This is a genomic window from Xenorhabdus ehlersii (assembly GCF_003610465.1).
Taxonomy (GTDB): Bacteria; Pseudomonadota; Gammaproteobacteria; order Enterobacterales; family Enterobacteriaceae; genus Xenorhabdus; species Xenorhabdus ehlersii.
The window spans coordinates 57,672-173,014 of the sequence record NZ_RAQI01000005.1; the positions used below are offsets into that span (position 1 = coordinate 57,672).

Below are 115,343 nucleotides of genomic sequence, written 5' to 3' on the forward strand. Positions count from 1 at the left end.
AGGAATTTTACAAATCATCTGATAAGCCACCCTGAAAATCTCAGATTGGATCTTGTGCCTGAACTATTGGTGCAGGGTTTCCCAGACCGGATAGCCAAAAACCGCGATAATCTTGGGCGTTTTCAATTAGCTAATGGCTTAGGGGTAGCACTGGAACGTGAAGAGCCGCTTTCGGGAGAGGCCTGGTTGGTGATCCCTACGTTACAGCAGGGAAGCAGCCATCCTGATGCACGGATTTTGCTTGCCTGCCCGTTGGAGATTGAACAGACCATAAAGCGACACCCTCTTCTGTTTACTGAGTATACAACCGTAGAGTGGGATGATAGTAAAGGTTCGTTACGGGCGTGGAAGCGTTTGCAATGTGGGCGATTAATTGTCAAAGCCCAGCCATTGGCAAAACCTTCGGCATCAGAATTACAGGAAGCCTTGCTGAATTGGGTCAGGCAGGAAGGATTGTCGGCATTGAATTGGTCACAGGAAGCGTTACAGTTGCGTATTCGCCTGCAAAGGGCGACAGAATGGTTACCGGAGGTGGAGTGGCCTGCGGTTGATGACGAAGCGTTGTTGGACTCTCTTGAACAGTGGTTGCTTCCTGCCTTGGATGGTGTTGAGGACTTGAAAGGCTTGCGCCAGATTGAGCTGTCCTCCTGTTTGATGGGATTGCTTGATTGGCAACAACGGCAAATACTGGATAATGAATTGCCTACTAATTACACTGTGCCAACTGGGAGCAGGATCACTATCCAGTATTTCCATGATAAACCTCCTGCACTGGCAGTGAGAATGCAGGAAATGTACGGAGAGCAGCAAAATCCAGTATTGGCGAAAGGACGGGTTCCGGTTGTTATTGAGTTGTTATCTCCTGCCCATCGTCCATTACAGATCACGCAAGACCTCGCCGCGTTTTGGCAGGGAACTTATCGTGAGGTGCAAAAAGAGATGAAAGGGCGTTACCCCAAACATTTATGGCCTGATGATCCTGCCAACACGGCACCGACCAGGCGTGTGAAAAAACAGATGTAATTGTTTCAGTTAATTAATAAACATTTGGAGAATTCGGTATGTCTGATGATGATCGTCAGCCAATCGGACGCAAGGGTAAAAAATCTGAACTTCGTCGTGGACAAACATCTAACAAACGCGATCGGCGGGATGACTATGATAAAAATGATGATTTTAATGACGATGATGAGGATGAAGTCATGACTAAAAAAGGGAAGAACGCCCGTAGTCCTAAGTCCCGCCCACCTAAAAGAGGAGGGCATTGGTTTTTATGGTTGCTGCTAAAGATCTTTATTGTGCTAGCGGTACTCATTGTCATTTATGGCTTCTATCTGGATAACAAAATTCGCGAGCGTATTGACGGAAAAGTCTGGGATTTACCGGCCGCCGTGTACGGACGGATGGTCAATCTTGAACCCGGCATGAATTACAGCAAAGACGAAATGATCCATCTGCTGGAAGGTATGCAATATCGAAGAGTGACAAAAATGACCCGAGCAGGTGAATTTGTAGTCAGGGGGAATAGCATAGAGATGCTACGCCGCCCATTTGATTTCCCTGATGGTAAAGAAGAGCAAATTCAGGCACGATTAATTTTTGATAATAACCACCTTGCCAGCATTGAAAACATGGAAAACCATCGCCAGTTTGGTTTTTTCCGCCTTGATCCAAAATTGATCACAATGATGCAATCGCCGAATGGTGAACAACGTCTGTTTGTCCCGCGTTCTGGCTTTCCTGATTTACTGGTTCAGACTTTACTGGAAACAGAAGATCGGCACTTTTATGAACATGATGGCGTCAGGCCGCTTTCCATCGCCCGTGCGTTTTTAGCTAACTTGACGGCAGGACGTACGGTTCAGGGGGGCAGTACCCTGACGCAGCAATTAGTGAGAAACTTGTTCCTTTCCAACGAACGTACCTTGAGTCGTAAAGCGAATGAAGCTTATATGGCGTTGCTGATGGACGCACGTTATAGCAAGGATCGCATTCTGGAATTGTATTTGAACGAAGTTTTTTTAGGACAAAGTGGTGATGAGCAGATCCATGGTTTCCCATTGGCGAGTTTGTACTATTTTGGGCGTCCGGTTGATGAACTGAGTTTGGATCAGCAGGCGTTGCTGGTGGGAATGGTCAAGGGAGCTTCGTGGTATAACCCATGGCGTAATCCTAAGTCCGCGTTGGAGCGGCGCAATATCGTTTTGAAAATCCTCCAAAACCGAAAAATCATCGATCAAGAGCTGTATGATCTACTCAGTGCCCGTCCGTTAGGTGTAAAACCGAAAAGTGGGGTAATTACGCCACAGCCAGCCTTTATGCAATTGGTTCGTCAGGAATTGCAGGAAAAGATGGGCGATAAAGTCAATGATTTATCAGGAGTGAAGATATTTACGACCCTCGATCCTGTTTCGCAGGATGCGGCGGAAAAATCTATTGAAGAGGGCGTTTCTGCCCTGCGAAAAGCCCGCAAGATTGATGATTTAGAAGGGGCGATGGTCGTTGTTGATCGTTTCAGCGGTGAGGTTCGTGCCATGGTTGGCGGCTCCCAGCCACAATATGCCGGATTTAACCGAGCATTGAATGCCCGTCGTTTGATTGGTTCGCTTGCCAAACCAGCCACTTATCTGACCGCATTGAGTCAACCGGATCAATATCGCCTGAATACCTGGCTGGCAGATGAACCTATCTCTATCCCTCAGGCGGGCGGAAAGCCTTGGAAACCGAAGAACTTTAGCCGTACTTTCAGTGGGCGTGTCATGTTGATCGACGCGTTAGCACGTTCGATGAATGTGCCGACAGTGAATTTGGGGCTGGATGTTGGGTTAGATCGCATTTCCAGTACCCTGATTGCACTGGGTATTCCTGCGAAAGAGATCCAACAGAACCCTTCTATGTTGTTGGGAGCGATTAACCTAACGCCAATGGAAATGGCACAAGAATTCCAGACTATTGCCAGTGGTGGTAATCGGGCGAAACTTTCTGCGTTACGCTCTATCATTGCTGAAGATGGTACGGTGATTTACCAGAGCTATCCACAGGCAGAGCGTGTTGTGCCGCCACAGGCCGCTTATCTGACGCTATACGGTATGCAGCAGGTGGTAGAGAGAGGTACAGGGCGCTCACTGACAGGAAAATATGGCAAATATCACCTGGCAGGCAAGACTGGAACAACCAATGATCTTCGTGACAGTTGGTTTACAGGCATTGATGGTAAAGAAGTCGCGATTGTTTGGACTGGACGTGATAACAATGGCCCGACGAATTTAACCGGAGCAACGGGGGCACTGACGATTTACCGTCGTTATCTGGAAAATGAAACGCCACTGGAACTGAATAACCGTCCACCGGAAGGGATTGTGGATATGTCAGTCAATGAAGATGGTAGTTTCAACTGTGAAGGAAGCGGTATCAGAGTATTACCGGTTTGGACTGATGATTCGCAGAAGCTGTGCCAGCAATCAGTACAGCAGCCTATAGAGAAGAATGAAGAAGAAGCGCCTGGCTGGCTACGTGAGATGTTTGGTCAGTGATAATTTTTTGACAAATAATAAAATATAGCTCCCGACTCGAAAATGAGTAGGGAGCTTAATTAAATGTATTATCGTTGGAAAACGAAACATCTTGAATCAGTGGGCATAACACTTTGAATATCCTTATCTTATCCTTACTCTTTATTACTGCGGCATTATTGCATGGTATCAGCGGGATCGGTTTTCCGATAGCCAGTACAACAGCGTTAAGTCTATTTATGCCATTAAAAGAGGCTGTGGTATTAGCCTTATGGCCGACTTTATTGGTGAATATCTTAAGCGTTATTTCAGGTGGAAAGATTGGTAAGGTATTCCATAAATATGGCTTATTGGCACTTTTTTCATTAATTGGCAGTTTTATCGGAGCGAAACTTTTATTCTTAATTAATCCGGCCTACTTGCAATTATTATTGAGTGGTGTCATTGCATTTTATATTGTCAGCAGTACTCGTAGCCGTCATTTCCATTTGCCGGACAATCCAATTATTTTGTCGCTGTTTGGTTTAGCCGCTGGGATTATTGGTGGGGCAACCAATGCGATGTCACCTATCCTGATTATGTGTTTATTGGCAATGAGCAGTGATCGCCATGAAATTGCACGGGCAGCCAATTTATGCTTTTTACTTGGCAAGATCAGTCAATTAGTGGTGTTACGCCAGGAAGCGTTCGAATTGTTTTCTTCAACCTATTTATGGCCGATACTCATATTAACGGTTTTATCTCTGCTTTCTCTCTTTATTGGTACACGCCTAAGATCGCGTATCAGTCAACATCATTTTCGCTGGTTAATGCTAATATTACTTGGCGTGTTGGCGGTGATGTCAGCTATTCAGGCGATACGGGCTTTGGTGTGAAGACGTCACTGATAAGGCGAATAGTGACGTCTGGGATTTGGGAAAGCAAAATATTTTATTGCAGTTTTGCAAAACAACGTGCTGCCGCATCAACAGTACGTTGGATATCTTCCTCTGAATGGGCGATGGACATAAAACCCGCTTCAAATGCAGAAGGAGCCAGATAGATGCCTTCATCCAGCATCAAGTGGAAGAACTGCTTGAAACGTTCTACATCGCACCTCATGACATCCTGATAACAGGTAACGCTTTCCGCATTGGTAAAGAAGATACCGAACATGCCGCCAACGTGGTTCACAACCAAGGGGATACCGGTTGCTGATGCCGCATTTTTTAAACCATCCGCCAGTTTGTCAGTCAGTTCGCTCAAGCGCTGATGAACACCAACCTGGGCAACTTCTTTCAGGCAAGCAAGGCCAGCCGCCATCGCAATTGGGTTGCCCGAAAGAGTTCCGGCCTGATAAACAGGGCCAGTTGGTGCCAGTTTTTCCATAATTTCCAGACGGCCACCAAAAGCACCTACAGGCATACCGCCACCGATGATTTTGCCAAGAGATGTCAAATCTGGTTTAACATCGTAATATTCTTGTGCACCACCTAGTGCGACACGAAAACCTGTCATCACTTCGTCAATAATGAGCAGTGCACCAAATTCATCACACAATTTACGCAGACCCGGCAGGAATTCTGGTAACGGTGGAATGCAGTTCATATTACCTGCGACGGGTTCGACGATAATACAGGCGATTTCTTCTGGATATTTTTCGAAGGCTTCACGGACAGAATTCAGGTCATTGTAAACACAAGTCAGGGTGTGTTTAGCGAAATCAGTGGGTACGCCTGGAGAGTTTGGCTGACCGATAGTCAGGGCACCCGATCCGGCTTTTACCAGCAAGCAATCGGCATGGCCGTGGTAGCAACCTTCGAATTTAATGATTTTGTCACGGTGGGTATAACCACGAGCCAGACGAATGGCGCTCATGGTGGCTTCTGTACCTGAATTCACCATACGAACCATATCCATGGAAGGCACCAGTTCAGTGACCAGTTTTGCCATTTCCACTTCGGCGGCGGTTGGTGCGCCAAAACTCAAACCACGTTCCGCGGCCTCAATGACGGCGTTGCGGATAGCCGGGTGGTTATGTCCAAGAACCATTGGCCCCCATGAACCGACATAATCGATATAGGCATTGCCATCAACATCATAAAGATAAGCACCATTAGCACGTTGAATAAAAACAGGTGTCCCACCAACACCGTTAAAAGCACGTACGGGTGAATTGACTCCACCAGGGATCACATGTTTTGCCTGAGAGTAAAGCGTTTCGGACTGGCTCATTAATAAAAGCTCCTGAAAAATAGCGGGATATGGGAATTCCATTCTAAATTACCCCGATAGGGAAGCCAAATCATCATATCCTCTCATCATTTGGATTATTGCATTCACGTGACAAAACTTGAACGAATCAGTCAGGTATTGGATAATCTCGGCTAACTGATCAGAAAGCATAAAATAACTTTCCGAGAATTTTTACCGGAGAACCGGACTGGAGTAAAAGTATGAGCGATGATGCTGCATTGCCTTTGCAGTTTACTGATGCCGCAGCCAATAAAGTCAAAATACTGGTTGCTGATGAAGATAACCCGAATTTGCGCCTGCGGGTTTACATTACCGGTGGTGGTTGTAGCGGCTTCCAGTATGGTTTCACTTTCGATGACCAAATTAACGAAGGTGATATGACGATTCAGAAACAAGGGGTTGAATTGGTTGTTGACCCCATGAGCCTGCAATACCTGATAGGCGCTTGTGTGGATTATACAGAAGGGTTGGAAGGCTCCCGTTTTATTGTTGCCAATCCGAATGCAAAAACCACTTGTGGTTGTGGCTCTTCTTTCAGTGTCTAATTGGAAAATTCACTATTGCAATAAATGGCCTCTTATTTAGGAGGCTATTTTAATTGGGACGATTTAACTGCTTACAAAGTTGTTCTGCCGCTAAAATAACCCTCGGTCCCGCACGGCTAAACCAGTCATCGTTCAGAGCGATAATAGTGACATTCATTTGTGGTCGCCAAAAATCAGCCACCTGCTGTTTTTGCCCTTCCGTTCCGCCTATGATAATGACTTCCGGTTTGCGGGTAAGTACTTGCTCACGGTTAACCTGTGGCCACGGAACAGGGCTATCGGAGAAAATATTTTTACCGCCACATACGGAGACAATTTCGCTTTGGATAGTATGGCTGGAGGAAGTAAAAATGGGATGCATACCAAACTGCAAGAACACGGGCTTAGGGTTCAGGTTGGCGTATTTTTGTTTTAATTGATTGAACTTGTCGCGAATATCTGTGGCTGATTTCTTAGCCATATCGGGATGTGGGCTATAAGCAGCCAGTCGTTCCAGCTCTGACGCAACATCTTCTACATTTTTCACATCCGAATAAAAAATGGGGATGCCGAAAGCAGCGAGTTGTTCCAGAGGACGTTGGGGATTACCGCCACGCCATGCCAAAATCAGATTAGGTTTCAGGGCGATGATCCGTTCAACATTGATGCCTTGCCAATCAGCAACTTGCTCTAACTTTTTAGCGGCTTCGGGATAATCGGAATAAGCGCTAACAGCGATAAGTCGGTCGCCCAGTCCCGCAGCATATGCCAGCTCTGTCGTTGATGGGGCAAGGCTAATAACACGGGACGCTGCTGCATAAAGTGGAGCACTGAAACCAGACCAAAAGCTGTACAAAAGGAATAAGAATGCCAGCCAAATGGATCGATGGGGAATTATTTTCAACAATGATTTCATTATCGATGCTCCACTGTAAATGACGACTTACTGTTTGCTGAGTTCGGTCAGCATGGCATTGACCATCCGCGTCGATTCACGCGCTGCGACAACTAAAAATTCATCAAAACTGATATGGGACTCTTGATCGGCAACATCAGAAATAGCACGAACGACAACAAAGGGGAGGTTATATTGATGGCAAACATGACCAATGGCCGCAGCTTCCATTTCAACCGCAGCAACTTTCGGGAAGGTAGCCCGAATGCGTGTCAATGGCTCAGAACCATTGATAAAGGCATCGCCGCTGCAAACCAGGCCACGAACGGCGTTCAGGTTGAGGGATTGGATACATTTTTCTGCCAGGGCGATCAATTTAGCGTCAGCAATAAATGCGGCTGGACATTGCGCCATTTGTCCCGGCTCATAGCCGAAAGCGGTAAGATCGGCGTCATGGTAGCGAACTTCTTCGGAAACCACGATATCCCCCACTTTCAGGTTAGGATCAAGGCCACCGGCTGAACCCGTGTTAATCACGATATCTGGCTGGCAATGCTCAATCAACAAGGTGGTTCCAAGTGCGGAGGAAACTTTACCAATACCAGATTTCAACAAGGCGATATCAACGCCATTCAGTTTGCCGGTATAAATTTCGCATCCACCTCGTGACAATGTTTGCAGACCTTCAATCTGGTCACGCAATAAAGTCACCTCTTGTTCCATTGCACCTATTACGCCTATTTTCATTGTGTCATACTCGTTTGTTATTAATGGATTGATGCCTATATTAACAGGCTGATTTAACCGGCAAGTGTATCATTGAATAGTTATTTACCGCAGATTCCAATTCTAAATAATCGTTTCATTTAGCATGGGGGAATTAATGTCTAAGATTGATTTCAAGCAGAAGTTGAATTACCAACGTAAGTTCAGTAAATCTTCCATTCATCCCGATGATGAAGAGCAAATAATTCGCCAATTTGAAAGCGATCGTGGGAGGATCATCAACTCTGCCGCTATTCGGCGGTTGCAACAAAAAACACAGGTATTTCCACTGGAACGTAATGCGGCAGTACGCAGTCGGCTGACGCATTCGCTCGAAGTGCAGCAAATAGGGCGCTATATATCAAAAACAATTATTGCGGAGCTGGCAAAGCAGAACTTATTGGAAAAATATGGGCTGAATGATCGCCTACTTGCCTTTGAAAGCCTGATTGAGATGGCTTGCCTGATGCACGATATTGGTAATCCTCCATTTGGCCATTTTGGCGAGGCAGCGATTAAAGATTGGTTCTCTCGCCGATTAGATCCTGACTATTCGCTCCATATGCTGAAAACGGAGAATAGGCAGGATGCCTGTAAGGTCGCGGCATTGCGCCTGACAGGAGAAGAAAAGAAAGATCTATTCCGTCGACAATTGCGCCGAGATTTATGTCAGTTTGAAGGTAATGCCCAGGCTATCCGTCTGGCACATAATCTGCTGCGCTTGAATCTCACTTATGCCCAGATTGGCTGCATATTGAAATATACCTGTCCGGCCTATCGTCTGGAAGAGACGCCTGTTGAATTCAGTTACCTGATGAAGAAAATAGGTTACTACTGGTCAGAAGAGAGCTTTATCTGTGAATTGAGAAAAGAACTGCAAATGGGGGAATTCTGTCGCTTCCCACTGACATATATTATGGAAGCCGCAGATGATATTTCATATTGCATCGCAGATTTGGATGATGCGGTTGAAAAAGACATTTTTAACGTCGAACAACTGGTGGAATATCTGAAAAAAGAGTGGGAAGAAAACGGAGGATACGGGAAAGGTGATTTGTTCGAATCTACGGTGATACAAGCTTACAAGAAAACCACCAATAACGAAGCACGTCGTAATATCCACGAACAATTTTTCATGTATTTACGGGTGTTTATCACCGGGAAATTGGTACCTTATACTGCCAAATTATTTATTGAACATCTGCCTGAAATCTATGCAGGTACATTTAATCACGCCCTGTTGGAAGGACATGGGGAAGAACACCGTTTATTGAAAACCTTGAAAAATGTCACCCGTAAACGGGTTTTCAATCATCCTGAAGTGGAAGAATTGGAGTTACAGGGATACCGAATTATTACCGGATTGCTGGATGTATATAGCCCTTTGCTGGCATTACCTCGTCAGGATTTTATGGAACTGAACCAGAATAATTTTCACAAACAATACTTTATTGAAACGCGCTTGCTGCACAAGCTTTCGACCAAACATCGTTTAGCTTATGGTGAGGCCGTGGAAGGAATTGTTGCCACTGATGAGACTGAAAAAGATGTGATCGAGTTTTATTATCGGGCACGTCTTATTCAGGACTATATCAGTGGCATGACGGATAATTATGCTTATGAAGAATATCGTAAGTTTATGGTCACGAAGTAACGGGTTCGAGTGGCATGGTAGCCTCAAGTATGTCAGGAGTGGCTGCCATTACATGATTGATCTCGTCCATGAATTCCAGCAATTCAGGTTCCAGATCAGCCAAGGCAACCCCTTGGTGCAGTTGTTTTTCAACCAATTCGCAAATTGCCTTCAGTTTAGGAACGCCGTTATAGCAGCAACTGCCGTGTAATTGGTGGACATGATGCTGAAAGTGTTTGCGGATCGCTTCACCATCGGCGGTTAAAACCTGTTTAATCATTCCCTTCATGTCGGGCAATGATTTCACCAGCATTTCTAGCATCTCCCGCGCCAATGCTTCTTTGCCGGCGGTCTTCTGCAACGCCATCTCCCAGTCAATGGCTTGTGGTTTTTTCTGCCGGCAGTATTGGTTCAGCAATGTTTTCAGGCAGTTTTCATCCAAAGGCTTGGAAAGACAGTCAATGAACGGTGCATTCTTCGCTTCGTGGCAGGCAAAGGCCGTAACAGCCACAATCGGTGTCTCCTTATGTTGGGGGAATTGTTGGATTTGCTCAGACGTTTGGATACCATCCATATCCGCCATCTGAATATCCATCAAAATCAGATCCAGCGCATGTTGTTTCGCTATTTCCAGCGCCTCTATACCATTACTGCACAGAAAGGTATTTTCAACGAGTTCATGCAGCAGTGTACCGATCAATTTCAGGTTAGCGGGATTATCGTCCACTGCCATAACGGTCATGGGTAAACGCGATGATGCCGAACAGACTGGCAGATGTTCTGGCAATGATCCGAATGAATATTCTTCTTTTTCCAGCCAGATATCAAAGTAAAATATCGTTCCTTTAGCGACTTCACTGGTAAAGTCAATGTCTCCTTTCATCTCACTGACCAACCGCTTAGTGATACTCAATCCCAGCCCGGTTCCCCCGTAATGGCGGGTAATGCTGGCATCTGCTTGATTGAAGGCCTGGAACAGAATCGGACGGTATTCGGGTTTGATACCGATACCCGTATCAGTCACGGTAAAATCGATCTGTACAAGATGGTGTTGCTGCTGGCGTAATTTGATATCCAGCGTCACACTGCCTTTATCTGTGAATTTAATGGCATTGCCAATCAGGTTAGTCAGTATTTGCTGCAAGCGAATGGGATCGCCAATCATCAGATTGGGTAACTTATCATCAATATGGTGGTGCAGGGGAAGATTTTTCGCATTGGCAGCAGGCGTTAGCAGTTCAATAACTTCATTAACGGTATCCCTTAGCAGAAAAGGCACTTGATCCAATACCAGTTTATTGGATTCCAGTCGTGAGAAGTCCAGAATATCATTGATGATTTTCAGTAGGTTATTGGCTGATCTGTCAATGACATACAGATACTCCATCTGTTGTGGCGTAATGGGGGTTTTTAACATTTGACGGGTAAAGCCAATGACCCCATTAAGCGGTGTGCGTAATTCGTGGGACATATTCGCCAGAAATTCCGTTTTGATCCTGACCGCCTCTTGGGCACGTTTTTTGGCGATAGTCAGTTCAACATTCTGAATTTCTAGCTGCTCCATCGTAATTTGCAGGTCGGAAGTGGCTTGATCAATATGAAGCTGCATCTCATCTTTGTATTTCGAGAGTGATTCTGCCACGGTGTTGATACCATTCTGGAGCGCGGATAATTCCCCTGGCATGGCACCTGTCACGCGGCTGTTTAGTTGTCCCTGACGGATACGATCAACGGCTTTAACCATGCAGTTCAGGGGTTGGGTGACTTTGCGCACCAGCACATGAGCAAACAGTGCTGTTCCTCCAAGGCACAAAATCAGCAGAATGATGGAGGTGGCAATCTCCTTGTATTGCTGGAGCTGGGCAGCGCGTAAGTCCAAATCAATGGCGATATAGCCAATCGGCGGCGTATCCCTGGTGGACGTGTTCCAGGGATTAGAAGAAGCGTTTTCTGAGATAATTGGCATCTTCAGGATGATACTGTTGCCGTATTCCATTTTGGACAAGGTTGTAGGCATGGCTTCGTTGGAAGTGAGCCTCAAGCGATTGACATCATACTTGTCATTCGAAATATCGAATAACTTGTTATGCTTATCAAAGATCGCAATTGCCCTGATAATTTCAGAGTTTCGGCGATGCAGGCTGTTTATCAATGAGTCAACTTGCTGGCAATTGTCCAGATTAATGCCAACCTCGCTGGCGATGGATAAGGGTTCAATAATGCTGATCCCACTGCGGACTATCAGGCTCTTCAACTCGTAATAGCGGTATGAGATAAATGATATACTCACAAGCGTTCCGACCAGTAAAACAGGAACCAATATCAGGCTCATCATACGGGTGCGTAGGCTATATTTGGTCATAGGCGTCCATTGTGGGAAAATCAGAACTCAATTTTTCAAAGTCAGTCAGAATCATGGTGCAATTTTACTCCCCAAATCGTCGCTCCGTAAACCGAGGCATTATTTCCGTTACCGCAGATAACCTTGATGCACAAGGGCAAGGCATTGCTCGTCATCAGGGAAAAACTATCTTTATTGCAGGATTATTGCCGGGTGAACAGGCACAAATCCAACTGACAGAAGAAAAACGCCAATTTGCTAAAGCTAAGGTCGTGAAAAGGCTATCAGATAGCCCGCATCGCGTAGCACCTCACTGTCCACATTTTAAAGTGTGTGGCGGGTGCCAACAGCAGCACGTTGCCACTGAGCTGCAAGTTAAAACTAAGGCCAGTGTACTGGAACACCTGATCCAGCGGGAAACAGGAATTAACATCAGTGCACATCCCGTCATTCGCAGCCCAGAATATGGCTATCGGCGCAGGGCCAGGCTTGGTCTGCAATATCACGGCAAACAACGCACATTATTGATGGGGTTTCGCCAGAGTCAGACCAACGATTTGGTGAGTATTAAACATTGTCCTGTTATGCGCCCTGAATTGGAACAATTATTGCAGCCGTTGTACCAGTGCCTGAATAGCCTGTATGCAGTAAAACGATTAGGGCACGTGGAATTGGTATTGGCTGATAGTGGACCATTAGTCGTGTTGCGCCATCTTGATCCACTTAAGCAGGAAGATAAGGAAATACTGCGCATTTTTTCGGTGCGGTACAATGTCTCAATTTATCTGCTTGGTGAAGAAAAATCCCTTGAACCGTTGATGGAAGGGCAAATAGCACCGTGGTATCAGGTGAATGGGTTGAAATTGGTGTTCAGCCCCCAAGATTTTATTCAGGTGAATGATGTCGTTAACCAACAAATGGTCGCACAGGCGTTGGCGTGGTTGGATTTGCAACCAACAGACAGAGTTTTGGATCTGTTTTGTGGCATGGGAAACTTTACCTTGCCGATCGCCACGAAAGTACAGGCAACCGTGGGTGTGGAAGGGGTTGCTGAGCTGGTGGCGAGCGGGCAATATAACGCCCGGCTCAATAAACTTAATAACGTCGATTTTTTTCATGAAAATCTGGAATCGGATATTCACCAGCAGCCTTGGGCAGCACAAGGGTTCAATAAGGTGCTGCTGGACCCGGCCCGCGCTGGTGCAGCGGGTGTTATGGCACATATTGTAAAATTGGCCCCCGAAAAAGTAGTTTACGTTTCCTGTAACCCCACAACACTTGCGCGGGACAGCAAGGTCTTGTTGGCGGCGGGTTATCATCTTGTCAGTGTGCGGATGCTGGATATGTTTCCACACACAGGCCATCTAGAATCTATGGCGCTGTTTAGCAGTGAGCCAATGGATATCGAGTAGGGAGAAATTATGGTTGCGGTAAGAAGTGCGCATCTCACGCCGGCAGGTGAATTTGCGGTCGATAAGTGGATCGCGAGTTTAAACATTACTAACCCACAATCCAGTGAAAAGTTGATTGAAACCTGGCGATATTGTCACGAAAAAGTCCAGGGTCACCCCAATGCGGAACTGTTGCTATGGCGCGGTGTGGAAATGGTGGAGATCCTGTCCACATTGAGCATGGATAATGACAGTATGCGTGCTGCGCTACTTTTTCCCATCCTTAATGCCAAGCTACTCGATAGCGAAACAGTGACCGAAACATTTGGTAAAGCCATCACAAATCTGGTGCATGGTGTATTGGAAATGGATGCCATTCGCCAACTGAAAGCCACGCATACCGATGCGATTTGTTCGGTACAGGTCGACAATGTTCGCCGGATGCTACTGGCGATGGTGGAAGATTTTCGTTGTGTAATTATTAAGCTGGCAGAACGCATTGCCCATTTGCGGGAAGTGAGAGATGCCAGTGAAGATGAGCGGGTGCTGGCTGCCAAAGAGTGTTCCAATATCTATGCTCCTCTTGCCAATCGGTTGGGAATTGGGCAGCTAAAATGGGAGCTGGAAGATTTCTGTTTCCGTTACTTACATCCCGATGAATATAAGAAAATTGCCAAGTTATTGCATGAGCGCCGAATTGATCGTGAGCAGTATATCGAGAAATTTGTGACAACTTTGCGTAAATATATGCTGAAAGAAGGGGTTCGTGCTGAAATATACGGGCGTCCGAAGCATATTTACAGCATTTGGCGCAAAATGCAGAAAAAATCTCTCTCCTTTGATGAATTGTTTGACGTGCGCGCCGTGCGGATTGTTGTCGAGCGTTTGCAGGATTGCTACGCAGCGCTGGGGATAGTGCATACTCACTATCGTCATTTGCCGGATGAATTTGACGATTACGTTGCCAATCCGAAACCGAATGGTTATCAGTCTATTCATACAGTCGTTTTGGGGCCAAATGGCAAAACGCTTGAGATTCAAATCCGCACTCGCCAGATGCATGATGATGCGGAACTTGGCGTAGCGGCGCATTGGAAGTACAAAGAAGGCGCTGCGCTTGGTGGTGGTAAATCCGGCAGTTATGAAAGCCGTATAGCATGGCTGCGGAAATTGATCGCATGGCAGGAGGAAATGGCGGATACCGGCGAAATGCTGGATGAAGTGCGCAGTCAGGTATTTGATGATCGCGTTTATGTCTTTACGCCAAAAGGGGATGTCATTGATTTGCCAATTGGCTCTACGCCGTTGGATTTTGCCTATCATATTCACAGTGATGTCGGTCATCGCTGTATTGGGGCAAAAATTGGCGGACGCATCGTACCATTCAGCTATCAGTTTCAGATGGGCGATCAGATTGAAATCATTACCCAGAAACAACCTAATCCAAGCCGTGACTGGTTGAACCCGAACCTTGGCTATGTGACAACCAGCCGTGGACGCGCAAAAATCCACAATTGGTTCCGTAAGCAAGATCGTGACAAAAACATCATTGCCGGCCGCCAGATGCTGGACAATGAGTTGGCACATTTGGGGCTCACGGTCAAGGAAGCAGAAAAAGAGCTGATTGCCCGTTATAACGTCCACACATTGGAAGAAGTGTTGGCGGGCATTGGCGTCGGTGATATCCGTATCCACCAGTTAGTGAATTTCCTGCAAAACAAATTCAATAAAATTACGGCAGAAGAAGAAGATCGCGAGGCACTTCGCAACCTGGAGAACAAAACCTATACACCACGTAATACCAGCAAAGATAATGGACGTATTGTCGTGGAAGGGGTAGGTAACTTAATGCACCACATTGCCCGTTGCTGCCAGCCTATCCCTGGTGATGAGATTATTGGATTTATCACACGCGGGCGAGGGATCTCCATCCACCGTGCTGATTGTGATCAGTTGGCGGAACTCGAAGCCAGTTCACCGGAACGGATAGTCGATGCAGTGTGGGGAGAGAGTTATTCGAGCGGCTATTCACTTGTGGTACGCGTTCTTGCCAACGACCGTAGTGGATTATTGCGTGATATCACAACCATTCTCGCCAATGAGAAGATCAATGTGTTGGGTGTCAGTAGCCGTAGTGATGTTAAGCAACAACTTGCCACCATTGATATGAACATTGAGATTTATAACTTGCAAGTGCTTGGGCGGGTATTGGCAAAGCTCAATCAATTGTCTGATGTGATTGAAGCCAGACGTTTGCACGGTAATTGATTAAGACATGGATTAAGATGAAACCGAACTCTATTGAACGATTGAAGGGGATTATGGCGCAGTTGCGCCATCCCCAGGATGGCTGTCCTTGGGACAAGGTACAAACCTCCGCTACGATTGCCCCTTATACATTGGAAGAGACCTATGAAGTGCTTGATGCGATTGAGCGCAATGATGTCAACGCGTTAAAAGAAGAGCTAGGGGATTTGTTATTTCATATCGTATTTTATGCCCAGATGGCTCAGGAGCAGCAACAGTTTGATTTTGGTGATATCTGTGAGGCGGTATGTGACAAATTGGAGCGCCGTCATCCTCATATCTTCAATCAACAAGCGGGTATCAGCGGCGAAGAGGCAATGGGCAGTTGGGAACAACGTAAGGCCGCAGAAAGGGCGGAGAAAGATCAGCATTCGGTACTGGATGATATTCCCGCCAGTTTACCAGCCCTGATGAAGGCTTATAAAATCCAGAAACGTTGCGCTTCGGTCGGTTTTGATTGGGATACCATTGGCCCTGTGCTGGGCAAAGTCTATGAAGAAATTGATGAAGTCATGGACGAAGCAAAACAGGCGGTGGTTGATAAAGATCGATTAGAAGAAGAGTTGGGGGATTTACTGTTTTCAGTGGTTAATTTATCCCGTCATTTGGGGCATAAGCCAGAAATAGCACTACAAAAAGCTTGCCAGAAATTCGAGAACCGTTTCCGTAATGTCGAAAAACTGATCCTCGACAGAGGCTTGTCATTGGAAAGGGCTACGTTAGATGAAATGGAAGCTATGTGGCAGCGAGTGAAAAGCCAGAAGATATAGCAATCACAAACCAGGTGGCATGATGACAACATTTTTCGGGGTAGAAAATTTTATAGATTCGCGTGCAACTCCTGTGTTGCTTCATCTTGCCAAAAAATCATGGAAATAGCGAAAAAGATGTCGCTGAAACGGCTGAATAATCTGAGCCGGATGAAAAAATTTCACACCAATAACTTAATGAATTTAAAGAGAAAGAAGGGTGTTTGTTTCGCAGTGTTACTGTTTATGTGACACTTTACCTCATTTAGATGGTTTGTAGCGAAATTAAGGTTAGGGTATACTGCTTTCCCGTCCTGTTATATTCATCATCCTTTTAAACCTAAACTTTCAGGTTCAGCATGAAAACTAATTATATTTTTGTGACCGGCGGGGTCGTATCCTCTCTGGGTAAAGGCATTGCCGCAGCCTCTTTGGCGGCTATACTCGAAGCCCGTGGACTCAATGTCACCATTATGAAACTGGACCCGTATATCAACGTTGATCCAGGCACAATGAGCCCAACCCAACACGGGGAAGTTTTCGTTACCGAAGATGGCGCTGAAACTGATCTTGATTTAGGTCATTACGAACGTTTCATCCGAACCAAAATGACACGCCGCAATAATTTCACGACGGGTCGTGTCTATTCAGAAGTGTTGCGCAAAGAACGCCGTGGCGATTATTTGGGTGCAACCATTCAGGTTATCCCCCACATCACCAATGAAATCAAAGACCGCATCATCCGTGGTGCAGAAGGTCATGATGTTGTGTTGGTGGAAATCGGTGGCACTGTCGGTGATATCGAATCCCTGCCATTCCTTGAAGCCATTCGTCAGATGGCGGTGGAAGTAGGCCGTGAAAACACGCTGTTCATGCACCTGACTCTGGTGCCTTATATGGCCGCAGCGGGCGAAGTGAAAACTAAGCCGACCCAGCATTCCGTGAAAGAATTACTGTCTATTGGTATTCAGCCAGACGTATTGATTTGCCGTTCGGATCGCATCGTTCCTGCCAATGAGCGTGCAAAAATTGCGCTTTTCTGTAACGTACCAGAGAAAGCGGTTATCTCTTTAAAAGATGTTGATTCCATTTATAAAATTCCAGCCCTCTTGAAATCTCAGGGCTTAGATGATTATATTTGTAAACGATTCAGCATCGAATGCCCAGAAGCGGATCTGTCTGAATGGGAACAGGTCATTTATGAAGAAGCCAACCCATCGGGTGAAGTGACCATTGGGATGGTGGGTAAATACGTTGAACTGCCAGATGCGTACAAATCAGTGATTGAAGCACTGAAACATGGCGGGCTGAAAAATCGCCTGACAGTCAACATTAAGCTGATCGATTCGCAGGATGTTGAAACGCGTGGTGTTGACGTATTAAACGGTCTGGATGCGATTCTGGTACCAGGTGGCTTCGGTGGCCGTGGTATCGAAGGTAAGATCATGACCGCACGTTATGCCCGTGAAAACAAGATCCCATATTTGGGCATTTGTTTGGGTATGCAGGTGGCCCTGATTGAATTCGCTCGCAATGTTGCGGGAATGGCTGGGGCTAACTCCACTGAATTCGATCCTGAATGTAAGTTACCGGTTGTTGCTCTGATCACCGAATGGCGTGATGAGAATGGCAACGTAGAAGTACGTAGCGAAGAGAGCGATCTCGGCGGAACGATGCGCGTTGGTGGTCAATTGTGCCATCTGACTGAAAACAGTCTGGTACATAAACTTTATGGCCAGAGTGACATCATTGAGCGTCATCGCCATCGTTATGAAGTGAATAATTTACTGTTGAAACGCATTGAAGATGCAGGCTTGCGCATTGCTGGCCGTTCAATCGACAAAAAACTGGTGGAAATCATTGAGAACCCAGCGCATCCATGGTTCGTGGCGTGTCAGTTCCATCCAGAATTCACTTCAACGCCTCGCGATGGTCATCCGCTATTTGCTGGCTTTGTCGAAGCTGCTGGCAAATATCAGAAAGGCCAGTTGAAATAAGATATGGGGCAATGGATTGATATTAAGCTAATTTGCTTTTAAGGTAATCATTTTTTAAGAAAATAGTTTAGTTTCAATCGGTTGTCCGTAATTTAACTTGTACTGAGGAAAACCTAATGTCCAAAATCGTTAAAGTGCTTGGCCGTGAAATCATCGACTCCCGTGGTAACCCAACGGTAGAAGCAGAAGTACACCTGGAAGGCGGCTTTGTTGGTCTGGCTGCTGCGCCATCAGGTGCATCAACCGGTTCTCGCGAAGCGCTGGAACTGCGTGATGGCGATAAGTCTCGTTTCATGGGTAAAGGTGTACTGAAAGCTGTTTCTGCGGTTAACGGCCCAATTGCACAGGCTCTGGTTGGTCAGGATGCGAAAGATCAGACTAACATCGACAAGATCATGATCGAGCTGGATGGTACTGAAAACAAATCTAACTTCGGTGCTAACGCGATTTTGGCTGTTTCTCTCGCGAACGCCAAAGCAGCCGCTGCAGCGAAAGGTATGCCTCTATACGAGCACATCGCTGAGTTGAACGGTACTCCGGGCAAATTCTCCATGCCTCTGCCAATGATGAACATCATCAACGGTGGTGAACATGCAGATAACAACGTAGATATTCAAGAATTCATGATCCAGCCAGTTGGCGCAAGCACACTGAAAGAAGCTGTACGCATGGGTTCCGAAGTATTCCACAATCTGGCGAAAGTGCTGAAAGCCAAAGGTATGAACACTGCGGTGGGTGATGAAGGTGGCTATGCACCAAACCTGGAATCTAACGCAGCAGCGCTGGCAGCAATCAAAGAAGCAGTTGAGAAAGCGGGTTACGTACTGGGTAAAGACATTACTCTGGCGATGGACTGTGCAGCTTCTGAATTCTATAACGAAGAAACTGGCAACTATGAACTGAAAGGCGAAGGCAAGACTTTCACCTCTCAGGAATTCACCCACTACCTGGAAGGATTGACCAAAGAGTACCCAATTGTTTCTATTGAAGATGGCCTGAACGAATCTGATTGGGACGGTTTTGCTTACCAGACTAAAGTGCTGGGTGACAAAATTCAGTTGGTTGGTGACGATCTGTTTGTAACTAACACCAAGATCCTGAAAGAAGGTATCGAAAAAGGTATCGCAAACTCCATCCTGATCAAGTTCAACCAGATCGGTTCTTTGACTGAAACGCTGGCTGCAATCAAGATGGCAAAAGATGCAGGTTACACCGCGGTCATCTCTCATCGTTCTGGTGAAACTGAAGATGCAACTATTGCTGATCTGGCTGTTGGTACTGCTGCGGGTCAAATCAAAACGGGTTCTATGAGCCGTTCTGACCGTGTTGCTAAATACAACCAGTTGATCCGTATTGAAGAAGCACTGGGTAATCGTGCTCCTTTCAACGGCCTGAAAGAAGTGAAAGGCCAGGCATAATTGCCGGTTTTTTCTGCTGAAAAGTAAATATTTTTTATGTTTTGGCGAAGGAGAGTATCCTCTTTCGCCTTTTTATTGAAAGAAAATTTTATTTTTCATACCGGTTACTTATCTTATTGCAGGATGGAAGTGTGATATGACAACAGAAATTCAGTTCTTTTTTTGAACAATAATTCAGTAGCCAGACAAATCCCGCGTAGCAGATCCCAAAATTATACAACTCGTATTTTATTCCTTGTTAATACTCCTTATTATTTCACATGTAATGTAATTCTTTAACATTTGTGGCAATGATTCATCAATTATTCTTTTTACATTACAGAGTTATGTTTCATTGTTTTATGGAGTCTTCATGGACGCTTCTGAATCTTTAACCCCAGCGATTGGGCCTGCACCCTCAAATAAAAGAGGCTTAATTATTCTCGCGCTGGACATCATTTTGTTTGTGACATTGCTTAAGTTTTTACCTTACGGGGAAAAAGCAAATGCAGGCTTGGCATTAATGGTATTTGTTGGCGTGTTATGGTTAACAGAAGCCATTCATGTCACCATTACTGCACTGTGTATTCCTATTCTGGCGGTCGGCATGGGATTGATGAATACCGGTGATGCACTGAAATCTTTTGCAAACCCCATAATCTTTTTGTTCTTCGGTGGCTTTGCACTGGCAACGGCGCTACATATCCAAGGCTTGGACAGATTGATAGCTAACCGTTTGCTGATGATTGCCCGTGGACGTTTATCTGTAGCGGTATTGCTGATATTTGGTATTACTGCCTTGCTTTCTATGTGGATAAGTAACACGGCAACTGCTGCCATGATGTTACCACTAGTCCTTGGAATTCTGGCTAATCTGGATGTACGTACTGAGCGTAATACCTTTATTTTTGTGCTGCTTGGTGTTGCATATAGCGCTAGTATTGGTGGCCTGGGAACGTTGGTCGGTAGTCCACCCAATGCCATCGCTGCTGCACAATTGGGTATGGATTTCTTTACATGGATGAAATACGGCGTGCCAATGGTCATTATTCTTATGCCAGTCATGGTGGGACTGATGTACCTCATGCTGCGTCCAAATCTGAATCATAAATTTGATCTGGAATTGGAGTACCTGGAGTGGAATGGTAAACGTGTTATTGCCATGGGCATCTTCCTGTTAACCGTAGTGTGCTGGATTTTCAGTTCATTTATTAGTGATGCACTGGGTGGTGTCAAAGATCTGGATACGATTATTGCAGTGAGCGCAGCCATCCTGATTGGTATCACTGGCGTATCAACATGGTCACAGATTCAAAATAACACCGAATGGGGCGTATTGATGCTGTTCGGTGGTGGCCTGACATTGAGTGCCGTCTTAAAAGATTCCGGTGCCAGTGAAGTTATGGCAAATGGCATGGCAGCGACTTTCGGTACCAGCTCTTGGTTTGTGATCATCGTTGCGATTGCTACGTTTATTATTTTCCTGACAGAATTTACAAGTAATACTGCGAGCGCAGCGCTTCTTGTACCTATTTTTGCTACGGTTGCAGAAGCGCTGGGAATGCCGGTTGTGGTTTTGACTCTGATAATCGGTATAGGGGCATCCTGTGCATTTATGCTACCTGTAGCAACGCCACCTAACGCGATTGTTTATGGCACTGGTTATATCAAACAAATTGAAATGGTCAGGGTAGGCATAGTGCTGAATTTGGCATGTATTGCCATTATTTCTGTGATTGCCTGGTTCTTCTGGCTGTAATTCCTTCTGGCTTTTAATGCTTGAATAAGCCATGCTCAAAATCGCCACCCTTGCAGGTGGCGATTGTGTTAGTCTTCTTTAGTACTGATATAGATGTTTTTCACCTCAGTATAAGCATCCAACATCATCTTGTGGGTTTCACGTCCAAGTCCCGATTTCTTATAGCCACCGAAAGGAGCATGAGCCGGCAATTCGTGATAGGTATTAATCCATATACGGCCTGTTTTTATTGCCTTAGCGATGCGCAGGGCACGGTTAATATCCTGTGTCCATACGGCACCTGCCAGGCCATATTCGGAATCATTGGCCATTTCGACGACTTCTTCTTCGTTGCTGAATGGAATAACGCATAGTACAGGCCCGAAAATTTCTTCCTGTGCCACCCGCATCTTGTTGGTGACATTGGTAAGAATTGTCGGCTGGATAAAGAATCCATCATCATATTCTGTTCCGGTTATGCGTTTTCCGCCAGTCAAGATGGTTGCACCTTCCTGTTTTGCCAGGTTGATATAACCTAATATAGTGTTCATCTGTTCTTCACTGACTTGGCAGCCCATTTCTGTTTCTGCCAGCATAGGGTCGCCGACTTTAATGGATTCAAACACGGTTTTCAGTGATTTCAGGAATTCATCATGAATATCTTTATGCAGGAACAGGCGGGCACCGGATTCACAGGCTTGCCCTTGGTTCAGCAAAATTGCATTGGCTGCATATGTGATCGCCTTTTTCATATTGGCATCAGGGAAAACGATGTTAGCCGATTTACCACCTAATTCCAACGTTGCCGGAATGAGCCTTTTTGCTGCCGCTGCGGCAACGTTGTAACCGACTTCTGTTGAGCCGGTAAAGGCGACCTTGTCAATGCCGTCATGGTCGAGGATGGCTTGGCCTACAACTGAGCCACGCCCTGTAACAATATTGACAACGCCCGCTGGCAGAACTTGATTCATGATGTGCCCCAGCTCAAGCAGAGTGATTGGGGTCAGACTTGCAGGATTGATAACAATAGTATTACCGGCAGCAAGGGCGGGAGCGAGTTTCCAGGCAGCCATCAATAGCGGGAAATTCCACGGAATAATCTGTCCGACTACACCAATTGGTTCTCTGATGACTAAGCTCAGTGTGTGACTATCAATGACATCAGTAGTATCAGAATGAGCGCGGATAACACCGGCAAAGTAGCGGAAATGATCAACAGAAAAAGGAATATCGAAATGACGACATAGAGCCTGAGTTTTACCACCATCCAATGTTTCAAGGGCAATAAAGCGTTCAGCTTCGGCTTCCAGTAAGTCGGCAATTTTCAGTAATAAAGATTGCCTTTCAGCTGCGGATGTTTTGCTCCATGCAGGCAGGGCTTTTTGGGCAGCCTTGACGGCAAGTTCAACATCTTCGGCATTTCCTGCTGCATATTCTGTCAATAATTCACCTGTTGCAGGGTTGTAGCTTTGTATCGTATTTTTTGAAACGCTATCAACCCACTCACCATTAATCAGCATCTTGTAAGATTCACAAGGCAACAATTCTTTTTCGATATCATGTAGTTTTTTCATTATATTCTCCGGGTACTTTGGTTTTTTGGTATGTTAGGACATATATTCCTAAGTTATTATTAGACTAATTCTTAATTTTTATCAAAATTGAATTTAACTATAAGAGATCTCTATCAATTAATATAAAATATTAATAGTTAGGATAATGATGTGGGAAATTGCTTTTTTTATATGGTTTCTTTTTCTAGTGGGATATCTGTCCTGAAATCAATAACGATGTGTTATATATTTTTATGAGAAATTTTTCTATTATTTTTTATTTTAGTGGAATATTTATTGTGGGTTGTTTTTTATTTATTGCGTTTTTGAAGGGATATATCCCCCATTTATAGCAGGGGGATGTGAGTTTTATTATTTACCGCAGGTAATATACCTTATTTATTTGGTGTTTTTTCTACTGAATTTTGCATGTTACCATTTAATATTTGATGCATCTTTTCTTTATCTAAAGCATTTTCCCAGCGAGCTACAACAATGCTGGCACAAGCATTGCCAACTAAATTTGTCAATGCGCGGCACTCAGACATAAATCTGTCAATGCCCAAAATAAGAGCCATGCCAGCTACGGGCACGCTGGGTACAACAGATAAGGTCGCAGCTAGTGTAATAAAACCGGCTCCTGTTACACCTGCTGCACCTTTTGAACTGATCATAGCAACTAATAATAAAGAAATTTGCTCATATAGACTTAATTCAATGTTGGTTGCCTGAGCAATAAATAATGCAGCCATCGTCATATAAATATTAGTACCATCAAGGTTGAATGAATAACCTGTTGGAATAACTAAACCAACAACCGATTTCTCACAACCCAGATTTTCCATTTTCTTCATTAGGCCGGGTAACGCAGCCTCTGAGGATGAGGTTCCTAAAACTAACAATAGCTCATCTTTAATATATTTTATTAATTGAATGATAGAGAACCCGTTATATTTAGCAACCGCTCCCAATATAATAAGAACAAAAAGCAATGATGTAATGTAAAAAGTCACAATTAACATCATCAAATTCCCAATTGATGCAATACCATATTTACCTATGGTAAAGGCCATTGCTCCAAATGCACCAATTGGTGCTAATTTCATTAAAATTCCTGCCATTTTAAAGATAGGTTCTGAGAGGTGTTGTAAAAACTCTAAAACAGGTTCCCCTTTTTTCCCTATAGCGGCTAAAGCGATACCAAAAATAACTGAAATAAACAGAACCTGGAGAATATTGCCATTCACAAGTGGGCTGACAACAGTGTCAGGTATGATATTCATGAGAAAGTCAACAATGGATGATTCATGGGCTTTCTCCACATAACCAATAACCTTGCTGTTGTCTAACGAATCAGGAGAGATATTTAAGCCATCGCCGGGGCGGACAATATTGGCGATAATTAATCCAATAACTAATGCGAGCGTTGAAAATGTTAAAAAATATAACATTGATTTTGCTGCAACATTCCCAACCTTTTTTATATTATTCATTCCTGCTATCCCTGTGACTACTGTCAAAAAGATAACAGGTGCAATGATCATTTTCACAATTTTAATGAATGCATCACCTAATGGTTTTAACGATGTTCCAATATCAGGATAAAAATGACCAAGGGTGATACCCAGTAAAATGGCAAATATGACTTGAACATAGAGTATCTGGTATAAAGGTTTCTTCTTTAGAATTGTAGACATAGGATTCCTGTTTTTATCCATAGTGTTAATATTGATATTGGCGATTTATTTTTTTATTAATTAATTTAATGTTTCTCTTTGATTGGAAAGTCGTAATGTCTTCCATAATAATGAGAATTCATCTCATTATTATGGAAGGTATTATTGGGACAATAAGACTGATGTTAAAATTACTCTGAATTTTTGTTGTGAACAAGTATCAAGATCGTAAAACCAAGAATTGTTTATTAAATAAATAAAAAAGCATTATATAAGAAATAAGTATAAAACTGTATTTTTTTATAAACTTATAATAGTAAGAAGTTCCCACTCGAAGACGAGTGGGTTTGATTCAGAAGAGGTGTTATTTTGCGGTTATCCAGAAAAGACCGCTGCCATCTAATGCTGTAAGGGTTTGGTGAACATAAATATTGTCTGCGTGGGGATCAAGATCTTTGAAAAGATCGGGATGTAACCATTTTGCAATGGCTTCTACAGCAATAATATTGAATGGAGTATCATAGTATTGATGATAAATCGCCATAACACGTTTTTCACGATACGATTCTAAAATCTTTAGCTTGGGACGAGAGAGCAATTTTTGAAAACGTTTCTCCGATGCTGCCAACTCTCCGGTATAACCTAATGGGACAGATTGGCTGTTTGAATGAACAGTGTCCCAATTTGCTACGGTCATCAGATAATAATCAGGATTGGTAGCCAATAGTTGTTCTTCATTAATTTTGCCTCCCATACCAGAAAACCATTTACTCCCCATATTATTGCCACCCGCGGCAGTAACAAACTCTCCGAAGCTATTAGTGGCAAAGGTATTGCAACAATCTTCAGTACCTAACATACCTGCATGACGCTCAATAAAGACGTCAGGAATTTGCTTAGGAGATAATGGCATAATACGTTTATTAATTATGGACAGGCGATTTTCATAAAATTGAATGAATTTATTGGCATTTTCTTCCTGTTTAAAAACCTTCCCTAATAATCTCATGCTGGGAACCGTATTGGATAGAGGATGTTGGCGAAAGTCGATGAAAATGACAGGAACACCTATTTTTTCCAATAAGTTAATCGTATTACTGCTATCCAGTTTGGATTTTAACCCAATATCGAAAATAACCAGATCGGGTTTATACATCATGGCCTTTTCAACATTGAAATCACTGGTATAGGGATTGGGGAAGACTGGAATTTTCCTTAGCTGAGAGAATTTCTTTTCATAGGCTGTCGCAAGATCAGGCGCTTTTTTCTCCAATGCATTATCCCACGCGGCAATGCCTTTCAATGGTTCAGAGGGATGCAGAATATTTAGGGCAATAACCATTCGGCTATCTGCCAGCATGGCGCGTTTAACAGGGGCGTTGACTGTTACTTCACGTCCCATAATATCTTTGACGGTAATTTTTTCTGCTTGAGCATATATGGGGAGTAATATGAATAACGCGGACAGAAAACTTTTTATGGGGTAATGAATGTTAAACATTGTTTCTCCTTTTATTGGAAATTATATAAGGAATATCAATATATAGGTGTGGTTAAGTTACTTATCATCAATTCCTGTTCTCTTATGTTTTTTAAATCTTATGTGTTTCAAATATACTTCTTCCCAACGTGGGAACGTTGATGTTTCTGTCATTATTTCAGTTCAAAACAGATGATAATGGTTATTATTCAAATCAATCAACAGTTTTTACACTTTTACTGACATGAAAACATTTAATTGTGAATTTTTACTTTAATAACAAATCATTATAACAAAACTATCTTTTGACAATATGGGAGAAATGCATTTAAAAATGACAAAGAAGAATGAATAATAGCCTTATTGAAGTATTTCAGTAACGCAGAAAATGAATTCGATAATACGTTGATTATTAGAAACCACACCCATTAATAGCCTGGAGTAAACAATAATCAAGTTATAAATATCCCTAATTTCATAATAAAATTTTCTTTAAACCGATTTATATGTTCTCATTCTTGCTATTATTACTTTATCGGTAATAAGCGGGGCTGATCATGAAAAAATTGTTAACTATTTGTTTGTTGGGATTTGCATTGACTGGATGTGATAATCAACTCAAAATTGATGGAACAAATGAAATCGCTGTAAAAACATCCATTGAGAAAATCAGAGATACTTTACCAGAAGATAAAAGATTACAATTTGATGATTCATTAAATGTTGTCATGAGCAATAGTATCGACTTTGATGATCTGTTTAAGGATAACAAGAATGGAAATATCAAACATGCAGATATACAAAAGTTGGAACAGAAATTTTTTCAATCCCTTCATGGAAAAACAGCTAATCAAGTTATTGAAGAAGCAGAGAAAATTAAAGCGGCCAGCATGAACAAAAAATGAGTATATATCTTATTAAGTTGACTCCAACAGAGTTAGTTTTTCGCCACATTGGCGGCAAACATAGCAATTTTTTCCTCTGAGGACTTTATTGTGTTGCCTTATCGTTAGTTCATGTTGCTGACAACGACAATAATAAGTGAATGTCTTACTGCGTACAGAATGTACGGGGAACGGATGCGTCCGGTTGGCAGGTACTGCAAATATCGTTTCCATGATAAAGCGCCATTCTTTTCCGTGTGGGTCAACTTGCCCAAATTGATGATAAACCAACAGATGAGCCAGTTCATGCGGGATAACTTCATCTATGAATACCTGCTGATTTTCGATTAACAAAACAGGATTCAGGCGGATTTCCCAATCTTGCAGTCTGGCACTGCCTGCAATTGTTCCCCGTTGCTGATAGGTTATGTGGGGTTCGGGAAACCTTTGCTGTAGAAAATGACTCGCATGAGTTAATTTCTGTCGCAGGGTACGCATAACCGCTTGTTGTAGGAAAAGGGGAACTCTAACGGATTTCATTACGGCTTAATATTGTACTTATATTGTACTTTTGATCATAAAAAAACCCGCAGTATTTGCGGGCTTCATAGGCTAGCAAAGAATTTATTTCAATCCTGCCGCAGAGCGCAGAATTTCAGCTTTATCTGTTGCTTCCCACGGGAATTGCTCACGACCGAAATGACCGTAAGCCGCAGTATCGCGATAAATGGGTTGTAACAGATTCAGCATCTTAATCAGGCCGTAAGGACGCAGATCAAAAAATTCACGGACTAGTTGAATCAGTGTGGAAGTTGGGACTTTCTCTGTACCGAACGTTTCCACCATGATAGAGGTTGGCTCTGCAACACCGATGGCATAAGAAACCTGGATTTCACAGCGATCAGCCAGGCCTGCCGCAACGATGTTTTTGGCAACGTAACGCGCTGCATAGGCTGCCGAACGGTCAACTTTGGAGGGATCTTTACCTGAAAATGCGCCACCACCGTGACGAGCCATACCACCATAGGTATCAACAATGATCTTACGGCCAGTCAGACCACAGTCACCCATTGGCCCACCGATCACAAAGCGACCTGTTGGGTTGATGAAATATTTGGTCATCGGAGTAAGCCATTCGGTAGGCAATACCGGTTTGATGATCTCATCCATCACGGCTTCATGCAGTGCTTTTTGATCGATATCTTCGCTGTGCTGGGTTGAAAGGACAACGGCATCAATACCAACAATCTTACCGTTCTCATACTGGAAAGTGACCTGACTTTTTGCATCAGGGCGCAACCACGGCAGGGTGCCGTTTTTACGAACTTCGGCCTGACGCTCAACCAAACGGTGTGCATAAGTGATTGGGGCTGGCATGAGAACATCAGTTTCGTTGGTCGCATAACCAAACATCAGGCCCTGATCTCCTGCACCTTGCTCCAGAGGATCTGTACGATCAACACCTTGGTTGATATCAGGGGATTGTTTACCAATGGCACTGATAACTGCACATGAGTTGGCATCAAACCCCATATCTGAGCTGGTATAGCCGATTTCACGTACTGTACTGCGAGTAATTTCTTCTATATCAACCCAAGCGCTGGTAGTGATTTCACCACCAACCATGACCATGCCTGTTTTAACATAAGTTTCGCAGGCTACGCGAGCTTTAGGATCCTGTTTTAAAATTGCATCAAGGACGGCATCGGAAATCTGATCGGCAATTTTGTCTGGATGTCCTTCTGAAACAGATTCAGAAGTAAAAAGATGTGTAGTCATTATATTTTATTACCTTAAATATAATATTGGTTTAAAGGCGGATGGGATGTATTACCGTCTAGACGGCTATTCTAAGTTACTCTTGCTAAGGTTACCAGTTTTTTTTAATTTTAATTACCTTTCAGTGTGTGACATTTTAGTTTCCATATCTAAAAAGTATGAGGGTTGTTCAGCCCCTGTTAGATAAATTTCGTTTTGCAATTTTGCTGGATTACAGGTATAAACTTGCGCGCGTAACACAAGTCATTTTTTGCACTTGGAGTTACAGGTGTTTGCAGGAGATGTATGCGTATCCTGCTTCTCAATTGAGAAATGGCTTGCGGTAGGTAAGCCACGTGGGGGTGAATGGGGTTATGAACCATTATCTGCTGAGTGTTAACGGCCAACAGCCACATTATGCCATTGATGTATCCATATCTTGTTCCTTCCTTTTAAATATGCAGTCATTTCGATGTTACCCGCAGCTAAGCCACAGATAAATTGGGTTGACATCATTATATAGTCACGCAGTAACTAGTTGTTTAGTACTCTCTAAACGTCCCTATAATCTAAGAGCATGCTGTTCCCTGACATTTTTTAATGCGCAAGATACGCACGATAAAATAGTGTCTTGGGTTATTGACTTTACAGGTGAAGGCAAACCTCGACTCCATGAAGGAGACTGCCATGAATGATAATATCGCTCGCAAAATGCGACAGACCTATAACATCGCATACTGGGGCGGCGGCTATTACTATGTCAATGATCTGGGTAATGTCAGTGTTTGCCCAAACCCTGACTTACCGGGAGCTCAAATTGAACTCGCCGCTCTGGTGAAGAAAGTTCAGGAAGAAAAAGAACAATTGCGTTTGCCGGCATTGTTTTGTTTTCCCCAGATTTTGCAACATCGCTTGCGCTCGATAAATGCAGCGTTTAAACGTGCACGTGAATCTTATGGGTATAAAGGAGATTACTTCCTTGTTTATCCAATTAAGGTCAATCAGCATCGCCGCGTCATTGAGACATTAGCAAATGCTGATGAACCGATTGGATTGGAGGCAGGTTCCAAAGCGGAATTAATGGCAGTGTTGGCTCATGCGGGCATGACAGGTACTGTGATTGTTTGTAATGGTTATAAGGATCGCGAATACGTTCGTCTGGCATTGATCGGTGAAAAGCTGGGACACAAGGTGTATCTGGTTATCGAGAAGATGTCTGAAATTGAGATGGTACTGGAAGAAGCTAAGCGCCTGAATGTTATCCCACGTTTGGGGGTTCGGGCCCGTTTGGCATCCCAGGGTTCTGGTAAATGGCAGGCCAGTGGCGGTGAAAAATCTAAGTTTGGATTGGCTGCCGCGCAGGTATTGCAATTGGTTGAAAGGTTGCGTTCAGCAGGGCGTTTGGATAGCTTGCAATTGCTGCATTTCCACTTGGGTTCCCAATTGGCGAATATCCGTGATGTGGCGACGGGGGTGCGTGAATCTGCCCGTTTTTATGTCGAGTTGTCCAAACTAGGTGTCAAGATCCAGTGCTTTGATGTTGGTGGGGGTTTAGGTGTCGATTATGAAGGGACACGTTCTCAGTCAGAATGCTCGGTTAACTACGGTTTAAATGAATACGCGAATAACGTTATTTGGGGGATTGGTGATGCGTGTGAAGAACATGGATTGCCTCACCCAACAGTGATCACGGAATCTGGCCGTGCATTGACCGCCCATCATACCGTTTTGGTTTCCAATGTGATTGGCGTAGAGCGCAATGAATTTACTCAAACAACGCCACCAACAGAAGGTGCAACGCGTCCTCTGACTAGTTTGTGGGAAACCTGGCAGGAGATGCAATCTGACAGTAGCCGCCGTTCCCTGCGTGAATGGTTGCATGACAGCCAGTTTGATCTGCACGATGTCCATACCCAGTATGCTCACGGCATGTTGGATCTGTCAGAACGTGCATGGGCGGAAGAATTGTATTTAAATATCTGTCGCCACATTCAGCAAGATCTTGACCCAAGTAACCGTGCCCATCGTCCGATTATTGATGAATTACAGGAACGCATGGCGGATAAATTCTACGTGAATTTCTCGCTGTTCCAGTCAATGCCAGATGCGTGGGGGATTGATCAACTTTTCCCTGTTTTGCCGATTGAAGGTCTGGATAAGCCGCTGGATCGTCGTGCCGTTTTGTTGGATATCACCTGCGATTCTGACGGTACGATTGATCATTATATTGATGGTGATGGTGTGGCAACAACGATGCCAATGCCAGCGTATGATCCAGAAACTCCGCCATTGATTGGTTTCTTTATGGTCGGAGCCTATCAGGAAATTTTGGGTAACATGCATAACTTATTTGGTGATACGGCTGCCATTGATGTTTATGTTTCAGAAAATGGGGCAGTGACTTATAAGCAAAGCGAGGAAGGTGATTCGGTCGCTAATATGCTTCAATATGTCAAACTGGAACCGCAGGTATTATTGACTCGTTTCCGTGATCAAGTGAAATCGACTGATCTGGATAGCAATTTGCAGGAACAATTCTTGCAAGAGTTTGAAAGTGGCCTGTATGGCTACACCTATTTGGAAGATGAGTAATCCTGATTAGCCATTGATCTGCATTAATAGTCATTCTTGGTCATGTGTTTTATATAATAACTTGATTTTGGATGACTATTTTTTATGTCGTTTATAGAGAGGGAAGGTAAAATGACGCAATCTTTATTAATTTACATATTGGCTATCAAATTATTACCTTCGTCGGTTAAGATCATAGCAAAAAGTGAAAAAGTTAATTTTTTGCCGGATAAAGATTCTCTCATTGAGGAGAAAGAGATTATTTACACGTTTGATAACGGAGTAAGTGTTCTTTATCTGGAAGAGTCCGAAAAATTGGAAAATGAATATGCTGGACAATTATGCCAAGAGAAATGGATAGGCTATAATGTATTAGATAATAACAGATTTACCATCACTCCCCGCGAAAAAAATTTTTATAATATATGCCAAGAAAAATATTGGGTTAAGAATCAGAACCCCCAAAATGTGATGTTATAAATTGGCATAAAAATAATTTATTTTGCCGTAATGTCAGATACCTTATCAGAAAACAGGGTGATTTTATTTCAGAGCATTTACCAAGTTCAATAAAAATAATTAATGATTTTGGATGAAAGCAGAGCATTAACAATATGTTTTATTTTCTGCATAGTGCAGATTTGGACATGTTATTTTACATATTGTAAGACGTATTTTTGCCCTTATAGAGACAGTATTTTGATATTTTGTGGTATGAACTTCTCAAAGTTGTGGTAAGCAGAAAACATGTCTAATACTATATACTCATTATGCTTATTCTATGATTGGTCGTTAGGTGCTTTTCTTGTTTGTATACGAGTGTGTACGCATTCGTTTCGATAGTGTATTTGGAAGATTAATCTTCTAGTGTAAATAAGCCTCTGTGTTACTTGTTACTGCCAATTATTAGCTATTGCCAATATTGGAAACGGGTAATAAGCCAGCATGGGACTTTTGAGGATATATCATGAGTATTAGCTCCTTAGGAAACCAGATTGATAACTCTTTGGTTTCAAATGCTTTCGGCTTCCTGCGTTTTCCATTGAATTTTCAACCCTACTCCAGTGATGCGGAATGGGTAATTACCGGTGTTCCTTTTGATATGGCTACATCGGGACGTGCGGGCAGTCGCCACGGGCCAGCCGCTATTCGTCAGGTATCGACTAATCTGGCGTGGGAAAGCTGCCGTTGGCCGTGGAACTTTAGCTTACGCAAGCACCTGAATGTGGTGGATTGTGGGGATCTGGTATTTAATTTCGGTGATGCCCAGGATATGAGTGATAAGTTGCAGGCACATGCCGAAAAGGTGCTGGCATCGGGTAAGCGTATGCTGTCTTTTGGTGGTGATCACTTTGTTACTTTGCCACTGCTACGTGCCCATGCAAAACACTTTGGCAAAATGGCGCTGATCCATTTTGATGCCCACACAGATACTTATGCAAATGGCAGTCAATTTGATCATGGTACGATGTTTTACCATGCGCCAAATGAAGGGCTGATAGATCCTCATCATTCAGTACAAATAGGTATTCGCACTGAACACGATACAAATAATGGTTTTACTGTATTAGATGCTGGTCAGGTTAATGATCGCGGTGTTGATGATATTGTTGAGCAGATTAAAACTGTGGTTGGTGACTTGCCGATTTATCTGACGTTCGATATTGATTGTCTTGATCCGGCATTTGCACCAGGTACAGGAACGCCAGTGATTGGTGGATTGACGTCAGATCGCGCCTTGAAAATAGTGCGCGCCTTACAACCATTGAATATCGTTGGAATGGATGTGGTGGAAGTGGCGCCGGCTTATGACCAATCTGAAATTACGGCATTGGCTGCTGCAACAATTGGACTGGAGTTGTTGTATTTGCAGGCATCGAAGAAAGATCTTTAATACATTAATCTTGTCAGTTGTTTTTAAAGGCTCATCAAGGTGAGCCTTGACTCTTAAAGTTAATTTGAGTGTGTCTATAGAAAAACCACCGCTTTATTCACGATGGTTTCAGTGTGGTTTTTTATTAGTCTGAACCCATAAAGGTTTCAAGGAACGTTAAAGAATTTGGTAAAGCCTTTTACTTGCCCAATGCTCATAGAACGTTTTCCATGCAGTATTTCTGATATAACACTTTGGTTTGCAATGCCACGCAGATCAAGCTGCTTTATCAAAAACATTTAACCAGAGTTTTAGGCCAACCTTCCATTGAGCATGTTTTTGCATTGTTTCGATGATGACTTTTGCTGTGATAACTCGCATATCACTGCACAATATACGTCAATACTTGCTGCTGCGGCATTAAGGCAAAATTTCCGTGGAATTGCGAACCAGCTCGATACTCATCAGATAATGTTTGCAGTAGTTTTATGCTTATAGCATGCTCTCTACAATCAATTAACGTAATTTCAGCTGCATGGAAATCAAAGAAGCGTTTTACGTGGGGATAAAGTGCCTTAAACAAACTCTCCTTGATGGAAAACGCAAGAGTGAACACCTGTGCAAAAGGTAATGGACATTCTGTCAGTAATTTCACTTCATTGTCATTGATAATGCTAGATGAAACACTTTTGATGGTATCTGGTTTAATCTCTTGCTCGATATCTACGCCTATCATTCGGTAGTTATTGCCAGAAGCCGCAAAGGCAATGGCACAGTTGGCTGAATGAGAAATCGAGCCACAAATATTGTCAGGCCAGATTGGAGAGCGATCTTGCGCATTGGTTACCTGAAAATCAGGGTAACCCAAACGATTTAAAACTTGTTGAGTGCAATAACGGGCAGCCAGATATTCCGCACGTCGTTTATTAACTGCATTTTTTAATTGGTTTGGGTAGGTAATGCCACATTCGTCAAATAGTGCATTCCGATAGCAAGACTGATCAAAATAAATTTTTATGACATGAAGATCGGGATGTTCTGACAGCGCACCTGCTTGTATTTCTGTAAAAAAAGGATCATTTATGGCAGTTGCTTGAGCAGAGGTAAGGATAGAAGTAAAAGTCATTTTTTTCATCATGGTTTTTTATTATCAGCTGCGATTATTAGATAACGGATCAATTAAAAATGTTTATGGCCTGATTTTGCCATATCCTAATTTTAGTTCACTAACGTACTAACTCTTTTTATACTCCTCGTTGTTACCATTTTTGAAAAGAGGTTGTTGTGGAAATATTAGTAACAGGCGGGATGGGGTATATCGGTAGCCATACTTGTGTTCAAATGATTGAAGCTGGAATGGTGCCGATCATCATCGATAACCTGTGCAATGCCAATCGTGAAGTTCTGGCTCGCATTGAGGCATTGACTGGCGTACAGCCACTGTTTTATGAAGGGGATATTCGTGATGCATCATTCCTTGATGCTATTTTTTCCCGTCATCAAATTCAGGCAGTTATTCATTTTGCAGGTTTGAAAGCGGTTGGGGAGTCAGTCGCCAAACCTATTGAATATTATGACAATAATGTCAATGGAACGCTGGTGCTGGTGCGTAGCATGCGTAAAGCGGGGGTAAAAAGCATTATCTTTAGCTCATCTGCGACGGTATATGGTGATCCGGATGTTGTGCCTATTACTGAGCAGTCTGCGGTGGGTAATACAACTAACCCTTATGGCACCAGTAAGTATATGGTTGAACGCTGCCTGTCTGATTTCCATCATGCGGAAAATGATTGGTCTGTGGTGTTATTACGCTACTTCAATCCAGTTGGTGCTCATCCTTCGGGCACGATGGGGGAAGATCCTCAGGGAATACCCAACAATTTGATGCCTTATATTGCCCAGGTTGCAGTAGGCCGTCGGGAAAAACTGTCTGTGTATGGTAATGATTATCCAACAGCCGACGGTACTGGAGTGCGCGATTATATCCATGTTATGGATTTGGCTGACGGGCATATTGCCGCCCTAAGTGCCGTTGGCAAGAAAGCAGGACTGCATATTTACAATTTGGGTACTGGAAAAGGCACCAGCGTACTGGAAATGGTAGAAGCTTTCAGTCATGCTTGCGGCAAACCAGTGCCTTATGAAATTTGTCCACGTCGTCCGGGAGATATTGCAGAATGTTGGTCAAGCCCGGAGAAAGCTGAGCGAGAGCTGGGCTGGAAAGCAAATCGAACTATCGTGGAAATGACCGCGGATGCCTGGCGTTGGCAGTCTCAAAATCCCAATGGCTATAAAGCGAAGTAAGAAACAGCAAAAAAAGTTTAGTTTTCTGTAAGGTTTGTGTGGTGAAAGCAAGAGGGTATCTAATATGTCAAAGATGCGATTCAATCCTGTTGATTGTCCACATAGGCGATACAATCCTTTGACGGGAAAATGGATTATTGTTTCACCACACCGAACAGAACGACCGTGGAGCGGAATTGATGAAAAACCACTCCACGTTGCCTTGCCAAGTTACGATGAACACTGTTTTTTATGCCCGAACAATACCCGCGCTTCAGGTAATATCAATCCAGATTATCAGGACGTTTATATATTCCAGAATGATTATTCTGCCTTGCTACCGGAACGCTTTGATATTCATCCTACCGATAACCCATTATTTAAAATTGAGCCGGTGAGTGGCGTTTGTCGAGTACTCTGTTTTTCTCCTGATCACAGTAAAACATTGCCGGAACTGTCGTTGAGTCAAATCCGTCGTGTCATTGATACATGGAATGCGCAGATTGAGGAGTTGAGCCAACGTTATATTTGGATTCAGGTTTTTGAGAATAAAGGAGAAATGATGGGGTGTTCTCAGCCCCATCCTCATGGGCAGATTTGGGCCAGTGATTTCCTGCCTGATGAGCTCGCACGTAAAGATGAACAGTTGCGGCAATATTATTGCCAGCAAGGAACTAACTTATTGATGGATTATCTTGATGCTGAATGCAAAGATGGCGCACGTACGGTAGTGGAAACCGAATATTGGCTTGCGGTTGTACCTTATTGGGCGGTATGGCCGTTTGAAACGATGCTATTGCCGAAAAATCATATCCGTCGCATGAATGAACTGACGGAAGCACAACGTGATGATCTGGCGGTGGCGATTAAAAAATTGACCAGTCGTTATGATAATCTGTTTCAATGTGCTTTTCCCTATTCAATGGGCTGGCATTTTGCTCCTTTCTTCGAGCATCAATGCGATGCCAGCCCCACATCACACAAACACAATATTGATCACTGGCAATTACATGCACTGTTTTACCCGCCGTTATTACGGTCATCCAGTGTCCGTAAGTTTATGGTGGGTTATGAAATGTTGACGGAAGCTCAGCGTGATTTGACGCCAGAACAGGCCGCCCAGCGGTTACGGGATGTCAGCGACATTCATTTTAAGGTACGCTGATTTCCGCTAAGAAACGTTTATGGGGGAAAAGAGATGAAAACTTTAATCCAAAACGTCACTGAATCTTTTAATGCGTGCTTTAATTATTCTCCAACGCACTTTTTTCAGGCTCCGGGACGGGTGAATCTTATCGGTGAGCATACGGATTACAACGGTGGTTTTGTCTTGCCTTGCGCAATTAATTTCCAGACAGTAGTTGCCGCCGCTAAGCGTGGGGATATGCGTGTCAGGGTGATAGCGGTTGATTATCATAATCAGTGTGATGAATTTGATCTCTGCCAACCAATTCTCTTTCAGCCAGAAAAAATGTGGGCGAATTACATCCGTGGTGTGATGAGTGCTCTGGTGGCGAGTGGTTATGCATTTGGTGGTATGGATCTTGCTATTAGTGGCAATATTCCACAAGGTGCAGGTTTAAGTTCATCTGCATCGTTGGAAGTCGTGGTTGGGCAAGCCATTAAGTCGCTTTATCAGCTTGATATTAGTCCCAAAATGATTGCATTGAGTGGGCAACAGTCAGAAAACCAATTTGTTGGTTGCAATTCTGGCATCATGGATCAGTTAATCTCTGCTTGTGGGGAAGAAAGTCACGCCTTGTTGATCGACTGCCTCACGTTGGCTACGCAATCTGTCCGTATACCTGATAAAGTGGTTGTGATGATCATCAATTCCAATAAACCGCGTGGCTTGGTGGATAGCGAATACAATATGCGCAGGCAGCAATGTGAAGAAGCTGCCCGTTTGTTGGGAGTGAAAACATTGCGTGATATCACTCTTGAGGATTTCAATGCTAAACAAGCGTTGCTCGATACATTGCTTGTCAAACGGGTTCGCCATGTGATCAGTGAAAATTTGCGGACTAAATTGGCGGCTGATGCGTTAAATGCTGGTGATTTGTTTCGCCTTGGTCAGCTTATGGCTGCATCGTATATTTCCATGCGTGATGATTTTGAAATTACTGTCCGTGAAATAGATGTACTGGTGGAAATAGTCAAAGACGTGATTGGCGATCACGGCGGTGTCCGTATGACGGGAGGCGGTTTTGGCGGTTGTGTGGTGGCGTTGGTTCCCCCTGATTTGGTGAAAAGTGTGGAAAAGGCGATTGAGCAACAATACAAGACTAAAACAGGTTTAACAGCGGATATCTATCTTTGTCAGGCCACAAAAGGCGCTAGCCAATTGAAATAAGCAAAAGATGGTGCGTCGAAAACATTTTTTCTAAATGATATGCTCTCTCAATATCTAACCTTCACAATGAAAGGAGTATGATCATGAGTTCCAATGCACAGCTAGCAGCACTCCAGCAACAATGGACAGAAGTTGACGACTACCTTAAACAAGCCCTATTGCCTAAATCCCCACACCTTGAAAAAACACTTGAATATATGGCTGCTCAAGGCTTACCAGCCATTAATGTTTCTGCGCTGCAAGGGCAGTTTTTGATGATGATGGTACAAATTAGTGGCGCAAGACGTATTCTCGAAATTGGTACATTGGGAGGATATAGCGCCCAATATATGGCAAAAGGATTGCCTGATGATGGGATCCTGTTCACATTGGAAAAAGATCCCCGTGTAGCCGAAGTGGCTCAGCACAATATCGAAAGAGCGCAGCTTGCCCACAAAATCAAAATTATTGTGGGAGAAGCCAGCGAAACCTTGCAGACGCTAAGTCCTGAAGCTCCCTTTGATTTGATTTTTATTGATGCCGATAAACAAAATAGTCCGTTGTATCTGGATTGGGCTGTCAAGTTGGGGCGTCCGGGAAGCATTATCATCATGGACAATGTGATCCGCGAAGGCGAAATTGTACATGAGCAGCGGAGTGAACTTGTCGAAGGGGTGCGTCAGGCACTGGATAAAATGTCCAACTACCCTGAACTGACTGTAACGGCTTTACAGACTGTAGGGGAAAAAGGTTGGGATGGGTTTGCATTATTACGGATCAATACAGATAGAAAAATTACATAATAAATTTTTATGATAAGAAATAATGGGTTATAAAAGGATGGTTTATTTTTGATAAACCATCCTCATATTACAACCTTTGGGTTGCAGGCTGATTGGCAGATATTGGTGTTCGGGCTAATTGACAGGTTTTACGCTCATTGGGTTCGCGTTCTTGAATGATTTTTGCTGTTTCATCTATGGTGGGAAGAGGAAATCCCATATCGTCATAGGCACCAAAACCAATTAAACGATAACTGCTTAGCGGGGCATTTATTGGGATGCGAAATTCTTTCTTTTCCCCCGATGCCAATGCTTCAAATGAGTATACTGTCAGTGTACCTGGCTCACATTGAGCGTTAAGGGATAAAACAGCCAGATAGCCCCCCGCCACAGGTTGGTCGCCTTTATTTTGCAGTGTACCGCCTACAAAGAATTTACCATTGGCTCCCAACCCCATGTGGAATAACAAGTGTGCTTCCCCTTTTGCCCATAATGCAGAAGTAAACAGGCTGCTTGCTATTAATATTGCGCTGTATGTGTAACCACGCCACTTCATCTTTATGCTCCTGTTTGTTGATTATGGGCTCCTAACATGAAATAGGTATTACAGGGAGTAGGGGGGAAAATCAAGTTACCTTACTTAACTTGAGAAATGGCTGTAAATTGAACAATTACTATAGGTTGATACAAGAATCGATATCACCGTATTTTGTGACTCTTTTGAACACATCTAAATCTAATCTGGCAATGTAGTCGATTAAATAGTGGCTACATAACGGCCCATCTGAAATATCTAAATGGGTTTGAGGCTTAAATTCGTTGATATAGTCCAATGAGGCATATCCCAGAATTTTAGGTGGCAAATGAGGTATGACATCATCGATATAGTTGAACACCGCAAAATTGATAAAGTTTTGGGTAACGTGTTTGGAGAATTCTTTGTTTCCTGGTCTTGGGCAGGCAAATAAACAGGCTGAGTGATTGGGAGCTATAGGGCCAATTTCATACATCAGATAGGATGCAATTGCTGCTCCAAGGCTGTGACCGACTATAGTGAATTGACTATTTACCCCTATAAATTGGGCAATCGCTTCAATTAATTTGAGATTACTGTAATCACGGTGAGATTCAGGCTCAATGGTAGTGAGCTTCATTGAGTCATAGATACTAAAAAACCCCTGGCTGACTTCTATCTTGGGGAAACGGGTCCACGGTGATGTAAAATTAATTAGTCCATCATGAGCATCTTCTAGCAAAATTGTAGGATCGGTTCCACGTATAGCAATAATATGTTCCCTTGGAGAATGGTTTTTTTCTGTCACTTTTTCTGCCACATAGCCATAACAGACATGATCGGGCAATTCGCTTTTTCGGGGCGTTACTGAGAAAGACAGATCATTTGCTGAGATATACGCTATAACTTTCCAGCCGTCTTCTTCAATGCGCGGATCGGCTGGGGGAGTTGGATTATTGTAGTACTGTTTATTCATTTTCTCTGCGTATAACACGAATGCCGCAAAATTGGCGGCCTCTTTGTATGTATACATAGGTGCCTCTTTTGTTTGTTTTTTTGTTGAGGAAACAGGTTATTGAATATTTATTTTTATGTCATTTAATTGTATATCATTTTGCCAGATTTTCTGGATTAAGAAACATATAAGTTGAGTGATGTTCTGTTTAGGTTGCAATGAAATTATTATTGTGAGGGGATTGTTTTTATAAAGTCCCTGTTATGAGGATTTATTTATTATTAAATGATAAAAAATAATGATTTGTAGACATGTTTTAATTTATCAATATCGAATTAACTAATTCCCTTTTGTTATATGTAGTTTTCATTTGTTCTTTCAAATTGATTACCATGCAGCGTTATTCTTTCCCAATCTGAAAGTTTTGTTTGCAAATTTTACCGATTATCAAGAGGCAAATATGGCAGCACCACGTTCGGTTCTTGAACTTATAGGGAATACACCGCTATTGGAATTGACTCATCTGGATACAGGACCATGCCAGCTATTCATTAAGTTAGAGAATCAGAATCCTGGCGGTTCGATTAAAGATCGTGTTGCACTTTCAATGATTGAGCAGGCGGAAAAACAGGGGTTGTTGAAGCCAGGGGGCACCATCATTGAAGCCACGGCAGGTAATACGGGTATTGGGTTGGCGTTGGTTGCCGCTATGAAGGGCTATAAACTGATTTTAGTTGTACCTGATAAGATGAGCCGCGAAAAAATTTATCACCTACGGGCGCTGGGAACCGATGTTCGCCTGACACGCTCTGATGTCGGAAAAGGGCATCCAGAATATTATCAGGACTATGCTCTGCGCCTGTCGAAAGAAATCAGCGGAGCTTATTATATTGATCAATTCAATAATCCTGCGAACTCAGCCGCACATCTTGCTACCACGGGACCGGAGATTTGGCAGCAGATGGAGCAGAATGTCGATGCTGTGGTGGTGGGGGTCGGTTCTGGTGGGACTCTGGGGGGCTTGAGCCAGTATTTTAAGGAAGTTTCCCCTCATACGGAATTTATCCTCGCAGATCCTAAGGGTTCTATTCTTGCCGATTATGTTGAGCATGGTCACTATGACGAAGCTGGCAGCTGGTTTGTGGAAGGTATCGGAGAAGATTTTGTCCCGCCTCTTGGGGATTTTTCTCAGGTTCATCATGCTTATCGCATTACTGACGCAGAAGCGTTTGCCTGTGCCCGCGATTTACTACTGACAGAAGGGCTCCTGGCTGGCTCTTCTTCAGGAACATTGTTAGCGGCGGCGCTACGTTATTGTCGTGCCCAGACAACGCCGAAACGCGTAGTGACGTTAGCTTGTGACAGTGGTAACAAATATCTGTCAAAGATGTTTAATGATTACTGGTTATTGGAACAAGGGCTGCGTTCGCAACCACAAGAAAATAATTTGAGCGATTATATTACCTATCGTTATCAGGATGGTGCGACGGTTTCAGTTTCTCCGCAAGATACCTTGCAGATCGCTTATAACCGCATGCGTCTTTATGACATTTCACAGTTACCTGTGATCGAAAACGATCAAATTGTCGGGCTTATTGATGAGTGGGATCTCATGCATGCCATTCAGGCCAATTCACATCATTTCTCGTTGCCTGTTATTGAAGCGATGACCAATCAGGTTCATACGCTCAATAAAAAAGCGTCATTGGCGCAGTTAATTGCTACCTTTGATGCTGGTCATGTGGCCCTGATTGTTGATGATAACAATCATTTTCTGGGTCTTGTTACTCGTACCGATGTACTGAACGCATGGCGTCAACAACTCAATTGATCTCTTTCAGGAATAAATTAATGGCTAAGTTTGATAAGACTAAGTTTAATAGGATTAAATTTGATACACAAAGCGTTCATGCAGGCTATGTACCTGATCACACTGGTGCAGTGATGCCCGCAATTTATGCCACATCAACTTATGCTCAAGTTGCACCTGGCCAGCATACTGGATATGAGTATTCCCGTAGTGGGAATCCGACTCGTGATGCCTTAGAACGTGCGATTGCTGAATTGGAGAATGGGACACGTGGTTATGCTTTTGGCTCTGGTCTGGCAGCCAGTTCCACCATTCTGGAGCTACTTGATAAAGACAGCCACATCATTGCGGTAGACGATCTTTATGGCGGGACTTACCGGTTGCTGGAAAAAGTGCGTCGCCGGACGGCGGGTCTGAGAGTTACTTATATTGAGGCTGGGGATACTGCGGCATTGGAAGCGGCAATTCAGACCGACACTAAAATGATTTGGGTGGAAACTCCGACTAACCCACTATTGAAATTGGCTGATTTAGCGGCGATTGCACAGATTGCCAGGCGGCATAATATTATCAGCGTGGCAGATAACACGTTTGCTTCTCCTTATATTCAGCGTCCGCTTGATTTGGGTTTTGATATTGTTGTGCATTCTGCAACTAAGTACCTGAATGGTCATTCTGATGTCGTCGCTGGCCTTGCGGTGGTGGGAAATAACGCAGAGTTGGCCGAGCAAGTTGCTTTCTTGCAAAATTCTATTGGCGGCATTCTTGATCCGTTCAGTAGTTTCCTTGTCCTGCGTGGTATTCGGACATTGGCATTGCGTATGGAACGCCATATTGACAGCGCAGGGAAGATTGCACATTGGCTTGAACAGCAGCCACAAGTTGAGAAAGTGTATTATCCTGGCCTTGCTTCTCATCCTCAGCACGAATTGGCAAAACGTCAGATGCGAGGTTTTGGTGGCATGATCTCCATCGTACTGAAAGGGGATGAAGATTATGCACGTCGAGTCATTAAAGCGCTGCAACTGTTTACATTGGCGGAAAGTTTAGGTGGTGTGGAGAGCTTGATTGGTCAGCCATTTTCCATGACCCATGCTTCCATTCCGTTGGAGAAGCGTCTGGCTGCCGGAATTACCCCACAATTGATCCGGATTTCTGTCGGTATTGAAAATGCAGATGATTTGATAACGGATTTGTCTCAGGCATTTGAAAATGCGAGTTTGTAACAAGAAAATAAAATAAGAAAGCTAGTTTAATCAAAAAATTAAGATAACCAAAGAATGATGCCAGGCGATATTTTTCGTTTGGCATTTTTATTAAAGTTATTTTTTGGTTTGTTTTATCATTCCACAATGGGAATATACTTAATATATTTCAAGGTGCAGTACAGTTAATAAGGTAGCAATTTGGGAAATAAGAAGGTATATAGTTAAAAATAGCAACAATGGCAAAAGTCACAACAAAGGAAATACGTTATGGCAATTCTAGATATCCTCACAATTCCAGATGAAAGATTGAGACAAAAATGTGTTGATGTCACTGATTTTGATAAAATTCAAACGCTAATTGATGACATGCTGGAGACAATGTACAGCGCAGGCATTGGCTTGGCAGCTGCACAGGTTGGTCGGAGAGAAGCGATTGCGGTCATTGATATTTCTCCAAATCGTGATCAGCCCATGGTTTTGGTTAACCCGAAAATCGTTGAAAAAGAGCGTCGTGTGGTGAATCAAGAGGGCTGCCTGTCGATACCGGGATATTATGCAGATGTTGAACGCTTTGAAAAAGTAAAGGTAGAAGCATTTGATCGGTTTGGTAAGCCGATTACGATAGAAAGCAAAAATTTTCTGTCAATTGTTATGCAGCATGAAATTGACCATTTACATGGCATTGTTTTTATCGATTATCTGTCCCCATTGAAAAGGCAAATGGCACTGAAAAAAGTGAAAAATAATTTAAGAAATAAAGGAGATTAACTGCTGGAGAAATAAAGACACTGTAAATTATTTCTTAATATATTTGGTAATATTGTGGTTTTATATATAGCTATTGTTTTATTTATTAATGATAAGTACACATAAAAAAGCTTAAAATTATGCTACGTCATAGGATAGCGAGCATGCTATTTGAGAGTATAAGTTTTCTTTTTACGGTTTGAAAATTAAAAGATATATCTGATGGTAATAATATAAGCAGGGGAATTATTGTGATTGGAAGAAGTGATATTGCTTATTATCAACACACTAATTTTTCCATTGATCTGAATCTGATAGATACAACTGATGCCAGGGTAGGTACATATTTAAGAATTACAAAAAGAAATGGCGAGCTAATAGCGGCGCTGTAAAGTTTTTTTTCAAATAAAAACCTCTCGGCAACGTCATAATTGGCTGGCCATATTCACCTATCGCTTCGGTCAATGCTCGGCTATTGGCGGCCTTGGGGCGCAATTGCAGCACTTCACCATGACGAGCAGTAATGCTTTCGACTTTTCCTAATACAATAAGATCCATGAGTTCTTCCCAATCACGTCGTAGCCGCTCTTCTTCAATCGCATTCGGGCTCCAAAGCAATGGAGAGCCTACACGGCGTTCAGATAGTGGAATACTTCTTTCTCCCTCAACGGGTATCCACAGGACGCGGGATAATTTACGCCTGACGTGGCAGTTTTCCCAGGTAATGCCGCTATTACCTGTTAAAGGAGCAACACAGACAAAGGTTGTTTCTAATGGATAACCTTTGCTATCTACAGGGATAGTTTTCAACTCGACACCGATATGTTCAAAATCTTGTTCAGGTTTACTGCCCGCATTTGCCCCTAAATAGTATTCAAGCAGCATACCAACCCAACCTTTATCACGTTTTAAATTGGGAGGAATGGAGAGCCTGGCCAACGCAGCAAGTTCACCCATAGATAAGCCAGCCAGAGAATGAGCGCGATTGAAGAGTTGTTGTTCGTTTTCAGGCGGTGTTGGAGGTGTAAAGTACATGTTATAGAGTATATTTTTTACTGGTTAAAAAATGTCCATGTGGATTTTGGGAAATCATTATTAATTTATCGTTAACAAGATCATTTTGATAATAGCATGATATACAAGATTTTTTCATTATTGTTTGCTGCATTAAAAATAGACTCGTTATGATTGTTCACTTATTCCCAGTGATAATAAACAGGATCTTACACCATGTTATCCACAGTTTTATGGGATAAGTGATAAAAAGTGAGATCACTGGTTTGATTTACAGCTCTAATGAATGATGTTTTCTACAAAAATAGGCGATTTTTGTTTAACTAAAAGGCATATCCTGTGGATAAATTCACCGGCGGTTAATATTTGCCCAGTGCGAGGGGGGTCAAAAATTTTCACTAGTGATATGTAACGTCAAAAGGAGTATAAAATATATTAACATAATGAAAAACAAAGAGTATTTATTTTCTCTTATAGAGAGTGTAAAAATATGTAATAAAAGTATACCCGTTTTACCCCGCTCTTTTTCACATACATATCCACAGAAAAAGTGAATAAAATGGTTCTGGCCAGACAATAAATGTTTATAACTTTAGCTTTTTCTGTGAATTAACCCTCTGGAGGCGTAATCCACGCAGATTTAAAATCAAACCATCCTGAATTGTTCATTTTTACTCCTTTTATGCCGTGTTTCCCTCTGATATTTTTGAGTAATGGTATTTTTACCAGCCAGTAAGTTATCTTACTGGCCTTTTTCAATGCCTATGTTTCTCTTTGGTTAGGTTTTCCTAAACTTCTTCGGTGATATAGCGTGCAATGATATCGCCCATTGCATCGGTGCTGACCACTTTGTCATTGCCCGCGAGATCTGCGGTACGATAACCTTGTTCCAAAGCGTGATTGATCGCCCGTTCAATAGCATCAGCGGCATCAAGGTGTCCAAGGCTGTAACGCAGCAACAGTGCTGTGGATAATATTTGGGCAATTGGGTTGGCGATATTTTTACCTGCAATGTCAGGAGCTGAACCGCCAGCAGGTTCATATAAGCCAAAACCTTTTTCATTCAGGCTGGCAGAAGGCAACATTCCCATTGAACCTGTGATCATAGCGCACTCATCGGATAAAATATCGCCAAAAATATTGGAGCATAATAGAACGTCAAATTGGGCGGGATTTTTGATCAGCTGCATAGTGGCGTTATCGATATACATATGCTCGATTGCAATATCAGGATAATCTTTGGCGATTTTGCCAACGACTTCACGCCATAACACGGAGCTTTGCAAAACATTCGCTTTATCAATCGAAGTGACTTTATGGCGGCGCTTGCGCGCAGATTCAAATGCAATACGCGCTATCCGTTCTATCTCGAAACGATGATAAATCTCAGTGTCAAAAGCACGCTCATATTTTCCTTCACCTTCGCGCCCCTTGGGTTGTCCAAAATAAATTCCGCCTGTCAGCTCACGGACGCATAAAATATCAAAGCCTTTGGCGGCAATATCATGGCGAAGGGGACAGAATGATTCTAAGCCTGTATATAAGCGTGCTGGGCGTAAGTTACTGAATAGTTTAAAATACTTGCGCAATGGCAATAATGCCCCTCGTTCTGGCTGTTCGGCGGGCGGCAGATGCTCCCATTTTGGGCCACCTACGGAGCCAAATAGGATCGCGTCAGCTTTTTCACAGCCAGTAATCGTTTCTTGAGGCAAAGGTGTGCCATGACGATCAATGGCAATCCCCCCCACATCATATTCGCTGGTTGTGATACGGATATTAAAACGATGACGGATGGCATCCAACACTTTGTAGGCTTGCTTCATAACTTCAGGGCCAATGCCATCACCAGGTAAAACAGCAATGTGACAATGCTTAGTTTCTTGCTTGCCTGGAGTCGCGTCATTTGAAATAGATTGGCTTGAGGTCATGATTATGCAGTTTCCTTTTTGTTGTTCTGGCGATTGTTTTGGATATTGCTGTCTTGGTTACTGCTTTGGGAGATGCGTTGCTTCTCTTTTTCTACTTGCTCTGCCTGCCAGATGTTGTTCAGAACATGGATCATAGCTTTGGCAGAGGATTCAATAATGTCAGTTTCCAAACCCATTCCGTGGAAACGGCGGCCAAAACATTCCACGATAATATCAACCTGACCGAGCGCATCTTTACCATGCCCCTTACCGGATAATTGATAGGAAATTAATTCCAGAGGGTAACCCGTAATGCGGTTGATGGCCTGATAAATGGCATCAACAGTACCATTGCCCGTCGAGGCTTCAGATTTGATTTCATCTCCACAGGCCAGGCTAACGGTTGCAGTAGGTATTACATTGGAGCCTGACTGGATACTGAAATAATCCAGACGGAAATGTTCATGTTCTTGCTGTTGTTGACTGATAAACACTAAGGCTTCTAAATCGTAATCAAATACCTGTCCTTTTTTATCTGCCAATTTCAAGAATGCTTGATACAGCGCATCCAAATTGTAGTCATTTTCTTGATAGCCCATTTCTGTCATACGATGTTTCACTGCGGCACGTCCAGAACGTGAGGTCAGGTTCAACTGGGTATCTTTCAGGCCGATGGATTCTGGCGTCATGATTTCGTAAGTTTCACGATTTTTCAGCACACCATCCTGATGAATGCCAGATGAATGGGAAAACGCATTACTGCCAACAACGGCTTTATGAGCGGGGATCGGTGTATTGCTAATTTGGCTAACTAACTGACTGGTACGGTAAATTTCTTGATGGTTGATATTGGTATGCACTCCCAATATTTGCTGGCGCGTTTTGATAGTCATAATCACTTCTTCCAGCGAGCAGTTACCTGCACGTTCTCCCAATCCATTGATAGTGCCCTCTATTTGACGAGCACCTTCCTGGATTGCTGTAATGGAGTTAGCGACGGACATACCTAAGTCGTCGTGGCAGTGGACTGAAATAATCGCTTTATCAATATTGGGTACGCGGTTAAATAATGTGCGTATAATACCGCCAAATTGGTAAGGTGTTGTGTAACCTACCGTGTCTGGAATGTTGACGGTGGTTGCGCCTGCTTTGATGGCTTGCTCGACAATTTTGCACAAATTATCGATATCTGTACGGCCTGCATCTTCACAGGAAAACTCAACATCATCGGTGTAGTTACGTGCCCGTTTGATAGAGCGAACCGCCATCTCCACAACATCATCAAAGGTTCTTTTTAATTTATGTTCGACGTGCAAATTTGAGGTAGCCAGTACCATATGCAGGCGGAAGGCTTCAGCGACTTTCAGGGCTTCAGCGGCGACATCGATATCTTTGTCAACACAGCGGGATAAGGCACAGATACGGCTATTTTTGATTTCACGGGCGATGGTTTGGACGGATTCAAAATCTCCCGGAGAAGAAACTGGAAAACCGGCTTCAATAACATCAACTCCCAGCCTTTCCAGTGCATAAGCGATTTGCAGTTTCTCTTTCACACTCAGACTGGCTTGTAATGCCTGTTCTCCATCACGTAACGTAGTATCGAAAATAATAACTTGCTGGCTCATGTTGTACTCCTGTTAAATAGACTAACTAGTTAATTTAGTTAGATAACTTATTTGTTAGATAACTTATTGCTGTAACTGGGTTTTATTTCTGAGCGCCGGCAGGTAAAAAAAACCCGCGCATGGCGCGGGTTTTTTGTGTCTGATGTAGGTTAACTTATCCCTGTTTTTCACCCACCAACATACCACGCGCATTATTAAAGGCGATCATTAGTAGGCTTAGTAGAAGAATAGGGTGGATCATGTGAGCTAACCTTTGTAAATTTGTTAACTTAGTTTTAATTGTCAATGTATTTTATAGATACTTTATCTAAAAAGTAATGTCAAGCAGTATTAAGTATGAATTTAGCATGGATTGTGCGCATTTCTGGTTGTTTATTGATTCATTGTTGAGCTTAGTGACTATTTTTTACATTTTTAGCGATGTTTTTATCTATTTTTCATATCTATATATGGAGTAAAATCCTGCTCTGATGGATAAGGAACAAGGATAGATGGATGTTAACCACAGTGTTTTAGGTTAAGAAGTCATAACCATATAGAATATTAATAAATTATATTTTGATAGATTGGAATTTCATTGTTGGCTAATTGTTTTTGATACAAGTCATTAGTGTAAGTTGAGTTATTGCCATTCATATATAACACATTAATATTCATACCTATAAAAATATTACGGTTACGTAGATAAGAATGTATTGGTTATGCATATTTTATTTTTTGTACAAGAATGAATCTCAATATATTTTCTAATAAATTGGGGAGATTGATCTTATTAATTTCCATATTTAATGAGAACACTGCTATAAGTTTAGTGGAGTGAAATAATGACAGAATACAAATCAATAACGACAGAAAAAAAAGAATCATGCGATATTCAATTGCGTGGTGTGGATCTTAATTTGCTGACTGTTTTTGATACTGTAATGCAAATGCAGAATATTACACGTGCAGCTCAGGCTTTGGGAATGTCACAACCTGCTGTCAGTAATGCAGTAGCTCGTTTGAAGACGATGTTTGGTGATGAATTATTTGTTCGTTATGGCCGGGGTATTCAGCCAACCACGAGAGCAAAACAGCTTTTTGGGCCACTCAGACAGGCATTGCAAATTGTCCATAATGAACTGCCTGGAGTGGGATTTGATCCCAACAAGAGTACAAGAGTATTTCATCTCTCTATTTGTAGCCCTCTTGATATTCGTTTAGCTGCTCAAATTGTTGGGCAGCTAAAAAAACATGATTCTAATATCGAAGTTGTCATTAAAACACAAATTAATGATGATATTGAAAAACAATTAAAATATCAGGAAATGGAATTTGTTATCAGCTACAACCAATTGGAATGTCTTGGTTTCCATAATTATTCTCTGTTCAATGATGAATTAGTTTTGGCTGTTTCTAAACATCACCCCAGAATTAGCAAGCGAATTACTCAGCAACAATTGCAGGAAGAAAGACATGCCATCGTTGCGTTGGATAACATAGATTCATTTAGTAAGCCTTACTATGAAAATAATGAATTATTGCGTTCTGTTTCTTATCAGGGAACGGATTTAAATAGCGTTCTTAATATCGTCTCCCAGACTTATTTAGTTGCTATAGTGCCAAAATGGATGGTTGAACACTATTCCGAACAGTTAAATGTCTGTTCAGTATCTTTACCCAATGGTCAAATTTTTCGTCCTTGTTATTTGATATGGCATGGTGCAACAGAGCGGGATAAAGGCCATCAGTGGATGAAATCATTGTTAAGCCATCTTGGTGAGCAAGAATAGATCACGTTAAAGCAGAATAGATGAAATAAGAGTCTATCCCTATGTTGTATACAAGATAGTTGCATACTGGGATAGCGCTCTATCAAAAATGGACTTCCCCCTTTTACTAGGAATAGGTAGACTGCGCGCAAATAGCTAACATCTGTAAGCTGAAAAGTAGGTAATACACTTACTAAAGACGCTGAATGAAATATTTATACAGGAATATATTGTGATAACAGATCCTCTGCACTCCTATCACTTGGTTAATCGCTTGCAGCAGCAATTCAATGAATATCCGGAAAAAATTGCCTTTCGGCAATGGTCACCATCAGAACAGTTGGAAATGAATTGGCGGCAGGTTGAACGTACAACGAGATCCGTGGCAAAAGCATTATTGTCATTGGAAATAGAAGTGCAGGGGAAAGTGGGTATTTTTGCGCAGAATTGTATGGCATGGTCATTGGCTGACTTAGCTATTCTTCAGCTTCGGGCTGTGACAGTGCCATTATACGCGACCAATACTGGTGATCAGGCTGCATTTATTCTTAATGATGCAGGAGTACAGGTGTTATTTGTTGGCGGGCAGGAGCAATATGACATTGCAATATCACTGATTGAACTGTGTCCTAAACTTGCTCATCTTATTGTTATGGATGAATCTGTCGACTTGAAAGGATGCCAGCAAGCATTGTATTTATCCGCTTTTATTGACAATGATTATTCGCAATATCAGGCAGAACTTAATAGCCGTATTGCGGATCAGGATTTGAACGATCTCTTCACGCTAATCTATACCTCTGGCACAACGGGAGAGCCAAAGGGAGTGATACTGGATTACCGGAATATGGCGGCACAGCTCTATCTGCATGATCAGAGATTAACATTGACCAACCAGGATGTATCACTCTGCTTTCTGCCGCTATCCCATATTTTTGAGCGGGCGTGGAGTTATTATGTCATGCACACTGGGGCCCTGAACGTCTATTTAACAGATACGAATCTTGTGCGTGAAGCCATGTCAGGTGTGCATCCGACGGTGATGTGTTCTGTCCCCCGTTTTTATGAAAAAGTTCATAGCGCGATCTTAGAAAAAGTTTCCCGTGCGCCTTTTTGGCGTAGGATGATTTTTAATTGGGCATTGAAGCGGGGAGAAGAGCACTGGTTGCGTCAGCAGAAGAATAAAAAAGGTTGCCCATTCACACGCTGTAGTTATCAATTGGCTGACAAATTGGTGTTGAATAAGCTCCGTGGTCTTTTAGGAGGGCGAGTACGTTTCTTGCCTGTGGCGGGAGCACGCCTCGACGATGCCATTACTCGTTTTTTTCTGTCCATCGGCCTGGATATCAAATATGGGTACGGCATGACAGAAACTTGTGCCACGGTGTCTTGCTGGGAAGAAAAAAATTATCTGTTAGGCTCAATTGGTACGCCATTACCTGATGTTGATGTTCGCATTAGCGCGGAAGGAGAGATTCAGGTGCGTGGCCCTATTGTAATGAAAGGTTATTTCAACCGTCCAGAGGAAACTGTCCATGCCTTTACGGAAGATGGCTGGTTGCGGACAGGCGATGCCGGAAAGCTGGATGATAGCGGTAACCTGTTTATTACCGAGCGCCTGAAAGATTTAATGAAAACGTCAACAGGCAAGTATATTGCGCCGCAAATGATTGAAGGGACGCTAGGGCAGGATCGTTTTATTGAACATATTGCCGTCATTGCTGATGCCCGCCAATTCGTTTCTGCGTTGATTGTTCCCAGTTATGAAGCGCTGGAAGAGTACGCGAAATCTATCAATCTCCATTATCGTGATCGCCTTGAGTTGTTGCGCAATCACCAGGTTGTAGAGCTGTTTGAACGCCGGTTAAAGGAAATGCAAAAAAATATTGTTAAATTCCATCAAGTCAAACGATTTATTCTTTTGCCGGAAGCCTTTTCAATGGAAAAAGGTGAATTAACACCGACATTGAAATTACGCCGCAAGGTTATTTCTCAGCGTTATCAGCGTGAAATTGAATCTATGTATCGGGATTGAAAATAGACAAAAGTTCGGCTCTTCTTGAACAAATGTTTTCAATATGTAAATTGATGTTTGCTAACACTTGTATCTAACGTTATGTTAGTTAACTTAGCGTTATGGCATAAATAAGAAATGGAATAAATAAGGTAATTTTTTCGTTACATTATGAAATTCCGACGATTAACTTGCAAACAGAGCCTGGAGGCAAACTCGATGGAGATGTTGTCAGGAGCCGAAATGGTTGTCAGATCGCTAATCGATCAGGGCGTTGAACATGTGTTCGGTTATCCGGGCGGGGCGGTACTGGATATTTATGATGCCCTGCATACGATTGGGGGAATCGAACATATTTTAGTGCGTCATGAACAGGGTGCTGTTCATATGGCGGATGGCTATGCGCGTTGTACGGGAAAAGTTGGGGTTGTTTTAGTCACCTCCGGGCCAGGGGCAACCAATGCTGTGACGGGCATTGCAACGGCATACATGGATTCAATTCCTATGGTCGTGTTATCTGGTCAGGTTGCCAGTTCCCTGATAGGTAATGATGCTTTTCAGGAGTGCGATATGGTGGGAATTTCCCGTCCCATCGTGAAACATAGTTTTCTGGTAAAAAAAGCAGAAGATATTCCAGATACAATTAAAAAAGCTTTTTACCTGGCCGCAAGTGGTCGGCCAGGGCCTGTTGTTATCGATTTTCCCAAAGATACCGTCAATCCTGCATTGAAATTCCCGTATGTGTATCCTGAAAAAATTAACATGCGTTCTTATAACCCTACTGTTCAGGGACATAAGGGGCAAATTAAACGTGCATTGAAGACGTTGGTGGCAGCACAAAAACCCGTGATTTATGTCGGGGGTGGTGCCATAAATTCAGCATGTACAACTGAACTGCTGAAGTTGGCTGAACATTTTCATATTCCGGTCGTCAGTTCGTTGATGGGATTAGGTGCATTTCCTGCAACACATCGCCAAAGCTTAGGAATGCTGGGGATGCACGGGACTTTTGAAGCGAATAAAGCGATGCACAACTCTGATGTTATTTTTGCAGTGGGTGTGCGTTTTGACGATCGAACAACCAATAATCTGGACAAATATTGCCCGGAAGCAACCGTATTACATATTGATATCGATCCAACCTCAATTTCAAAAACGGTAACAGCGGATATCCCTATTGTTGGGGATGCTAAACAGGTACTTGGTCAAATGCTGGAATTATTGGATTCCATAGAAGAAGATACCCAAGATCCTGATGCCCTGAAAGATTGGTGGCTTTCGATTGAACAGTGGCGCAGCCGCAAGTGTCTTGATTACGATCACACGACAGCGAAGATCAAGCCACAAGCGGTCATTGAAACCCTTTATCGTCTAACCAAAGGGGAAGCCTATATTGCGTCAGATGTTGGCCAGCATCAGATGTTTGCTGCTTTGCATTACCCATTTGATAAACCGAGACGTTGGATCAATTCCGGTGGTTTAGGAACGATGGGGTTTGGCTTGCCTGCTGCGCTTGGCGTGAAGCTGGCGAAACCTGAAGCCACGGTCGTGTGTGTTACAGGGGATGGCAGTATCCAGATGAATATTCAAGAATTGTCTACTGCCTTGCAATATGGTCTGCCTGTTCTGGTATTGAATCTGAATAACCGTTTCTTGGGTATGGTGAAACAATGGCAGGATATGATATACGCGGGTCGTCATTCTCAATCCTACATGGAATCCCTGCCTGATTTCGTCAAATTGGCAGAGTCTTATGGGCATATTGGTGTCTCCATCCAAACTTATGATGAGTTGGAGGTTAAATTGACCCAGGCACTGCATGAAGTCACTGAAAATCAACGTCTCGTTTTCGTGGATGTTACCGTTGACGAAACAGAACATGTTTATCCAATGCAGATCCGAGGCGGAGCAATGGATGAAATGTGGTTAAGCAAAACAGAGAGGACCTGATCATGCGCCGGATTTTGTCTGTATTACTTGAAAATGAATCGGGAGCATTATCCCGCGTGGTTGGTTTGTTTTCCCAACGGGGTTATAACATCGAAAGTTTGACCGTTGCTCCGACTGAAGATCCCACGTTGTCACGCATGACCATTCAAACCAAAGGTGATGCCAAGGTATTGGAGCAAATTGAAAAGCAATTGCATAAGTTGGTGGATGTATTGCGAGTCAACGAATTAACATCAGGGCCTCATGTTGAACGTGAAATCATGCTGGTTAAATTACAAGCCAGTGGATATGGACGGGAAGAGATTAAGCGCAGCACAGATATTTTTCGCGGGCAGATCGTTGATGTGACTTCAACGCTCTATACCGTTCAATTAGTGGGAACGAGTGAAAAACTGGACGCTTTTCTTGATTCAGTCAGAGAAGTGGCAGAGATTGTCGAAGTGGCGCGATCGGGTATAGTTGGTGTCTCGCGCGGAGATAAAATTATGCGATGAAAAATCGTAATCTGCGGGTTAAAATACAGATATTCATTGAGCCCTACTGTAAAGTAGGGCTTTTTCATAATCTTACTGAGGGGTTAATGTGAAACTGGATGAGATCGCCCGCTTAGCAGGTGTTTCACGTACTACGGCCAGTTATGTCATCAATGGTAAAGCCAAGCAGTATCGGGTCAGCGATAAAACAGTAGAAAAAGTGATGGCAGTGGTCAGGGAGCATAATTATCATCCTAATGCTGTCGCTGCTGGCCTTCGGGCGGGAAGAACCCGTTCAATTGGTTTAGTCATACCCGACCTGGAAAATACCAGCTATACACGTATTGCCAATTATCTTGAACGTCAGGCACGGCAACGTGGCTACCAGTTGTTGATCGCATGTTCTGAAGATCAGCCTGATAATGAAATGCGCTGTGTTGAACATCTTTTGCAACGTCAGGTCGATGCTATCATTGTTTCCACCGCTTTACCGCCTGAGCATCCTTTCTACCAACGCTGGGCAAATCGCACATTACCAATCATCGCACTTGACCGTGCTCTGGACAGCGAACACTTTGTCAGTGTGGTTGGAGATGATCTCGAAGATGCGAAGATGCTGGCACAGGAGCTATGTCAATTCCCGGCTGAATCTGTCCTTTATTTGGGGGCATTGCCTGAATTATCGGTCAGTTTTTTGCGTGAACAAGGCTTCCGCGAAGCATGGGAGCATGATCCACGGGAAGTAAACTATCTTTATGCCAATAGCTATGAACGTGAAGCTGCGGCTGAAGTATTTGCGTCATGGTTGGAGGCAAACCCTGTTCCTCAGGCCTTATATACCACTTCATTTGCGTTACTTCAGGGCGTTATGGATACACTCCTCAAGCGCAGTGGCCGGTTACCAAGTCAATTGGTTATTGCCACATTTGGTGATCATGAGTTGCTTGATTTCCTTGAGTGTCCGGTATTGTCGGTGGCACAACGCCATCGTGATGTGGCTGAACGTGCTCTTGAACTGGTATTAGCCAGTTTGGATGAAAAGCAGCGTCCAACCCCCGGAATAACCCGAATGCGTCGTCATCTATGCCGTCGCGGTAAGTTAAGCCGAAAAGCCTAATTGAGTACCCTCATTAAAGATGAGGGTGCTGTTTGCCTGCCTAACATCATCAAAATACGCGTGTTGAGGTAATTTTGAGATTATTCTTACTAAAATTCTTCTAAACGGCTTTTTATAACCGTGAAAATCGATAATGTGTTATTTAAATTCATAAGATGAATAATTTTGTGATAAGAAGTTATTGTTTATGTAAGTTATTTGTTGTTTAAGGGTTATTTTTTTACTTTATTGATATATAATTGTTTTATGTTTTTAGATAAATGCAAAATTTCAATATGTTATTATTTTTTATACTATTGTAACCTAAATATATAGTTATTATTAATAAGTTTATAGAGATCAACAATTGAGCAACAATGAGAGATGGGTTACATAAATTAATTTAAGTGGTAATTAATTGCACTTAATTGCACTTAATTCCACCCTCAATAAGGCTCTCTACAGATTTATTAAATTATTCAAAATTATCATAGTGTTATCTATTATTAATATAGTCAAAACTAAAAAATCCATCTTTTTCTCTTCCGAATCTTTCTGTAAATCTAGCTAAAGCGCACTGGCTCTGGCTTGACAAGGTTTTCATACCATCCGTAAACTCTTAATTGTGGTGATTTGTGGGATAATGTGGAGATTTGGGCCATCAAGGGGTAACCTGAGTATGTTTCGTGGAGCAACGCTGGTTAATCTCGATAGCAAAGGGCGGCTTACTGTACCAGCCCGATATAGAGAAATGCTGAATGAAGCATCAACAGGCCAAATGGTTTGTACTATTGATCTTCATCAGCCGTGTTTGTTGCTTTATACATTACCCGAATGGGAAATCATCGAAAAAAAATTATCTCGCTTATCCAGCATGAATCCAGCCGAACGTCGTGTTCAACGTTTGTTATTGGGACACGCCAGTGAATGTCAAATGGACAGTGCAGGACGTCTTTTATTAGCCAGCACACTGCGTCAGCACGCAGGGCTAACAAAAGAGGTCATGCTGGTTGGGCAATTTAATAAATTTGAATTGTGGGATGAACAAGTTTGGTATCAACAGGTACAGGATGATATTGCGGTTGAGCAATCCACACAAGAACCTCTATCAGCAAGGCTACAGGATTTATCACTATAACATGGCAAATAATCATTTTGAGCATACCAGTGTACTGCTGGATGAAGCTGTCAATGGACTAAATATTCAAGAAGATGGAATTTATATTGATGGAACATTTGGGCGAGGGGGACATTCTCGCCTGATTTTGTCGAAATTGGGGCCCAATGGATGTTTGATGGCGATCGATCGTGACCCACAAGCCATTGAAGCGTCAAAGGCCATTACGGACAAGCGTTTTTCTATCACTCATGGGCCATTTTCTGAATTGGCAACTTATGTAGAAGAGGCTGGTCTGGTTGGAAAAATTAATGGCGTATTGCTGGATTTAGGGGTTTCTTCCCCACAGCTGGATGATCCTGAACGTGGTTTTTCATTTATGCGTGATGGGCCATTGGATATGCGTATGGATACGACACGCGGACAGTCTGCCGCAGAATGGTTGATGAAGGCTGAAGCAGATGACATCGCATGGGTGTTAAAAACATTTGGCGAAGAACGTTTTGCTAAACGTATTGCGAAAGCCATTGTGGCACGTAATCAGGAACAACCTATTACGCGTACCCGAGAGCTGGCAGAGTTAATTGCTCAGGCCAGCCCAGTTAAAGAAAAGCATAAGCATCCGGCAACACGCAGCTTTCAGGCTATCAGGATTTACATTAACAGTGAACTGGAAGAGATAGAACGTGCATTAGATGGCGCACTGCGCGTTCTGGCACCACAAGGGCGATTATCTGTCATCAGTTTCCATTCGTTGGAAGATCGCATAGTGAAACGCTTTATCCGACAACACAGTCAGGGGCCACAGGTTCCAGTTGGTTTGCCTCTCACGGAAGCGCAGTTAAAAACGCTGGGAGGAAGAAGTCTGAAATCTATTGGCAAAATGAAACCCTCAGAAGGTGAAGTAGCCACAAACCCAAGAGCGCGAAGCTCGGTTTTGCGGTTTGCTGAAAAGGCGGGTGAGTGATGGCTGGTGAACGTCATGGGTTAGTTGGCGTGATTGGTAATGATTTAATTCGTAATGCCAAACTCCCACTGATTTTGCTGGTAGCCGTTGTCGTTTCAGCTATCAGCGTTGTGACGGTCGCACATCAAACCCGCTTATTGACTGCGGAAAAAGAGCGTCAAGTGATCCAGCTTGATGCTCAGGATATTGAGTGGCGTAACCTGCTCCTTGAAGAGAACGCACTGGGTGATCACACTCGGGTTGAACGGATTGCGACTGAAAAATTGCAGATGCAACACGTTGATCCAAGTAAAGAGAATATTGTGATTACTCAATAAGTCCAGTTGACAACCAAAAGGTGGGCGATGAAAGCTGCACGCTCTTTAAAGTTGAAAAAGCAAGAAGATAAAGCAAGTTTTGTAAGCTGGCGTTTTGCCTTGCTATGTGGAGGCATTGGGGTTGCTTTAATCGGGCTTTTGATTCGTGTTGCCTATTTGCAGATCATCAATCCTGATCGTTTGGTAAAAGAAGGTGATTCGCGTTCCCTGCGTATCCAATCTATCCCGACTGCCCGTGGCATGATTAATGATCGCAATGGGCGCCCACTGGCAGTGAGTGTGCCTGTTGATGCGGTCTGGGCAGATCCCAAGGAAGTGTTTGAAAAAGGCGGCATCACAAATGACACTCGTTGGCAAGCTTTGGCTGATGCCCTTTCTATCCCTCTTGATCAGTTAACCAGCAAAATTAGCGAATATCCCAAGGGACGTTTTGTTTACCTTGCTCGTCAAGTGAATACTTCTATCGGCGATTATGTCGAGAAATTGAGGTTACCTGGTATCTATTTGCGTCAGGAATCCCGCCGTTATTATCCGGCAGGGCAGGTGACAGCACATATTATTGGAGTGACTAATATTGATGGCAAAGGCATTGAGGGCGTTGAAAAGAGCTTTGATAACTGGTTGACCGGCATGCCGGGAAGCCGAACTGTTCGTAAAGATCGTACGGGTCGTGTTATTGAGGATATTTCATCTACAGATAGCAGGGCTGCCCACGATTTGACGCTCAGCATAGATGAGCGTCTTCAGACTTTGGTGTATCGCGAATTGACGAAAGCGGTTGCACTGAACAAAGCCGAATCAGGTACAGCCGTATTGGTTGATGTCAATACCGGCGAAGTCCTAGCGATGGCAAACAGCCCATCTTATAACCCAAATAATTTGGCTGGAACGCCGAAAGATGCGATGCGTAACCGCGCCATCACCGATATCTTCGAGCCTGGCTCCACGGTGAAGCCGTTGGTGGTGATGAGTGCACTGAATAGTGGCATTGTCAAAGAAAATACAGTGTTAGATACCAGACCATACCGATTAACGTATGGATCGCGGGGGCATGAAATCAAAGATGTTGCACCACGTCCTGAGTTAACTATCACTGGGATCTTACAGAAGTCGAGTAACGTTGGTGTTTCCAAGCTGGCGTTAGCGATGCCTGCCTCAGAGGTGGTAGATGCCTATTCACGCTTTGGGATGGGAAAACCGACCAATTTGGGGCTGGTCGGAGAAAGTAGTGGCTTATTTCCAACTAATAAACAACGGTGGTCAGATCTTGATAGGGCCACCTTTTCTTTCGGCTACGGGCTAATGGTAACGCCGTTACAGTTAGCGCGAGTCTATGCAACGATAGGCAGTCTGGGCGTTTATCGCCCATTGTCAATTACCAAAGTCGATCCTCCCGTACCGGGCATCCGAGTATTTCCTGAAACTGTTATGCGGACAGTGGTGCACATGATGGAGAGTGTGGCATTACCGGGAGGAGGTGGTGTACGGGCTGCGATAAAAGGTTATCGCATTGCCGTTAAAACGGGTACGGCAAGAAAAGTCGGGCCGGATGGCAGGTATCTCAATGATAAGCATATTTCTTATACCGCCGGGATTGCACCGGCGAGTAATCCACGGTTTTCACTGGTTGTGATCATTAATGATCCACAAGCAGGCAAATATTATGGCGGTGCAGTTGCAGCGCCTATCTTCGGCACAATCATGAGTGGTGTTTTGCGTATCATGAATGTTGAACCAGATGCATTGCCTGTAGGCGATAAAAACGAATTTGTGATTAATCAATAAAGAGGATAAAAGTGGCAGATCGTAATTTGCGCGATTTATTGGCTCCTTGGGGTGTTGATACACCTGAGCTTCCGCTGCGTGAAATGACATTGGATAGCCGTAAGGCGGCTGCCGGAGATCTGTTTGTTGCGGTTCAAGGGCATCAGACAGACGGCCGAAAGTATATTCCTCAAGCCATCGCTCAAGGCGTCGTTGCGGTGATTGCAGAAGCGAAGGGAAAAGCGGATCACGGCACGATGCAGAAAATGCACGGTGTGCCTGTTGTCTATCTGGATGATTTAAATAATAAATTATCCAGGCTGGCCGGCGAGTTTTACCAACATCCCGGCAATAAACTGAAATTGGTTGGGGTGACTGGCACCAACGGAAAAACAACAACAACCCAATTGTTGGCGCAATGGAGCCAGGGGCTTGGTGAAACCAGTGCCGTGATGGGAACAGTGGGAAATGGTTTGTTGGGCATGATAGTACCCAGCGAAAATACGACTGGCTCTGCGGTTGATATTCAGCTTGAATTACAGCAACTTGCTAATCAAAATGCCACTTTTGTTGCGATGGAAGTTTCTTCGCATGGTCTGGTTCAGGGAAGAGTAGCTGCACTGCCATTTCAGGCTGCTATTTTTACTAATTTAAGCCGTGATCACCTTGATTATCATGGTGATATGGAAAATTACGAAGAGGCCAAATGGCGACTGTTCAGTGACCATGATGTAAAGCAGAAAATCATTAATGCTGATGATGCTGTTGGGCAGAAGTGGTTGTCTCGTCTGCCGGATGCAGTTGCTGTCTCGATGGAAAATAACTTGCCAGAAAATTGGCAGGGGCGTTGGTTATCGGTCAGTGAGGTGCATTATCACGATAAAGGTGCTTCCATCACATTTAATTCCAGTTGGGGGAATGGAACGTTCAGTAGCCCTCTTATGGGCGCGTTCAATGTGAGTAACTTACTATTGGCGCTTGCAACTTTGTTGTCCCTGGGCTATCCCCTGGAGAAACTGCTATCGACGGCTTCTTGTCTGAAGCCTGTTTGTGGACGTATGGAAGTTTTTTCTGCTGCTGGTCGTCCGACGGTTGTGGTTGATTATGCCCACACGCCTGATGCCTTGGAAAAAGCATTATCTGCGGCTCGCCTGCACTGTAAAGAGCAACTTTGGTGTGTATTTGGTTGTGGTGGTGATCGCGACAAAGGCAAACGTCCATTAATGGGGAGTATCGCAGAGCAGGGCGCTGATCGTGTGATTGTCACTGATGATAATCCTCGTAGTGAAGAGCCTCAGTCAATTGTGGATGATATCCTGCAAGGATTCATCGATCCAGGACAGGCGACAGCGATTCATGGGCGGGTTGAGGCAGTCACCAGTGCCATTATGCAGGCAAGTGAGAAAGATGTTGTTCTTGTGGCGGGCAAAGGTCATGAAGATTACCAACTGGTTGGCAATCGTCGTTTGGATTACTCAGATCGCCTGACCGTTGCGCGTTTGCTGGGGGTAATTGCATGATCCCTCTGACCCTACAGCAATTGGCACAGTTGACGGATGGCTTGTTATATCGCGTTACCGAGCAACAAGCTGAAACTTTGCAAATTCATACGGTGGAAACTGATAGCCGTAACATCGTGCATGGCGGTTTGTTTATTGCCTTAAAAGGGGAAAAATTTGACGCCCACGATTTCGCTGCTGATGTAGCACAGCAGGGCGCTGGCGCTTTATTGGTGAGCCATTGTCTGGATATTGATTGCCCGCAGGTTGTGGTTAAAGACACTCGTCTGGCGATGGGAAAACTGGCGGGCTGGGTTCGTCAGCAAAGTAAAGCACGCATTGTGGCGTTAACCGGCTCATCGGGTAAAACGTCGGTAAAAGAGATGACTGCGGCGATCTTGCATCAGTGTGGAAGTACCCTTTATACCGCGGGCAACTTCAACAATGACATTGGGGTGCCATTAACTTTGTTCAGGCTTACTGATGAACACCAGTTTGCTGTAATTGAACTGGGAGCGAACCATATCGGTGAAATTGCTTACACCACTGAAATGACTCGTCCTGAAAGTGCATTGGTCAATAACCTCTTTTCTGCTCATTTGGAAGGATTTGGTTCGTTGGCTGGGGTTGCAAAGGCAAAAGGTGAAATTTTTGTAGGCCTTGTTTCAACCGGAACCGCCATAATCAATCTGGATAGCAATGATTGGGACAATTGGCAGCACAGCATTAGCGATCAGCAAACAGTATGGCGCTTTTCTGCTTCATCAGCAACGGGGGCGGATTTTTACCCAACAGACATTTTAGAACAACCGTTGGCCACGCATTTTTGTCTCCATAGCCCAATTGGGAATGTTGAACTGACATTGCCATTGCCGGGAAAACACAATGTTGCCAATGCGTTGGCAGCCAGTGCGCTGGCGATTTCTGTTGGCGCATCACTGGATGATATTCGTACCGGATTATCGGGGTTGCAAGCGGTTGCAGGACGTTTATTTCCTATTCCTCTGACTGAGGAAAAAATGATATTAGACGACACCTATAACGCGAATCCCGGCTCCATGATAGCTGCGGCGAATGTGCTGGCGCAGATGTCCGGTTATCGAGTCATGGTTGTTGGTGATATGGGAGAGTTGGGGGAGCAGGCGATTGAATGCCATCGTGAGGTGGGCGAAGCCGTAGCATCCACAAATATAGATAAGGTACTCAGCGTTGGGGCTTTCAGTGCCCATATTAGTGACGCGAGTGGTCGGGGGCAGCATTTTGCGAACAAGGCTGAATTAGTTGCAGCGCTGCTTCCTTTATTGGAACAACACGAAATGATTTCCATATTAATTAAAGGTTCACGCAGTGCCGCTATGGAAGAGGTAGTGAACGTACTGAAGGAGAACTTCCAATGTTAGTTTGGCTGGCCGAATATTTGGTTAAGTATCACACGGGCTTTAACGTCTTCTCTTATTTGACGTTCAGAGCCATCGTCGGCTTGCTTACTGCATTATTCATCGCGCTATGGATGGGGCCAAGGTTGATCGCTTATCTACAAAAATTGCAAATAGGTCAAGTTGTACGCGATAACGGTCCTGAATCCCATTTTAGTAAGCGTGGGACACCGACAATGGGGGGATTGTTGATTTTGTTCTCCATCACGATCTCTGTGTTGCTGTGGGCGCGTTTGGATAATTTATATGTTTGGTGTGTTTTGCTCGTTTTAATCGGTTATGGCGTTGTGGGATTTGTGGATGATTACCGCAAAGTGGTGCGTAAAGACACCAAGGGACTCATTGCTCGTTGGAAATATTTCTGGCAGTCCGTTATTGCTCTGGGTGTCGCGTTTGTTATGTACAGCATCGGCAAAGATACATCTGCAACCCAATTAGTCGTGCCATTCTTCAAAGAGGTTATGCCACAACTGGGTTTGCTTTACATTCTGCTGACTTATTTTGTGATTGTAGGAACCAGTAACGCGGTGAACCTGACTGATGGATTGGATGGCCTTGCCATTATGCCAACAGTACTCGTTGCAGCAGGTTTTGCCTTGGTGGCATGGGCAACGGGTAACGTGAATTTTGCTAACTACCTGCATATCCCTTATTTGAGCCACGCGGGTGAACTGGTGATTGTCTGTACTGCGATTGTCGGTGCAGGGTTGGGTTTCTTGTGGTTTAACACTTATCCGGCGCAAGTGTTTATGGGAGATGTTGGTTCATTGGCGCTGGGCGGGGCATTAGGAACCATTGCTGTGTTGCTGCGCCAAGAGTTCCTGCTGATCATCATGGGGGGCGTTTTTGTGGTGGAAACGTTGTCTGTCATCTTGCAGGTTGGTTCATTCAAACTGCGTGGACAGCGTATTTTCCGTATGGCGCCGATTCATCATCACTATGAATTGAAAGGTTGGCCAGAGCCACGCGTTATCGTGCGCTTTTGGATTATTTCCTTAATGTTAGTGTTGATTGGTCTGGCAACACTGAAGGTACGTTAATCATGGCTGAGCGTCTCATGACGGAATACAAGGGTAAAAAAGTTGTTATCGTTGGTTTAGGGCTGACAGGTTTGTCCTGCGTTGACTTTTTTATTACACGTGACGTGATCCCACGTGTGATGGATACCCGCATAGTGCCACCGGGCCGCGATAAGCTGCCTGATAGTGTCGAATGTCACACCGGCAGCCTGAATACACAATGGTTGATGGATGCCGATTTAATCGTTGCCAGCCCAGGGATTGCGCTGTCAACGCCTGAATTGCAAGCGGCGGCTGATGTTGGTGTTGAAATTATCGGCGATATTGAACTGTTTTGCCGCGAAGCGACTGCGCCAATCGTTGCCATTACGGGTTCAAATGGTAAAAGTACCGTGACTACCCTACTTGGCGAAATGGCGAAAACAGCGGGGTGGCAGGTTGGTGTGGGGGGCAACATTGGTATCCCTGCACTGGAATTGCTGAAACAGCCTTGTCAGCTTTATGTACTGGAGCTGTCCAGTTTCCAACTTGAAACAACTTACAGCTTAAAAGCAGCGGCAGCGACGGTATTGAATGTGACCGAAGACCACATGGTTCGTTATCCCAAAGGGTTGGCACAGTATCGTGCAGCAAAGTTGCGTATTTACAATCAGGCAAAAATTTGTGTGGTCAATGAACAGGATGCTCTGACACTACCAGAAACAGGCAAAGACAGCCGTTGTATCAGCTTTGGTGTGGGTAGTGGTGATTATCAGCTTGATAGTAAACACCAACAACTGATGGTTAATCAACATCCTGTGCTGGCAACACGTGAAATGCAGTTGGCTGGGCAACATAACTATGCCAATGGATTGGCAGCGTTAGCACTGGCAGATGCTGTAGGTATTCCTCGTGCGGCCAGCCTTCAGGCTTTACGTACTTGCGCTGGACTAGAACACCGTTTTCAGGTGATTCACATGAGAAATGGTGTCCGTTGGGTGAATGATTCTAAGGCGACCAATGTTGGCAGTACCCAGGCGGCACTCAGTGGATTGAAGCCGGAAGGGACACTCTATCTTTTATTGGGGGGAGATGGAAAAGCGGCAGATTTTACCCCATTGAAACCCTATATATCTGGAGATCATATTCGTCTTTACTGTTTTGGTCGTGATGGAGGGCAGCTAGCACAATTGCGCCCGGAAATTGCAACACTGACAAAAACAATGGAACAGGCGATGAGAGAAATTGCACCCAGGCTGATTTCTGGCGACATGGTACTGCTGTCACCCGCTTGTGCGAGCTTCGATCAGTTCAATGGTTTTGAACATCGTGGTCATGAATTTGCCCGTTTGGCAGAGGAGTTAGGCTGATGACCCTTCCAGGCCTTGGTAAATTTAAAACTTGGTTAGCGGGAAATGTGGAGACCGATGCCACAGATACCGTTATGTATGATCGTACCCTGGTCTGGATGATATTAGGGTTGGCTGTGATTGGCTTTGTCATGGTAACGTCGGCATCAATGCCCGTTGGGCAGCGCCTTGCCCAAGATCCTTTTATCTTTGCACGACGTGATGCCATTTATTTGTCACTGTGCTTTTTCTTGTCCCTTATTACGCTGCGCATTCCGATGGACTTCTGGCTGCGTTATAGCAATGTCATGTTATTAGTGACAATCATGATGCTGGTTGTGGTGCTGTTTGTGGGAAGTTCAGTCAATGGGGCATCACGTTGGGTAGCGATTGGCCCATTACGCATTCAGCCGGCAGAATTGTCGAAACTATCACTTTTTTGTTATCTCTCCAGCTACTTGGTTAGAAAAGTTGAGGAAGTAAGAAACAACTTCTGGGGATTTTGCAAACCGATGAGTGTCATGGTTGCACTGGCAATTTTGTTGTTAGCACAGCCCGATTTGGGGACAGTGGTGGTGTTATTTGTAACAACTTTGGCACTGCTGTTTCTGGCAGGTGCGAAATTGTGGCAGTTCCTGGCCATTATTGGCTGCGGAATATTTGCCGTGTGCGTACTGATTGTTGCTGAACCTTATCGTATACGCAGGGTGACCTCTTTTCTGGACCCGTGGGAAGATCCTTTTGGCAGTGGTTATCAGTTAACCCAATCGTTAATGGCATTTGGTCGTGGCGACTTCTTTGGACAAGGACTGGGAAATTCAGTTCAGAAACTCGAATATCTGCCAGAGGCCCATACTGACTTTATTTTCTCCATTCTGGCCGAAGAATTGGGTTATTTCGGTGTGGTTTTAGTGCTGGCAATGGTATTCTTCGTCGCTTTCCGTGCCATGATGATCGGTCGTCGGGCATTGCAGCTTAATCAACGGTTTTCTGGTTTTTTGGCTTGCGCCATCGGCATATGGTTCAGCTTTCAGGCGTTCATTAACGTTGGCGCGGCGGCAGGTATGTTGCCAACCAAAGGATTAACATTACCTTTAGTCAGTTACGGTGGTTCTAGTTTGATAGTGATGTCAACGGCCATCGTCTTGTTGTTGCGAATTGATTATGAAGTACGTCTGGCAAAAGCACAGGCGTTTGTAAGGAGCCCTAAATGAGTGGCAAAAACCGGCGTTTGATGGTGATGGCTGGTGGTACAGGGGGGCATGTGTTCCCAGGCCTGGCCGTTGCCCACCATTTAAAAGAGCAGGGGTGGGATATTCGCTGGTTGGGAACCGCGGATCGCATGGAGGCTGATTTAGTTCCGAAACATGGCATTGATATCGAATTTATTCAGATTTCAGGTTTGCGGGGCAAGGGGATTAAAGCGTTACTTGCTGCCCCAATTAGAATTTTTAAGGCTATTCGACAGGCAAAAGCCATTATACGCCGTTATCAGCCCGATGTGGTGCTGGGGATGGGAGGATATGTCTCTGGGCCAGGTGGAATCGCGGCATGGTTGTGTGGCATTCCGGTGGTATTGCATGAGCAAAATGGCATTGCGGGGCTCACTAATCGTTGGTTAGCCAAAATTGCCAAAACAGTTTTACAGGCATTTCCAGGAGCATTCCCCAGCGCGCCGGTTGTTGGTAACCCGGTAAGGGAGGATGTATTGGCATTGCCAGAACCAATGCGGCGTTTGGCTGGGCGTGAAGGATCTGTTCGAGTGCTGGTCGTTGGCGGTAGTCAAGGTGCCAGGGTTCTGAACCAAACTATGCCAGAAGTTGCCGCTCGCTTGGGCGATAAAATCACTTTATGGCATCAGGCAGGCAAGGGCGCCAGGGAAGAGACGCAGAAACAATATGAAGATTCGGTTAAAACTGAATTCAAAGTGACTGAATTTATTGATGATATGGCGCAGGCTTATGCGTGGGCTGATATTGTCGTATGCCGTTCTGGTGCACTTACGGTCAGTGAAATTTCCGCCGCAGGCTTACCGGCGATTTTTGTTCCTTTCCAGCATAAAGATCGACAGCAATATTGGAATGCCTTGCCTCTGGAAAAAGCGGGAGCCGCAAAGATACTCGAACAGCCCGAATTTACGGTTGATGCGGTCGTCGGGTTATTGACCCAGTGGCAACGCCCACAATTGTTAGAAATGGCAGAAAAAGCACGCTCAGTATCTATCATTAATGCAACCGAGCGTGTAGCAGCAGCATTGATTGAGGCTGTAGAGAATCATTCAGGCCGTTCCAGGTAGAACGGTGATGTAAACATAACGAGTGAAGATTAAAACGTGAATACACAACAGTTGGCGAAATTAAGAGCTTCAGTGCCTGAAATGAGAAAAGTCAGGCATATCCACTTTGTTGGCATCGGTGGTGCTGGCATGGGTGGTATCGCCGAGGTGTTGGCTAATGAAGGTTATCAGATAAGTGGTTCTGATCTGGCACCCAATCCTGTCACACAGCAATTGATTGCACTGGGTGCAACTATTTATTTTAATCACCGTCCAGAAAATGTGCGGGACGCTAGTGTAGTGGTGGCATCCACGGCTATTTCGGCGGAAAACCCCGAAATTGTGGCTGCACGTGAAGCGAGAATTCCAGTGATCCGCCGTGCGGAAATGCTGGCAGAGCTTATGCGTTATCGCCACGGTATCGCTGTTGCGGGAACACATGGAAAAACCACGACGACGGCAATGATTGCTGGCATTTATGCACAGGCGGGTCTTGATCCTACATTTGTGAATGGTGGGTTGGTCAAAGCGGCGGGCACGCACGCTCGCTTAGGTAGTAGCCGTTATCTGATTGCAGAAGCAGATGAAAGTGATGCTTCATTCTTGCACTTGCAGCCCATGATGGCGGTTGTTACCAATATTGAAGCCGACCACATGGATACCTATCAAGGGGATTTCGAAAACTTAAAGCAAACATTCGTTAACTTCCTGCATAACCTGCCATTTTATGGGCGTGCGGTTATGTGTATTGACGATCCTGTCGTGAAAGAACTGATTCCCCGCATTGGGCGTTATATCACGACCTATGGTTTCAGTGAGGAAGCAGACGTCCGTATTACCCATTATGAGCAGAAAGGCGCTCAGGGATTTTTCACTATCAGCCGATTGGATTTGCCGGATTTGCATGTGGTGTTAAATGCCCCTGGCCGCCACAATGCGCTGAATGCAACTGCTGCGGTTGCAGTGGCAACAGAAGAAGGCATTGATGATACCGCTATTCTGGCGTCTCTGGCCGAGTTTCAGGGAACCGGACGCCGCTTTGATTTTCTGGGGGATTTTCCTCTTAAACATATCAGTGGCAAAGAAGGTAGCGTGATGTTGGTCGATGATTATGGTCACCACCCAACAGAAGTTGATGCCACGATTAAAGCGGCACGAGCGGGGTGGAGTGATAAACGCATTGTCATGGTATTCCAGCCACACCGTTATACAAGAACTCGTGATTTATATGATGATTTTGCCAATGTCCTGAGTCAGGTAGATGTTTTATTAATGTTGGATGTGTATGCCGCAGGTGAAACACCGATCCCAGGCGCGGATAGCCGTTCTTTATGCCGTACTATCCGCAGTCGTGGCAAGTTGGACCCGATTTTTGTATCAGAGCCTGAACAAGTTTCAATCATTCTGTCGCAGGTGATAGAAAACAATGACTTAGTTTTGGTACAGGGTGCCGGTAATATCGGTAAAATAGCGCGCAATTTGGCTGAAACAAAATTGCAGCCATCTTTTTATGAGGGAGGACATCATGGTTGATAAAGTTGCTGTTCTGTTGGGCGGAACTTCCGCTGAACGCGAAGTTTCATTGCAATCAGGACATGCGGTTGTGGCAGGGCTGAAGGAAGCAGGCATTAATGCTTATTCAGTTGATACAAAAGACTTTGATGTGACTAAACTCAAAGAGGAAGGATTCAATAAAGTCTTCATCGCACTGCATGGTCGCGGTGGTGAGGATGGTACGTTGCAAGGTTTGCTTGAGTTTTTGCAAATTCCTTATACCGGCAGCGGAGTAATGGCATGTGCCTTGTCAATGGACAAAATGCGCACAAAACAACTCTGGCAGGGAGCAAAACTGCCTATTTCACCTTATGTCGTAATTAATTCTTCAAAATTTGAACAACTTAATGATTTTCAACTCAAAGAGTATGTTCAAGAATTAGGTCTGCCATTAATGGTTAAACCGAATCTGGAAGGCTCCAGCGTAGGGATGACTAAGGTGAATGAATATGCCGAATTGCGTAACGCCCTGGAGCTGGCATTTAAATACGATACTGATGTATTGGTTGAAAAATGGCTATTTGGTCCTGAATATACCGTCGGATTTTTGGGGGACGAGGCTCTTCCTTCTATCCGTATTCAGGCTTCAAACACATTTTATGATTATGATGCGAAATATATCTCCAACCAAACGCAATATTTTTGTCCAAGCGGTTTGAGTGCGGAAAAAGAGCAAGAGCTATTAGATATTGCCTCAAAGGCGTACAAGGTGCTGGGATGTCATGGTTGGGGGCGAGTCGATATCATGGATGATGGGAATGGTAATTTCTATTTGTTGGAAGCGAATACTTCCCCTGGTATGACCAGCCATAGCCTTGTGCCAACTGCTGCGCGTCAGGCTGGATTAAGTTTTTCTCAACTCGTAGCGAGAATTTTGGAGTTGGCTGATTAATATGTCGCAGGCAGCCCGGAATAGCCGGGAGCGGGAGGGTGAAACGCAGAGATCTCGTCCCAGTAATGGTTACTATCTGGCAGGGATTGCCTTCTTCTTGATGGTGGTTGGCACCATCATATGGGGGGGCTGGATGACACTGGACTGGATGAAAGATCCTAGCAGATTACCGCTCTCAAAGCTGGTACTGACTGGTGAGCGCCATTACACCACGAATGATGATGTAAGGCAGGCTATTTTGTCCCTGGGATCTCCAGGAACATTTATGACTCAGGATGTCAACGTCATTCAGGAAAAGATTGAACAACTGCCGTGGATCCGGCAGGTCACTGTTCGGAAACAATGGCCTGATGAACTTAAAATACATCTGGTAGAATACGTACCTTATGCGCGCTGGAATGATACCCAACTGTTGGATGCTGAAGGTCGGGTATTTAGCTTACCTATAGAGCGCAGTGCAAATGCGCAGTATCCGATGTTGTATGGGCCAGAAGGCAAAGAAAAAGACGCATTGAATGAATACCACACAATGGCGACTTTTCTTGGAAAACACCAGATGAAATTAAAAGTAGTGATCATGACTGCGCGTAATGCCTGGCAACTGATTTTGGATAACGATATCCGTTTAGAGCTAGGAAATCGAGATAAAATGGAACGAATGAAACGTTTTGTTGAACTTTATCCTGTGTTGTTGAGAAACACTGAAAAACGTGTGGCTTATGTTGACTTACGTTATGACAGTGGTGCTGCGGTAGGTTGGGCTCCTTTATTAACTGATACGCCTGTTTCAATGAACGGGCAAGAAAACAAACAGTGACTGGTAATAATACAGAGACAGGCAGAATAACGATGATCAAATCAACGGACAGAAAATTGGTAGTTGGCCTTGAAATCGGTACAGCAAAGGTATCTGCTCTGGTTGGTGAAATTCTGCCCGATGGTATGGTTAATATTATCGGAGTAGGAAGTTGCCCATCCCGCGGCATGGACAAAGGCGGTGTCAACGATCTTGAATCGGTCGTCAAGTGCGTACAGCGTGCCATTGATCAGGCTGAACTCATGGCGGATTGCCAGATATCTTCAGTCTATCTGGCGCTTTCCGGCAAGCATATTAGTTGCCAGAACGAAATTGGCATGGTGCCGGTTTCAGAAGAAGAAGTTACACAGGATGATGTGGACAGTGTTGTCCATACAGCTAAGTCAGTTCGTGTTCGTGATGAACACCGTATTTTGCATGTGATCCCACAGGAATACGCGATTGACTATCAGGAAGGGATCAAAAATCCAGTTGGACTCTCTGGTGTGCGTATGCAGGCGAAAGTCCACTTGATTACCTGCCATAACGACATGGCGAAAAACATCGTAAAAGCTGTAGAACGTTGTGGGTTGAAAGTTGATCAACTTATTTTTGCAGGACTGGCAGCAAGTTATGCTGTGTTAACAGAAGATGAACGTGAATTGGGGGTCTGTGTCGTTGATATCGGCGGCGGGACGATGGATATCGCTGTATATACTGGTGGTGCATTGCGTCATACCAAGGTAATTCCTTATGCAGGCAATGTAGTGACCAGTGATATCGCCTATGCGTTTGGTACCCCTCCCAGTGATGCTGAAACCATCAAAGTTCGTCATGGCTGCGCATTGGGTTCGATAGTGAGCAAGGATGAGAGTGTAGAAGTCCCAAGTGTGGGAGGACGCCTTCCTCGTAGCTTACAGCGCCAAACATTAGCTGAAGTGATCGAACCCCGTTATACCGAACTGCTGAACTTAGTGAACGATGAAATTTTGCGATTGCAGGAGCAATTGCGGCGGCAGGGAGTAAAACACCACCTGGCGGCAGGGATTGTCCTGACAGGAGGAGGCGCCCAGATTGATGGTCTGGTCGAGTGTGCTCAGCGGGTATTTCATACCCAGGTTCGCATTGGCCGCCCTCTGAACATCACTGGATTGACAGATTATGTGCAGGAGTCTTGCTACTCAACAGCGGTTGGACTTCTGCATTATGGCAAAGAATCCCACCTTGGCGGAGATTCCGATGCCGATAAAAGAACGTCAGTAAGTGGCTGGTTTAAGAAAGTCAGCAACTGGCTGAAAAAAGAATTTTGATTTTTTATACAGAGGCCATGACAATGTCGCCGGCCTCGATATAAAGGCACAAAACGGAGAGAAATTATGTTTGAACCACTGGAATTAACCAACGACGCGGTGATTAAAGTCATCGGCGTCGGCGGCGGCGGCGGTAATGCTGTGGAGCACATGGTGCGTGAGCGTATTGAAGGAGTTGACTTCTTTGCGGTTAACACGGACGCTCAAGCACTGCGTAAGACGGCTGTTGGTCAAACTATCCAGATTGGCAACGGCATTACGAAAGGATTAGGCGCTGGTGCGAACCCTGAGGTTGGTCGTACTGCTGCAGAAGAAGACCGCGAATCATTGCGTACTGCACTGGAAGGTGCAGATATGGTATTTATTGCCGCTGGTATGGGCGGTGGCACGGGAACGGGGGCCGCACCTGTTGTGGCTGAAATTGCCAAAGAACTTGGTATTTTGACCGTTGCTGTTGTTACTAAACCCTTTAATTTTGAAGGCAAAAAACGTATGGCCTTCGCGGAACAAGGGATCACTGAATTATCCAAGCATGTGGATTCACTGATCACTATTCCAAATGACAAGTTATTGAAAGTCCTGGGACGAGGCATTTCCCTGTTGGATGCATTCGGTGCAGCCAATGATGTTCTGAAAGGCGCGGTTCAGGGTATTGCTGAACTGATTACTCGTCCAGGTCTGATGAATGTTGACTTCGCTGACGTTCGTACCGTGATGTCGGAAATGGGTTACGCCATGATGGGATCAGGTATTGCACAAGGTGAAGATCGTGCGGAAGAAGCCGCAGAGATGGCTATCTCCAGCCCATTGTTGGAAGATATTGATCTTTCTGGCGCACGTGGCGTTCTGGTTAACATTACTGCGGGCTTCGACCTGCGTTTGGATGAATTTGAAACAGTGGGTAACACAATCCGTGCATTTGCTTCTGATAATGCAACGGTGGTTATCGGTACGTCACTGGATCCAGATATGAATGATGAGCTGCGTGTAACCGTTGTGGCAACAGGCATTGGCATGGACAAACGTCCAGAAATCACCCTGGTGACCAATAACAAGGCTCCTCAGACAAACCCGATGGAGCGCCGTTACCAGCAGATATCTGGCGGAATCTCTTCATTATCTGATGAGAACAAAACGGTAGCAAAAGTCGTCAATGACCAAAATGCACATACGAGTAAAGAGCCTGATTATCTGGACATTCCTGCATTTTTGCGTAAGCAGGCTGATTAATTGCTAAAAAATTGGCTTCTCCGCTTTTTGTGTTAAACTATCCTGCCAGTCATACATTATAGTGATTGGCGGGATAAGTAACATTGCGAGATATAAACGATGATCAAACAAAGGACACTAAAACGTATTGTTCAAGCGACCGGCGTCGGTTTGCACACCGGTAAAAAAGTCACGCTGACAATGCGTCCAGCGCCGGCTAATACCGGGGTCATCTATCGTCGTACTGACTTGAATCCTCCGGTTGATTTTCCGGCAGATGCCAAATCTGTGCGTGATACTATGCTCTGTACTTGTCTGGTGAATGAGCATAATGTGCGTATTTCAACAGTTGAACATTTGAATGCAGCGCTGGCAGGTTTAGGGATCGATAATATTGTTATTGAAGTCGATGCACCAGAGATCCCGATTATGGATGGCAGCGCTAGCCCGTTTGTTTTCCTGTTATTGGATGCGGGTATTGAAGAGCTGAATGTCGCGAAGAAATTCGTGCGAATGAAAGAAAGCGTCCGTGTGGAAGACGGTGATAAATGGGCTGAATTGGCACCTTATCATGGTTTCAGTCTGGATTTTACCATCGACTTTAATCATCCGGCGATTGATGCGAGTACCCAGCGCTATGGACTGGAGTTCTCTGCGGATTCGTTTGTTCGCCAGATTAGTCGTGCGCGTACTTTCGGATTTATGCGTGATATTGAGTATTTGCAATCTAAAGGCTTGTGCCTTGGTGGCAGCTTTGATTGTGCGATTGTCGTTGATGACTACCGTGTACTCAATGAAGATGGTTTGCGTTTTAAAGATGAATTCGTCCGCCATAAAATGTTGGACGCCATCGGCGATCTATTCATGTGTGGGTATAATATCATTGGTGCCTTTACTGCGTTTAAATCAGGCCATGCACTAAACAACAAGTTACTGCAAACTGTTTTAGCACAGGAAAGCGCTTGGGAATTTGTCACATTTGAAGATGAAGCTGAAATGCCATTGGCTTTCCGCGCTCCATCACTGGTGTTGGCATAATGGCTGACATGTGTATTGATAAAGAATGTTGAGAACATTCCTATGATGCCCCAATGGGTTATGCTATCTGTCACGCTTCTTTCGCTGATGTTTTTTATTCAGCGCTAACGCTTCTTTTTGGCTGTACTGGTACCCTCTCCGGCCAGCGCAGCCAACCGCTCCAATTTCCTTTTTAATTTTTCAGGGCTGTTTTCAGCCAATATCATTAATGTTTTTGCGCTTTCATGAGTGAGCTGGCGCTTTGGTAATTCCTGATTATCATTACTGAGTACTTTTGTTGATAATTTTGAGAATCCTTGTTCATTATTATCACACTTAACCATTAATGATGGGTTAATCCTGATGTCGATTGAGGATAAAGATGGTAGAATTTCGCTCCTCAATGTAGACAGCAAGACAGGAATTTCATAACGCAGCCGGGTCATCCAACTGGCATTTCCTGCTTCCAGTACCAGAATTTGTTTGCGATAATTGGCAACCCTGCACCATGGGTGCAATTGTGCAGGAAGCAAACTGAGAACGGCACGGTTGAGTTTCAATAATGCGATGGCATGTTGTTGAATGATTTGAAGTGGGCTTTTTCCGACAGTTGCCGCGTCTTCAAACAGCTTATCCAGTGATTGTGGGCGGCTATCTCGCATAATAAGGGCAGTTCCAGTATTTATTAATGAAGGATTAATGAGTATTTTAAATCTTTGGCGACAATTTGGTAGGCGTTATTTTTGGTCTCACCTTTTACTGGGCATGGTTGCTACAGGAATTGGTGTTCCTACTGTTTTCGCTGGAGTGGCAGAAAGTCTGCATCATACAAATACCTCTTCTGCCCAAGGAAGCCGTCACCAGGCATTTTCCTCTTTTGAGCACTTATTTAAATTACACTTACTCCAATTAAAAAGTGTCCAGCGCCAACCCGCTAATTATTTAAATTATTGGCAGCAACATGCCGTTCGTAATGTGATCCGTCAACTTTCTTTTGCTTTTTCGGTTGCAGAACCAATCAAGTACGAAGGCGCAAAAGAAAGTACCCGGATTTCTTCTCCATCCATGCAACAACTGATGCTGGATACGTTGCATGCTATGCTGACACAAGCACCAGCGCCATTTGAAGAAATGATCTCAGATGTTGCGCTGGCTGATGCCGTGCTTCCTGATACCCATACTCCAGCTCTCTGGATTGCTAAAGTTCAGGGAATTAGGGCAGGGCCAACGCTCAATCATCTATTTTTGCTTTAATGCTACTGCCTTATTTCAATGAAGTGTAATAAGGCAATTTTTAATAAATGATTGATTGGCTACAACAATAGCCCTATTTGAGATGTACTAATTATGCTGATTAAATTACTGACAAAGATTTTTGGTAGCCGTAATGACCGTACCTTGCGTCGTTTGCGCAAAGTGGTTGATGAAATCAGCCGCATGGAGCCGGATTTTGAAAAACTCTCTGATGAAGAACTGAAAGCGAAGACAGAGCAATTTCGTGCCCGTTTAAAAGAGGGAGAATCACTGGATAAAATTCTGCCAGAAGCGTTTGCTACTGTGCGTGAAGCCAGTAAACGTGTATTTGGTATGCGTCACTTTGATGTGCAGCTACTGGGCGGGATGGTCTTGAATGAACGCTGTATAGCAGAGATGCGTACAGGTGAAGGTAAAACACTGACCGCAACATTGCCAGCTTATCTTAATGCCCTAAGTGGTAAAGGCGTTCACATTGTGACCGTGAACGATTACCTGGCACAGCGCGATGCTGAAAATAACCGCCCACTGTTTGAGTTTCTTGGTTTGAGTGTCGGCATTAACTTACCGGGTATGCCAGCACCGGCAAAACGTGAAGCTTATGCTAGGGATATCACTTACGGTACTAACAATGAGTTTGGCTTTGACTATTTGCGTGACAATATGGCATTTAGTCCAGAAGAGCGAGTTCAACGCAAATTGCACTATGCGTTGGTGGACGAAGTTGACTCGATTCTGATCGACGAAGCTCGTACCCCACTGATTATTTCTGGACCTGCGGAAGACAGCTCTGAGCTTTATATCAAAGTAGACAAGCTGATCCCGAAACTGGTTCGTCAGGAGAAAGAGGATTCAGATACCTTCCAAGGGGAAGGACATTTCTCTGTTGATGAAAAAGCACGCCAAGTCAACCTGACAGAGCGTGGCCTGATATTGATTGAAGAGTTATTGGTGGATGCCAAATTGATGGATGAAGGCGAATCCTTGTATTCACCGACTAATATCATGCTGATGCACCATGTGACAGCCGCTCTGCGCGCTCATGCTCTGTTTACCCGCGATGTTGATTATATCGTTAAAGAAGGCGAGGTTATCATCGTTGATGAACATACCGGGCGTACTATGCAAGGACGTCGTTGGTCTGATGGCCTGCACCAAGCTGTGGAAGCGAAAGAAGGTGTTGAGATTCAGAATGAAAACCAGACGCTGGCTTCAATCACATTCCAGAACTATTTCCGTATATACGAAAAATTGGCAGGGATGACAGGGACAGCCGACACGGAAGCCTTTGAATTCAGATCCATTTATAAACTAGATACCATCGTTATTCCAACTAATCGCCCAATGATCCGTCAGGATTTATCGGATCTGGTCTATATGACAGAAGTGGAAAAAATTGAGGCGATCATTGAAGACATTAGAGAGCGGACAAGTAATGGGCAGCCTGTTTTGGTGGGGACAATATCGATTGAGAAATCGGAATTGGTGTCTAACGCATTAACGAAAGCAGGTATTGCACATAACGTTCTGAACGCAAAATTCCACGCATTGGAAGCTGACATCATCGCGCAGGCTGGTCAGGCTGGTACAGTGACGATTGCAACCAACATGGCGGGACGTGGTACAGACATCATGTTGGGGGGGAGTTGGCAGTCGGAAATCGCTAAATTGGAAGAGCCAACTGAAGCACAAATCGAGAAAATCAAGGCAGAATGGCAAGAGCGCCATGATGCGGTATTGGCAGCAGGCGGCTTACATATTATCGGTACGGAACGTCATGAATCACGCCGTATAGATAACCAGTTACGTGGTCGAGCAGGCCGTCAGGGTGATGCGGGTTCTTCACGTTTCTACCTCTCAATGGAAGATTCCTTGATGCGCATTTTTGCTTCCGATCGTGTGACCGGTATGATGCGTAAACTTGGTATGCAGCCAGGGGAAGCAATTGAGCACCCATGGGTGACTAAAGCTATTGCGAATGCTCAGCGTAAAGTTGAGAGCCGTAACTTTGATATCCGTAAACAATTGCTGGAATATGATGATGTTGCGAACGATCAGCGCAGGGCAATTTATGCTCAGCGTAACGACTTGCTTGATGTGAGTGATGTTAGCGAAACTATCACCAGCATCCGAGAAGATGTCTTCAAGGCAACAATTGATGCTTACATTCCACCGCAATCATTGGAAGAAATGTGGGATGTTGAAGGATTGCAAGAACGTTTAAGCAACGATTTCGATTTGAATCTGCCAGTCAAAGAGTGGTTGGACAAAGAGCCTGAATTGCACGAAGAAACATTGCGTGAACGTATTCTTGAGAAGGCGATAGAAGTTTATAAGCAAAAAGAAGAAATTGTCGGTGCAGAAATGATGCGTAACTTTGAAAAAGGCATCATGTTGCAAACCCTGGATACATTGTGGAAAGAGCACCTGGCAGCGATGGATTACCTCCGTCAAGGCATTCACTTGCGTGGTTACGCTCAGAAAGATCCAAAACAAGAGTACAAACGCGAATCTTTTGCCATGTTTGCCAATATGCTGGAATCACTGAAATATGAAGTGATCAGTACCTTGAGCAAAGTTCAGGTTAGAATGCCGGAAGAAGTTGAGGCGCTTGAACAGCAGCGTCGTGAAGAAGCTGAGCGTTTGGCAAAACAACAACATTTGAGTCATGAAGTTGAACAGGGTGCGTTGATGTCAAAGGCCGAAGCTCAAATAGCAACGGGAGAACGTAAAGTTGGACGCAATGATCCTTGCCCATGTGGTTCTGGTAAAAAATATAAGCATTGCCACGGTCGCTTATAAGTAGAGTGAGTTTATAAGCAAAAAATTCGTGCCAGTGGCGAATTCAGTTACCACTGGCATGGGTTAATTTATCGAAAACCCTTAGATCTTATTCTGCAAGAATATTCTTCAATGGAACTTGCTTAAGAAATAGATTTGAGGGTTTTGTCACAATACTAATTCCTGCATGTTGCCTACATTTTCAATGAAATTATCGTCGTGGGAAATAAGTACCATCGCTCCTGTATAATCATGTAGCGCTTTTTGCAGCAGTTCACGTGATTCAATATCCAGATGATTATCTGGTTCATCCAATAACAGTAGGGCAGGTGCATATGGCCCACAAAACAGGCAAGCCAGCGCGACCTTAAGTTGTTCTCCTCCACTGAGATAACCGATAGGTTTCAAGGCTTCCTCACCGCGAATACGCAATTGTGCCAACCGAGTACGGTAACGATCTTCTGTCCAGCCTGGTGACTGTAATTGAAAGTTATGTAGCGCAGATTGGTTTTTATCAAGGAACGAAAAATGCTGATCCATCAGACTGTGTGAAGAAGTGATACGACAGATACCCTGTTTCGGAACCAGTGAACCTGTCATTACCTTTAATAAGGTGGATTTTCCGCTGCCATTTTTACCTGTGATAGCGATCCGATCACCATTATTGATGGTTAAACTAATGGGAGTGCCGGAGCCGAAGGGCAGAATGACATCCTGAAGATAAAGTAACGGAGAAGTTGCTGCTTGTGGAGTCGCAACAGCGATTGACAGCGGATCGATAATTTCGAGTTTTGCTCTGGCTTCTGTAGCTAATGAAGAGCTGCGTTGCAATCGCTCTTCATTTTGTTTTGCTATCCGTGATAATGTTGCTTCTGAGCGTCCTAATGCGTGATCAAGAAGGATTTTAGCCTGATTGGCATTTTCCCGCCGTTGCTTACCCTGAATTTGCCTTTTGCTGATCTTCTCACGATCTTTTTGCTTATCACGTAAGGCTTGTTTTAGGCTTTTTCTGGTTTGCTCCACTTCACGTTGAATGTCCAGCTGGAGTTGCTCTTTACTTTCCAGCCAGATTTCCCATCCACCGATACTGCGGGATAACCCTAATCCGCTGAGTTCGTAAACAACTGATACATGCTGTAATAGTTGGCTATCATGGGTAACCAGCATAACTCCGCCATCAAAAGCACTTAACCATTGAACCAGCCAAAGGCGGCCTTGTCGATCAAGGTGATTGCTTGGTTCATCCAGAATCATAAAACCTGCGCTTTGACGCTTCAGCGCCAACAACCTGATCCGTGTTTGTTCTCCACCGCTCAAGGAATTAAAAGGTTGATTTAATACGCTTGGATTGAGTTCACCTTCTGCCAGTAAAGATTCAGTTTGAAATTGCCAATCCCAGTTTCCTTCCATAGCATCAAAATCTGCTTCATCACCAACCCCAGCCAGGACACGTTCATTGGCTTTCATGATTTTGGTTAATCCCAGCATATCCGCGGCATTACCGGAAAAAGGTGTTAAATCTTGTGACAAATAGCCCACCTCACAAAAATGTCTTACACTACCTTCTGTGGGAAGGGTCTGCTGTGCCAGTATTGATGCCAGCCAGGATTTACCAATACCATTGCGTCCAACTAACGCATGTTGTTCTGCATTTAAAAATATATCGATACCAGAAAATAGGGGCGTTGTTTCACCAGAAAATTGATAGGCGATTTGCCGTGCTTCGATCAATGATTGAACGTCATTTAGCATAAACCGTGCGTCCTTAATTCTTAAAATAGTTATTTCAATCTATTTGTAGGTTAATTTCTGACACTGTTTACAGCTTGTTTTCACATGATTTGTTTTTTCCAGAGAGGTAATTGGTAATAAAAAGCGATTACACTTTGCATGAAATACAAATTTGCGGCTTAAACTCATTCTAATGTAATCTGCAAGGGATAGTTACTTAAGTTGAATAATAGACGGTAAGAAAAGCGATTATGGAAAAAAAACATCTGCATATTGCAGCAGGTATTATTAAAAATAGCAATGATGAAATTTTTATCACTCAGCGTAGGGCTGATTCACATATGGGTGGTTTTTGGGAGTTCCCTGGAGGAAAACTTGAACAGGGAGAAACACCTGAACAAGCATTGATTAGAGAATTAAAGGAAGAAGTTGGGATCACAGTAACGCATTGTGAATTAATTGACACCATCAAACATGATTTTCCTGATAGAAGTATCACCCTTGATTTTTTCCTGGTTGATGAATGGAAAGATAAGCCGTTTGGTAAAGAAGGGCAACCTTCCCGTTGGGTTTTACAATCAGAATTAATTGCTGATGAATTTCCTCCAGCAAACCGTAGTATTGTCGGCTTTCTAACCCAAAATGGTTCACGCTAAAGGATTTTTAATAAATTAGGGTGGTTAAATCATTCAATATAAGCGGCGCCAAATAAAACAGGCACCGCTATAACATACGTTACGTGATATTACTTATATTATTCAGGCTGTTCGCTCCAGTTATCATTTTCTGAACAGTCACTTTGGCTTGCTATTCGTTTTTCTTCGCTGGCCCATTCACCCAAGTCGATTAATTGGCAACGTTTACTGCAAAATGGGCGATATGGACTAATTTCTCCCCATACTACCGTGTTGCCACACGTTGGACATTCGACAGTCAATACTTCAGACATAATACACTCTCCCGCTTGATTTGAAGGTCATACCCTCCATTCTCATATCGCAGCTTTGTTAGCTGAACTCATTGTTTCAGTGATGTATTGATAAATGCAGAGTTATATAAATACAGAATGAGTCATGTTATTGGGAGTTTATTCCCTTACTGTCGTTCTGCAATTTTAAATCTATTGGACATATGTTAACAGCAGGCCAATTCAAATGACAAATGGGCAGGTACAACACCATGCTCACTCTCCATTGGTAAAAAACGGATGGCGAAACGTGTTTTGTAGCCGGAGACTTGTGGGTAAACCAATGTATCTGGTACCACGTCCAATTTTAATCTCAACAAATCGGCTTCATCGGCATTCCCCTGATAAAATCCGTTATGGCTGATTTTAGGGGTGAAAACGGCGGAGTGGCGTATGAGTTCCAGAATGCTTTCTAAGGCTTGTTGTAATGGACGAAGGCTGTCCAGCCAGGCTGTGACGGATTTATCCCTGACAGATTGTGGCAAATGCAGCCACAGGTGCAATGTTGGCAAGTCAAAACTACAACATCCTCCAGGAATGCTGAGACGTTGACGTACCATGCTGATAATACGATCTTCTTTGATAAATTGGTTAAGCCGTGGAGCTTGGTTCAAGGCAATACTGCGTTCTTTAAGTTGCTCTGTCAAACTATGGATCATAGCCGTATCGGCATTCGGAGCGCCGAGCCATTGTTTTAATTTCGCTTGCTGGCGATCCAACTCTTTCAATAGCTCAGAGCGGACTTCACCGCGTTCCATGATCTCAATTAATTCAGCAATTGTACGGAAAAACGAAAGGCTACTCGCCTGAGAATCCAGATGACGTTGTTTTTCCAACTGTTGCAGTGAAGACTCAATCCTCAACCATGAACGCATTTTTTCATTGAGTGGATGTTCAAAAATAATAGTGGAGGTTGCATCACTCATTACGGTTTTCCTGTCTGACTGATTTTGCTTGTTTTAAATACTGTTGATGTAGCTCGACCACACGAGAGGTAATATCCTGTTCACTGTTGTGGTTAACGATGACATCATCTGCCTTTTCCAGTCTGTCCTGACGGCTGGCCTGTGCAGCCAGAATATTTTCTACTTGCTCACGGCTTACTCCATCACGAGCCATGGTTCGGGTAATCTGTACTTCAACTGGGACATCAACAACTAAAACACGCTCTGCCAAATGCATTAAATTGTTTTCAATGAGCAAAGGAACTACCCAGATGACATAGGAGGCAGTCACCTGGTTTAATTGCCGCTGTGTTTCTATTTGGATCAGTGGATGTAAAAGTGCATTGAGCCACTGTTTCTCTTCTGGGGCAGCAAAAATTTTTTGGCGCAACATGGCACGATTAAGGCTGCCATTGGGCAATAATATATCGGCCCCAAAGTGTTCTGTGATTGCTTGTAGTGCGGGGGTGCCAGGCGCTACAACTTCTCTGGCGATAATATCTGCATCAACAAGCGGGACACCAAGGGATGAAAATACATTAGAGATAGTCGTTTTACCGCTACCAATTCCACCCGTAAGTGCAACAATATAAGTCATTCTATCCCTTTAAATATCTCTGATAGCATAATCAAATTGTAACTCAAGGGAAGCTGATGGGCTATAAACAAACACGTACAATTCTTGCTTTGGCAGTTTTGAGAAAAGATAACAAAACATGTAAATACCTTGTTAGGTTAATATGGCGCCTAATTGAAAAATGGGCAGGTACATAGCCAGTAATAATAAACCGACAATCAAAGCCATTATTAACATCAACAAAGGTTCTAATGATTGAACCAAACTATCAGCAAGGTTGATTGACTTTTCTTGATACCATTCTGCAAGATTGAATAAAAATAATTCTAATTCTCCTGATTCTTCACCTATCATGATAAATTGTTGGCATAACGCAGGAAAATATGCTGTTTGTTTCAATGCGTCACTCATTGGAATGCCTTGTTGAATTTGCCTGTGCAGGTTTTTCACTCCAGCGATAAAAACAGGATGCTGAGTTGCACTGAGGGCACATTCAAGCCCTGTCATTAGTGTTAATCCCGCTTTCTGTGTCATAAACAGAATATGAAATATTTGATTAGTTTGTTGATAAATCGTGAGTTGTTTAAAAATAGGGAGTCTCAGGAAGAACATTTTTTCTTTTGCTTTAAAAATGGGAAAACGGTGACGTAGCCATAGATAACTGGTTAATAATATAAATATTATTAACAGTAGTAATACGCCATGATGGATTAATAAATCAGAACCTGATAGAACCCACCGTGTTAACAAGGGCAGGGTGGCATTTAGCGAAGAATAGACTTGTCGGAATTCTGGCAGAACAAAAATCAACATCAGAATAATAACCAAAAAGCTCACAAAAGCGACTATCAAGGGATAGTGATAAGCCTTTTGAATTTTCTTCCCCAGCTTATTTTGCTGTTCCAACCGACTAATGATTAATTGGCAGCAGTTTTCAAGCTGCCCGGTTTGTTCTCCTACTGCGATAAGTTGACAAAACAAGGGAGAAAATAGCTTCGGATAGTGTTCGAGTGTGGCGGAGAATGCTTCTCCCTGACGAATTTTCTGAATTATATCCGCCAATACACATCGCCAGAGAGCATATTTACACTCTTGCAGTAAAATAGTCAGTCCCTTGAGTAAAGGGATGCCTGAAGTCAGTAACGTACTTAACTGGTGAATAAAATGCAGGCGATAGGCAACTTCCTTTTTGCTGTAATAAATAATTTTTTTACATTTAATGGCATAGGGTTGAAGATCGAGATGGCTGAGGTATTGGAATACACTTTTTTTACTGTGCCCAATACTCTCTCCTGTTATGGCTTTTCCATTCTTGTTAATTGCCTGCCATTGGTAAATATATTCTATTTTCATACTGTCTCATGGCCTGTAATCTGATAAATCTCTTCAAGAGTGGTTATTCCTTTTTCCGCTAATGTCAGTCCTGCTGAAAAAAGCGTTGCATCTTGTTGTAAGGCAAGTAAATGTGAAAGGCTGGCGTTAGAACACTCAGACAGGGCTTGCTGGAGTTCAGGTTTGATTTCGAGAAATTCATAGATGGCAGTTCTGCCGTAATAACCAGAAAAACAGTGATCACAACCGACCGCATTCCATTTTTTTATAGAGAATGATTGTCTTGTAGAACCTGGTCTTACAGAAATAGCCCCCTCTGTTGAACCAGTAATATTAGGGATTTCTGTGGGTATACTGTCTTGTTGTCGACAATGGGGGCAGAGCTTACGAACCAGTCGCTGTGCAATAATCAATTTCACACATGAGGTTGTGGTATAGCCAGAAATTCCCAGATTATGCAGGCGAGATAACGTATCAATAGTGGAATTGGTATGCAGGGTTGATAAAACCAAGTGGCCTGTTTGAGCCGCTTTCATTGATATTTCAGCGGTTTCATTGTCACGGATCTCGCCAACCATAATGATATCGGGATCTTGCCGCAATAATGCCCTGAGGACTTTGGCGAAATCGAGACCAATTTTGTTATTAACAGGCGTTTGGTTGATGCCATTTAAAGGAATTTCGACAGGATCTTCGACACTACAGATATTCTTTTGCGCCTGATTTAAATATTGCAGGCAGCTATACAATGTGACAGTTTTCCCGCTACCCGTCGGGCCAGTGACTAAAATCATCCCTTGTGGTAAATGGAGTTTCTGTTTTAAAAGTTGTAATTGTGGTTCAGGCAGCCCTAACTGTTCCAGAGATAGTTGATGTATGGTATTTAAAATACGCAGGACTATTTTTTCCCCATGTAGTGTGGGGAGTGTTGATATACGAATCGCATAACTGTTTTTGTTGTCACTCCAGTCAAATTGCCCATCTTGAGGCTGGCGTTTTTCAGCAATATTGAGCTTTGCCATAATTTTTAAGCGGGCAGGAATACCCGTATTCATTTGAGGAGGAGGTGCCTGCATGGTATGTAATGTACCATCAACTCGAATACGTATTTGGTAGCCACGTTGAGATGGTTCAAAGTGAATATCTGAAGCTCTTTTTTGTATTGAAGTTAATATTGTCTGATTAATTAATTGAATAATAGGTGTGTCTATTTCCTCATCATGGAGATTATTGGTTTGTATTGCATCATTATAATGAGCATGGCGGCTATCAAGGCGATCTATACGGTACGGTTCTTCTTCATCACTTTCTGAGCAGTAATTTTTTGCTGACATTAATGAATTTTCTTCTGTCAACATTGATTCTATTTTTGCTTGTGGATAAATATCTACATTAACGATTAAACCTGAAATAAATCTCAGTGCAGCAATGAAATCCTCATTAGGTGATTTATTACAGGCAATTGTGATCGTATGGAAATCTTTTTTTATAAAAATGGCCTGATGTCGTTGACACAGTTCTTTTATTTCTTTTTCCATTAAGAGATGATCCTTATTTATCATTATCTTTATTTCTTTAATATTGGCGTGACTTAATTGTTTTCTCTTCCATTTAAAGCCTGTCAGGAATGAAAGGAGGTGTTTAAAATTTCAAGGTTTCCTGACATTTTAGTTTTAACGATTCATTTTCAGATTCACAAATCGCGTTCCATTGAGTGAAACCAGTCTTCGTATCTTGAATAGGTTTTAACGAGGCATGGAGTCCATTAAGGTTTTGCTGACCCACTATCGTTATCTCCCCCTCTTTTACTGAGATGGTGCTGATATAGCGGCTATTGTGACCTGATGGAATGGAGGGATGACCAGAGTGACAATTTTTATAATTTTCAGCCTCGAAGCGACACAGTTCCACACCAGATTTATAAGGCACAATAGCTTGTAGCATATCGGTTAATGCGGCTTTTTGGATATATCCCTGATAACTGGGAATGGCAATTGCGCCGAGAATAGACACGATAGCCATAACAACCATCACTTCAATTAATGTAAATCCTTGTTGCTTCATTTTTTCTCCTTGTATACATCTCTGGGTTGATTGCCATGTTCAATAGCAGATATACCCCTCATCTTTTAAGTTGCAATCTATTGGGTATCGGCGCCAATAATCATGGAGAAAAAAGAGAAAAATAAAATATGGTTAATAAAAATTATGAAGCCAGCTCGAAAAAATAACTTTATATTACATTTTTTTGCACAAATTTTTCGAGCCTGCCCGTAAATAAGAAAACACCCGATATATTGGCCGATTGAAGGTGCTAACATGCTAACCTGTTACACTTTAAGCCATGGCATTACGCTTAATGAAGCTGATTGATATTGGTCATATTGGAATAGTGATTTTGGCAAGGTGATATTAAATATTAAGGGGGGAGGTAAAAGAATGAAGCTGCATGAAGGGTGGATTGATGGTGCGAGAAAGGTTATTTCCCCGCATTGTGATCTGCGCCCAGAAGGAGAAACACCAGCATTATTGGTTATTCATAACATTAGTTTACCTCCTGGCAAGTTTGGTGGCCCTTATATTGATCAATTATTTATGGGAACATTAGATCCTAAAACCGATCCTTTTTTTGATGAAATTAAGCACTTACGTGTTTCTGCTCACTGCTTAATCCGGCGTGATGGTGAGATTGTACAATATGTTCCTTTCAATAAAAGAGCTTGGCATGCTGGTGTTTCCTGCTACTGTGACCGTGATAAATGTAATGATTTTTCGATAGGCATTGAACTGGAAGGCACAGATTATGAGGAATTTACTGAAATTCAGTACACTAAATTAGCGGAAGTTACTGAGCTGCTTATTAGCCAATATCCTGATATTCGTGACAATATTACAGGACACAGCGATATCGCGCCGGGAAGGAAAACCGATCCCGGACCTTATTTTTATTGGGAACATTACCGTCAATTATTGAAGGAGCGAGTTGGATGACTCTCTTTATTCTATTGTTAATACTGGCATGGGAACGTGTTTTTAAGATGAGGGATCACTGGCAACTGGAACGCTATTTAGTCCCGGCTTTTGCCAGACTCAAATCACATTCACTATGGGGTAGCTTGGGCATGACCTTTCTGGTCGCTTTATTGACATGGAAGCTTATTGATATTTCTAGCTCTGTTGCTTTTGGTATTCTGGCGATTGTGCTGGGTATCATAATCAGTCTGTTATGTATTGGCGCAGGCAGGTTGCGGCATGATTACCGTGGATATCTCCAGGCTGTGCGCCAGGATGATTTTGGACAGCAGAAAAAGTATCTTGCTCGTCTGACGATGATTCAGGGAACATTACCTGACACCACAAAAGAAGAGCGCTTACGTGAGATACAGAATTCATTGATTTGGATAAATTTCCGTTATTATCTTGCCCCTATTTTTTGGTTGGCTGTATTGGGTAAATTCGGTCCGGCGGTTTTGATGGGATATGGTTGCCTCAGAGCTTATCAAAGTTGGTTGGCCCAGCACGCAACGGCAGTGCAGAGAGCACAATCTGGCGTTGACGGCATACTGCATTGGCTGGATTGGCTTCCTGCACGATTGGCAGGTATTGCCTATGCTTTGTTAGGACATGGAGAGAAAGCCTTACCCGCTTGGATTGCATCACTCACTGATTTTCGGTCATCACAATACAAGGTAATCAGTCAATTAGCACAATTTGCATTAAGTAAAGAACCCCATCTTGACCCTATAGAAACGCCTGTTGCTGCTGTAACGTTAGCGAAAAAAGCTACCTTTACTATTGTGATTATTGTCGCATTGTTGACGATTTATGGGGCATTAGTTTGACAAACAAGAGAGATAGAGGGCTAGGTAGGCCCTTTATTTTTTGATTTTCTTTTTAAAATTATTTTGCTCTTAGAATAATAAGTCTTGGTATAAGGAAATTGATACATTGCTATGGCAACAAGAATAGCGCTGGGGGAATTTTTAGGGATAGCGGCTTGAGCTTACCAGTGGCATCGGGAGTCGCTATTTGAGTTTGGCTATTTTGATTGACTTATGGATTGTCTGTAATGATTTTTACCTTGAATTTTAATTCATATTTTTTGCATAAATTCCGATTTGTTATCTTGCTGTAACGTTTCACTTTACTCATCTATGCGTTTGAAAAACGTTAAATCTTCTTAATATCTCTCATCTGAAAATCCTCTTCGGTTATAATTTTCTAATAAAATTTAAAATCTTTTGTTAAAATTTGCAGATTTTTATGATTTAGCCCAAGGTCTTTATAGACAGCTAGTGAATACTTTGTTACTTTAAGACCCTGTATTCTAAATTGGTATTACCAATTGACTTTGACCTGTTAACTAGGGTTTAATGACTAAGATTTAGTCAGTGAGACTTAGTTGAGCAGGGCATAGTCCAAAGCAACATTTACTTATTGAATGGCTTACAGCAGATATGGCCTATAGCAAGATTCGCCAACCAAAGTTATCAGATGTGATTGAGCAGCGTCTTGAACAGCTCATTCTCGAAGGCTCGCTACGCCCGGGAGAAAAACTGCTGCCTGAGCGTGAGCTAGCAAAGCAGTTTGAAGTATCACGTCCTTCATTGCGCGAAGCCATTCAAAAATTGGAAGCCAAAGGCTTTCTTTTCCGTCGTCAAGGGGGCGGAACTTTCGTACAGAACAATCTGTGGCAAAGTTTCAGCGACCCACTTGCCCAACTTATTGCAGAGAATCAAGAATCCCAGTTCGATCTCCTTGAAGCGCGTCATGCGTTAGAGGGGATTGCTGCTTATTATGCAGCCCTGAGAGGAACTGATGAGGATTTCCAACGCATTGAGCAAAGCCATCTTGCCATTCAAGAAGCACAACAAAGTGGTGATGTGAATGCGGAATCTGATGCTGTCTTGCAATACCAACTTGTTGTCACGGAAGCTGCCCATAATGTGGTATTGCTGCATTTATTGCGCTGTATGATCCCAATGTTAGAACAAAATATCAGGCGCAATTTTGAAGTCATTTATACCCGTAAAGAAATGTTGGCAGCAGTTAGTGACCATAGGGCTGAAATTTTTCGCTCTATCATGGCGAGAGAACCGGAAAAAGCCCGTGAGGCTTCTCATCGTCATTTGGCCTTTATTGAAGAAGTTTTATTGGATCTGACTCGTGAGCGTACTCGTCGTGAGCGTTCATTGAGGCGGCTCCAGCAACATCAGGAATAAGAGCCTGTCCCTTAGGGCGTCGTAGACAAATCACATTCCCGAATGGGATAGGTTCTAACTTAACTGTACAGATCCTGACTGCTGCGTTTGTACAGTTGTCGACTCTTTACCGAGAGTTTTAGCGGCAATATATAGCAGGGCCTATCTTCCGGTCATAACAGGCAGTTTCGTCAAAAGGTATGACCAGAAGATAGGCTCCAATAACCATTAGAAATAGATAACAGATAAGGAATACACCATGTCAGATATTTTGAAAAATGACGTGGATCCGATCGAAACTCGCGATTGGTTACAGGCGATCGAATCGGTCATCCGTGAAGAAGGTGTTGAGCGTGCTCAGTTCCTGATTGATCAGGTTTTGAACGAAGCTCGTAAAGGTGGCGTTAATGTTGCTGCAGGTGCTGCAAGCCGCAATTACATCAACACTATTCCTGTTGAGGATGAGCCTGCTTACCCTGGCAACCTGGATTTAGAGCGCCGTATCCGCTCTGCTATCCGCTGGAATGCGGTGATGACCGTTCTGCGCGCATCTAAAAAAGATCTGGAACTGGGTGGTCACATGGCTTCATTCCAGTCTTCCGCTACTGTTTATGAAGTTTGTTTTAACCACTTCTTCCGCGCTCGTAACGAAAATGATGGCGGTGATTTGGTATACTTCCAGGGTCACATTTCTCCAGGCGTTTACGCCCGTGCTTTCCTTGAAGGTCGTCTGACTGAAGAACAGATGAACAACTTCCGTCAAGAAATCGGTGGTAATGGCCTGTCTTCTTACCCGCATCCAAAATTGATGCCGGACTTCTGGCAGTTCCCAACTGTTTCAATGGGTCTGGGACCAATCTCCGCTATTTATCAGGCTAAATTCCTAAAATATCTGGAAAATCGTGGTCTGAAAGATACCTCTAAACAAACCGTTTACGCTTTCCTGGGCGACGGTGAAATGGATGAACCAGAATCTAAAGGTGCGATCACTATCGCAACTCGTGAAAAACTGGATAACCTGGTATTCATCATCAACTGTAACTTGCAGCGTCTGGATGGCCCAGTAACCGGTAACGGCAAAATTGTTAACGAACTGGAAGGTATCTTCGGCGGTGCTGGCTGGCAGGTACTGAAAGTCCTGTGGGGTGAGCGTTGGGACGAACTGCTGCGTAAAGACACCAGCGGTAAACTGGTTCAATTGATGAACGAAACGCTGGACGGCGACTATCAGACATTCAAGTCTAAAGATGGCGCTTATGTTCGTGAACACTTCTTCGGTCGTTACCCAGAAACTGCTGCATTAGTTAAAGATATGACTGATGACGAAATTTGGGCTTTGAACCGTGGTGGTCACGATCCGAAGAAAGTTTACGCTGCACTGAAAAAAGCACAGGATACCACTGGCAAACCAACTGTAATCTTGGCTCAGACCATCAAAGGTTACGGTATGGGTGATACCGCTGAAGGTAAGAACATCGCTCACCAGGTTAAAAAAATGAACATGGAAGGCGTTCGTCAATTCCGCGATCGTTTCAGTGTGCCTGTATCTGATGAGCAGATCGAAAACTTGTCATATGTAACTTTCGACAAAGACTCTGAAGAATCTAAATATCTGCATGAGCGTCGTAACGCACTGGGTGGTTATGTACCAAGCCGTCGCGTTAATTTCGACGAGAAACTGGAAATTCCAGCGCTGGAAGAATTCAGTTCTCTGCTGGAAGAACAATCCAAAGAAATTTCTACCACTATCGCTTTCGTTCGTGCACTGAACGTTATGCTGAAGAACAAGTCAATCAAAGATCGTCTGGTTCCAATTATTGCTGACGAAGCCCGTACCTTCGGTATGGAAGGTCTGTTCCGTCAAATCGGTATCTACAGCCCTAATGGTCAGCAGTATACTCCGCAAGACCGTGAGCAAGTTGCATACTATAAAGAAGACGCAAAAGGCCAGATCCTGCAAGAAGGTATCAACGAACTGGGTGCTGCTTCATCTTGGCTGGCTGCTGCAACTTCTTACAGCACCAACAACTTGCCAATGATCCCATTCTACATCTACTACTCCATGTTCGGATTCCAGCGTATCGGTGATCTGTGCTGGGCAGCGGGTGACCAGCAAGCTCGCGGCTTCCTGGTTGGTGGTACTTCTGGTCGTACAACTCTGAACGGTGAAGGTTTGCAGCATGAAGATGGCCACAGCCATATTCAGTCTCTGACTATTCCTAACTGTATCTCTTACGATCCAGCGTTCGCTTTCGAAGTTGCTGTTATCATGCAAGATGGTTTGGAGCGTATGTATGGTGAGAAACAAGAGAATATCTACTACTACATCACCACACTGAACGAAAACTACCACATGCCAGCCATGCCTGAAGGTGCTGAAGAAGGCATCCGTAAAGGTATCTACAAGCTGGAAAGCCTGGAAGGTGCGAAAGGTCAAATTCAGCTGCTGGGCTCTGGCTCTATCCTGCGTCATGTTCGTGAAGCAGCGAAAATCCTGTCTGCTGAATACGGCATCGGTTCCGATGTGTACAGCGTAACTTCCTTCACTGAACTGGCTCGTGATGGCCAGGATTGTGAGCGTTGGAACATGTTGCACCCATCAGAAGAACCTCGCGTTCCTTATATTGCTCAGATCATGAATGAAGCTCCAGCAGTTGCTTCTACTGACTATATGAAACTGTTTGCAGAGCAAGTACGTAACTTCGTTCCTGCAAGCGACTATCGTGTATTGGGCACCGACGGTTTCGGTCGTTCTGACAGCCGTGAAAACTTGCGTCATCACTTTGAAGTTGATGCTTCTTATGTGGTTGTTGCAGCTCTGGGTGAACTGGCTAAACGTGGCGAAGTTGATGTGAAAGTCGTTGAAGACGCTATCAAGAAATACAACATCAACCCAGAAAAAGTTAACCCACGTCTGGCATAAGAGGTAAAGATTAATGTCTATCGAAATTAACGTACCTGATATTGGTGCAGATGAAGTTGAAGTTACCGAGATTCTGGTGAAAGTTGGTGACACAGTAGAAGCAGAACAGTCACTGATCACGGTTGAAGGTGACAAAGCTTCTATGGAAGTTCCTTCTCCACAGGCGGGTGTAGTTAAAGAAATCAAAGTTGTGGTTGGCGATAAAGTTGCAACCGGCAAACTGATTATGGTTTTTGAATCCGCAAACGGTGCAGCAGAAGCGGCACCTGCGCAGCAAGCAGCGGCACCAGCAGCAGTAGAAAGCAAAGAAGTGAATGTGCCAGATATCGGTGGTGACGAAGTTGAAGTGACCGAAATCATGGTAAAAGTAGGTGATACTGTTACTGAAGAGCAGTCACTGATTACTGTTGAAGGTGACAAGGCGTCAATGGAAGTTCCTGCACCCTTTGCAGGTACTGTGAAAGAGATCAAAATTGCGGCAGGCAATAAAGTTAAAACCGGTTCTCTGATCATGGTATTTGACGTGGCAGGTTCTGGTGCAGCTCCAGCGGCAGCACCGGCAGCGGCTCCAGCCGCGCCTGCGGTTTCTGCGGTCAAAGAAGTCAACGTACCAGATATCGGTGGTGACGAAGTTGAAGTGACCGAAATCATGGTAAAAGTAGGTGATACTATTGCTGAAGAGCAGTCACTGATCACGGTTGAAGGTGACAAGGCTTCGATGGAAGTTCCTGCACCCTTTGCAGGTACTGTGAAAGAGATCAAAATTGCGGCTGGTGATAAAGTTAAAACCGGTTCTCTGATCATGGTATTTGAAGTTGCGGGTGCAGCCCCTGTGGCAGCACCAGCGGCGGCTCCGGCTCCGGCGGCTGAACCTGCGAAAGCGGCACCAGCGCCAGCAGTAAGCAAGCCAGCAGAAGGCAAAAATGAATTTGCTGAAAATGACGCTTATGTTCACGCTACTCCAGTCATTCGTCGTCTGGCTCGTGAATTTGGCGTAAATCTGGCTAAAGTAAAAGGTACTGGCCGTAAAGGTCGCATCCTGCGCGAAGACGTTCAGTCTTATGTGAAAGATGCGATTAAACGTGCGGAAGCAGCACCTGCGGCTGCGGGCGGTGGTCTGCCAGGTATGCTGCCTTGGCCAAAAGTTGATTTCAGCAAATTTGGTGAAATCGAAGAAGTTGAAATGAGCCGTATCCAGAAAATTTCTGGTGCTAACCTCAGCCGCAACTGGGTCATGATCCCTCACGTTAATCTGTTCGATGAAGCGGATATCACTGAAGTTGAAGAGTTCCGTAAACAGCAGAATAAAGAAGCTGAGAAGAAACAGCTGGGCGTGAAAATCACTCCGCTGGTGTTCGTCATGAAAGCCGCTGCGAAAGCACTGGAAGCAATGCCTCGCTTTAACAGCTCCATTTCTGAAGATGGCCAGAAGCTGATCCTGAAAAAATATGTCAACATCGGTATTGCGGTTGATACACCTAACGGCCTGGTTGTTCCTGTATTCAAGGACGTCAACAAGAAAGGCATCATGGAACTGTCCAGAGAATTGGCTGAAGTTTCTAAGAAAGCACGTGCTGGTAAGCTGACCGCTTCCGACATGCAGGGTGGTTGCTTCACCATCTCTAGCCTGGGTGGTATCGGTACTACCGGTTTTGCACCAATTGTGAATGCGCCAGAAGTGGCAATCATGGGTCTGTCTCGTTCTTCCATGAAACCAGTCTGGAATGGCAAGGAATTTGTTCCACGTCTGATTCTGCCTATGTCTCTGTCTTTCGACCATCGTGTGATCGACGGAGCAGATGGTGCACGTTTCATCACTTATATTAATCAATTGATGAGCGACATCCGCCGTTTGGTCATGTAATGCAAAGGCCGGTAAATAACCGGCCTAATGATTACTACCGTGACAGAGATTTTCACCTTGCATCTGGCAGGTTGGGATTTCTGTCACGTTAACGCGCTTTTCAGGTTATTTACAATTCTGTAAACTGCTCGCGGTGTGTACGTCCCGGTGGAATATGTTTTTTTTTCGTCTGACTCGCCGGACAAACAATTAAGAGGTCATGATGAGTACTGAAATTAAAGCCCAGGTAGTGGTGCTTGGTGCAGGCCCGGCAGGGTATTCTGCTGCTTTCCGTTGTGCGGACTTAGGGTTGGATACTGTTCTGGTTGAACGTTACTCTACTTTGGGTGGTGTTTGCCTTAATGTTGGTTGTATCCCATCCAAAGCTCTGCTTCATGTTGCCAAAGTGATTGAAGAAGCAAAAGCACTGGCACAACACGGTATCGTGTTTGGTGAACCACAAACTGATATCGATAAGATCCGTCTCTGGAAAGAAAAAGTTATTTCTCAGTTGACAGGTGGTCTGGGCGGTATGGCTAAGGGCCGTAAAGTTAACGTTGTTAACGGTGTTGGTAAATTTACAGGTGCTAACACTCTGGTAGTAGAAGGCGAGAACGGCGCAACAACGATTAATTTTGAGAATGCCATTATCGCAGCGGGTTCACGCCCAATTCAGCTACCCTTCATTCCACATGATGATCCTCGTGTATGGGATTCTACCGATGCACTGGAGCTGAAAACGGTTCCAGGGCGCCTGTTGGTTATGGGCGGTGGTATTATTGGTCTGGAAATGGGTACTGTTTACCACGCTCTGGGTTCTCAGATCGACGTGGTAGAAATGTTCGATCAGGTTATTCCTGCGGCGGATAAAGACGTTGTTAAAGTGTTCACTAAGCGCATCAGTAAGAAGTTCAACTTGATGCTGGAAACTAAAGTGACCGCGGTAGAAGCTAAAGAAGATGGCATCTACGTAACAATGGAAGGTAAGAAAGCACCGGCAGAGCCACAGCGTTATGATGCGGTTCTGGTTGCTATCGGCCGTGTACCAAACGGTAAATTGATTGATGCTGGCAAAGCAGGCGTTGAAGTTGATGATCGTGGCTTTATCCACGTGGATAAACAAATGCGTACTAACGTGCCTCACATCTTTGCTATCGGTGATATCGTTGGTCAGCCAATGCTGGCGCACAAAGGTGTCCATGAAGGTCACGTTGCTGCTGAAGTTATTTCTGGTAAGAAACATTACTTCGATCCAAAAGTGATTCCATCTATCGCTTACACCGAGCCAGAAGTAGCATGGGTTGGTCTGACTGAGAAAGAAGCGAAAGAAAAAGGCATCAGCTACGAAACTGCGACTTTCCCATGGGCAGCATCTGGCCGTGCAATTGCATCTGACTGTTCAGATGGTATGACCAAGCTGATTTTCGATAAAGAAACTAACCGCGTTATTGGTGGTGCTGTTGTTGGTACTAACGGCGGTGAACTGCTGGGTGAAATCGGTCTGGCTATCGAAATGGGTTGTGATGCAGAAGATATCGCTCTGACTATCCACGCTCACCCAACACTGTACGAATCAATTGGTATGGCTGCGGAAATTTACGAAGGCAGCATCACTGACTTACCAAACCCTAAAGCAAAGAAAAAGAAGTAATTCTTTAGATTTTGTAGTAGGTTAAGAAAAAATTCCAAACGGCTTTCAAATAGGGAAGCCGTTTTTATTTGCAGATGTTTACAGAGAGAAATTAAGGAATTTTCAGGCCAAAATAACAACAGGTAGCATTTAAAACTTTAATACCCTTTCTAAGCTCATTTATCCAGAATTTTATTATGGTTCAATGTTGATTTTATGTGAATGAATTAACATGCTATTCAAATTTTGGTATGCTAAACGCCCGAAGCTGAGCATAATTCTAATGTTATGCGAGCAAAATCCTCTGACCTGGCACCCTTGATGATTGTTTTCAGATGATCATTTTCAATGATCATTAGCGGGTGCTGACAGCCGGGTATATAAAATGACAATGAGAGCGAGGAGAAAGTCGTGCTAGAAGAATACCGCAAGCACGTAGCCGAGCGTGCAGCTCAAGGCATCGTCCCTAAGCCGTTAGACGCAGCTCAAGCAGCAGCGCTGGTCGAATTACTGAAGAACCCACCTAAAGGTGAAGAAGCTTTTCTGGTAGATCTACTGACCAATCGTGTTCCTCCTGGAGTAGATGAAGCTGCTTATGTTAAAGCAAGTTTCCTTGCTGCCGTTGCTAAGGGAGAAACTACCTCTCCTTTGGTGACTCAGAAAAAAGCCATTGAATTATTGGGAACCATGCAGGGTGGGTATAATATCCACGCTTTAATTGATGCCCTGGATGATGAAAAGTTGGCTCCAATTGCGGCGAAAGCACTTTCTCATACTTTGCTGATGTTCGACAGTTTCTATGATGTAGAAGAGAAAGCAAAAGCGGGTAATGTCTATGCCAAACAGATTATGCAATCGTGGGCTGATGCAGAATGGTTTCTTGGACGCCCTGAATTAGCGAAAAAAATCACCGTTACCGTCTTTAAGGTTACGGGGGAAACCAACACCGATGATCTTTCTCCTGCCCCTGATGCGTGGTCACGCCCTGATATTCCCCTACATGCTTTGGCTATGCTTAAGAATGCCCGTGAAGGTATTGAGCCTGATCAAGCCGGTGTCGTAGGCCCAATTAAGCAAATTGAAGCCCTGAGCAAGAAAGGTTATCCATTGGCTTACGTTGGAGATGTTGTCGGTACTGGCTCTTCCCGTAAATCGGCAACTAACTCCGTATTGTGGTTTATGGGAGAAGATATTCCGTTTGTGCCCAATAAACGGGGTGCTGGTGTGGTGCTGGGTGGAAAAATTGCCCCCATTTTCTTCAACACTATGGAAGATGCGGGTGCGTTGCCAATTGAGGTGGATGTTTCCAAACTGAATATGGGGGATTTAATTGATATCTATCCCTATAAAGGTGAAATCCGCCATCACGAAACAAATGAGTTATTGGCTACTTTTGCATTGAAAACCGATGTACTGATCGATGAAGTACGTGCGGGTGGTCGTATTCCATTGATTATCGGCCGTGGTTTGACTGGCAAAGCGCGTGAATCATTGGGTTTGCCACTGAGTGATGTGTTCCGTCAGGCAAAAGCGGTGGCGAAAAGCGATCGTGGCTTCTCATTGGCGCAGAAAATGGTTGGACGTGCGTGTGGTAAGAGCGGTATCCGTCCGGGGGAATATTGTGAGCCTAAGATGACGTCTGTGGGTTCTCAGGATACCACTGGGCCAATGACGCGGGATGAGTTGAAAGATTTGGCGTGTCTGGGCTTCTCTGCGGATCTGGTCATGCAATCATTTTGTCATACCGCTGCCTATCCAAAGCCTGTTGATGTGACGACACACCATACTTTGCCTGATTTCATTATGAACCGTGGTGGGGTATCGCTGCGTCCGGGAGATGGCATTATCCACTCATGGTTGAACCGTATGTTGTTGCCAGATACTGTGGGTACAGGTGGAGATTCCCATACCCGTTTCCCAATTGGTATTTCTTTCCCGGCTGGTTCAGGTCTGGTGGCATTTGCTGCGGCAACAGGCGTCATGCCGTTGGATATGCCAGAATCCGTACTGGTTCGCTTTAAAGGAAAAATGCAACCCGGAATAACCTTGCGTGATCTGGTTCATGCCATTCCTTATTATGCGATTCAGCAAGGTTTGCTGACCGTTGAGAAGAAAGGCAAGAAAAACATCTTCTCTGGCCGTATTCTTGAGATTGAAGGTTTGCCAGAACTCAAAGTCGAACAGGCGTTCGAGTTGGCTGATGCGTCTGCCGAACGTTCTGCGGCAGGATGTACCATTAAGCTGGATAAAGAGCCAATTATTGAATATTTGCAGTCGAATATTGTCTTGCTGAAATGGATGATTGCGGAAGGTTATGGTGATCGCCGGACATTGGAACGCCGTATTATCGGCATGGAAAACTGGCTGAAAGATCCTCAATTATTGGAAGCGGATGCAGATGCTGAATACGCAGCGGTTATTGAGATCGATCTGGCAGACATTAAAGAGCCTATTTTATGTGCGCCTAATGATCCTGATGATGCACGTCTGTTATCTGAAGTAGCTAACAGTAAAATTGACGAAGTTTTCATTGGCTCTTGCATGACGAATATTGGTCATTTCCGTGCGGCGGGTAAATTGCTGGATCAGCATAAAGGCCAGCTACCGACTCGCTTGTGGGTTGCTCCTCCGACTAAGATGGATGCCGCCCAATTGACGGAAGAAGGTTATTACAGCGTTTTCGGCAAGAGCGGGGCACGCATTGAGATCCCTGGTTGTTCATTGTGTATGGGGAATCAGGCGCGTGTGGCGGATGGTGCAACAGTGGTATCCACTTCTACTCGTAACTTCCCTAACCGCCTTGGTTCCGGTGCCAATGTTTACCTTGCTTCGGCGGAGTTGGCGGCTGTCGCTTCATTGTTGGGACGCTTGCCAACGCCAGAAGAGTATTTGCAGTTCATGGTTCAAGTCGATGAAACCGCTGCAGATACTTATCGCTACCTTAATTTTGATCAATTGAATCAATACACAGAAAAAGCGGAAGATGTGATCTTCCAAACCGCAGTATAAAAAAGTATATTGCAATGCATGGGGAGGCAAATGCTTCCCCTTTTTTTGTTTTTCTGCCTACCGTTTTATAACAATTTCGTAGTAGTTTTTGTATCAGTTTGTGGACTGCTTCCAAGGTGGAGGTAGCAGAACTGTTTAAAATCCAAATGGAATTATTTGGCATTTGTAAAAATAGTGGGTGAGGGGGTATGTGATGGAATATGAATTTATGCAGGATATTACCGGCCAAGTAACAACATCCTTTTCAATGGATCATGAAGCCATTGGTCATTGGTTGAATGAAGAAGTGAAAGGCGATTTGCGTGTATTGGATAAAATCATTGTGGCCTTGCAAGAGATTAAAGGGAGTGAACGCCAGTGGCAGTTGGCTGGTCATGAATATACGCTATTGATGAGTGAAGATGAGATCATGATCAGGGCTAATCAACTTCAATTTGATACAGAGGTTATAGAAGAAGGAATGAGTTACTACGATAACGAGAGTTTGGCTTTTTGTGGGACAGACGATTTTATCGATATGTTGGCTGATTACAGAGAATTTATTTTACAAAAAAAGAAAACGTAAGGATTAGTGTTCAAGCAATGAAGGCTTTCTGCCATAATTTATATTCCATTACATTTTTGTGTTGTGATAGTGGTTTTCTATTTTTTTGAACAGAAAACTATTTTTGAACAGGAGCCTACACCCTGCTGGTGGCGTTCATTGTGAGTAACGGCATCGAATGGAGATAGGTTCCAACAATAACGGTGGACTTTGTATGGAAAAGATCAATCTGTCACATGAGATTGATAAAGCGGCAAGTTGGTTTACCAACAATCAGGATCTACTGATTCAGTATGCGGTAAACATTGTATCTGCCATTTTGATTCTTATCGTTGGCTTATTTATTGCCAAATTGGCTAATAAAGCAACTAAGCGTGTTATGTCACTGCGTGGCATTGATACCACCATTTCTGATTTTCTATCCGCGATTATTCGTTACGCTATCATAGCATTTACGATTATTGCTGTTCTTGGGAAATTGGGCATTCAGACCGCATCTGTGATTGCTGTAATTGGTGCCGCAGGTTTGGCGGTAGGCCTGGCATTACAAGGCTCACTGTCTAATTTTGCTGCTGGTGTGCTATTGGTGATTTTCCGCCCACTTCGTACTGGCGAATATGTCAGTATTGGCGCTGTGGAAGGAACGGTCATGCAAGTGCAGATTTTCTCAACAACATTGCGCACGGCAGATGGCCGTATCATTGTGATCCCCAACGGTAAAATTATTGCAGACAATATTATCAATACCAGCCGTGAACCTGACCGCCGTACCCAAATTATGGTGGGGGTCGCGTATGATGCGGATATTGATGAAGTGAAAAAAGTGTTGGGTGATGTGATTCAAGAAGATAAACGCATTCAACATGAAAAAGGAGTCACTATCCGCCTGCATGAAATGGCTCCCTCATCATTGAACTTTATTGTGCGTGTGTGGACCACCAATGGTGACGCCTGGAATGTCTACTGGGATTTGATGGAAAACTTTAAGCGTGCTTTGGATAAACACAATATCGGCATTCCTTTCCCGCAAATGGATGTTTATCTGCATCAGCAAAATAGTGTTTTACAGAAGAAGACGGACGAATAATCAAGATATCGTGATGTGAGAATTTCTCACATCACCTTTCCTAATGATCTATTAGAATCATTCATTTTTACTAATGCGTCATCTTGTTTAATATGCATTGATATCGTAACTAATTGAATAATTATTAGGAATCTTTGCATGTTCTCAACATTTATTCAGGGCTTTTTTCTTAGTGCTGCGATGATCCTTCCGCTTGGGCCACAAAATGTATTTGTGATGCAGCAAGGGAGCAGAAAGCAGTTCCATTTAATGAGTGCAACATTATGTTCCACCAGTGATTCTCTGCTCATCATAGCGGGGATATTTGGTGGTAGTGCCTTACTGGGACAATCGGTACTTTTATTGCAAACTGTGACATGGGGAGGCGTCGCATTTTTACTATGGTATGGATGGGGGGCTTTTCGAACAGCGTTATCGGCAGAAGTCGAACATTCCGGTACTGAAAAAACTGTCCAAAGCCGTTGGCGAGTCATAGTAACGCTATTCGCTGTGACATGGCTGAATCCTCATGTTTATTTGGATACCATTGTCGTATTGGGAAGCATAGGAGGACAATTGTCAGCCGAGCTTCGGCCGTGGTTTACCACCGGAGCAGTAATGGCATCGATCAGTTGGTTTTTTGCCTTGTCATTCTTATCTGCGTGGTTTGCACCTGTCCTTAATCGGCCCAGAGCACAACGGATCATCAATATCTTCGTTGGTTGTGTGATGTGGTATATCGCCTGGAGCTTAATTAAGCAAGGATATAGATTTTTTGTTAATTACAATATCTCTCCATAGATACGCTATAGATTACTTCTCTATAGATAGTGTGCTAATGTTTCTGAAAGCACCTTATTCATGTAACTTTAGGAGGTCTTGTGAAACGTAAATCACTGGTATTGGCTGCAATGATGGCTTTAGGAAGCCTGTCTTGCATGACAGCTTCCGCTGCTGATTCACTCTCTATTCCACATATTTCCACCTCTGGTAATGCGATAGTTAAAGCGGCACCAGATATGGCTACTTTGGTAATCCATGTGAGTGAAACGCAAAAGAGTGCGGCAGAAGCAAAGAAAAAAGTCGATGAACGGGTTGCGAAATATTTTGATTTTCTGAAAAACAGTAGCATCGAAAAGAAAGATATTGATGCTGCTAATTTGCGCACCCAGCCAGAATATCAATATGAACAAAAGAGTGGAAAATCGAGTATTACAGGTTATCGGGCGTCGCGTTCAGTTGAAGTGAAAGTTCACAAGCTAGAGCAACTGAATGCCTTATTGGATGGTGCCCTGAAAGCAGGGCTGAATGAAATTAACTCTGTTCAGTTTGGTGTAAGCAATCCGCAACGTTATCGTGATGAAGTCAGACAAAAAGCTATTGAGAATGCTATTCAACAGGCAACTACATTGGCAAAAGGGTTCAACAGTAAGTTAGGTCCTGTATATAGCATTAATTACCGTGCGCCTGAAGCTGTGCCTGTTCCTATGAGCCGTCTGAAATACCAGACAGATCTGTTGGCAGCACCAGCTTCTGACCCAGCCAGTGAAACTTATGAGCCACAGAGTATTGAGTTTTCTGATCACGTTGATGCTGTTTTTGAATTACAGCGTTAATGAGTTTCATCTTCCTGACGTAACATCTGGCGCCCTCGTTTTAGCAGGGTGTCAGTGACTTTTCTCATCGTTCCACTTTCAGGCGCAAAACGATGCCAATAAAGCATACGGCGTTGGCATAGTCCTGGTGTGAGATCGATTAACTCACCGGCTTTTAGCTCCTTGTCGATTTGCAAGTGTGGGATCATGCAACAAGTCGAACCTTGTTTTGCCAATTGAACGAATGCTTCGGAAGAATTCACGATATGGCAGGGCACACTTCCCGGTGATAAATCGAAGTTCTGTTGTAGAAATGCTTGATGCATATCATCTAAATGGTCGAATGCAACCGCAGGTGCTTTCAGTAATGCTGAACGCGTGACGCCATTCGGGAAAAAACGGTTTGCAAACGCTGGAGAGGCTACAAACAGGTAATCCAGAGCACCTAATTTATCAACTAAACAGCTTGGCAAAGGCTGGGATTGAATACTAATCGCTCCGACAACTTCACCACGCCGCAAACGCTCTTGAGTCCGGGTTTCATCTTCCACTTGAATATTTAGCCGAATAGGCAAATCGGATAAAACAGGGTGGAGAGCCGGTAAAAGCCACGTCGCCAGGCTGTCCGCATTAACAGCAAGGGAAAGCAATAACGGGATCTCATTACTATTTTCATCACCAAGCCATTGCGCTTCCAGTAGTTCCACCTGATGTAATAGCGCAAGTAACTTTTGCCCTTGTTCTGTAGGGTGGGGAGGAACAGTGCGTACCAATAGCGGCTGACCAAACATATTTTCTAATTGCTTGATTCTCTGGGATACCGCTGATTGGGTAATACAAAGTTTTTGCGCTGCCCGCTCGAAACCACGTTCTTTGATCACTGCATCTAATGCTTGCAATGATCGGTAATCAGGACGTTTCATTGAAAATAAGATTCTCCGTGTTTGCTCTTTTTGTGTTACAGCTCAATATTAAAACCATTATGTGGCCTAACCAGCACTATGCCATATTTTTTCATGAGGTGAGCCAATATTGTTTATACTAGCCGTCAGATTTTTCCTTGTAACTGATTATAGGCTGTGATCAATATGACTCAGGACGAACTGAAAAAAGCAGTAGGTTGGGCGGCATTAGAATACGTTAAAACGGGCACAATTGTCGGTGTTGGTACAGGTTCTACCGCAGCGCATTTTATTGATGCGTTAGGCACTATCAAAGATAAAATTGAAGGTGCTGTGTCAAGTTCAGAGGCATCAACTGAGAAATTGAAAAGTCTCGGTATTCCTGTGTTTGACTGCAATGAGGTTGACACTTTGGATATTTATGTTGATGGTGCTGATGAAATTAATGGCCAAATGCAGATGATCAAAGGTGGCGGCGCAGCGTTAACCAGAGAAAAAATCATCGCGGCGGTTGCGAAGAAATTTATTTGTATTATTGATTCGTCTAAGCAAGTCGATGTGTTAGGCAAATTCCCTCTGCCAGTTGAAGTCATCCCAATGGCACGGGCTTATGCGGCTCGTGAGCTGGTGAAATTGGGCGGAACACCGGTTTATCGTGAAAACGTAGTAACAGATAATGGCAACCATATTCTGGATGTTCACAATCTCTCTATTGTCGATCCCATTGAGTTAGAAGATAAGATCAATGGGATCGCTGGCGTGGTAACGGTGGGACTGTTTGCTAATCGAGGAGCTAATGTGATGCTGGTAGGTACTGCGGATGGCGTTAAGACGCTCACTGAATAATCATTTATTGAGGGCAGAATAATCTGCCCTCAAAATATTTTTATATTTATTCAAAATGGAAAATTTAGTGATATATATCACTTTTCTGTCTAAAAAAACCTCAAAACTCTGTCTTTATCCCGTAACGAATTATTTTACTTTGCATAACAACTTATTTACTGTTGCTTATTCTGTAATATAAGCAATCGATTGTATTGCCGTTACTGTTTTTTTTGTTATTTTGGTGGAATCGATATGCATTATGAAAGTGAGTACAACTAGGGTGGGCAAATGGTTAAGGTATCTTTAGAAAAGGACAAAATTAAATTTCTGCTGCTGGAAGGCGTTCACCAAAGCGCAGTAGATAGCCTAAAAGCGGCAGGGTACAGCAATATTGAATATCACAAAGGGGCATTAGAACCTGAAGAATTGAAAGAAGCGATCCGTGATGCCCGATTTGTCGGAATTCGTTCCCGCACCCAATTGACCGAAGAGATTTTCGGCGTAGCGGAAAAGCTGGTTGCAGTTGGGTGTTTTTGTATTGGTACTAATCAGGTTGACCTGAAAGCCGCAGCAAGTCGTGGTATTCCGGTATTTAATGCCCCTTTTTCTAATACGCGTTCGGTCGCTGAAATGGTATTAGGTGAGCTGTTGTTGCTATTGCGCCGTATTCCTGAGGCGAATGCCAAAGCCCACAATGGGATATGGGATAAGCAAGCAAAAGGCTGCTACGAAGCGCGTGGTAAAAAATTAGGTATTATCGGTTACGGGCATATTGGTACACAGCTTGGCATATTGGCTGAAAATATTGGCCTGAATGTCTATTTCTATGATATTGAAAATAAATTGCCATTAGGTAATGCACAGCAAGTTCATCATTTGTCTGAATTGTTGAATATGAGTGATGTCGTGAGCCTGCATGTTCCTGAAACCGCTTCAACCAAAAATATGATTGGCGCGGCAGAACTGGAATTGATGAAACCAGGTTCGATTTTGATCAATGCATCACGCGGCACTGTGGTCGATATTGATGCACTCAGCAACGCGTTGGAAACTGGGCACCTCTCTGGTGCGGCGATCGACGTCTTTCCTCATGAACCTGCAACAAACAATGATCCTTTCATCTCACCATTAAGCCAGTTTGATAACGTGCTGCTGACGCCACATATTGGGGGATCGACGCAAGAAGCCCAGCAAAATATCGGTTATGAAGTTTCAGGTAAACTGGTCAAATATTCTGACAATGGTTCTACATTATCAGCGGTCAATTTCCCAGAAGTATCGCTCCCTGTTCATGCCAAGGATACTAACCGATTACTGCATATCCATGAAAACCGCCCAGGTATCTTGACTAGTATTAACCAAGTGTTCACTGAGCAAGAAATCAATATTGATGCTCAATATCTGCGGACTGACAGCGGTATTGGTTATGTTGTGATTGATATTACGACGCAGAATTCAGCTCAAGCTGAACAGGTCTTGCAGAAACTAAAATCCTTGCCAGGCACGATCCGTTCTCGCTTGCTTTACTAAGATATAATGACTGGTTAAAGGTCATTATTGATTAAGACGAAAAAACGCATTAAAAATAAGGGGCTATTGAAGGCACAATAGTCCCTGTTAACTCACTGAGTAGCATACTAATTCATATCCATTGCCATACTTTTTCTGGTGTAATGATCTCTGGCAGAGGAATATCCCAACTCTCACTGGGCAGTTTCTCAACTAACTGCAAATTATGAGCTAATCCAATCGGATAAAAATTCTGTTGTTGCCATTTCGCGAGAGTCCTATCGTAAAAACCGCCGCCCATCCCCAGGCGTTGCCCCGTACAATCGAAAGCGACCAGAGGAATAAACATGACATCAAGTTCGGAGATGGGTAAAACCTGCCGGATATCCAACTGAGGCTCTTCGATATTAAAACGGTTGCGAATAAGAGGCGTGTCTGCGCAATAACGGAGAAACAGCAAGTGATTCCGGCTGAAAGGATGCAATATTGGCAAGTAGACCTGTTTGTTTTGCTGCCAAAGTTGTTGCATTAGCGGACGTGTATCTAATTCCCCATCAAAGGAGAGGTAAAGGGCAACTTTGTCAGCTTGCTGGATCTTAGGGTGAGCTATAGCCTGTTTAACGGCTTGCTGGGCAAATTGCAATTGTTGTTCGGGAGATAGATTTTGACGTAGTTGCCGAATTTTTTTTCTAATGGATTTGCGCAGAGAAAAAGGAGCATCTGATTGCATGATACCTGCCTGTTAATTAACGCAGAAAAGGATACAAAACAGATAAAGAATGGGAGGTTCTCCAAGATGCCGTTACAGGTGGTAACCCTTGAACCCTTGGTTCAAGGTGAACGCAGCGTCGTTGCTATTAGGCTTCTTGGTCTAGCCAAGCATGCTCACAAGAAACGTAGCACCACATTCTATAGAGATGAAATATCGGCTCAGGGGACTTCCCTGCTCACGAACACCTCAGAGAAATTTTTTGCTGCTTAAACCAACTAAATAGGCTTTAAGCAACGCTATGAAGCCTATTGTATGGAACTAAACGAAGAAAGCAACTGCTTATATTAATCTATAGTGACTACTGCCTGATTTATCAACAAGATTTAGCTGACGGGTAGGAGTATCAGGTAATTTTACCTTGCTCTAACAGTGCCTTTTCAATGGATTGCTGGAGCATTTTTATTTTTTGTTCCATATTGTAAGCATAATCACGGGTTTTCATCTTCTCCTGTGCCAACTCGTGACAGACATTCAGTGCCACAATAAAAACCAGTTGCTCAGTGTTAGTGACTCTGGTGCGTTCTTTAAGGTTATGCAAACGCTGATCAAGTTCCTCAGCAGCAGCTTGCAACGCTTCAATCTGCTCTGTTGGACAATTGACACGTAATGACCGCCCAAAAATCTGAATATCTACTGGTTGTGCAGACATGACACCTTCCTGATTTATTATTGTGCCGATACCTTGATGTTGATATATATCCCTTATCTCTCAAATTGCGGCTTTGTTGCCAGAGCTATAATTTGAAATCTATTGGGTATAAAGTAAATTATGGTATAAAACAAGGCCGACACCAATCATTACCGTACAATACCAAAAGCCCCTTTTTCTTCCCTTCATCTTCAAACTGCTGCTTTTGGGCAATGTTCACTTATCCCAGTCAATTAGTTATAGATATAAAGTATCTATGTTTTGGGGATTCGTGCCCTTGCTATCAACGCGGCATCTCGAAATCGATTGGGGATATATCGGTGTGTGCTGTCTGGTATAGCGACTCCCCTTGATGGTAGCATAGCATGAACTTATATCGCCAACGATGATCAATATACATGTCTATACAAAACTCATTACCTAATTATCAATCATTTGATGAAATTTTGCATCAACAGTCCGTTGCACTGACAGCAGCAGAAATGCATGGCTTAATCAGTGGGTTACTATGCAGTGGAAATCATGGCGGTAATCACGAGAGTAGTTGGCAGACACTGGTGCATGATCTTGCGAATGATGGCCTGGCATTTTCTCAGGTTTTGGCTCTGCCGCTTAGGGAATTGTACGAAACGACGTTTGAATTGCTGGATGACAGTAGTTTCTCGTTCCATCTGTTGCTTCCTGATGAAGAGGCGGGGGTTTTTGAATGCGCAGAAGCGTTGGCGGGATGGGTCAACCACTTTCTGCTCGGATTGGGCGTAGCCAATCCTAAATTGACAGAAAATCCAGAAATTCAGGAAGTTATCACCGATTTACGTAACATCGGCATGTTGGGCTATGATGAAGACGAAGATCAAGAAGAGCTATCTCAAGCCCTTGAAGAAGTGCTGGAATATGTCCGTGTTGCAGTTCAACTCTGTTATATCGTGTTTGCGACACCTAAAACCTCAGGCAGTGCAAAAAATGAAAAACCAACATTGCACTGATTGGGGGTATTCACCCTATAAATTTCAAGCCTTGAAAGATAAGGGGTATCCCAACTAACAATATGGAATTGCAGGAGAGGGTATGACTAAACAAGAATATTTATCTCGTCGTCAGGCATTATTGTCGAAAATGGCACCAGCCAGTGCGGCTATTATTTTTTCGGCTCCGCCTGCGACACGTAATTCAGATAGTGAATATCCCTACCGTCAGCACAGTGATTTTCTGTATCTGACAGGATTCAGTGAACCGGAAGCGGTTCTGATACTGATCAAAAGCGACGAAACCCACAATCATAGTGTGTTGTTTAATCGTATTCGCGATTTGACTGCGGAAATTTGGTTTGGTCGTCGTCTTGGACAAGAAGCTGCATTGGAAAAGTTGGGGGTGGATCGTGCCCTGCCATTCGATGATCTCAATGAACAACTCTATTTGTTATTGAATGGCTTGGAAGTGGTTTATCACGCCCAGGGAGAATTTGAGTACGCTGATAACATCGTCTTTAGTGCCTTGGATAAATTGCGAAAAAACAGCCGTCGTAATTTTAAGGCGCCAACGATCATGGCAGACTGGCGCCCGTGGCTGCATGAAATGCGTCTGTTTAAGTCAGAAGCTGAATTAGAAATCTTGCGCAAAGCGGGGGAAATCAGTGCTCAGGCGCATATCAGGGCGATGCAGGCTTGCCGTTCTGGTATGTTTGAATACCAGCTTGAAGCCGAAATTCACCATGAATTTACCCGTCAGGGGGCGCGTTATCCGGCTTATAACACCATTATTGGCGCGGGAGAAAACGCCTGTATTCTGCATTACACTGAAAATGAACGTCGTATGAACGATGGCGATTTAGTGTTAATTGATGCGGGGTGTGAATATGAGGGATATGCCGGTGACATTACGCGGACATTTCCGGTAAATGGCAAGTTTACGCGCCCTCAGCGTGAAATTTATGACATTGTGCTGGAAGCTATCAATCTTTCTTTGGAACTGTATAGACCAGGTATCAGCATAAGCGAGGTCACGAGACAGGTTGTACGTGTCATGGTGAAGGGATTGGTAAGATTGGGAATTATGCATGGTGAAGTCGAACAATTGATCGAAACCAATGCTTATCGTCAATTTTTCATGCATGGTTTGAGTCACTGGTTGGGGCTGGATGTGCATGATGTAGGCGATTACGGCGTTGATCGCGATAGAATTCTGGAACCTGGTATGGTGCTAACTGTAGAGCCAGGGCTTTACATTGCACCCGATGCAGATGTCCCGCCGGAATACCGTGGTATAGGTATCCGTATTGAAGATGACATTGTGATAACGGAAACAGGAAATGAAAACCTGACTGAGCTTGTCGTGAAAGATCCAGATGAAATAGAAGCTCTGATGGCTCAGGCAAAGCACAGTTAAGGTTAAAGTAATCAGGAAGTTATAATGAACGTGATTATTGTGGGCGGAGGAATGACGGGAGCGACATTGGCTCTGGCTATTGCCTCGTTGAGTCGGGGGCAATTACAAGTCTCCTTGATTGAAGCAGCAGAACCGGCCAAGGAACATCCTGGTTTTGATGCGAGGGCTATTGCCTTGGCTTATGGTACATGTCAGCGCTTGCATCAGATCGGTATTTGGCCTGCATTGCAACATTGTGTTACCCCAATAACTCACGTTCATGTCAGCGACCGCGGTAATAGCGGTTTCGTCAACATCTGCGCCAGTGACTATGATATTTCGGCATTGGGCAATGTAATTGAATTGCATGATGCTGGAATTCATCTTTTTGATTTATTAAAACAATCTCCAAATATTAAACTTTACTGTCCGGCTAAAATGAGTTCCGTTGAACGTTTAGAAAGTTCTGTGGTGGTTTCGCTGAATAATGGCGAAAAACTGACAGGAGAACTGCTGGTCGCGGCGGATGGTAGCCACTCTGCGATAGCTCAGGCGTGTAATATACCCTTTCAACGGCGATCTTATGGACAGGCAGCCATTATTGCCAATGTGCTGACTTCTGAACACCCTCAAGGAAGGGCATTCGAGCGTTTTACCAAACATGGACCATTGGCATTGTTGCCTATGTCGGAAGGGCGCAGTTCACTGGTATGGTGTCATCCACTGGAAAAACAGTCAGAAGTCAATAACTGGAGCCAGCATGAATTTCTCCAACAGCTACAAAAAGCATTTGGTTGGCGTTTGGGGAAAATGCTGGGAACCGGTCAACGATATAGTTATCCATTGACGTTGTCGACAGCCAGCAGGCAAATTAGCCACCGTTTAGCACTGGTAGGTAATGCCTCCCAAACTTTGCATCCGATAGCCGGACAGGGCTTTAACTTAGGGATGCGTGATGTGATGGCTTTGGCTCAAGTCATTTCAGTAGCGGCCACTGCTGGACAGGATATTGGCGCCTATAAAGTACTGGCACAGTATCAGCAACAGCGTCAGGCAGATCGTGAAACTACCATTGAACTCACGGATGGGCTGGTCAGGTTATTCGCTAATGACTACTTACCGTTAAAAATGGGGCGTAATCTTGGCTTGAAGACAATGGAAAGATTATCCCCAATGCGGGATCTCTTTGCCCGTCAGACATTAGGTTGGGTTGCACAGTCACCATTGGCAGATTAAGCAGATTAAGAGGAAAGAAAAAATGCAATCATTTGATGTGGTGATCGCAGGGGGCGGAATGGTTGGCCTTGCGCTGGCTTGTGGTTTACAAGGTAGTGGTTTGCGCATCGCGATTGTAGAAGAGCACCCACCGACAAAGCCATTTGGTGTCAATGATGAATATGCGTTGCGTGTTTCAGCCATCAATGCAGCCAGTGAACGATTACTCACCCATCTTGGTGTCTGGCAAGATATTCTTGCAATGCGAGCGAGCCCTTATCAGGGAATGGAAGTTTGGGATCAGGACAGTTTCGGGCGTATTCAGTTTAATGCGGGGGAAAATGGACTGACACACCTGGGCCATATCATCGAAAACTGTGTGATCCGGCAAGCACTTTGGCAACGCGCGGAAAATCTGCCAGATGTGATGATCTTTACTCCATCTTCTCTCAAGAATGTTGTCTGGGGAGAAAACGAAGCTTTCATCACTTTATCTGATGGAAGGATGCTGACTTCACGCTTAGTCGTTGGTGCAGATGGTGCTCACTCTTGGCTGCGTCAACATGCAGATATTCCGCTGACTTTCTGGGATTATGAACATCATGCATTGGTAGCGACAATTCGTACTGAAGAGTCTCATGAAGGTGTTGCGCGTCAGGTTTTCCACGGTGATGGGATACTGGCTTTCCTGCCCCTGCCAGATCCTCACTTATGTTCAATTGTGTGGTCACTACCGGCTGAATCTGCGCAACAGCGCAAATCTATGGAATCCGCGTTGTTCAATCGGCAGCTAAGCGCGACATTTGATATGCGTCTTGGTCAATGTGAACTGATCAGTGATCGACAAACCATTCCATTGACGGGGCGTTATGCCCGCAATTTTGCCGCTCATAGATTGGCACTCTTGGGCGATGCAGCACACACTATCCACCCACTGGCTGGTCAGGGGGTTAATCTCGGATTTATGGATGTGGCAGAACTGATAGGTGAATTGAGCCGTTTAAACCAGCAAGGAAAAGACATCGGCCAGTATCTCTATTTAGGGCGTTATGAGCGTCGCCGTAAACACAGTGCGGCGGTTATGCTTGCAGGTATGCAGGGTTTTCGTCAGCTATTTGATGGCAATAACCCGGCTAAAAAATTATTGCGCGGTATTGGGTTATCCTTGGCTGATCACTTACCGGCAATGAAGCCGCAATTGCTTCGTCATGCAATGGGGCTAAATGACCTTCCTGATTGGCTGATCTCTCAAACCGCTTCGGTTGAAAAAATCTAATTCAGCCCGCGAATTAGAATTAGTTTTTCTCATATTAGGCTAAAGTGTGTTAAGTCGATTTACTTCATACTTTAGCCTTTTTTCAATCTAAAAATATTGTTTTCTGTCATTTGTTAAAAATTTTGAGTGTTTTTGTGTAATAAATTAGACAAAAATTCTGCATGGCAATAAGGGTCTTTTTGGATTGCCGCTGCAATGCAGCTAATTTATTTTATGGTTCATTTCCTGTTTCAGTGGTAACTTCTGATCCCAAGGTATCGTTTGCGTGATTAACCGTTTCTTTGCTTCATGATCCAACACCTGCCGGTTAATGCGCCGTCTGTTTTTTCAGGTCACGAATGTTTTCATGTCAAGAATGTAAAGAGGGAAATAATGTCAAAACACACCCCACTATATGATCAACATCTGGCATGCGGAGCACGCATGGTAGATTTTCATGGCTGGATGATGCCCCTGCACTATGGTTCACAAATCGACGAGCATCATACAGTGCGTACTGATGCCGGTATGTTCGACGTTTCCCACATGACAATTGTGGATCTACACGGTCCAGGTTGTCGTGATTTTCTCCGTTATCTTCTGGCCAATGACATTGCTAAACTCACCGAGCAGGGCAAAGCACTGTATACCGCAATGTTAAATGCTTCCGCTGGCGTTATTGATGACCTGATTGTTTATTTCTTCACTGATAACTTTTATCGCATGGTTGTGAATTCAGCGACCCGCGAGAAAGACCTGGCATGGATTAACCAACATGCTGAGAAATATGACGTTGAAATGACTGTGCGTGATGATTTGGCTCTGATTGCTGTTCAGGGACCAAACGCGCAAGTGAAAGTTCAATCACTGCTAAGCGATGAGCAGAAGCAGACGATAACTGGCATTAAACCTTTCTTTGGTGTCCAGTCGGGAAATCTATTTATTGCTACGACGGGTTATACCGGTGAAGCAGGTTATGAAATTGCACTGCCTAAAGAACACGCGGCAGATTTCTGGCAGCAGTTGTTGGCTGTAGGGGTAAAACCTGCAGGATTGGGGGCGCGTGACACATTGCGTCTTGAAGCGGGCATGAACCTTTATGGTCAAGAAATGGATGAAACTATTTCACCGTTGGCCGCCAACATGGGCTGGACAATTGCCTGGAAACCGGAAGATCGTCAGTTCATTGGCCGTGAAGCATTGGAAAGACAACGTGAAACGAATACTGAACAATTAGTTGGACTGGTCATGCGTGAAAAAGGGGTATTGCGTGGTGGTTTAACTGTCAGTTTCACTGATGGTTCCGGAGAAATGCGTTCTGGAGTAATTACCAGCGGAACATTCTCTCCAACCTTAGGATTTAGTATAGCCCTTGCACGTGTACCGCAAGGTATTGGTGAACAGGCGGTTGTCCAGCTCCGTAATCGTGAAATTCCTGTTCAGGTTGTTAAACCTGGCTTTGTACGGATGGGCAAATCACTTGTAGATTGAACAAAAAACAAGGAGAAGGCAACGATGAGTCATGTACCAGTAGAATTAAAATATACAGAATCACATGAATGGGTTCGCTCGGAAGGAAATGGTGAATATACCGTAGGCATTACCGAACATGCCCAGAATTTATTGGGAGATATGGTATTTGTTGATTTGCCTGAAATAGGCACAAAAGTAAATAGTGGTGATGATTGTGCTGTTGTAGAGTCAGTCAAAGCGGCTTCTGATATTTACGCACCAGTGAGTGGTAAGATTATTGCGGTTAACTCTGACCTGGAAAGTTCTCCCGAATTAGTGAACAGTGAACCCTATAACGAAGGTTGGCTGTTCCGCATTAAAATAACCGATGAGAGTGAACTCGCTAATTTGCTCGATGCCGAAAGCTATCGGTCACTCTTGGAAGAAGACGAATAATGTTTTTGAATCGCCCCATATCACATTGTGAGTGGGGCGTTTTTTTGTATGCCGTTTTTTATAGCCAATGGATTTCAAGTGATAGGCATCAAAACTGTAACTTGAAAGATAGAAGGCATAGCGAGTTTCAGGAAATTATCATCAATGACTCAGACATTAATCCAACTTGAAAATCAAGGTGAATTCATTCGTCGCCACATTGGTTCTTCTGCTGAACAGCAAACAGAGATGCTGGCGATAGTAGGTGCAAATTCTCTTGATGATTTGACCAATAAAATTGTTCCTCGTGATATCGCATTATCAGAACCTCCTGCGGTTGGTGAAGGTGTGACTGAACAACAGGCCCTGGCTGAATTGAAAGCGATAGCGAGCCAGAACCAGCGCTATCAATCGTATATCGGTATGGGATATTCACCCGCAATTCTTCCCCCCGTTATTTTGCGTAATTTGTTGGAAAATCCGGGCTGGTATACTGCATATACCCCTTATCAACCGGAAGTTTCTCAAGGCCGATTAGAAGCCTTGCTGAACTTTCAGCAAGTCACAATTGACCTGACAGGTTTAGATCTTGCTTCTGCTTCACTACTGGATGAAGCAACAGCAGCCGCAGAAGCGATGGCAATGGCAAAACGGATCAGTAAGCTGAAAGGGGCTGAACGTTTCTTTGTGGCAGATGATATTCATCCACAAACGTTGGATGTAGTACATACCCGTGCTGAAACATTTGGATTTGAAGTCATTGTTGATAAAGCAGAAAAAGTACTGGAACTGGAAGGGGTTTTTGGTGTCCTGCTGCAACAAACAGGAACGACGGGTGTAGTCCATGATTACAGTGACCTGATTGCAAAACTGAAAGAGCGTAAAATCATTGTCAGCGTTGCTGCGGATTTCATGGCATTGGTCATATTGACCGCGCCGGGCAAACAAGGTGCCGACATTGTATTTGGTTCTGCACAGCGTTTTGGTGTGCCGATGGGATATGGCGGCCCTCACGCTGCCTTCTTTGCATGTAGAGATGAATTCAAACGTTCCATGCCGGGTCGTATTATCGGTGTTTCCCGTGATGCAGCGGGTAACAGGGCACTGCGCATGGCGATGCAAACCCGCGAGCAGCACATTCGTCGTGAGAAAGCGAATTCCAATATCTGTACTTCGCAAGTTTTACTGGCCAATATTGCGGGAATGTACGCCGTTTATCACGGTTCTGAAGGTTTGAAGCGCATTGCTAACCGTATTCACCGACTGACAGATATTCTGGCTGCTGGTTTGCAAAAGGCGGGTATCACACTACGTCATAAGACATGGTTTGATACATTGGCGATTGAAGTGTCAGATAAGGCTCAGGTACTGGCAAGAGCGGCTAAAGCACAAATTAACTTGCGTACCGATATTCTTGGTGCCGTCGGTGTATCCTTGAGTGAAAAAACCAGCCGCGATGATTTAGTAACCCTGTATCAAGTGATTACAGGTTCTGACTCAGTGCTGGATATTGATGCTCTTGATCGTGAAATCGCGACAGGCAGCCAATCTATTCCAGCTTCCATGCTGCGTAATGACGACATTTTGACACATGACAATTTCCGTCGTTACCACAGCGAAACTGACATGATGCGTTATATGCACAGTCTGGAGCGTAAAGATCTGGCGCTGAATCAAGCCATGATCCCGCTGGGTTCGTGTACCATGAAACTGAATGCAGCGGCGGAAATCATGCCGATTACCTGGCCTGAATTCACTGATATGCATCCGTTCTGCCCGCCAGAACAAGCGCAGGGTTATCACCAGATGATCAGCCAACTTTCCCATTGGCTGGTATTGTTGACGGGATATGATGCTGTTTGTATGCAGCCAAACTCCGGCGCCCAAGGGGAATATGCCGGTCTGCTGGCAATTCGTCGCTATTACGCCAGCCGTGGTGAACAACATCGCCATATTTGCTTAATTCCAAGCTCTGCGCATGGCACAAACCCGGCTTCTGCTCATATGGCAGGAATGACCGTTGTTGTTGTGGACTGTGACAAAGAAGGCAACATTGATCTGGTTGATTTGCGTGAAAAAGCGCAAAAATACAGTGACAATCTTGCCTGTATCATGGTGACTTACCCGTCAACGCACGGTGTCTATGAAGAAACCATCCGTGAAATTTGTGAAATTATTCATCAAAACGGGGGGCAGGTTTATCTTGATGGTGCGAACATGAACGCACAAGTCGGGATTACAACTCCGGGCTTTATTGGTGCGGATGTTTCGCATCTGAACCTGCATAAAACCTTCTGTATTCCACACGGTGGTGGTGGTCCA

The 115,343-nt window shown here is 43.9% G+C and carries 91 protein-coding genes, 1 other RNA gene and 1 pseudogene (2 of these 93 cut by a window edge); 66 read left to right on the top strand and 27 right to left on the bottom strand.

Annotated features, from left to right (window positions below; translation table 11 throughout):
- The 3 genes from hrpB to BDE27_RS15065 all read left to right on the top strand — a co-directional run.
- Positions 1-1,023: the 3' portion of an ATP-dependent helicase HrpB gene (gene hrpB / locus BDE27_RS15055; protein ID WP_099131560.1), read on the top strand. 1,461 nt of this gene lie to the left of the window's left edge; the window shows 1,023 of its 2,484 coding nt (coding positions 1,462-2,484); its start codon lies beyond the left edge, outside the window; its stop codon occupies positions 1,021-1,023.
- 38 nt (positions 1,024-1,061) lie between these two features.
- The gene (gene mrcB / locus BDE27_RS15060; RefSeq protein ID WP_099131561.1) at positions 1,062-3,533 is read left to right on the top strand and encodes a bifunctional glycosyl transferase/transpeptidase; all 2,472 of its coding nucleotides are present in this window, start codon (positions 1,062-1,064) and stop codon (positions 3,531-3,533) included.
- Positions 3,534-3,646: 113 nt separating this feature from the next.
- Positions 3,647-4,387, top strand: coding sequence for a sulfite exporter TauE/SafE family protein (locus BDE27_RS15065; RefSeq protein ID WP_167450618.1), 741 nt, complete (start codon positions 3,647-3,649; stop codon positions 4,385-4,387).
- Positions 4,388-4,442: 55 nt separating this feature from the next.
- On the opposite strand, the gene hemL is transcribed toward BDE27_RS15065, so the two are convergent.
- A complete protein-coding gene (gene hemL, locus BDE27_RS15070; RefSeq protein WP_099131708.1) occupies positions 4,443-5,726 on the bottom strand; it encodes a glutamate-1-semialdehyde 2,1-aminomutase in 1,284 nt (427 codons plus the stop codon).
- Positions 5,727-5,947: 221 nt separating this feature from the next.
- On the opposite strand from hemL, the gene erpA reads away from it, so the two are divergent.
- Entirely contained in the window at positions 5,948-6,292 is a 345-nt protein-coding gene (erpA, locus tag BDE27_RS15075; RefSeq protein ID WP_099131563.1) for an iron-sulfur cluster insertion protein ErpA, read from the top strand.
- Between the two features lie 49 nt (positions 6,293-6,341).
- On the opposite strand, the gene btuF is transcribed toward erpA, so the two are convergent.
- Positions 6,342-7,187, bottom strand: a complete 846-nt coding sequence (gene btuF / locus BDE27_RS15080) for a vitamin B12 ABC transporter substrate-binding protein BtuF (RefSeq protein WP_099131564.1) — start codon at positions 7,185-7,187, stop codon at positions 6,342-6,344.
- Positions 7,188-7,214: 27 nt separating this feature from the next.
- Positions 7,215-7,913 carry a 5'-methylthioadenosine/S-adenosylhomocysteine nucleosidase gene (gene mtnN / locus BDE27_RS15085; RefSeq protein WP_099131565.1) on the bottom strand — a complete coding sequence of 233 codons (699 nt, stop codon included), beginning with the start codon at positions 7,911-7,913 and terminating at the stop codon, positions 7,215-7,217.
- A gap of 136 nt (positions 7,914-8,049) precedes the next feature.
- Between mtnN and dgt the strand changes: the two genes are divergently transcribed.
- The gene (gene dgt / locus BDE27_RS15090) at positions 8,050-9,585 is read left to right on the top strand and encodes a dGTPase (protein WP_099131566.1); all 1,536 of its coding nucleotides are present in this window, start codon (positions 8,050-8,052) and stop codon (positions 9,583-9,585) included.
- Here the strand turns inward: dgt and BDE27_RS15095 are convergent.
- Entirely contained in the window at positions 9,575-11,926 is a 2,352-nt protein-coding gene (locus BDE27_RS15095; protein WP_099131567.1) for an ATP-binding protein, read from the bottom strand. The genes dgt and BDE27_RS15095 overlap by 11 nt on opposite strands.
- Positions 11,927-11,979: 53 nt before the next feature.
- On the opposite strand from BDE27_RS15095, the gene rlmD reads away from it, so the two are divergent.
- The 6 genes from rlmD to BDE27_RS15125 all read left to right on the top strand — a co-directional run bounded on the left by rlmD (position 11,980) and on the right by BDE27_RS15125 (position 21,505).
- On the top strand, positions 11,980-13,317 hold the full coding sequence (gene rlmD, locus BDE27_RS15100; RefSeq protein WP_099131709.1) for a 23S rRNA (uracil(1939)-C(5))-methyltransferase RlmD: 1,338 nt from the start codon (positions 11,980-11,982) through the stop codon (positions 13,315-13,317).
- Between the two features lie 9 nt (positions 13,318-13,326).
- Positions 13,327-15,564 carry a GTP diphosphokinase gene (gene relA / locus BDE27_RS15105; protein WP_099131568.1) on the top strand — a complete coding sequence of 746 codons (2,238 nt, stop codon included), beginning with the start codon at positions 13,327-13,329 and terminating at the stop codon, positions 15,562-15,564.
- 17 nt (positions 15,565-15,581) lie between these two features.
- Positions 15,582-16,373 (top strand): nucleoside triphosphate pyrophosphohydrolase, encoded by a 792-nt coding sequence (gene mazG, locus BDE27_RS15110; protein ID WP_099131569.1) that lies wholly within the window; start codon positions 15,582-15,584, stop codon positions 16,371-16,373.
- A 338-nt stretch (positions 16,374-16,711) separates the two neighbouring features.
- A complete protein-coding gene (pyrG, locus tag BDE27_RS15115) occupies positions 16,712-18,349 on the top strand; it encodes a glutamine hydrolyzing CTP synthase (RefSeq protein WP_099131570.1) in 1,638 nt (545 codons plus the stop codon).
- Between the two features lie 116 nt (positions 18,350-18,465).
- The gene (eno, locus tag BDE27_RS15120; protein ID WP_099131571.1) at positions 18,466-19,767 is read left to right on the top strand and encodes a phosphopyruvate hydratase; all 1,302 of its coding nucleotides are present in this window, start codon (positions 18,466-18,468) and stop codon (positions 19,765-19,767) included.
- Positions 19,768-20,119: 352 nt separating this feature from the next.
- On the top strand, positions 20,120-21,505 hold the full coding sequence (locus BDE27_RS15125) for an SLC13 family permease (protein WP_099131572.1): 1,386 nt from the start codon (positions 20,120-20,122) through the stop codon (positions 21,503-21,505).
- A 68-nt stretch (positions 21,506-21,573) separates the two neighbouring features.
- On the opposite strand, the gene BDE27_RS15130 is transcribed toward BDE27_RS15125, so the two are convergent.
- The 3 genes from BDE27_RS15130 to BDE27_RS15140 all read right to left on the bottom strand — a co-directional run bounded on the left by BDE27_RS15130 (position 21,574) and on the right by BDE27_RS15140 (position 26,214).
- Positions 21,574-23,058 (bottom strand): aldehyde dehydrogenase family protein, encoded by a 1,485-nt coding sequence (locus BDE27_RS15130; protein WP_099131573.1) that lies wholly within the window; start codon positions 23,056-23,058, stop codon positions 21,574-21,576.
- Positions 23,059-23,432: 374 nt separating this feature from the next.
- On the bottom strand, positions 23,433-24,734 hold the full coding sequence (locus BDE27_RS15135; RefSeq protein ID WP_099131574.1) for a dicarboxylate/amino acid:cation symporter: 1,302 nt from the start codon (positions 24,732-24,734) through the stop codon (positions 23,433-23,435).
- A gap of 343 nt (positions 24,735-25,077) precedes the next feature.
- Complete coding sequence (locus BDE27_RS15140) at positions 25,078-26,214, bottom strand: ABC transporter substrate-binding protein (protein WP_099131575.1); 1,137 nt, start codon at positions 26,212-26,214, stop codon at positions 25,078-25,080.
- Positions 26,215-26,750: 536 nt separating this feature from the next.
- Between BDE27_RS15140 and BDE27_RS15145 the strand changes: the two genes are divergently transcribed.
- Positions 26,751-27,098, top strand: a complete 348-nt coding sequence (locus BDE27_RS15145; RefSeq protein ID WP_099131576.1) for a DUF6694 family lipoprotein — start codon at positions 26,751-26,753, stop codon at positions 27,096-27,098.
- 12 nt (positions 27,099-27,110) lie between these two features.
- On the opposite strand, the gene BDE27_RS15150 is transcribed toward BDE27_RS15145, so the two are convergent.
- Positions 27,111-27,617, bottom strand: coding sequence for a SprT family zinc-dependent metalloprotease (locus BDE27_RS15150; RefSeq protein WP_099131577.1), 507 nt, complete (start codon positions 27,615-27,617; stop codon positions 27,111-27,113).
- An 84-nt stretch (positions 27,618-27,701) separates the two neighbouring features.
- Entirely contained in the window at positions 27,702-28,856 is a 1,155-nt protein-coding gene (gene metK, locus BDE27_RS15155) for a methionine adenosyltransferase (protein WP_099131578.1), read from the bottom strand.
- 666 nt (positions 28,857-29,522) lie between these two features.
- Here metK and speA point away from each other — a divergent pair.
- The 3 genes from speA to speB all read left to right on the top strand — a co-directional run bounded on the left by speA (position 29,523) and on the right by speB (position 33,300).
- Positions 29,523-31,427 (top strand): biosynthetic arginine decarboxylase, encoded by a 1,905-nt coding sequence (gene speA / locus BDE27_RS15160; RefSeq protein WP_099131579.1) that lies wholly within the window; start codon positions 29,523-29,525, stop codon positions 31,425-31,427.
- A 111-nt stretch (positions 31,428-31,538) separates the two neighbouring features.
- Positions 31,539-31,886, top strand: a complete 348-nt coding sequence (locus BDE27_RS15165) for a hypothetical protein (RefSeq protein WP_099131580.1) — start codon at positions 31,539-31,541, stop codon at positions 31,884-31,886.
- Positions 31,887-32,373: 487 nt separating this feature from the next.
- The gene (gene speB / locus BDE27_RS15170) at positions 32,374-33,300 is read left to right on the top strand and encodes an agmatinase (protein ID WP_099131581.1); all 927 of its coding nucleotides are present in this window, start codon (positions 32,374-32,376) and stop codon (positions 33,298-33,300) included.
- A gap of 361 nt (positions 33,301-33,661) precedes the next feature.
- Here the strand turns inward: speB and BDE27_RS15175 are convergent, their stop codons facing one another.
- Positions 33,662-34,405, bottom strand: coding sequence for a 4'-phosphopantetheinyl transferase family protein (locus tag BDE27_RS15175; protein WP_244208805.1), 744 nt, complete (start codon positions 34,403-34,405; stop codon positions 33,662-33,664).
- A gap of 158 nt (positions 34,406-34,563) precedes the next feature.
- Between BDE27_RS15175 and galE the strand changes: the two genes are divergently transcribed.
- From galE to BDE27_RS15195, 4 genes are all read left to right on the top strand, one after another.
- Positions 34,564-35,583: a UDP-glucose 4-epimerase GalE gene (galE, locus tag BDE27_RS15180; RefSeq protein WP_099131582.1), complete on the top strand. Its 1,020-nt coding sequence runs from the start codon at positions 34,564-34,566 to the stop codon at positions 35,581-35,583.
- A 64-nt stretch (positions 35,584-35,647) separates the two neighbouring features.
- On the top strand, positions 35,648-36,727 hold the full coding sequence (locus BDE27_RS15185) for a UDP-glucose--hexose-1-phosphate uridylyltransferase (protein ID WP_099131583.1): 1,080 nt from the start codon (positions 35,648-35,650) through the stop codon (positions 36,725-36,727).
- A 33-nt stretch (positions 36,728-36,760) separates the two neighbouring features.
- The gene (galK, locus tag BDE27_RS15190) at positions 36,761-37,915 is read left to right on the top strand and encodes a galactokinase (protein ID WP_099131584.1); all 1,155 of its coding nucleotides are present in this window, start codon (positions 36,761-36,763) and stop codon (positions 37,913-37,915) included.
- Between the two features lie 83 nt (positions 37,916-37,998).
- Positions 37,999-38,697 (top strand): O-methyltransferase, encoded by a 699-nt coding sequence (locus BDE27_RS15195; protein ID WP_099131585.1) that lies wholly within the window; start codon positions 37,999-38,001, stop codon positions 38,695-38,697.
- A gap of 67 nt (positions 38,698-38,764) precedes the next feature.
- Here BDE27_RS15195 and BDE27_RS15200 read toward each other — a convergent pair whose 3' ends face one another.
- Together BDE27_RS15200 and BDE27_RS15205 are read right to left on the bottom strand one after the other, a co-directional pair.
- Positions 38,765-39,232: a membrane-associated Zn-dependent protease 1 gene (locus BDE27_RS15200; protein WP_099131586.1), complete on the bottom strand. Its 468-nt coding sequence runs from the start codon at positions 39,230-39,232 to the stop codon at positions 38,765-38,767.
- Between the two features lie 118 nt (positions 39,233-39,350).
- On the bottom strand, positions 39,351-40,223 hold the full coding sequence (locus BDE27_RS15205; protein ID WP_099131587.1) for a lipase family protein: 873 nt from the start codon (positions 40,221-40,223) through the stop codon (positions 39,351-39,353).
- A 382-nt stretch (positions 40,224-40,605) separates the two neighbouring features.
- Between BDE27_RS15205 and BDE27_RS15210 the strand changes: the two genes are divergently transcribed.
- From BDE27_RS15210 to def, 3 genes are all read left to right on the top strand, one after another.
- Positions 40,606-41,976 carry a pyridoxal-phosphate dependent enzyme gene (locus BDE27_RS15210; protein WP_099131711.1) on the top strand — a complete coding sequence of 457 codons (1,371 nt, stop codon included), beginning with the start codon at positions 40,606-40,608 and terminating at the stop codon, positions 41,974-41,976.
- A 20-nt stretch (positions 41,977-41,996) separates the two neighbouring features.
- The gene (locus BDE27_RS15215; RefSeq protein ID WP_099131588.1) at positions 41,997-43,181 is read left to right on the top strand and encodes a trans-sulfuration enzyme family protein; all 1,185 of its coding nucleotides are present in this window, start codon (positions 41,997-41,999) and stop codon (positions 43,179-43,181) included.
- A 249-nt stretch (positions 43,182-43,430) separates the two neighbouring features.
- Positions 43,431-43,931 carry a peptide deformylase gene (gene def, locus BDE27_RS15220; RefSeq protein ID WP_099131589.1) on the top strand — a complete coding sequence of 167 codons (501 nt, stop codon included), beginning with the start codon at positions 43,431-43,433 and terminating at the stop codon, positions 43,929-43,931.
- A gap of 333 nt (positions 43,932-44,264) precedes the next feature.
- Here def and mutH read toward each other — a convergent pair whose 3' ends face one another.
- The 3 genes from mutH to leuA form a co-directional block, all read right to left on the bottom strand.
- The gene (gene mutH, locus BDE27_RS15225; protein ID WP_099131590.1) at positions 44,265-44,945 is read right to left on the bottom strand and encodes a DNA mismatch repair endonuclease MutH; all 681 of its coding nucleotides are present in this window, start codon (positions 44,943-44,945) and stop codon (positions 44,265-44,267) included.
- 767 nt (positions 44,946-45,712) lie between these two features.
- A complete protein-coding gene (gene leuB / locus BDE27_RS15230) occupies positions 45,713-46,852 on the bottom strand; it encodes a 3-isopropylmalate dehydrogenase (RefSeq protein ID WP_099131591.1) in 1,140 nt (379 codons plus the stop codon).
- A gap of 2 nt (positions 46,853-46,854) precedes the next feature.
- A complete protein-coding gene (gene leuA / locus BDE27_RS15235; protein ID WP_099131592.1) occupies positions 46,855-48,459 on the bottom strand; it encodes a 2-isopropylmalate synthase in 1,605 nt (534 codons plus the stop codon).
- Positions 48,460-49,283: 824 nt separating this feature from the next.
- On the opposite strand from leuA, the gene leuO reads away from it, so the two are divergent.
- From leuO to lpxC, 21 genes and pseudogenes are all read left to right on the top strand, one after another.
- Positions 49,284-50,231, top strand: a complete 948-nt coding sequence (gene leuO / locus BDE27_RS15245; protein WP_099131593.1) for a transcriptional regulator LeuO — start codon at positions 49,284-49,286, stop codon at positions 50,229-50,231.
- Positions 50,232-50,445: 214 nt separating this feature from the next.
- Positions 50,446-52,245 carry an AMP-dependent synthetase/ligase gene (locus tag BDE27_RS15250; RefSeq protein WP_420882891.1) on the top strand — a complete coding sequence of 600 codons (1,800 nt, stop codon included), beginning with the start codon at positions 50,446-50,448 and terminating at the stop codon, positions 52,243-52,245.
- Between the two features lie 198 nt (positions 52,246-52,443).
- Positions 52,444-54,174: an acetolactate synthase 3 large subunit gene (ilvI, locus tag BDE27_RS15255; protein ID WP_099131595.1), complete on the top strand. Its 1,731-nt coding sequence runs from the start codon at positions 52,444-52,446 to the stop codon at positions 54,172-54,174.
- Between the two features lie 2 nt (positions 54,175-54,176).
- The gene (gene ilvN / locus BDE27_RS15260; protein ID WP_167450619.1) at positions 54,177-54,668 is read left to right on the top strand and encodes an acetolactate synthase small subunit; all 492 of its coding nucleotides are present in this window, start codon (positions 54,177-54,179) and stop codon (positions 54,666-54,668) included.
- Between the two features lie 88 nt (positions 54,669-54,756).
- Positions 54,757-55,764: a catabolite repressor/activator gene (gene cra, locus BDE27_RS15265; RefSeq protein WP_099131596.1), complete on the top strand. Its 1,008-nt coding sequence runs from the start codon at positions 54,757-54,759 to the stop codon at positions 55,762-55,764.
- Positions 55,765-56,422: 658 nt separating this feature from the next.
- Positions 56,423-56,881, top strand: coding sequence for a division/cell wall cluster transcriptional repressor MraZ (gene mraZ / locus BDE27_RS15270; protein WP_099131597.1), 459 nt, complete (start codon positions 56,423-56,425; stop codon positions 56,879-56,881).
- Position 56,882: 1 nt separating this feature from the next.
- Positions 56,883-57,827 carry a 16S rRNA (cytosine(1402)-N(4))-methyltransferase RsmH gene (rsmH, locus tag BDE27_RS15275; protein ID WP_099131598.1) on the top strand — a complete coding sequence of 315 codons (945 nt, stop codon included), beginning with the start codon at positions 56,883-56,885 and terminating at the stop codon, positions 57,825-57,827.
- Positions 57,824-58,144, top strand: coding sequence for a cell division protein FtsL (gene ftsL, locus BDE27_RS15280; RefSeq protein WP_099131599.1), 321 nt, complete (start codon positions 57,824-57,826; stop codon positions 58,142-58,144). The genes rsmH and ftsL overlap by 4 nt, the downstream gene beginning before the upstream one ends.
- A gap of 27 nt (positions 58,145-58,171) precedes the next feature.
- Positions 58,172-59,954: pseudogene (locus BDE27_RS15285) on the top strand (peptidoglycan glycosyltransferase FtsI).
- Positions 59,941-61,428 (top strand): UDP-N-acetylmuramoyl-L-alanyl-D-glutamate--2,6-diaminopimelate ligase, encoded by a 1,488-nt coding sequence (gene murE, locus BDE27_RS15290; protein WP_099131601.1) that lies wholly within the window; start codon positions 59,941-59,943, stop codon positions 61,426-61,428. The pseudogene BDE27_RS15285 and the gene murE overlap by 14 nt, the downstream one beginning before the upstream one ends.
- Positions 61,425-62,807, top strand: a complete 1,383-nt coding sequence (gene murF / locus BDE27_RS15295) for a UDP-N-acetylmuramoyl-tripeptide--D-alanyl-D-alanine ligase (protein WP_099131602.1) — start codon at positions 61,425-61,427, stop codon at positions 62,805-62,807. Before murE ends, murF begins: the two co-directional genes overlap by 4 nt.
- Complete coding sequence (gene mraY, locus BDE27_RS15300) at positions 62,801-63,883, top strand: phospho-N-acetylmuramoyl-pentapeptide-transferase (RefSeq protein ID WP_099131603.1); 1,083 nt, start codon at positions 62,801-62,803, stop codon at positions 63,881-63,883. Before murF ends, mraY begins: the two co-directional genes overlap by 7 nt.
- A gap of 17 nt (positions 63,884-63,900) precedes the next feature.
- Positions 63,901-65,211, top strand: a complete 1,311-nt coding sequence (murD, locus tag BDE27_RS15305; protein WP_208638603.1) for a UDP-N-acetylmuramoyl-L-alanine--D-glutamate ligase — start codon at positions 63,901-63,903, stop codon at positions 65,209-65,211.
- Positions 65,211-66,404 (top strand): cell division protein FtsW, encoded by a 1,194-nt coding sequence (gene ftsW / locus BDE27_RS15310; protein WP_099131605.1) that lies wholly within the window; start codon positions 65,211-65,213, stop codon positions 66,402-66,404. Before murD ends, ftsW begins: the two co-directional genes overlap by 1 nt.
- Positions 66,401-67,486, top strand: coding sequence for an undecaprenyldiphospho-muramoylpentapeptide beta-N-acetylglucosaminyltransferase (murG, locus tag BDE27_RS15315; RefSeq protein ID WP_099131606.1), 1,086 nt, complete (start codon positions 66,401-66,403; stop codon positions 67,484-67,486). Before ftsW ends, murG begins: the two co-directional genes overlap by 4 nt.
- A gap of 36 nt (positions 67,487-67,522) precedes the next feature.
- A complete protein-coding gene (murC, locus tag BDE27_RS15320) occupies positions 67,523-68,998 on the top strand; it encodes a UDP-N-acetylmuramate--L-alanine ligase (protein ID WP_099131607.1) in 1,476 nt (491 codons plus the stop codon).
- Positions 68,991-69,911, top strand: a complete 921-nt coding sequence (locus BDE27_RS15325; RefSeq protein WP_099131608.1) for a D-alanine--D-alanine ligase — start codon at positions 68,991-68,993, stop codon at positions 69,909-69,911. The genes murC and BDE27_RS15325 overlap by 8 nt, the downstream gene beginning before the upstream one ends.
- 1 nt (position 69,912) lies before the next feature.
- A complete protein-coding gene (ftsQ, locus tag BDE27_RS15330) occupies positions 69,913-70,728 on the top strand; it encodes a cell division protein FtsQ (RefSeq protein ID WP_099131609.1) in 816 nt (271 codons plus the stop codon).
- A gap of 32 nt (positions 70,729-70,760) precedes the next feature.
- On the top strand, positions 70,761-72,017 hold the full coding sequence (ftsA, locus tag BDE27_RS15335; RefSeq protein WP_099131610.1) for a cell division protein FtsA: 1,257 nt from the start codon (positions 70,761-70,763) through the stop codon (positions 72,015-72,017).
- 66 nt (positions 72,018-72,083) lie between these two features.
- Positions 72,084-73,247 (top strand): cell division protein FtsZ, encoded by a 1,164-nt coding sequence (gene ftsZ / locus BDE27_RS15340; protein ID WP_099131611.1) that lies wholly within the window; start codon positions 72,084-72,086, stop codon positions 73,245-73,247.
- A 99-nt stretch (positions 73,248-73,346) separates the two neighbouring features.
- Positions 73,347-74,264 (top strand): UDP-3-O-acyl-N-acetylglucosamine deacetylase, encoded by a 918-nt coding sequence (gene lpxC / locus BDE27_RS15345; protein WP_099131612.1) that lies wholly within the window; start codon positions 73,347-73,349, stop codon positions 74,262-74,264.
- A gap of 104 nt (positions 74,265-74,368) precedes the next feature.
- Here lpxC and BDE27_RS15350 read toward each other — a convergent pair whose 3' ends face one another.
- Positions 74,369-74,905 carry a DUF721 domain-containing protein gene (locus tag BDE27_RS15350; RefSeq protein ID WP_099131613.1) on the bottom strand — a complete coding sequence of 179 codons (537 nt, stop codon included), beginning with the start codon at positions 74,903-74,905 and terminating at the stop codon, positions 74,369-74,371.
- 37 nt (positions 74,906-74,942) lie between these two features.
- Between BDE27_RS15350 and secM the strand changes: the two genes are divergently transcribed.
- Together secM and secA are read left to right on the top strand one after the other, a co-directional pair.
- Positions 74,943-75,497: a secA translation cis-regulator SecM gene (gene secM / locus BDE27_RS15355; RefSeq protein ID WP_099131614.1), complete on the top strand. Its 555-nt coding sequence runs from the start codon at positions 74,943-74,945 to the stop codon at positions 75,495-75,497.
- 93 nt (positions 75,498-75,590) lie between these two features.
- Positions 75,591-78,299: a preprotein translocase subunit SecA gene (gene secA, locus BDE27_RS15360; protein WP_099131615.1), complete on the top strand. Its 2,709-nt coding sequence runs from the start codon at positions 75,591-75,593 to the stop codon at positions 78,297-78,299.
- A 147-nt stretch (positions 78,300-78,446) separates the two neighbouring features.
- On the opposite strand, the gene BDE27_RS15365 is transcribed toward secA, so the two are convergent.
- Positions 78,447-80,030: an ATP-binding cassette domain-containing protein gene (locus tag BDE27_RS15365; RefSeq protein ID WP_099131616.1), complete on the bottom strand. Its 1,584-nt coding sequence runs from the start codon at positions 80,028-80,030 to the stop codon at positions 78,447-78,449.
- A 230-nt stretch (positions 80,031-80,260) separates the two neighbouring features.
- Here BDE27_RS15365 and mutT point away from each other — a divergent pair, with 230 nt between their 5' ends.
- Positions 80,261-80,665 (top strand): 8-oxo-dGTP diphosphatase MutT, encoded by a 405-nt coding sequence (mutT, locus tag BDE27_RS15370; RefSeq protein ID WP_099131617.1) that lies wholly within the window; start codon positions 80,261-80,263, stop codon positions 80,663-80,665.
- Positions 80,666-80,763: 98 nt separating this feature from the next.
- On the opposite strand, the gene yacG is transcribed toward mutT, so the two are convergent.
- The 6 genes from yacG to ppdD all read right to left on the bottom strand — a co-directional run bounded on the left by yacG (position 80,764) and on the right by ppdD (position 85,893).
- A complete protein-coding gene (gene yacG, locus BDE27_RS15375) occupies positions 80,764-80,958 on the bottom strand; it encodes a DNA gyrase inhibitor YacG (RefSeq protein ID WP_099131618.1) in 195 nt (64 codons plus the stop codon).
- A 185-nt stretch (positions 80,959-81,143) separates the two neighbouring features.
- On the bottom strand, positions 81,144-81,902 hold the full coding sequence (gene zapD, locus BDE27_RS15380; RefSeq protein WP_099131619.1) for a cell division protein ZapD: 759 nt from the start codon (positions 81,900-81,902) through the stop codon (positions 81,144-81,146).
- Positions 81,895-82,518, bottom strand: coding sequence for a dephospho-CoA kinase (gene coaE / locus BDE27_RS15385; RefSeq protein WP_099131620.1), 624 nt, complete (start codon positions 82,516-82,518; stop codon positions 81,895-81,897). The genes zapD and coaE overlap by 8 nt, the downstream gene beginning before the upstream one ends.
- Before the next feature lie 132 nt (positions 82,519-82,650).
- On the bottom strand, positions 82,651-83,850 hold the full coding sequence (gene hofC / locus BDE27_RS15390) for a protein transport protein HofC (protein WP_099131621.1): 1,200 nt from the start codon (positions 83,848-83,850) through the stop codon (positions 82,651-82,653).
- Positions 83,847-85,391 carry a type II secretion system protein GspE gene (gene gspE / locus BDE27_RS15395; protein ID WP_099131622.1) on the bottom strand — a complete coding sequence of 515 codons (1,545 nt, stop codon included), beginning with the start codon at positions 85,389-85,391 and terminating at the stop codon, positions 83,847-83,849. Before gspE ends, hofC begins: the two co-directional genes overlap by 4 nt.
- 79 nt (positions 85,392-85,470) lie before the next feature.
- Positions 85,471-85,893, bottom strand: coding sequence for a prepilin peptidase-dependent pilin (gene ppdD, locus BDE27_RS15400; RefSeq protein ID WP_099131623.1), 423 nt, complete (start codon positions 85,891-85,893; stop codon positions 85,471-85,473).
- Between the two features lie 375 nt (positions 85,894-86,268).
- Here ppdD and ampD point away from each other — a divergent pair, with 375 nt between their 5' ends.
- The 11 genes from ampD to BDE27_RS15455 all read left to right on the top strand — a co-directional run bounded on the left by ampD (position 86,269) and on the right by BDE27_RS15455 (position 101,661).
- A complete protein-coding gene (gene ampD / locus BDE27_RS15405) occupies positions 86,269-86,820 on the top strand; it encodes a 1,6-anhydro-N-acetylmuramyl-L-alanine amidase AmpD (protein WP_099131624.1) in 552 nt (183 codons plus the stop codon).
- Positions 86,817-87,671, top strand: a complete 855-nt coding sequence (gene ampE, locus BDE27_RS15410; RefSeq protein WP_099131625.1) for a beta-lactamase regulator AmpE — start codon at positions 86,817-86,819, stop codon at positions 87,669-87,671. The genes ampD and ampE overlap by 4 nt, the downstream gene beginning before the upstream one ends.
- Positions 87,672-88,286: 615 nt before the next feature.
- Positions 88,287-89,051: a pyruvate dehydrogenase complex transcriptional repressor PdhR gene (gene pdhR, locus BDE27_RS15415; RefSeq protein ID WP_099131626.1), complete on the top strand. Its 765-nt coding sequence runs from the start codon at positions 88,287-88,289 to the stop codon at positions 89,049-89,051.
- 238 nt (positions 89,052-89,289) lie between these two features.
- On the top strand, positions 89,290-91,953 hold the full coding sequence (gene aceE, locus BDE27_RS15420; RefSeq protein ID WP_099131627.1) for a pyruvate dehydrogenase (acetyl-transferring), homodimeric type: 2,664 nt from the start codon (positions 89,290-89,292) through the stop codon (positions 91,951-91,953).
- A gap of 13 nt (positions 91,954-91,966) precedes the next feature.
- Complete coding sequence (gene aceF, locus BDE27_RS15425; RefSeq protein ID WP_099131628.1) at positions 91,967-93,817, top strand: pyruvate dehydrogenase complex dihydrolipoyllysine-residue acetyltransferase; 1,851 nt, start codon at positions 91,967-91,969, stop codon at positions 93,815-93,817.
- Between the two features lie 202 nt (positions 93,818-94,019).
- Positions 94,020-95,447 (top strand): dihydrolipoyl dehydrogenase, encoded by a 1,428-nt coding sequence (gene lpdA, locus BDE27_RS15430; RefSeq protein ID WP_099131629.1) that lies wholly within the window; start codon positions 94,020-94,022, stop codon positions 95,445-95,447.
- A gap of 390 nt (positions 95,448-95,837) precedes the next feature.
- On the top strand, positions 95,838-98,435 hold the full coding sequence (acnB, locus tag BDE27_RS15435) for a bifunctional aconitate hydratase 2/2-methylisocitrate dehydratase (RefSeq protein WP_099131630.1): 2,598 nt from the start codon (positions 95,838-95,840) through the stop codon (positions 98,433-98,435).
- 193 nt (positions 98,436-98,628) lie between these two features.
- Positions 98,629-99,000: a YacL family protein gene (locus BDE27_RS15440; protein ID WP_099131631.1), complete on the top strand. Its 372-nt coding sequence runs from the start codon at positions 98,629-98,631 to the stop codon at positions 98,998-99,000.
- A gap of 193 nt (positions 99,001-99,193) precedes the next feature.
- On the top strand, positions 99,194-100,066 hold the full coding sequence (gene mscS / locus BDE27_RS15445) for a small-conductance mechanosensitive channel MscS (RefSeq protein WP_099131632.1): 873 nt from the start codon (positions 99,194-99,196) through the stop codon (positions 100,064-100,066).
- A 138-nt stretch (positions 100,067-100,204) separates the two neighbouring features.
- Positions 100,205-100,846, top strand: coding sequence for an arginine exporter ArgO (gene argO, locus BDE27_RS15450; RefSeq protein WP_099131633.1), 642 nt, complete (start codon positions 100,205-100,207; stop codon positions 100,844-100,846).
- Positions 100,847-100,926: 80 nt separating this feature from the next.
- Positions 100,927-101,661 carry an oxidative stress defense protein gene (locus BDE27_RS15455; protein WP_099131634.1) on the top strand — a complete coding sequence of 245 codons (735 nt, stop codon included), beginning with the start codon at positions 100,927-100,929 and terminating at the stop codon, positions 101,659-101,661.
- On the opposite strand, the gene BDE27_RS15460 is transcribed toward BDE27_RS15455, so the two are convergent.
- The gene (locus BDE27_RS15460; protein ID WP_099131635.1) at positions 101,658-102,563 is read right to left on the bottom strand and encodes a LysR family transcriptional regulator ArgP; all 906 of its coding nucleotides are present in this window, start codon (positions 102,561-102,563) and stop codon (positions 101,658-101,660) included. The two genes, BDE27_RS15455 and BDE27_RS15460, sit on opposite strands and share 4 nt — an antisense overlap.
- A 165-nt stretch (positions 102,564-102,728) precedes the next feature.
- Here BDE27_RS15460 and rpiA point away from each other — a divergent pair, with 165 nt between their 5' ends.
- The gene (gene rpiA, locus BDE27_RS15465; protein WP_099131636.1) at positions 102,729-103,388 is read left to right on the top strand and encodes a ribose-5-phosphate isomerase RpiA; all 660 of its coding nucleotides are present in this window, start codon (positions 102,729-102,731) and stop codon (positions 103,386-103,388) included.
- Positions 103,389-103,658: 270 nt separating this feature from the next.
- Entirely contained in the window at positions 103,659-104,900 is a 1,242-nt protein-coding gene (gene serA / locus BDE27_RS15475; protein WP_099131637.1) for a phosphoglycerate dehydrogenase, read from the top strand.
- A 112-nt stretch (positions 104,901-105,012) separates the two neighbouring features.
- Here serA and BDE27_RS15480 read toward each other — a convergent pair whose 3' ends face one another.
- From BDE27_RS15480 to zapA, 3 genes are all read right to left on the bottom strand, one after another.
- The gene (locus BDE27_RS15480) at positions 105,013-105,609 is read right to left on the bottom strand and encodes a 5-formyltetrahydrofolate cyclo-ligase (RefSeq protein ID WP_099131638.1); all 597 of its coding nucleotides are present in this window, start codon (positions 105,607-105,609) and stop codon (positions 105,013-105,015) included.
- A gap of 54 nt (positions 105,610-105,663) precedes the next feature.
- Positions 105,664-105,847, bottom strand: a non-coding RNA gene (gene ssrS / locus BDE27_RS15485) — 6S RNA.
- Positions 105,848-105,994: 147 nt separating this feature from the next.
- A complete protein-coding gene (gene zapA / locus BDE27_RS15490) occupies positions 105,995-106,300 on the bottom strand; it encodes a cell division protein ZapA (protein ID WP_099131639.1) in 306 nt (101 codons plus the stop codon).
- A 398-nt stretch (positions 106,301-106,698) separates the two neighbouring features.
- Between zapA and BDE27_RS15495 the strand changes: the two genes are divergently transcribed.
- The 7 genes from BDE27_RS15495 to gcvP all read left to right on the top strand — a co-directional run.
- Entirely contained in the window at positions 106,699-107,286 is a 588-nt protein-coding gene (locus BDE27_RS15495) for a YecA/YgfB family protein (protein ID WP_099131640.1), read from the top strand.
- An 82-nt stretch (positions 107,287-107,368) separates the two neighbouring features.
- Positions 107,369-108,685 (top strand): Xaa-Pro aminopeptidase, encoded by a 1,317-nt coding sequence (pepP, locus tag BDE27_RS15500; RefSeq protein ID WP_099131641.1) that lies wholly within the window; start codon positions 107,369-107,371, stop codon positions 108,683-108,685.
- A 24-nt stretch (positions 108,686-108,709) separates the two neighbouring features.
- Positions 108,710-109,900, top strand: a complete 1,191-nt coding sequence (gene ubiH, locus BDE27_RS15505; protein ID WP_099131642.1) for a 2-octaprenyl-6-methoxyphenyl hydroxylase — start codon at positions 108,710-108,712, stop codon at positions 109,898-109,900.
- Between the two features lie 22 nt (positions 109,901-109,922).
- On the top strand, positions 109,923-111,155 hold the full coding sequence (ubiI, locus tag BDE27_RS15510; RefSeq protein WP_099131643.1) for an FAD-dependent 2-octaprenylphenol hydroxylase: 1,233 nt from the start codon (positions 109,923-109,925) through the stop codon (positions 111,153-111,155).
- Between the two features lie 372 nt (positions 111,156-111,527).
- Positions 111,528-112,625, top strand: coding sequence for a glycine cleavage system aminomethyltransferase GcvT (gene gcvT / locus BDE27_RS15515; protein ID WP_099131644.1), 1,098 nt, complete (start codon positions 111,528-111,530; stop codon positions 112,623-112,625).
- Positions 112,626-112,649: 24 nt separating this feature from the next.
- Complete coding sequence (gene gcvH, locus BDE27_RS15520; RefSeq protein ID WP_099131645.1) at positions 112,650-113,042, top strand: glycine cleavage system protein GcvH; 393 nt, start codon at positions 112,650-112,652, stop codon at positions 113,040-113,042.
- A gap of 144 nt (positions 113,043-113,186) precedes the next feature.
- A protein-coding gene (gcvP, locus tag BDE27_RS15525; protein ID WP_099131646.1) for an aminomethyl-transferring glycine dehydrogenase crosses the window boundary here: on the top strand, positions 113,187-115,343 show its 5' portion. Its footprint extends 720 nt past the window's final position; the window shows 2,157 of its 2,877 coding nt (coding positions 1-2,157); its start codon is at positions 113,187-113,189; its stop codon lies off the right edge, out of view.

Bases quoted from the DNA above. Each gene is read 5' to 3' on its own strand.
- ftsW (WP_099131605.1), top strand. From the start codon at position 65,211: ATGACCCTTCCAGGCCTTGGTAAATTTAAAACTTGGTTAGCGGGAAAT.
- relA (WP_099131568.1), top strand. From the start codon at position 13,327: ATGGTTGCGGTAAGAAGTGCGCATCTCACGCCGGCAGGTGAATTTGCG.
- mutT (WP_099131617.1), top strand. From the start codon at position 80,261: ATGGAAAAAAAACATCTGCATATTGCAGCAGGTATTATTAAAAATAGC.
- BDE27_RS15365 (WP_099131616.1), bottom strand. From the start codon at position 80,030: ATGCTAAATGACGTTCAATCATTGATCGAAGCACGGCAAATCGCCTAT.
- BDE27_RS15480 (WP_099131638.1), bottom strand. From the start codon at position 105,609: ATGCAATCAGATGCTCCTTTTTCTCTGCGCAAATCCATTAGAAAAAAA.
- def (WP_099131589.1), top strand. From the start codon at position 43,431: ATGGCAATTCTAGATATCCTCACAATTCCAGATGAAAGATTGAGACAA.
- mazG (WP_099131569.1), top strand. From the start codon at position 15,582: ATGAAACCGAACTCTATTGAACGATTGAAGGGGATTATGGCGCAGTTG.
- ampD (WP_099131624.1), top strand. From the start codon at position 86,269: ATGAAGCTGCATGAAGGGTGGATTGATGGTGCGAGAAAGGTTATTTCC.
- BDE27_RS15460 (WP_099131635.1), bottom strand. From the start codon at position 102,563: ATGAAACGTCCTGATTACCGATCATTGCAAGCATTAGATGCAGTGATC.
- eno (WP_099131571.1), top strand. From the start codon at position 18,466: ATGTCCAAAATCGTTAAAGTGCTTGGCCGTGAAATCATCGACTCCCGT.
- coaE (WP_099131620.1), bottom strand. From the start codon at position 82,518: ATGACTTATATTGTTGCACTTACGGGTGGAATTGGTAGCGGTAAAACG.
- rpiA (WP_099131636.1), top strand. From the start codon at position 102,729: ATGACTCAGGACGAACTGAAAAAAGCAGTAGGTTGGGCGGCATTAGAA.
- BDE27_RS15130 (WP_099131573.1), bottom strand. From the start codon at position 23,058: ATGAAAAAACTACATGATATCGAAAAAGAATTGTTGCCTTGTGAATCT.
- rsmH (WP_099131598.1), top strand. From the start codon at position 56,883: ATGGCAAATAATCATTTTGAGCATACCAGTGTACTGCTGGATGAAGCT.
- btuF (WP_099131564.1), bottom strand. From the start codon at position 7,187: ATGAAATCATTGTTGAAAATAATTCCCCATCGATCCATTTGGCTGGCA.
- BDE27_RS15195 (WP_099131585.1), top strand. From the start codon at position 37,999: ATGAGTTCCAATGCACAGCTAGCAGCACTCCAGCAACAATGGACAGAA.
- BDE27_RS15495 (WP_099131640.1), top strand. From the start codon at position 106,699: ATGTCTATACAAAACTCATTACCTAATTATCAATCATTTGATGAAATT.
- mraZ (WP_099131597.1), top strand. From the start codon at position 56,423: ATGTTTCGTGGAGCAACGCTGGTTAATCTCGATAGCAAAGGGCGGCTT.
- metK (WP_099131578.1), bottom strand. From the start codon at position 28,856: ATGACTACACATCTTTTTACTTCTGAATCTGTTTCAGAAGGACATCCA.
- murD (WP_208638603.1), top strand. From the start codon at position 63,901: ATGACGGAATACAAGGGTAAAAAAGTTGTTATCGTTGGTTTAGGGCTG.
- BDE27_RS15095 (WP_099131567.1), bottom strand. From the start codon at position 11,926: ATGACCAAATATAGCCTACGCACCCGTATGATGAGCCTGATATTGGTT.
- serA (WP_099131637.1), top strand. From the start codon at position 103,659: ATGGTTAAGGTATCTTTAGAAAAGGACAAAATTAAATTTCTGCTGCTG.
- speB (WP_099131581.1), top strand. From the start codon at position 32,374: ATGAGTATTAGCTCCTTAGGAAACCAGATTGATAACTCTTTGGTTTCA.
- dgt (WP_099131566.1), top strand. From the start codon at position 8,050: ATGTCTAAGATTGATTTCAAGCAGAAGTTGAATTACCAACGTAAGTTC.
- ilvI (WP_099131595.1), top strand. From the start codon at position 52,444: ATGGAGATGTTGTCAGGAGCCGAAATGGTTGTCAGATCGCTAATCGAT.
- BDE27_RS15350 (WP_099131613.1), bottom strand. From the start codon at position 74,905: ATGCGAGATAGCCGCCCACAATCACTGGATAAGCTGTTTGAAGACGCG.
- ftsZ (WP_099131611.1), top strand. From the start codon at position 72,084: ATGTTTGAACCACTGGAATTAACCAACGACGCGGTGATTAAAGTCATC.
- pdhR (WP_099131626.1), top strand. From the start codon at position 88,287: ATGGCCTATAGCAAGATTCGCCAACCAAAGTTATCAGATGTGATTGAG.
- ppdD (WP_099131623.1), bottom strand. From the start codon at position 85,893: ATGAAGCAACAAGGATTTACATTAATTGAAGTGATGGTTGTTATGGCT.
- galK (WP_099131584.1), top strand. From the start codon at position 36,761: ATGAAAACTTTAATCCAAAACGTCACTGAATCTTTTAATGCGTGCTTT.
- BDE27_RS15150 (WP_099131577.1), bottom strand. From the start codon at position 27,617: ATGAAATCCGTTAGAGTTCCCCTTTTCCTACAACAAGCGGTTATGCGT.
- ftsA (WP_099131610.1), top strand. From the start codon at position 70,761: ATGATCAAATCAACGGACAGAAAATTGGTAGTTGGCCTTGAAATCGGT.
- speA (WP_099131579.1), top strand. From the start codon at position 29,523: ATGAATGATAATATCGCTCGCAAAATGCGACAGACCTATAACATCGCA.
- BDE27_RS15145 (WP_099131576.1), top strand. From the start codon at position 26,751: ATGAAAAAATTGTTAACTATTTGTTTGTTGGGATTTGCATTGACTGGA.
- gcvT (WP_099131644.1), top strand. From the start codon at position 111,528: ATGTCAAAACACACCCCACTATATGATCAACATCTGGCATGCGGAGCA.
- mraY (WP_099131603.1), top strand. From the start codon at position 62,801: ATGTTAGTTTGGCTGGCCGAATATTTGGTTAAGTATCACACGGGCTTT.
- ilvN (WP_167450619.1), top strand. From the start codon at position 54,177: ATGCGCCGGATTTTGTCTGTATTACTTGAAAATGAATCGGGAGCATTA.
- rlmD (WP_099131709.1), top strand. From the start codon at position 11,980: ATGGTGCAATTTTACTCCCCAAATCGTCGCTCCGTAAACCGAGGCATT.
- BDE27_RS15140 (WP_099131575.1), bottom strand. From the start codon at position 26,214: ATGTTTAACATTCATTACCCCATAAAAAGTTTTCTGTCCGCGTTATTC.
- hofC (WP_099131621.1), bottom strand. From the start codon at position 83,850: ATGAAAATAGAATATATTTACCAATGGCAGGCAATTAACAAGAATGGA.
- zapD (WP_099131619.1), bottom strand. From the start codon at position 81,902: ATGAGTGATGCAACCTCCACTATTATTTTTGAACATCCACTCAATGAA.
- BDE27_RS15215 (WP_099131588.1), top strand. From the start codon at position 41,997: ATGGCTAAGTTTGATAAGACTAAGTTTAATAGGATTAAATTTGATACA.
- BDE27_RS15200 (WP_099131586.1), bottom strand. From the start codon at position 39,232: ATGAAGTGGCGTGGTTACACATACAGCGCAATATTAATAGCAAGCAGC.
- mscS (WP_099131632.1), top strand. From the start codon at position 99,194: ATGGAAAAGATCAATCTGTCACATGAGATTGATAAAGCGGCAAGTTGG.
- ubiH (WP_099131642.1), top strand. From the start codon at position 108,710: ATGAACGTGATTATTGTGGGCGGAGGAATGACGGGAGCGACATTGGCT.
- secA (WP_099131615.1), top strand. From the start codon at position 75,591: ATGCTGATTAAATTACTGACAAAGATTTTTGGTAGCCGTAATGACCGT.
- BDE27_RS15185 (WP_099131583.1), top strand. From the start codon at position 35,648: ATGTCAAAGATGCGATTCAATCCTGTTGATTGTCCACATAGGCGATAC.
- ftsQ (WP_099131609.1), top strand. From the start codon at position 69,913: ATGTCGCAGGCAGCCCGGAATAGCCGGGAGCGGGAGGGTGAAACGCAG.
- argO (WP_099131633.1), top strand. From the start codon at position 100,205: ATGTTCTCAACATTTATTCAGGGCTTTTTTCTTAGTGCTGCGATGATC.
- murG (WP_099131606.1), top strand. From the start codon at position 66,401: ATGAGTGGCAAAAACCGGCGTTTGATGGTGATGGCTGGTGGTACAGGG.
- leuA (WP_099131592.1), bottom strand. From the start codon at position 48,459: ATGAGCCAGCAAGTTATTATTTTCGATACTACGTTACGTGATGGAGAA.
- hemL (WP_099131708.1), bottom strand. From the start codon at position 5,726: ATGAGCCAGTCCGAAACGCTTTACTCTCAGGCAAAACATGTGATCCCT.
- mutH (WP_099131590.1), bottom strand. From the start codon at position 44,945: ATGTACTTTACACCTCCAACACCGCCTGAAAACGAACAACAACTCTTC.
- BDE27_RS15125 (WP_099131572.1), top strand. From the start codon at position 20,120: ATGGACGCTTCTGAATCTTTAACCCCAGCGATTGGGCCTGCACCCTCA.
- gcvH (WP_099131645.1), top strand. From the start codon at position 112,650: ATGAGTCATGTACCAGTAGAATTAAAATATACAGAATCACATGAATGG.
- murF (WP_099131602.1), top strand. From the start codon at position 61,425: ATGATCCCTCTGACCCTACAGCAATTGGCACAGTTGACGGATGGCTTG.
- secM (WP_099131614.1), top strand. From the start codon at position 74,943: ATGAGTATTTTAAATCTTTGGCGACAATTTGGTAGGCGTTATTTTTGG.
- BDE27_RS15205 (WP_099131587.1), bottom strand. From the start codon at position 40,223: ATGTATACATACAAAGAGGCCGCCAATTTTGCGGCATTCGTGTTATAC.
- BDE27_RS15165 (WP_099131580.1), top strand. From the start codon at position 31,539: ATGACGCAATCTTTATTAATTTACATATTGGCTATCAAATTATTACCT.
- yacG (WP_099131618.1), bottom strand. From the start codon at position 80,958: ATGTCTGAAGTATTGACTGTCGAATGTCCAACGTGTGGCAACACGGTA.
- erpA (WP_099131563.1), top strand. From the start codon at position 5,948: ATGAGCGATGATGCTGCATTGCCTTTGCAGTTTACTGATGCCGCAGCC.
- aceE (WP_099131627.1), top strand. From the start codon at position 89,290: ATGTCAGATATTTTGAAAAATGACGTGGATCCGATCGAAACTCGCGAT.
- lpxC (WP_099131612.1), top strand. From the start codon at position 73,347: ATGATCAAACAAAGGACACTAAAACGTATTGTTCAAGCGACCGGCGTC.
- pepP (WP_099131641.1), top strand. From the start codon at position 107,369: ATGACTAAACAAGAATATTTATCTCGTCGTCAGGCATTATTGTCGAAA.
- lpdA (WP_099131629.1), top strand. From the start codon at position 94,020: ATGAGTACTGAAATTAAAGCCCAGGTAGTGGTGCTTGGTGCAGGCCCG.
- mtnN (WP_099131565.1), bottom strand. From the start codon at position 7,913: ATGAAAATAGGCGTAATAGGTGCAATGGAACAAGAGGTGACTTTATTG.
- aceF (WP_099131628.1), top strand. From the start codon at position 91,967: ATGTCTATCGAAATTAACGTACCTGATATTGGTGCAGATGAAGTTGAA.
- BDE27_RS15440 (WP_099131631.1), top strand. From the start codon at position 98,629: ATGGAATATGAATTTATGCAGGATATTACCGGCCAAGTAACAACATCC.
- leuO (WP_099131593.1), top strand. From the start codon at position 49,284: ATGACAGAATACAAATCAATAACGACAGAAAAAAAAGAATCATGCGAT.
- gspE (WP_099131622.1), bottom strand. From the start codon at position 85,391: ATGATAAATAAGGATCATCTCTTAATGGAAAAAGAAATAAAAGAACTG.
- BDE27_RS15135 (WP_099131574.1), bottom strand. From the start codon at position 24,734: ATGTCTACAATTCTAAAGAAGAAACCTTTATACCAGATACTCTATGTT.
- ubiI (WP_099131643.1), top strand. From the start codon at position 109,923: ATGCAATCATTTGATGTGGTGATCGCAGGGGGCGGAATGGTTGGCCTT.
- BDE27_RS15210 (WP_099131711.1), top strand. From the start codon at position 40,606: ATGGCAGCACCACGTTCGGTTCTTGAACTTATAGGGAATACACCGCTA.
- BDE27_RS15175 (WP_244208805.1), bottom strand. From the start codon at position 34,405: ATGACTTTTACTTCTATCCTTACCTCTGCTCAAGCAACTGCCATAAAT.
- pyrG (WP_099131570.1), top strand. From the start codon at position 16,712: ATGAAAACTAATTATATTTTTGTGACCGGCGGGGTCGTATCCTCTCTG.
- ampE (WP_099131625.1), top strand. From the start codon at position 86,817: ATGACTCTCTTTATTCTATTGTTAATACTGGCATGGGAACGTGTTTTT.
- leuB (WP_099131591.1), bottom strand. From the start codon at position 46,852: ATGACCTCAAGCCAATCTATTTCAAATGACGCGACTCCAGGCAAGCAA.
- mrcB (WP_099131561.1), top strand. From the start codon at position 1,062: ATGTCTGATGATGATCGTCAGCCAATCGGACGCAAGGGTAAAAAATCT.
- BDE27_RS15325 (WP_099131608.1), top strand. From the start codon at position 68,991: ATGGTTGATAAAGTTGCTGTTCTGTTGGGCGGAACTTCCGCTGAACGC.
- zapA (WP_099131639.1), bottom strand. From the start codon at position 106,300: ATGTCTGCACAACCAGTAGATATTCAGATTTTTGGGCGGTCATTACGT.